Origin of the sequence: Paenarthrobacter sp. NPDC089675, assembly GCF_044749185.1 — a bacterium.
Classification (GTDB): domain Bacteria; phylum Actinomycetota; class Actinomycetes; order Actinomycetales; family Micrococcaceae; genus Arthrobacter.
The window spans coordinates 55798-167193 of sequence record NZ_JBIVHM010000009.1 but is presented as its reverse complement, the minus strand read 5'-3'; the positions used below and the strand labels follow the sequence as shown (position 1 = coordinate 167193).

107 protein-coding genes, 1 tRNA gene and 2 riboswitches (2 of these 110 cut by a window edge) are annotated in these 111396 nt (G+C 64.2%); of the genes, 53 read left to right on the top strand and 55 right to left on the bottom strand.

The features are described 5' to 3' along the window. The 5 genes in view from ACIPY2_RS18215 to ACIPY2_RS18195 are tightly spaced (at most 9 nt apart) and all read left to right on the top strand, a layout consistent with a single transcriptional unit that may run on beyond the window. Nucleotides 1–43: the final stretch of an ABC transporter substrate-binding protein gene (locus tag ACIPY2_RS18215; RefSeq protein WP_400267804.1), read on the top strand. It extends 968 nt beyond the left edge of the window; only the last 43 of its 1011 coding nucleotides appear in the window; its start codon lies off the left edge, out of view; its stop codon occupies nt 41–43. After that, the gene (locus ACIPY2_RS18210; protein ID WP_400267803.1) at nt 40–1206 is read left to right on the top strand and encodes an LLM class flavin-dependent oxidoreductase; all 1167 of its coding nucleotides are present in this window, start codon (nt 40–42) and stop codon (nt 1204–1206) included. The genes ACIPY2_RS18215 and ACIPY2_RS18210 overlap by 4 nt, the downstream gene beginning before the upstream one ends. After that, entirely contained in the window at nt 1190–2011 is an 822-nt protein-coding gene (locus tag ACIPY2_RS18205; RefSeq protein WP_400267802.1) for a DUF1684 domain-containing protein, read from the top strand. The genes ACIPY2_RS18210 and ACIPY2_RS18205 overlap by 17 nt, the downstream gene beginning before the upstream one ends. Next, nucleotides 2008–3057 carry an LLM class flavin-dependent oxidoreductase gene (locus ACIPY2_RS18200; RefSeq protein WP_400267801.1) on the top strand — a complete coding sequence of 350 codons (1050 nt, stop codon included), beginning with the start codon at nt 2008–2010 and terminating at the stop codon, nt 3055–3057. Before ACIPY2_RS18205 ends, ACIPY2_RS18200 begins: the two co-directional genes overlap by 4 nt. 9 nt (nt 3058–3066) lie before the next feature. Beyond that, complete coding sequence (locus ACIPY2_RS18195; RefSeq protein WP_400267800.1) at nt 3067–4410, top strand: NtaA/DmoA family FMN-dependent monooxygenase; 1344 nt, start codon at nt 3067–3069, stop codon at nt 4408–4410. Between the two features lie 92 nt (nt 4411–4502). Here the strand turns inward: ACIPY2_RS18195 and ACIPY2_RS18190 are convergent, their stop codons facing one another. Then, complete coding sequence (locus tag ACIPY2_RS18190; protein WP_400267799.1) at nt 4503–5699, bottom strand: FG-GAP repeat domain-containing protein; 1197 nt, start codon at nt 5697–5699, stop codon at nt 4503–4505. A gap of 53 nt (nt 5700–5752) precedes the next feature. Beyond that, nucleotides 5753–6640, bottom strand: a complete 888-nt coding sequence (locus ACIPY2_RS18185) for a helix-turn-helix transcriptional regulator (protein ID WP_400267798.1) — start codon at nt 6638–6640, stop codon at nt 5753–5755. 117 nt (nt 6641–6757) lie between these two features. On the opposite strand from ACIPY2_RS18185, the gene ACIPY2_RS18180 reads away from it, so the two are divergent. Together ACIPY2_RS18180 and ACIPY2_RS18175 are read left to right on the top strand one after the other, a co-directional pair. Next, nucleotides 6758–7645, top strand: a complete 888-nt coding sequence (locus ACIPY2_RS18180; protein WP_400267797.1) for an aldo/keto reductase — start codon at nt 6758–6760, stop codon at nt 7643–7645. Nucleotides 7646–7673: 28 nt separating this feature from the next. Then, nucleotides 7674–8693, top strand: coding sequence for an aldo/keto reductase (locus tag ACIPY2_RS18175; RefSeq protein ID WP_400267796.1), 1020 nt, complete (start codon nt 7674–7676; stop codon nt 8691–8693). Between the two features lie 10 nt (nt 8694–8703). On the opposite strand, the gene ACIPY2_RS18170 is transcribed toward ACIPY2_RS18175, so the two are convergent. Both ACIPY2_RS18170 and ACIPY2_RS18165 read right to left on the bottom strand, forming a co-directional pair. Then, a complete protein-coding gene (locus ACIPY2_RS18170) occupies nt 8704–9054 on the bottom strand; it encodes a hypothetical protein (protein WP_400267795.1) in 351 nt (116 codons plus the stop codon). Next, entirely contained in the window at nt 9051–9329 is a 279-nt protein-coding gene (locus ACIPY2_RS18165; RefSeq protein WP_400267794.1) for a hypothetical protein, read from the bottom strand. Before ACIPY2_RS18165 ends, ACIPY2_RS18170 begins: the two co-directional genes overlap by 4 nt. Nucleotides 9330–9435: 106 nt before the next feature. On the opposite strand from ACIPY2_RS18165, the gene ACIPY2_RS18160 reads away from it, so the two are divergent. Continuing rightward, entirely contained in the window at nt 9436–10365 is a 930-nt protein-coding gene (locus ACIPY2_RS18160) for a threonine/serine dehydratase (RefSeq protein WP_400267793.1), read from the top strand. Nucleotides 10366–10461: 96 nt separating this feature from the next. Here ACIPY2_RS18160 and ACIPY2_RS18155 read toward each other — a convergent pair whose 3' ends face one another. Further along, nucleotides 10462–11451 carry an ABC transporter substrate-binding protein gene (locus ACIPY2_RS18155; RefSeq protein WP_400267792.1) on the bottom strand — a complete coding sequence of 330 codons (990 nt, stop codon included), beginning with the start codon at nt 11449–11451 and terminating at the stop codon, nt 10462–10464. Between the two features lie 270 nt (nt 11452–11721). On the opposite strand from ACIPY2_RS18155, the gene ACIPY2_RS18150 reads away from it, so the two are divergent. Then, nucleotides 11722–12711, top strand: a complete 990-nt coding sequence (locus ACIPY2_RS18150) for an LLM class flavin-dependent oxidoreductase (RefSeq protein WP_400267791.1) — start codon at nt 11722–11724, stop codon at nt 12709–12711. Between the two features lie 116 nt (nt 12712–12827). Beyond that, a complete protein-coding gene (locus tag ACIPY2_RS18145; RefSeq protein ID WP_400267790.1) occupies nt 12828–15464 on the top strand; it encodes a trehalase-like domain-containing protein in 2637 nt (878 codons plus the stop codon). A 67-nt stretch (nt 15465–15531) separates the two neighbouring features. On the opposite strand, the gene ACIPY2_RS18140 is transcribed toward ACIPY2_RS18145, so the two are convergent. After that, nucleotides 15532–16458, bottom strand: coding sequence for an AEC family transporter (locus ACIPY2_RS18140; RefSeq protein WP_400267789.1), 927 nt, complete (start codon nt 16456–16458; stop codon nt 15532–15534). Between the two features lie 166 nt (nt 16459–16624). Further along, the gene (panD, locus tag ACIPY2_RS18135; RefSeq protein WP_400267788.1) at nt 16625–17056 is read right to left on the bottom strand and encodes an aspartate 1-decarboxylase; all 432 of its coding nucleotides are present in this window, start codon (nt 17054–17056) and stop codon (nt 16625–16627) included. Nucleotides 17057–17182: 126 nt separating this feature from the next. Here panD and ACIPY2_RS18130 point away from each other — a divergent pair, with 126 nt between their 5' ends. Continuing rightward, on the top strand, nt 17183–18106 hold the full coding sequence (locus ACIPY2_RS18130) for an AEC family transporter (RefSeq protein WP_400267787.1): 924 nt from the start codon (nt 17183–17185) through the stop codon (nt 18104–18106). 100 nt (nt 18107–18206) lie between these two features. Here ACIPY2_RS18130 and ACIPY2_RS18125 read toward each other — a convergent pair whose 3' ends face one another. The 4 genes from ACIPY2_RS18125 to ACIPY2_RS18110 are packed head-to-tail and all read right to left on the bottom strand — an operon-like array spanning nt 18207 to nt 23205. After that, nucleotides 18207–19646: a rhamnulokinase family protein gene (locus ACIPY2_RS18125; RefSeq protein ID WP_400267786.1), complete on the bottom strand. Its 1440-nt coding sequence runs from the start codon at nt 19644–19646 to the stop codon at nt 18207–18209. Continuing rightward, nucleotides 19643–21676, bottom strand: coding sequence for a bifunctional aldolase/short-chain dehydrogenase (locus tag ACIPY2_RS18120; RefSeq protein WP_400267785.1), 2034 nt, complete (start codon nt 21674–21676; stop codon nt 19643–19645). Before ACIPY2_RS18120 ends, ACIPY2_RS18125 begins: the two co-directional genes overlap by 4 nt. Before the next feature lie 6 nt (nt 21677–21682). Further along, nucleotides 21683–22849, bottom strand: a complete 1167-nt coding sequence (gene rhaI, locus ACIPY2_RS18115; RefSeq protein ID WP_400267784.1) for an L-rhamnose isomerase — start codon at nt 22847–22849, stop codon at nt 21683–21685. Next, nucleotides 22846–23205 (bottom strand): L-rhamnose mutarotase, encoded by a 360-nt coding sequence (locus tag ACIPY2_RS18110; RefSeq protein ID WP_400267783.1) that lies wholly within the window; start codon nt 23203–23205, stop codon nt 22846–22848. Before ACIPY2_RS18110 ends, rhaI begins: the two co-directional genes overlap by 4 nt. Before the next feature lie 126 nt (nt 23206–23331). Between ACIPY2_RS18110 and ACIPY2_RS18105 the strand changes: the two genes are divergently transcribed. Further along, nucleotides 23332–24348 carry a LacI family DNA-binding transcriptional regulator gene (locus ACIPY2_RS18105; protein WP_400267782.1) on the top strand — a complete coding sequence of 339 codons (1017 nt, stop codon included), beginning with the start codon at nt 23332–23334 and terminating at the stop codon, nt 24346–24348. Here ACIPY2_RS18105 and ACIPY2_RS18100 read toward each other — a convergent pair. Genes ACIPY2_RS18100 through ACIPY2_RS18090 form a run of 3 tightly spaced genes read right to left on the bottom strand, consistent with a single transcriptional unit; the run spans nt 24345 to nt 26622 of the window. Continuing rightward, a complete protein-coding gene (locus ACIPY2_RS18100; protein ID WP_400267781.1) occupies nt 24345–25343 on the bottom strand; it encodes a LysR family transcriptional regulator in 999 nt (332 codons plus the stop codon). The genes ACIPY2_RS18105 and ACIPY2_RS18100 overlap by 4 nt on opposite strands. 7 nt (nt 25344–25350) lie before the next feature. After that, on the bottom strand, nt 25351–26127 hold the full coding sequence (locus ACIPY2_RS18095; RefSeq protein WP_400267819.1) for a peptidase dimerization domain-containing protein: 777 nt from the start codon (nt 26125–26127) through the stop codon (nt 25351–25353). 27 nt (nt 26128–26154) lie between these two features. Next, nucleotides 26155–26622, bottom strand: coding sequence for a hypothetical protein (locus ACIPY2_RS18090; protein WP_400267780.1), 468 nt, complete (start codon nt 26620–26622; stop codon nt 26155–26157). Nucleotides 26623–26756: 134 nt separating this feature from the next. Here ACIPY2_RS18090 and ACIPY2_RS18085 point away from each other — a divergent pair, with 134 nt between their 5' ends. The 7 genes from ACIPY2_RS18085 to ACIPY2_RS18055 all read left to right on the top strand — a co-directional run bounded on the left by ACIPY2_RS18085 (nt 26757) and on the right by ACIPY2_RS18055 (nt 32058). Continuing rightward, the gene (locus tag ACIPY2_RS18085) at nt 26757–27674 is read left to right on the top strand and encodes a LysR family transcriptional regulator (protein WP_400267779.1); all 918 of its coding nucleotides are present in this window, start codon (nt 26757–26759) and stop codon (nt 27672–27674) included. 149 nt (nt 27675–27823) lie between these two features. Then, on the top strand, nt 27824–28324 hold the full coding sequence (locus ACIPY2_RS18080) for a RidA family protein (protein WP_400267778.1): 501 nt from the start codon (nt 27824–27826) through the stop codon (nt 28322–28324). Next, the gene (locus tag ACIPY2_RS18075; RefSeq protein ID WP_400267777.1) at nt 28317–29105 is read left to right on the top strand and encodes a hypothetical protein; all 789 of its coding nucleotides are present in this window, start codon (nt 28317–28319) and stop codon (nt 29103–29105) included. Before ACIPY2_RS18080 ends, ACIPY2_RS18075 begins: the two co-directional genes overlap by 8 nt. Further along, nucleotides 29102–29899 (top strand): amino acid ABC transporter ATP-binding protein, encoded by a 798-nt coding sequence (locus tag ACIPY2_RS18070; protein ID WP_400267776.1) that lies wholly within the window; start codon nt 29102–29104, stop codon nt 29897–29899. Before ACIPY2_RS18075 ends, ACIPY2_RS18070 begins: the two co-directional genes overlap by 4 nt. A 1-nt stretch (nt 29900) precedes the next feature. After that, nucleotides 29901–30539, top strand: coding sequence for an amino acid ABC transporter permease (locus tag ACIPY2_RS18065; protein ID WP_400267775.1), 639 nt, complete (start codon nt 29901–29903; stop codon nt 30537–30539). Continuing rightward, nucleotides 30536–31189, top strand: a complete 654-nt coding sequence (locus ACIPY2_RS18060) for an amino acid ABC transporter permease (protein ID WP_400267774.1) — start codon at nt 30536–30538, stop codon at nt 31187–31189. The genes ACIPY2_RS18065 and ACIPY2_RS18060 overlap by 4 nt, the downstream gene beginning before the upstream one ends. Nucleotides 31190–31215: 26 nt before the next feature. Next, nucleotides 31216–32058: a substrate-binding periplasmic protein gene (locus ACIPY2_RS18055; RefSeq protein ID WP_400267773.1), complete on the top strand. Its 843-nt coding sequence runs from the start codon at nt 31216–31218 to the stop codon at nt 32056–32058. A 72-nt stretch (nt 32059–32130) separates the two neighbouring features. Here the strand turns inward: ACIPY2_RS18055 and ACIPY2_RS18050 are convergent, their stop codons facing one another. Genes ACIPY2_RS18050 through araB form a run of 4 tightly spaced genes read right to left on the bottom strand, consistent with a single transcriptional unit; the run spans nt 32131 to nt 37019 of the window. Next, nucleotides 32131–33027 (bottom strand): aldose 1-epimerase family protein, encoded by an 897-nt coding sequence (locus ACIPY2_RS18050; RefSeq protein ID WP_400267772.1) that lies wholly within the window; start codon nt 33025–33027, stop codon nt 32131–32133. Further along, the gene (gene araA, locus ACIPY2_RS18045) at nt 33024–34538 is read right to left on the bottom strand and encodes an L-arabinose isomerase (RefSeq protein WP_400267771.1); all 1515 of its coding nucleotides are present in this window, start codon (nt 34536–34538) and stop codon (nt 33024–33026) included. The genes ACIPY2_RS18050 and araA overlap by 4 nt, the downstream gene beginning before the upstream one ends. A 49-nt stretch (nt 34539–34587) precedes the next feature. Then, complete coding sequence (locus ACIPY2_RS18040) at nt 34588–35295, bottom strand: L-ribulose-5-phosphate 4-epimerase (RefSeq protein ID WP_400267770.1); 708 nt, start codon at nt 35293–35295, stop codon at nt 34588–34590. Continuing rightward, nucleotides 35292–37019: a ribulokinase gene (gene araB, locus ACIPY2_RS18035; protein ID WP_400267769.1), complete on the bottom strand. Its 1728-nt coding sequence runs from the start codon at nt 37017–37019 to the stop codon at nt 35292–35294. Before araB ends, ACIPY2_RS18040 begins: the two co-directional genes overlap by 4 nt. Nucleotides 37020–37329: 310 nt before the next feature. Between araB and chvE the strand changes: the two genes are divergently transcribed. The 4 genes from chvE (at nt 37330) to ACIPY2_RS18015 (ending at nt 42493) form a co-directional block, all read left to right on the top strand. Further along, nucleotides 37330–38454 (top strand): multiple monosaccharide ABC transporter substrate-binding protein, encoded by a 1125-nt coding sequence (chvE, locus tag ACIPY2_RS18030; protein ID WP_400267768.1) that lies wholly within the window; start codon nt 37330–37332, stop codon nt 38452–38454. A 110-nt stretch (nt 38455–38564) separates the two neighbouring features. Then, a complete protein-coding gene (gene mmsA, locus ACIPY2_RS18025; RefSeq protein WP_400267767.1) occupies nt 38565–40094 on the top strand; it encodes a multiple monosaccharide ABC transporter ATP-binding protein in 1530 nt (509 codons plus the stop codon). A 5-nt stretch (nt 40095–40099) separates the two neighbouring features. Continuing rightward, complete coding sequence (mmsB, locus tag ACIPY2_RS18020; protein ID WP_400267766.1) at nt 40100–41383, top strand: multiple monosaccharide ABC transporter permease; 1284 nt, start codon at nt 40100–40102, stop codon at nt 41381–41383. A 117-nt stretch (nt 41384–41500) separates the two neighbouring features. Beyond that, on the top strand, nt 41501–42493 hold the full coding sequence (locus ACIPY2_RS18015; RefSeq protein ID WP_400267818.1) for a LacI family DNA-binding transcriptional regulator: 993 nt from the start codon (nt 41501–41503) through the stop codon (nt 42491–42493). Nucleotides 42494–42509: 16 nt separating this feature from the next. Here ACIPY2_RS18015 and ACIPY2_RS18010 read toward each other — a convergent pair whose 3' ends face one another. The 3 genes from ACIPY2_RS18010 to xylA form a co-directional block, all read right to left on the bottom strand. Continuing rightward, nucleotides 42510–43493: a LacI family DNA-binding transcriptional regulator gene (locus ACIPY2_RS18010; protein WP_400267817.1), complete on the bottom strand. Its 984-nt coding sequence runs from the start codon at nt 43491–43493 to the stop codon at nt 42510–42512. Nucleotides 43494–43562: 69 nt separating this feature from the next. Beyond that, nucleotides 43563–44993, bottom strand: a complete 1431-nt coding sequence (gene xylB / locus ACIPY2_RS18005) for a xylulokinase (RefSeq protein WP_400267765.1) — start codon at nt 44991–44993, stop codon at nt 43563–43565. 79 nt (nt 44994–45072) lie between these two features. Next, on the bottom strand, nt 45073–46260 hold the full coding sequence (gene xylA, locus ACIPY2_RS18000) for a xylose isomerase (protein WP_400267764.1): 1188 nt from the start codon (nt 46258–46260) through the stop codon (nt 45073–45075). Between the two features lie 132 nt (nt 46261–46392). Here xylA and ACIPY2_RS17995 point away from each other — a divergent pair, with 132 nt between their 5' ends. Together ACIPY2_RS17995 and ACIPY2_RS17990 are read left to right on the top strand one after the other, a co-directional pair. Continuing rightward, a complete protein-coding gene (locus ACIPY2_RS17995; protein ID WP_400267763.1) occupies nt 46393–47604 on the top strand; it encodes an ROK family protein in 1212 nt (403 codons plus the stop codon). A gap of 89 nt (nt 47605–47693) precedes the next feature. Beyond that, nucleotides 47694–48797 carry a YihY/virulence factor BrkB family protein gene (locus ACIPY2_RS17990; RefSeq protein ID WP_400267762.1) on the top strand — a complete coding sequence of 368 codons (1104 nt, stop codon included), beginning with the start codon at nt 47694–47696 and terminating at the stop codon, nt 48795–48797. A 133-nt stretch (nt 48798–48930) separates the two neighbouring features. Here the strand turns inward: ACIPY2_RS17990 and ACIPY2_RS17985 are convergent, their stop codons facing one another. From ACIPY2_RS17985 to ACIPY2_RS17975, 3 genes are read right to left on the bottom strand one after another with little or no spacing between them, the layout of a single operon-like run. Further along, nucleotides 48931–49770 carry a sugar phosphate isomerase/epimerase family protein gene (locus tag ACIPY2_RS17985; RefSeq protein WP_400267761.1) on the bottom strand — a complete coding sequence of 280 codons (840 nt, stop codon included), beginning with the start codon at nt 49768–49770 and terminating at the stop codon, nt 48931–48933. Further along, a complete protein-coding gene (locus ACIPY2_RS17980; protein ID WP_400267760.1) occupies nt 49767–50981 on the bottom strand; it encodes a dihydrodipicolinate synthase family protein in 1215 nt (404 codons plus the stop codon). The genes ACIPY2_RS17985 and ACIPY2_RS17980 overlap by 4 nt, the downstream gene beginning before the upstream one ends. Next, nucleotides 50981–52150, bottom strand: coding sequence for a Gfo/Idh/MocA family protein (locus tag ACIPY2_RS17975; protein WP_400267759.1), 1170 nt, complete (start codon nt 52148–52150; stop codon nt 50981–50983). Before ACIPY2_RS17975 ends, ACIPY2_RS17980 begins: the two co-directional genes overlap by 1 nt. A 196-nt stretch (nt 52151–52346) precedes the next feature. On the opposite strand from ACIPY2_RS17975, the gene ACIPY2_RS17970 reads away from it, so the two are divergent. Then, nucleotides 52347–53381, top strand: coding sequence for a LacI family DNA-binding transcriptional regulator (locus ACIPY2_RS17970; RefSeq protein ID WP_400267758.1), 1035 nt, complete (start codon nt 52347–52349; stop codon nt 53379–53381). Between the two features lies 1 nt (nt 53382). Here the strand turns inward: ACIPY2_RS17970 and ACIPY2_RS17965 are convergent, their stop codons facing one another. Both ACIPY2_RS17965 and ACIPY2_RS17960 read right to left on the bottom strand, forming a co-directional pair. Then, entirely contained in the window at nt 53383–54156 is a 774-nt protein-coding gene (locus ACIPY2_RS17965) for a sugar phosphate isomerase/epimerase family protein (protein WP_400267757.1), read from the bottom strand. A gap of 66 nt (nt 54157–54222) precedes the next feature. Then, nucleotides 54223–55077, bottom strand: coding sequence for a LysR substrate-binding domain-containing protein (locus ACIPY2_RS17960; protein WP_400267756.1), 855 nt, complete (start codon nt 55075–55077; stop codon nt 54223–54225). 167 nt (nt 55078–55244) lie between these two features. Here ACIPY2_RS17960 and ACIPY2_RS17955 point away from each other — a divergent pair, with 167 nt between their 5' ends. From ACIPY2_RS17955 to ACIPY2_RS17945, 3 genes are all read left to right on the top strand, one after another. After that, the gene (locus tag ACIPY2_RS17955) at nt 55245–56633 is read left to right on the top strand and encodes an MFS transporter (protein WP_400267755.1); all 1389 of its coding nucleotides are present in this window, start codon (nt 55245–55247) and stop codon (nt 56631–56633) included. Nucleotides 56634–56799: 166 nt separating this feature from the next. Further along, nucleotides 56800–57534 carry a hypothetical protein gene (locus ACIPY2_RS17950; RefSeq protein WP_400267754.1) on the top strand — a complete coding sequence of 245 codons (735 nt, stop codon included), beginning with the start codon at nt 56800–56802 and terminating at the stop codon, nt 57532–57534. Nucleotides 57535–57538: 4 nt separating this feature from the next. Next, nucleotides 57539–57727 carry a hypothetical protein gene (locus ACIPY2_RS17945; RefSeq protein ID WP_400267753.1) on the top strand — a complete coding sequence of 63 codons (189 nt, stop codon included), beginning with the start codon at nt 57539–57541 and terminating at the stop codon, nt 57725–57727. A 122-nt stretch (nt 57728–57849) separates the two neighbouring features. Here ACIPY2_RS17945 and ACIPY2_RS17940 read toward each other — a convergent pair. Continuing rightward, a tRNA-Gly gene (locus ACIPY2_RS17940) sits at nt 57850–57923 on the bottom strand. 70 nt (nt 57924–57993) lie between these two features. Then, nucleotides 57994–59532 carry a D-alanyl-D-alanine carboxypeptidase family protein gene (locus ACIPY2_RS17935; protein ID WP_400267752.1) on the bottom strand — a complete coding sequence of 513 codons (1539 nt, stop codon included), beginning with the start codon at nt 59530–59532 and terminating at the stop codon, nt 57994–57996. 193 nt (nt 59533–59725) lie between these two features. Here ACIPY2_RS17935 and ACIPY2_RS17930 point away from each other — a divergent pair, with 193 nt between their 5' ends. Beyond that, nucleotides 59726–60169 (top strand): SRPBCC family protein, encoded by a 444-nt coding sequence (locus ACIPY2_RS17930; protein WP_400267751.1) that lies wholly within the window; start codon nt 59726–59728, stop codon nt 60167–60169. A 15-nt stretch (nt 60170–60184) separates the two neighbouring features. Here ACIPY2_RS17930 and ACIPY2_RS17925 read toward each other — a convergent pair whose 3' ends face one another. Then, entirely contained in the window at nt 60185–62164 is a 1980-nt protein-coding gene (locus ACIPY2_RS17925) for a CAP domain-containing protein (protein ID WP_400267750.1), read from the bottom strand. A gap of 110 nt (nt 62165–62274) precedes the next feature. Between ACIPY2_RS17925 and dcd the strand changes: the two genes are divergently transcribed. Then, complete coding sequence (dcd, locus tag ACIPY2_RS17920) at nt 62275–62850, top strand: dCTP deaminase (RefSeq protein WP_400267749.1); 576 nt, start codon at nt 62275–62277, stop codon at nt 62848–62850. Between the two features lie 64 nt (nt 62851–62914). Here dcd and ACIPY2_RS17915 read toward each other — a convergent pair whose 3' ends face one another. The 3 genes from ACIPY2_RS17915 to ACIPY2_RS17905 all read right to left on the bottom strand — a co-directional run bounded on the left by ACIPY2_RS17915 (nt 62915) and on the right by ACIPY2_RS17905 (nt 66072). Further along, complete coding sequence (locus tag ACIPY2_RS17915; protein WP_400267748.1) at nt 62915–64114, bottom strand: cation:proton antiporter; 1200 nt, start codon at nt 64112–64114, stop codon at nt 62915–62917. Between the two features lie 5 nt (nt 64115–64119). After that, a complete protein-coding gene (locus ACIPY2_RS17910; RefSeq protein WP_400267747.1) occupies nt 64120–64602 on the bottom strand; it encodes a cation:proton antiporter regulatory subunit in 483 nt (160 codons plus the stop codon). 66 nt (nt 64603–64668) lie between these two features. After that, complete coding sequence (locus ACIPY2_RS17905; RefSeq protein WP_400267746.1) at nt 64669–66072, bottom strand: MFS transporter; 1404 nt, start codon at nt 66070–66072, stop codon at nt 64669–64671. 197 nt (nt 66073–66269) lie between these two features. Between ACIPY2_RS17905 and ACIPY2_RS17900 the strand changes: the two genes are divergently transcribed. The 6 genes from ACIPY2_RS17900 to mnhG are packed head-to-tail and all read left to right on the top strand — an operon-like array spanning nt 66270 to nt 72536. Further along, nucleotides 66270–69266 carry a Na+/H+ antiporter subunit A gene (locus ACIPY2_RS17900; protein ID WP_400267745.1) on the top strand — a complete coding sequence of 999 codons (2997 nt, stop codon included), beginning with the start codon at nt 66270–66272 and terminating at the stop codon, nt 69264–69266. Beyond that, the gene (locus ACIPY2_RS17895; RefSeq protein WP_400267744.1) at nt 69263–69763 is read left to right on the top strand and encodes a Na(+)/H(+) antiporter subunit C; all 501 of its coding nucleotides are present in this window, start codon (nt 69263–69265) and stop codon (nt 69761–69763) included. The genes ACIPY2_RS17900 and ACIPY2_RS17895 overlap by 4 nt, the downstream gene beginning before the upstream one ends. Then, nucleotides 69760–71328 carry a Na+/H+ antiporter subunit D gene (locus ACIPY2_RS17890; protein WP_400267743.1) on the top strand — a complete coding sequence of 523 codons (1569 nt, stop codon included), beginning with the start codon at nt 69760–69762 and terminating at the stop codon, nt 71326–71328. The genes ACIPY2_RS17895 and ACIPY2_RS17890 overlap by 4 nt, the downstream gene beginning before the upstream one ends. Then, on the top strand, nt 71325–71888 hold the full coding sequence (locus tag ACIPY2_RS17885) for a Na+/H+ antiporter subunit E (protein WP_400267742.1): 564 nt from the start codon (nt 71325–71327) through the stop codon (nt 71886–71888). The genes ACIPY2_RS17890 and ACIPY2_RS17885 overlap by 4 nt, the downstream gene beginning before the upstream one ends. Continuing rightward, nucleotides 71885–72163, top strand: a complete 279-nt coding sequence (locus ACIPY2_RS17880; RefSeq protein ID WP_400267741.1) for a monovalent cation/H+ antiporter complex subunit F — start codon at nt 71885–71887, stop codon at nt 72161–72163. Before ACIPY2_RS17885 ends, ACIPY2_RS17880 begins: the two co-directional genes overlap by 4 nt. After that, nucleotides 72153–72536, top strand: coding sequence for a monovalent cation/H(+) antiporter subunit G (gene mnhG, locus ACIPY2_RS17875; RefSeq protein WP_400267740.1), 384 nt, complete (start codon nt 72153–72155; stop codon nt 72534–72536). The genes ACIPY2_RS17880 and mnhG overlap by 11 nt, the downstream gene beginning before the upstream one ends. 10 nt (nt 72537–72546) lie before the next feature. On the opposite strand, the gene ACIPY2_RS17870 is transcribed toward mnhG, so the two are convergent. Both ACIPY2_RS17870 and ACIPY2_RS17865 read right to left on the bottom strand, forming a co-directional pair. After that, entirely contained in the window at nt 72547–72807 is a 261-nt protein-coding gene (locus tag ACIPY2_RS17870; RefSeq protein ID WP_400267739.1) for a DUF4235 domain-containing protein, read from the bottom strand. A 37-nt stretch (nt 72808–72844) separates the two neighbouring features. Next, nucleotides 72845–73525 (bottom strand): NUDIX hydrolase, encoded by a 681-nt coding sequence (locus ACIPY2_RS17865; RefSeq protein WP_400267738.1) that lies wholly within the window; start codon nt 73523–73525, stop codon nt 72845–72847. Nucleotides 73526–73679: 154 nt separating this feature from the next. Beyond that, nucleotides 73680–73814, top strand: a riboswitch (TPP riboswitch). 78 nt (nt 73815–73892) lie between these two features. Between ACIPY2_RS17865 and ACIPY2_RS17860 the strand changes: the two genes are divergently transcribed. The 4 genes from ACIPY2_RS17860 to ACIPY2_RS17845 all read left to right on the top strand — a co-directional run bounded on the left by ACIPY2_RS17860 (nt 73893) and on the right by ACIPY2_RS17845 (nt 78569). Beyond that, nucleotides 73893–74513, top strand: a complete 621-nt coding sequence (locus ACIPY2_RS17860; protein WP_400267737.1) for an ECF transporter S component — start codon at nt 73893–73895, stop codon at nt 74511–74513. Continuing rightward, on the top strand, nt 74513–76060 hold the full coding sequence (locus tag ACIPY2_RS17855) for an ABC transporter ATP-binding protein (protein WP_400267736.1): 1548 nt from the start codon (nt 74513–74515) through the stop codon (nt 76058–76060). Before ACIPY2_RS17860 ends, ACIPY2_RS17855 begins: the two co-directional genes overlap by 1 nt. After that, nucleotides 76057–76851, top strand: coding sequence for an energy-coupling factor transporter transmembrane component T family protein (locus ACIPY2_RS17850; RefSeq protein WP_400267735.1), 795 nt, complete (start codon nt 76057–76059; stop codon nt 76849–76851). Before ACIPY2_RS17855 ends, ACIPY2_RS17850 begins: the two co-directional genes overlap by 4 nt. 191 nt (nt 76852–77042) lie before the next feature. Continuing rightward, complete coding sequence (locus ACIPY2_RS17845; protein WP_400267734.1) at nt 77043–78569, top strand: UDP-N-acetylglucosamine 1-carboxyvinyltransferase; 1527 nt, start codon at nt 77043–77045, stop codon at nt 78567–78569. Between the two features lie 104 nt (nt 78570–78673). On the opposite strand, the gene ACIPY2_RS17840 is transcribed toward ACIPY2_RS17845, so the two are convergent. Next, the gene (locus ACIPY2_RS17840) at nt 78674–79504 is read right to left on the bottom strand and encodes an endonuclease domain-containing protein (protein ID WP_400267733.1); all 831 of its coding nucleotides are present in this window, start codon (nt 79502–79504) and stop codon (nt 78674–78676) included. Nucleotides 79505–79698: 194 nt separating this feature from the next. Between ACIPY2_RS17840 and ACIPY2_RS17835 the strand changes: the two genes are divergently transcribed. Further along, nucleotides 79699–80898, top strand: coding sequence for a glutamate--cysteine ligase (locus ACIPY2_RS17835; protein WP_400267732.1), 1200 nt, complete (start codon nt 79699–79701; stop codon nt 80896–80898). 11 nt (nt 80899–80909) lie between these two features. Here ACIPY2_RS17835 and ACIPY2_RS17830 read toward each other — a convergent pair whose 3' ends face one another. The 3 genes from ACIPY2_RS17830 to ACIPY2_RS17820 are packed head-to-tail and all read right to left on the bottom strand — an operon-like array spanning nt 80910 to nt 82794. Continuing rightward, on the bottom strand, nt 80910–82118 hold the full coding sequence (locus ACIPY2_RS17830) for an O-succinylhomoserine sulfhydrylase (protein ID WP_400267731.1): 1209 nt from the start codon (nt 82116–82118) through the stop codon (nt 80910–80912). Between the two features lie 2 nt (nt 82119–82120). Further along, nucleotides 82121–82531 (bottom strand): rhodanese-like domain-containing protein, encoded by a 411-nt coding sequence (locus ACIPY2_RS17825; RefSeq protein ID WP_400267730.1) that lies wholly within the window; start codon nt 82529–82531, stop codon nt 82121–82123. Continuing rightward, a complete protein-coding gene (locus ACIPY2_RS17820) occupies nt 82528–82794 on the bottom strand; it encodes a DUF1737 domain-containing protein (protein WP_400267729.1) in 267 nt (88 codons plus the stop codon). The genes ACIPY2_RS17825 and ACIPY2_RS17820 overlap by 4 nt, the downstream gene beginning before the upstream one ends. 13 nt (nt 82795–82807) lie before the next feature. Beyond that, nucleotides 82808–82921: riboswitch (SAM riboswitch) on the bottom strand. 175 nt (nt 82922–83096) lie between these two features. On the opposite strand from ACIPY2_RS17820, the gene ACIPY2_RS17815 reads away from it, so the two are divergent. The 4 genes from ACIPY2_RS17815 (at nt 83097) to ACIPY2_RS17800 (ending at nt 87631) form a co-directional block, all read left to right on the top strand. Then, on the top strand, nt 83097–84425 hold the full coding sequence (locus ACIPY2_RS17815) for an NtaA/DmoA family FMN-dependent monooxygenase (protein WP_400267728.1): 1329 nt from the start codon (nt 83097–83099) through the stop codon (nt 84423–84425). A 2-nt stretch (nt 84426–84427) separates the two neighbouring features. Further along, nucleotides 84428–85990, top strand: a complete 1563-nt coding sequence (locus tag ACIPY2_RS17810) for an aromatic amino acid ammonia-lyase (protein WP_400267727.1) — start codon at nt 84428–84430, stop codon at nt 85988–85990. Beyond that, nucleotides 85984–87048, top strand: a complete 1065-nt coding sequence (locus ACIPY2_RS17805; RefSeq protein WP_400267726.1) for a PLP-dependent cysteine synthase family protein — start codon at nt 85984–85986, stop codon at nt 87046–87048. Before ACIPY2_RS17810 ends, ACIPY2_RS17805 begins: the two co-directional genes overlap by 7 nt. Nucleotides 87049–87148: 100 nt before the next feature. After that, entirely contained in the window at nt 87149–87631 is a 483-nt protein-coding gene (locus tag ACIPY2_RS17800; RefSeq protein ID WP_400267725.1) for a carboxymuconolactone decarboxylase family protein, read from the top strand. A 90-nt stretch (nt 87632–87721) separates the two neighbouring features. Here ACIPY2_RS17800 and ACIPY2_RS17795 read toward each other — a convergent pair whose 3' ends face one another. Both ACIPY2_RS17795 and ACIPY2_RS17790 read right to left on the bottom strand, forming a co-directional pair. Next, nucleotides 87722–89191: an amino acid permease gene (locus tag ACIPY2_RS17795; protein ID WP_400267724.1), complete on the bottom strand. Its 1470-nt coding sequence runs from the start codon at nt 89189–89191 to the stop codon at nt 87722–87724. Nucleotides 89192–89417: 226 nt separating this feature from the next. Further along, nucleotides 89418–90359 carry an aminodeoxychorismate lyase gene (locus ACIPY2_RS17790; RefSeq protein ID WP_400267723.1) on the bottom strand — a complete coding sequence of 314 codons (942 nt, stop codon included), beginning with the start codon at nt 90357–90359 and terminating at the stop codon, nt 89418–89420. Nucleotides 90360–90443: 84 nt separating this feature from the next. Between ACIPY2_RS17790 and cls the strand changes: the two genes are divergently transcribed. Beyond that, nucleotides 90444–91916, top strand: a complete 1473-nt coding sequence (cls, locus tag ACIPY2_RS17785) for a cardiolipin synthase (protein WP_400267722.1) — start codon at nt 90444–90446, stop codon at nt 91914–91916. 3 nt (nt 91917–91919) lie between these two features. Here cls and ACIPY2_RS17780 read toward each other — a convergent pair whose 3' ends face one another. From ACIPY2_RS17780 to ACIPY2_RS17770, 3 genes are all read right to left on the bottom strand, one after another. Then, on the bottom strand, nt 91920–94025 hold the full coding sequence (locus ACIPY2_RS17780; RefSeq protein WP_400267721.1) for a chorismate-binding protein: 2106 nt from the start codon (nt 94023–94025) through the stop codon (nt 91920–91922). Then, complete coding sequence (locus ACIPY2_RS17775; protein WP_400267720.1) at nt 94022–94570, bottom strand: low molecular weight protein-tyrosine-phosphatase; 549 nt, start codon at nt 94568–94570, stop codon at nt 94022–94024. The genes ACIPY2_RS17780 and ACIPY2_RS17775 overlap by 4 nt, the downstream gene beginning before the upstream one ends. 110 nt (nt 94571–94680) lie before the next feature. Further along, nucleotides 94681–95289, bottom strand: a complete 609-nt coding sequence (locus tag ACIPY2_RS17770; protein WP_400267719.1) for a TetR/AcrR family transcriptional regulator — start codon at nt 95287–95289, stop codon at nt 94681–94683. A 99-nt stretch (nt 95290–95388) separates the two neighbouring features. Here ACIPY2_RS17770 and ACIPY2_RS17765 point away from each other — a divergent pair, with 99 nt between their 5' ends. Beyond that, nucleotides 95389–95712 carry a hypothetical protein gene (locus tag ACIPY2_RS17765; protein WP_400267718.1) on the top strand — a complete coding sequence of 108 codons (324 nt, stop codon included), beginning with the start codon at nt 95389–95391 and terminating at the stop codon, nt 95710–95712. Nucleotides 95713–95789: 77 nt separating this feature from the next. On the opposite strand, the gene ACIPY2_RS17760 is transcribed toward ACIPY2_RS17765, so the two are convergent. The 3 genes from ACIPY2_RS17760 to ACIPY2_RS17750 are packed head-to-tail and all read right to left on the bottom strand — an operon-like array spanning nt 95790 to nt 99210. Continuing rightward, entirely contained in the window at nt 95790–96731 is a 942-nt protein-coding gene (locus tag ACIPY2_RS17760; RefSeq protein ID WP_400267717.1) for a ribokinase, read from the bottom strand. Then, nucleotides 96728–98170: an MFS transporter gene (locus ACIPY2_RS17755; RefSeq protein WP_400267716.1), complete on the bottom strand. Its 1443-nt coding sequence runs from the start codon at nt 98168–98170 to the stop codon at nt 96728–96730. Before ACIPY2_RS17755 ends, ACIPY2_RS17760 begins: the two co-directional genes overlap by 4 nt. Beyond that, entirely contained in the window at nt 98170–99210 is a 1041-nt protein-coding gene (locus ACIPY2_RS17750; protein ID WP_400267715.1) for a nucleoside hydrolase, read from the bottom strand. Before ACIPY2_RS17750 ends, ACIPY2_RS17755 begins: the two co-directional genes overlap by 1 nt. A gap of 240 nt (nt 99211–99450) precedes the next feature. Here ACIPY2_RS17750 and ACIPY2_RS17745 point away from each other — a divergent pair, with 240 nt between their 5' ends. Next, the gene (locus ACIPY2_RS17745) at nt 99451–100434 is read left to right on the top strand and encodes a LacI family DNA-binding transcriptional regulator (protein ID WP_400267816.1); all 984 of its coding nucleotides are present in this window, start codon (nt 99451–99453) and stop codon (nt 100432–100434) included. 6 nt (nt 100435–100440) lie between these two features. On the opposite strand, the gene ACIPY2_RS17740 is transcribed toward ACIPY2_RS17745, so the two are convergent. Beyond that, a complete protein-coding gene (locus tag ACIPY2_RS17740; RefSeq protein ID WP_400267714.1) occupies nt 100441–101067 on the bottom strand; it encodes a LysE family transporter in 627 nt (208 codons plus the stop codon). Nucleotides 101068–101251: 184 nt separating this feature from the next. On the opposite strand from ACIPY2_RS17740, the gene ACIPY2_RS17735 reads away from it, so the two are divergent. Beyond that, the gene (locus tag ACIPY2_RS17735) at nt 101252–102343 is read left to right on the top strand and encodes a DNA polymerase IV (protein ID WP_400267713.1); all 1092 of its coding nucleotides are present in this window, start codon (nt 101252–101254) and stop codon (nt 102341–102343) included. Nucleotides 102344–102421: 78 nt separating this feature from the next. Beyond that, nucleotides 102422–102904: a hypothetical protein gene (locus tag ACIPY2_RS17730; protein WP_400267712.1), complete on the top strand. Its 483-nt coding sequence runs from the start codon at nt 102422–102424 to the stop codon at nt 102902–102904. Here ACIPY2_RS17730 and ACIPY2_RS17725 read toward each other — a convergent pair. The 5 genes from ACIPY2_RS17725 to ACIPY2_RS17705 form a co-directional block, all read right to left on the bottom strand. Beyond that, nucleotides 102862–103842, bottom strand: coding sequence for an aldo/keto reductase (locus ACIPY2_RS17725; RefSeq protein WP_400267711.1), 981 nt, complete (start codon nt 103840–103842; stop codon nt 102862–102864). The genes ACIPY2_RS17730 and ACIPY2_RS17725 overlap by 43 nt on opposite strands. Before the next feature lie 31 nt (nt 103843–103873). Next, entirely contained in the window at nt 103874–105109 is a 1236-nt protein-coding gene (locus ACIPY2_RS17720; RefSeq protein ID WP_400267710.1) for an RNA polymerase sigma factor, read from the bottom strand. A gap of 9 nt (nt 105110–105118) precedes the next feature. Next, nucleotides 105119–105478 (bottom strand): YciI family protein, encoded by a 360-nt coding sequence (locus tag ACIPY2_RS17715; RefSeq protein WP_400267709.1) that lies wholly within the window; start codon nt 105476–105478, stop codon nt 105119–105121. A gap of 92 nt (nt 105479–105570) precedes the next feature. Further along, nucleotides 105571–106386, bottom strand: a complete 816-nt coding sequence (locus ACIPY2_RS17710; RefSeq protein WP_400267708.1) for a class I SAM-dependent methyltransferase — start codon at nt 106384–106386, stop codon at nt 105571–105573. A gap of 103 nt (nt 106387–106489) precedes the next feature. Further along, complete coding sequence (locus tag ACIPY2_RS17705; protein ID WP_400267707.1) at nt 106490–107035, bottom strand: MarR family winged helix-turn-helix transcriptional regulator; 546 nt, start codon at nt 107033–107035, stop codon at nt 106490–106492. 151 nt (nt 107036–107186) lie between these two features. Between ACIPY2_RS17705 and ACIPY2_RS17700 the strand changes: the two genes are divergently transcribed. Further along, nucleotides 107187–109352, top strand: coding sequence for an MMPL family transporter (locus tag ACIPY2_RS17700; protein ID WP_400267706.1), 2166 nt, complete (start codon nt 107187–107189; stop codon nt 109350–109352). A 75-nt stretch (nt 109353–109427) separates the two neighbouring features. Further along, a complete protein-coding gene (gene trxB / locus ACIPY2_RS17695) occupies nt 109428–110405 on the top strand; it encodes a thioredoxin-disulfide reductase (RefSeq protein ID WP_400267705.1) in 978 nt (325 codons plus the stop codon). Between the two features lie 13 nt (nt 110406–110418). On the opposite strand, the gene ACIPY2_RS17690 is transcribed toward trxB, so the two are convergent. The 3 genes from ACIPY2_RS17690 to ACIPY2_RS17680 form a co-directional block, all read right to left on the bottom strand. Next, nucleotides 110419–110562 carry a hypothetical protein gene (locus ACIPY2_RS17690; RefSeq protein WP_400267704.1) on the bottom strand — a complete coding sequence of 48 codons (144 nt, stop codon included), beginning with the start codon at nt 110560–110562 and terminating at the stop codon, nt 110419–110421. A gap of 200 nt (nt 110563–110762) precedes the next feature. Continuing rightward, the gene (locus tag ACIPY2_RS17685; protein WP_400267703.1) at nt 110763–111218 is read right to left on the bottom strand and encodes a prevent-host-death protein; all 456 of its coding nucleotides are present in this window, start codon (nt 111216–111218) and stop codon (nt 110763–110765) included. A gap of 50 nt (nt 111219–111268) precedes the next feature. Beyond that, a protein-coding gene (locus tag ACIPY2_RS17680; RefSeq protein WP_400267702.1) for a prephenate dehydratase crosses the window boundary here: on the bottom strand, nt 111269–111396 show its 3' portion. 730 nt of this gene lie beyond the right edge of the window; only the last 128 of its 858 coding nucleotides appear in the window; the start codon falls outside the window, past its right edge; its stop codon occupies nt 111269–111271.

Here is a 111396-nt window from a genome sequence, read left to right as displayed (position 1 = left end):
GTCCAAGACCGTCACTGAAGCCACTTTTGGAACCGGCAAATGAAATTCCAGGTCCTGGACATCATTCCCCACCTGAAGAACCCGGTGACGGGGGAGATCGTCTCCACCGCTGACCGCCTCAACCAGGTGGTGGAAACCGCCCGCCGAGCGGAGGAACTGGGTTTCGACAGCTTCTCCGTAGGGGAGCGCCACGCCGGCGAGTTCGTGTCTTCCTCTCCGACCACCGTCCTCGCCGCCATCGCTGCCGTCACCAGCCGCATCCGCCTCCAGACCGGAGTCACCGTGCTCTCGGTGCTGGATCCGGTGCGGGTGGCCGAGGACTACGCCACGATCGACCAGCTCAGCCGTGGCCGACTGGAACTGGTGATCGGCAAGGGCAACGAGGTACTGCAGTACCCCCTCTTCGGCTTGTCACTGGATGACCAGTGGGACCTTCTGGCCGAGAAATACGCCCTGCTCCGGACGCTCTGGCGCAAGGAAAGCGTCACCTGGTCCGGCCGCTTCCGGCCCGCCCTCACCGAACCAACGACGACGGCGCCACGCCCCTTTGCTGGGTCGCCGCGGATTTGGCACGGCTCGGCTACAACACTGACGTCCGCTGCGCTCGCCGCAAAGTGGGGCGATCCGCTGTTCACGGCCAACGCGATCCAGCCCCGGGAAAACTACAAGGTTCTCATTGACCACTACCGCGAAGAGTACGAACGCCACGGCCACGATCCCCGGCACCAGTACCTCGGATCGGGCAGCGGGGCAGGCGGGGTCTTCATCGCGGACACCACGCAGGAAGCCATCCGCCAGTATGGTCCCGTCTATGAGGGCCTGACTGCCGGCCGCAACGTCCCCGGGAACAACTCGCCCTTCAGGGACATCGAGCACGCAGTCGCCGAGGGACCCGCCCTGGTGGGAAGCCCCGAGCAGGTCATCGACAAGATCCTGAGCTACCACTCGCTCTACGGACACGATCTCCAGTCGATCTCCCTGCCCACTACGTTGCCCTTCGAGAAGCAGCTGGAGATCCTGGAGCGCCTTGCATTGGAAGTCATCCCTGCCGTTCGTGCGGCCGCTCCCACCACGCTCTGGGAAGCCGGGGACCCGTTCGGTGGCCGTCCGGAGTTTGCCGGGGCCACCGAACCGGACGCAGCGGCCGCAGTCACCGCAGACCATGCCTTCAACAGGACGGATAACGCCAATGTCTACGCACACTGAAACCACGCTCGAAGCCTTTGACGCCGAGTGGCAGGAGTGGCACGCAGCCCACGAACGCCACCGCGCCCACCCGCACGGCTTCCTGGCCGTCACGCATCTCCACTGGCTCACCGCGGAGCCGACCCGGCTGGACGGTGCGCCGGGAACATGGAGCGCGGCAGACGACGTCGTCCGCGTTGTCCTGGAACCGGGCGAAAGCCTGCAGCAGGACGGCCGGGAACTGAGCGGGAGCATCCAGCTCGGACCGATCGCGGAACGCGGGGGCATCAACCTGGTCTCCGGAAACAGCGTGATCGAGGTGGCGAAGCGCGGGGGCGAGTACATCGTGCGGCCGCGCAACCCGGAAAACGCCTTGCTGCAGGAGTACCAGGGCACGCCCGCGTACACGCCAAACGCCGCGTTCGCCGTCCCCGGGACGTTCGTGCCGTTCGACGAGCCGCGCGAGACCACCGTGGGGGCCGCCGTCGAAGGTATCCAACACGTTTACGAAGCTCCGGGCGAGATCCGCTTCAAGCTCGCCGGGCAGGAGCTCGCGCTGACCGCATTCAACGGGTACGCCCCGGGATCCCTCTCGGTGCTGTTCACGGACCAGACCTCCGGCAAGACCACGTACGCGGCGAACCGTTCGCTGGCTGTGACGCCGGCAGCTGACGGCAGCGTGCATTTGGACTTCAACCGCGCGGTCAACCTGCCGTGCGCCTACACCGACCTCGCCACCTGCACGCTGCCTCCCGCCGAAAACCGTTTGCCTGTGGCCATCGAAGCAGGCGAAAAGACTCCCTACGAACGTCAGGACCAGAAGTGAGCTCCAACAACAACGCCGGATTCCTGGCGATCGAACTCGACGGTGCAGGTTGGGACGGCGGCGCATTCGGCAGCCTCGCCCAAGCAGTCTTGGCGGCCGAGTCTGCCGGATTCCATGTCGCAACCTTCAAGGACACCCCGGAGGCCGGACGAAGCAACGCCCTCCAGCGGGCTGCCTACGCCGGGCCTGTCACGCGGACCATCGCCGTGGTACCCGAAGTCGACACCGTCTACACCGAGCCTTTCCACATCTCCACCCAGCTTGCCAGCCTCGACTACGTCTCCGGCGGCCGTGCCGGGTGGATCGCCACCGCAGCCGAGTCGCCCGAGGCCGCTGCCGCCGTCGGACGTTCTTTTGTCAGCGGCGCGGCGCTCGGCCAGGAAGCCGCAGCCTCAATCGAGGTGGGCCGCCGCCTGTGGGACTCCTGGGAGGATGACGCCGTGATCCGGGACGTCGCCACCGGCCGCTACATCGACGTGGACAAACTGCACTACGTCGATTTTGAAACCCCTGCCGACTTCAGCGGTACGCCCTACTCCGTAAAGGGCCCGTCCATCATTCCACGGCCGCTGCAGGGACAGCTCCCCGTGTTGGTGTCCGCTGCCCTGGTAGGCGAGGGCGCCGTGCCCGCCGACTTGGTTGACGCAGTGCTCGTCAGTGCGCCCACCCCCGAACTGCTGGCCGCTGAAATCCTTGACGTTCGGGCCCGCCTGGGTGCCTCGATCGCGTTGGTTGCCGAGCTCGACGTCGTACTGGACTCCCGCGGCCAGGCCGCCGCCTTGCGTGGTGTTCCGGCCAGCGAACGCGCGCAGTTTGTTGGTTCTCCGGCTGACCTGACGGACTACCTGGAAGGGCTGCTGAGGGAGGCCGACGGCGTTCGGCTCCACCCGGGCGAGCTGGCGTTGGAACTCGATGAACTTTCCCGCCTGGTGCTGCCCGAACTGCGCCGTCGGGGGTTGCTCCGTGACCCCGTCCAAGACGGGACTTTCCGCGGCCTGCTCGGTCTGGAACGGGCCGAAAACCGCTACGCGACTGCTGAGAAGTAAGGAAACACCATGACACGAGATATCTTCCAGCCGAGCGGACAGATCCAGTTCGGAATCTTTTTCCAGGGCGTCAACTCCGGCACCATCTGGAAGGCCGCCGAGTCAGGCTCCCAGACCGACTTCGAGTCCTTCCGCCGCATCGTCCAGACGGCCGAGCGCGGCAAGTTCGCAGCGTTCTTCCTCGGCGAAGGGTTGCGACTCCGCGAGCATCTTGGCCGGCCCCATGCCCTTGATGTAGTGGGCCGCCCGGACGCGCAGACCATGCTGGCCGCCCTGGCCTCGATCACCACGAACATCGGCCTGGTGGCGACCCAGAACACCACCTACAACGATCCCGCCGACCTGGCACACCGATTGGCCTCACTGGACCTCATCTCCGGTGGCCGCGCCGCCTGGAACATCGTCACCACGGACAACGCCTGGACCGGGGCCAACTTCCGGCGCGGCGGATACCTCGACCACGCGGACCGTTACAAGCACGCCGAAGCTTTCGTGGAAACCGCCAAGCGCATCTGGGACTCCTGGGAAACCACCGACGGCCCTGCCCGCCGGGTACTTCACGAAGGCCAGCACTACACGGTGGACGTAACGCCCCGCCTCCCGCGCAGCGCACAGTACCGGCCGGTGCTCTTCCAGGCCGGTGACTCACCCGAAGGCCGCGATTTCGCAGCCCGCCAGGCAGACGTGATCTTCTCCGCACACCCCAAGTTCGACGACGCCGTGGAGTTCCGCCGCGACATCGTTGCCCGCTCGGTTGCAGTCGGACGGGGCGCCAACGCGGTGCAGATCATGCCGGCCAGCGAATTCATCCTGGCTGCCACGGACCAGGAAGCCCGGGAAAAGAAGGAGTGGGTCCGGAGTCTCCAGATCGGACCGCAGCAGGCCATCGCCTACCTGGAACAGTTCTGGGGCCGTGAGCTCTCGTCCTACGATCCCGATGGCCCCCTGCCGGAGATCGACCCCGTGGTCGAGGAGACTTCGGAAACGCGAGGCAGCGGATTCCACGGTGCCAAAGCACGCCAGCTGGCCGACCAATGGCGTGCTGAAGCCAAGGACAAGGGCCTCTCAATCCGCGAGTTCGTGACGTCCAAGACGGCCCGCATTGATGCAACCTTCACGGGTTCCTACAACGCCGTGGCAGACCACCTGGCTGAATACGCACGCGTTGGCGCCGTGGACGGTTTCAACATCTCGCCGTGGCTCATCCCCACGGGTCTGGACGACATCGTGAACCACCTGGTCCCCGAGCTGCAGGAACGCGGTGTCTACCCCACGGAATACCGCGGCAGTACCCTGCGTGAGAACCTCGGGTTGGCGACGCCCGTGCGTTCGAGCGAGGCCCTGATCGTCTGATGAGGAAGGACAATGACACCGAGACCGACGACGGGCGGGAAGCTGTCCGCCTTCAGCTCGTTGTCTGGGAGCAGCTGCTATAGCCCGTCTGCCTAGAGAAGTTCGCGGAACACGTTCCAGCCGGTTCCAACAGGGCCGTATGGTCCCCAGAGGACCCCTGTGGATGCGCCGGTTGAGTAGGTGACCAGGTCGCCGTTGCCGTTGACGGCGAACAGGTTGTTGTAGGGCTGATGGGCAAAACTGCCCAGGCCGGCGATGTCGGAGAAAGCACCCCAGCCGCCGCTGACCACCGCGGAGGATTCCCAGCCGCCCTCACCGTCGGCCCGGTAGATGGAGATGTACCCGTTGCGGTCCCGTGCGAAGACTTCCACGGGACCGTCGCCGTTCATGTCCCCGCCGGTGATGATCTTGTCCATGACCTGCCAGCCTTGGCCTACTTTGGTACGGGGGAGCCAGCCGCCCTCGCCGTCGCCCGGATAGAGATAGAGATCCCCGGCTGCATCGCGGGCCAGGACGTCGTTGTAGCCGTCTCCATCAAAGTCCCCCGGACCTACGATCGAGTCGAAGATGTTCCAGCCCTGGCCCACCTGGCGCCTGTCCTTCCAGCCGCCGTCTCCGTCGCCCGGATACAGGAAAAGCTTACCGGTGGCGTCCGTGGCCAGGAGGTCGTTGTAGCCATCGCCGTCGAAGTCGCCAGGCGAGAAGACGATGCCCATCGCATCCCAGCCTTGGCCCACTTGGACAGGTTCGTCCCATTCACCGAAGTACCTGGGGCACGCGCCCTCGCAGCTGCCCGGGATGTAGGTGTAGGTCCGTGGATAGAGGATGAGTTTGCCGTCGGTTGTCCGGCCCATGGGTTCGAAATTACCGCGGTTGGTCCAGCCCATGGCCCGTGACGATGCCTTGACCGGCGCCGTATCCGGGCTGACCCGGGTTTCGTCCGGGCAGTTCGGCTCGGCGGGTGTTGATGGATGGACCCTGAGGGACATCCTGTGGCCGAGGTCCGCGGGGACAAGCTTCAGAACCTCACCTTGGCGATCCGGCGGGAGGGCGACTCCATCGCGCAGCCATTCGGCGGTGTAACCGTTGGGTGTGGTGCCGTCGGGATTCTTGCAACCCGAGTAGTCGTAGTCGTACTGCTTGCGCAGCTCGGCGCCAACGTAAGGGACGCCGTCGATCACGGCTGTTGGACCAACAGCCGGAGCTGCCACGGCGGGCTGGCAGAACGCTGACCCCAGCATGACCGCCGCTGCCGCATAGATAACCTTGCGCGCTAGAAAATTCCCCATTGTTCCCCCCGGAAGCCAGCATCGATAGTGCGTGGGTCTTTGCTGAGCGTACCTCAGGGGCGGGGTATCTGGGCAGTGGCCCCCGCGGAGTCATCCTTCTGCGTTGCGACCCAGCTGGCCAGCACTTTCAGCGCGTCCTCGGACGGCGTTCCCGGATCCGCGGTGTACACGTTGATCCGCAGGCCAGGGTCCGCGGCCAACTCCAAGGCCTCGAAGCTCAGGTCGAGGTCCCCGACGATCGGGTGGTGCAGGCGCTTGCGTCCGGTGCGGTGGTACTTCACGTCATGCCGTGCCCAGCGGACCCGGAACTCTTCGCTTCGGGTCGAAAGCTCGCCGATCAGGTCCGTCAGGTCCTTGTCGTACGGGTTCTTTCCGGCCGTGGAGCGCAGCACGGCTACGATGTCGTCCGCGCTGCGTTCCCAGTCCGAAAAGAAGGTCCGCGCCTTCGGGTTCAGGAAGGTGAAACGTGCGCTGTTCGGTGGCTTCGTTTCTTCCGCCATCAGGTCCATGTACAGCGCTGCCCCGAGCTCATTGGAGGCCAGGACATCGCCGCGGTCGTTGCGGACCCAGGCGGGCGCCGTCGTAATCGCATCAACGACGCGCTGCACGCTGGGCCGGACCGTGCGTGGGCTGCGTTTGCGCCTGGCCCGCGGAGCGGCGCTCGCCGCCCGGGCCAGATCGAAAAGGTGGGCCGTCTCGGCGTCGTCAAGCTGCAGCGCGCGGGCGAGCGCCTCAAGGACGCTGTCCGAAGCGCCGGAAAGGTTGCCGCGCTCAAGCCGGATGTAGTAGTCGATGCTCATTCCGGCCAGCATCGCCACTTCCTCGCGCCGCAACCCCGCGACGCGACGATTGCCGCCGTACGCGGGGAGCCCCGCAGCTTCGGGCGTGATCCGGGCCCGCCGGGACGTCAGGAACTTCCGTACGTCGTCACTGTGAGTCATGACTGCAACGCTACGCTGCCGCGGTCACGCGGGGGAGGCACTGACGGTACTTGGGAAGGGCAAGGGGGTAATGGCGGGCACTCCCACGGGTGTGTTGGGGTGCCTAGCGTGGAGGGCATGACAATCGAACTGACTCTCAACAATGGCGTGACCATGCCCGCCCTGGGCCTCGGTGTCTTCCAAAGCGCGCCGGAAGAAACGACGGCGGCAGTCACCGCCGCTCTCGCGGCCGGCTACCGGCACATCGATACTGCGGCGGCCTACGGCAACGAGCGCGAGGTGGGCGAAGGTATCCAGGCTTCAGGCCTTGATCGCTCCGAGATCTTCATCGAGACCAAGGTCTGGGTAAGCGACTACGGCTACGACCAGGCCCTGCACGCCTGGGACAAGGCCGCCGGCAAGCTCGGAGTGGACTACCTGGACCTGTTCATCCTGCACCAACCTGCGACGGACCGCTTCGAGAAGACGATCGCCGCCTATAAGGCGTTGGAGAAACTGCTTTCCGAGGGCAAGGTCCGGGCGATCGGCGTCAGCAACTTCATGCCGCATCACTTGAAGGAACTGCTGGCTTCCACCGATGTGGTGCCCGCGATCAACCAGATCGAGCTGCACCCCTACTTCACCCAGGCGGACGTGCAGGCAGCGGACACGGAGAACGGAATCCTCACCCAGGCGTGGTCGCCCATCGGCGGGATCACCTTTTACCCGGGCTGGGGCGAGAAACGCAGGAATGTCATGGAAGATCCCTCGATCGCCGCGATTGCGCAGGCGCACGGGAAGACACCGGCACAGGTCATGATCCGCTGGCACCTGCAGCAGGGCCGCTCGGCCATTCCCAAGTCCACCAACCCGGCACGCATCGCACAGAACTTCGATGTGTTCGATTTTGAACTCAGCGGTCCTGAACTGCAGGCTATCGATGCGCTCGACCGCGGTGTGCGGAACGGCCCGGACCCTGATGTGCCCCGACCAGAACGTTTCGCGATGGTTATCCCGGAAGCCTGAGTCCCACTCACCACCCGAAAGGTTCTCCATGGAATACCGTCCCCTTGGCCGTACCGGCGTGCAGCTCAGCCCCCTGTGCCTCGGCGCGATGATGTTCGGGCCGTGGGGCAACAACGACGTCGCCGACTCCATCCGCATCATCCACCGCGCCCTGGACTCGGGCATCAACTTTGTCGACACCGCGGATGTCTACTCCGGCGGAGCCTCCGAGGAAATCGTGGGCAAGGCCTTGGAAGGACGCCGTGACGACGTCTTTCTGGCCACCAAGTTCTTCATGCCCATGAACGAGGACGATCAGAATCAGCGCGGCGGGTCCCGTCGCTGGATCATCCGCGAGGTGGAGAACTCTCTTCGCCGCCTCAACACCGACTACATCGATCTTTACCAGGTGCACCGGCCGAGCCCTGACACCGACGTGGAAGAAACCCTCGGCGCGCTCACGGATCTGGTCCGGCAGGGCAAGGTCAGGTATATCGGGTCGTCGTCGTACTCCGGCTCCCAGATCGTGGAAGCGCAGTGGGCATCCCGGGAACGCAACATGGAGCGCTTCGTCACTGAACAACCGCCCTATTCGATCCTCACGCGTGGCATCGAGGAAGACGTGCTCCCGACCGTGCAGCGCCACGGCATGGGTACCCTGACGTACAGCCCGCTCGCCGGAGGGTGGTTGTCCGGGCGTTGGCGGAAGGATTCAGCTTCGAGGCCGGCGTCCAGTTCCCGTCCCAGCGCCCGCTTCGATATGACAAGCCCGGCCAACCAAAGGAAGCTGGACGTCGTGGAAGAGCTGGCCCTGCTGGCAGAACAGTTCGGACTCACCCTGATCGAGTTGGCCATCGCATTTGTCATCAACCACCCGGGCGTCACCTCTGCGATTGTGGGACCTCGGACCATGGAGCAACTCGAGTCCTACCTGCCCGCCGCCCAAGTAGGGCTGTCCACAGAGGTGCTGGACCGGATCGACAAACTCGTCGCACCCGGCGTCACCATGAACCCCGATGACAACAGTTATGGCGCACACGAGCTCCAGCCTGGAGCGCGGCGGCGGTAGTCGGTTGCTGCTATGAGGCCTTGGCGAGGTACTGGGCAAGGGCATCCCGCATGATCGCAGAGGGCTTGCGGTGTTCCTCGGCCGCACGTGCCAGCAGTTGGGCATCCATCTCTGCTGAGAGACGGAGTGATCTTGAAGGCGAAGTGCCTTTAGAGCTCAGAGACGGTTTCCCGACGGCGCGCTTCACGGCCTCAGGGGAACCCAGAACAGCCTCGAGGATCGAGAGCCCGGCCTCCGGCCCCACGGCTTTGGTGATCCGTGCGTCCGGGCCAATGTCAGCAGTCTCCGCCCACTCGGCCAGTTCGGCGTAGTCAGGCTTTACCTCTGCGGGGGACTGGCCTTCGTTCTTGATTTCGCTCATTGGATTGTGCCCCTTTCAGCGATGTCCAATATTTTTCTTCGTGCCTCCATGACATGGAAGATCAAGATGCCGTCCGGCGGTGTTACGACAGCCATGACTTCCAAGATCATTTGGCGGTTCCGGCTCGGGCCGATGAACAGGTCAGGTCGCGCATTCGTATCAATACGGGGTTCATCGAAGTCTTCGATTCGGTAAATGTAGTTCAAGATCGCGTTGAGGGCGTCTTCGCGGTCTACACCATGTTTGTCGGCACTCTTTGCCCAGGCAATCCCCATAGGATATTGTAGCACAATATTTCGGCTTATTGCAAGACAATATCCGCCGGTACTCGACCTCTAAACGTACCCCGCACGTAGGATGAGACCGACGAAAGGGGCAGTCATGGTCACACGCGCAGAAGTGGATGCTGCATACGCCCGGACGAACGGCTGGGTCAGGCGCACCCCCATGGCCGAGAGCGGAAACGGCGAACCGTACAAGCTGTGGTTCAAGTGCGAATACATGCAACACACGGGCTCGTTCAAGGCCAGGGGCGCGTTCAACCGCCTGCTCACGGCGCGGGAGAACGGCGAACTCGACCCGGCAGTTGGCGTGGTGGTTGCCTCCGGTGGCAACGCGGGCCTGGCCAACGCCTACGCCGCAGCCAAGCTGGGTGTTCCCGCTACGGTGTTCGTCCCGGAATCCGCTCCGGCCAACAAGGTCCACAAGCTCTACGCCATTGGTGCCCACGTGGTCCAAGGCGGCGCCGAGTATGCCGAGGCCTACGCCGCCGCGGTCGCCTTCGCCGAGGACAAAGGCGCCGTCTATTGCCATGCCTACGACCAGCCCGAGATTGTTGCCGGAGCCGGCGGCGTCGGGCTGGAGCTGCTGGAGGAAATGCCCGACGTCGACACAATCCTCGTTGCTGTTGGCGGCGGCGGGCTGATGGGCGGCATCGCGGCGGCCGTTGAAGGGGAGGCCCGCGTGGTCGGCGTCGAACCGGAAACGGTTCCCACACTCCATACGGCACTCGCGCAGGGCGAACCGGTCGATGTTGCCGTCTCCGGGATTGCGGCAGATTCCCTTGGCGCCCGCCGGGTGGGGGAGATCGGCTTCGGAGTTGCCAAGCGTACGGGAGTCCAAAGCGTCCTCGTTAGCGATGAAGCCATCATTGATGCCCGTCGTACGCTCTGGAACAGCCACCGGATGCTGGTGGAACACGGTGCTGCAACCGCCTACGCCGCCCTGCTCACGGGCGCGTACACCCCGCGCGAAGGTGAGATTGTCGCCGTCGTGCTTTGCGGGGCGAATACGGACCCAGCACACCTCTGAGGCACCCAGTTGGGCGGGCCGGACGCGAAGAATCCCCGCCGGTTGGTGTCCGGCGGGGATTCGGCGTCGGCAGGTCTGCCCTGCCCTGGCGGGTTCCTACTTCTTGGGCAGGCCTGCCGGGTTCAGCTCCGAGGCAGGGATCGCCTCGGAGGAGAGGCCCCAACGGTCCAGGATCTTCCCGTAGTTGCCGTCCTTGATGAGCTTGTTCAGGGCGGTCTGAGCTGCGACGGCCAGGCCGTTGCCCTTCTTGGTGGTGAAGGCAATCTCCGCCTTCAACGGCCAGCCGCCTTCAACAGTCCCTACTTGCTTGGTCTTGCCGTCCTTCGCCGCCTTGTATGCGGCGGAAGCGTTCGGACCGAACGTGAGGTCGGCGCGGCCGGATTGAAGGGCCAGCTGCGAGGCGGAATCGTCGTCGTAGTACTGGAAGTCAACGGGCTTCAAGCCGTTCTTCTTGTTCTCTTCATCCCAGCGGACCAGGATTGCTTCCTGGTTGGTGCCGGAGCCCACGATGATGCGCTTGCCGGCAACATCCTTGGCTTCCTTGACTTCGCCGATGTTCGAATCGCTCTTGGCATAGAAGCCGAGGAGGTCGTTGCGGTAGGTCGCGAAGTCGAACTTTTCCTTGCGGGCCTCCGTCACCGTGACGTTGGAGAGGACGGCCTCGTACTTGGCGGATTCGATGCCCAGCGGCCAGTCAGCCCAGGCAACAGGCAATACTTCAACCTGAAGGCCGAGGGTCTCACCCACGGCGTAGGCAATGTCCACCTCGTTGCCGATCAAGGTTTTGTTATCCGTGGCGAAGAGGCTCAGCGGAGCAGCGCCGCCGGTGGTGACCACGGTGAGCTTGCCATCGGCCTTGATGGCGTCCGGAACCTGAGCGGCAGCAGTCGGGTCAACCTCAACCTTGATCCGGTTCTGTTCGGGACTGAGATTGAACTCCTTGGAGCTGGAACCCGCAGAAGCACTCGCCGAACCCTGGGAGCCGGTCGCCGCCGTCGCTCCCGGGTCCGAGCAGGCCGCCAGGCCCAACAGAGCAGTGGCGGCCAGCGCCGCGGTGACGCCGGTTTTGGCTGCGAAACGTGCCATGGATACCCCTAAAAAAGTCTGATGCGTACTTGTGGCTGCAACTATCCGGCAGGGCGCGGAGCAGGGTCAAAGCACTTTGAAACGCTGGGATACAGGGGTTCACAGCTGTTCATCGGGCGTAGGAAGAGGTCACAATTCCGTGGTTCCCAGGGCGATGCGGGAGGGCGCGACGCAACTCACAGAAATAAGCTGCGCTCCGCCGTCGTTGTCCATAGAGTGCGCCGCCCACCCAGCCGGCCGCAACCGCGAAACGTACCGAAAGGCATCCCCGTGACTGTTCCTCTTTCCATCCTCGACCTGGCAACCATCGGAAAGGGCCAGACGGTAGCGGAAAGCCTCGAGGGCAGCGTAGCCATGGCGCAGAAGGCGGAGGAGCTGGGCTACAGGCGGGTCTGGTACGCCGAGCACCACAACATGTCCGCTATTGCGTCCTCGGCCACGAGCGTGCTGATCGCCCACGTAGCCGCACACACCAACAGCATCCGCCTAGGCGCGGGCGGCATCATGCTTCCGAACCATTCGCCGCTGACCATCGCCGAGCAGTTCGGCACATTGGAAACCCTTCATCCGGGACGCATTGACCTGGGGCTTGGCCGGGCTCCGGGCAGCGACCAGAACACCATGCGGGCACTTCGCCGGGACCACACGTCCTCAGACACGTTCCCGCAGGATGTCCTCGAACTGCAGGGCTACCTCACCGGTCCCACGCGCATCCAGGGCGTGGAGGCGACGCCGGGCAAGGGCACCAACGTGCCGCTCTACATCCTTGGCTCGTCCCTTTTCGGTGCGCAGCTCGCCGCCCAGCTGGGACTGCCTTACGCTTTCGCTTCCCACTTTGCGCCCGCGGCCCTTCGCGATGCCGTGGCCATCTACCGCCGCGACTTCAAGCCGTCGGAACAGTTGTCCGAACCGCACGTCATCGCAGGGGTCAACGTCACGGCCGCAGACACGAACTCCGAGGCACAGGCGATCTTCCAAGCCGTTAAGCGTGCCCGCGTTTCCCTGTTCTTCGGCGGCGGTCGCGAGTTCACCGACGATGAAGCCGATATGATCCTTGACTCCCCGCAAGGCCAGCACATCGCCCAGATGGTCAAGTACTCCGCCGTGGGCACCCCGGATGTGGTCCGGGAATACCTTGCGGAATTCGCCAAGCATGCCGATGCGGATGAGCTCATCGTGGCGCACCAAAGCGTCGGAACCGAGGAACGGCTGCGTTCGGTGGAGCTGGTGGCCGAGGTTGCGGGACTCGTTCCGGCCTAAGCCTCGGCGGCGGCACGGCGGCGGCTCAGAAAAAATTAACGCAGCCGCAACTACGAGGTATACGAGGGAAACATTCCGGGCGGAAACTATACGTATCCGCTTCGGAAGGATCCGCCATGCCTACACCGTTGAACCAGTCTGTAGCCGATTCCGCGCTGCTGATGAATTCGCTGCCGCTGGGGTTGCTGCGCTCGTTCGTCAGACCCCATGAAGATCAGGGCATCACGGCCGAACTGATGGCGGATTTGAAGATCCTGTCCAGGGTTCCCGGCTTGCTGGTGGCCTGCAATTACGGCGGCACCTTGTGCGCTGCGGAAGGCGTATCCACGGAGACACTGCCGTTGGACAGCGCCGCCGTCGCGTTGCGGGCCCTCGCCGCATTGCCCAACACTCATGCCGCCATCATCTCGGGCAGGTCGCTCCGTGATCTTGCGGCCGTGTCCCGGCTTCCGGCCGAGGTCCACTTGGTGGGCTCCCACGGCGTCGAGTTCGACATGGGCTACGCCTACGACCTGTCCCTGGCCACCGAGACGCTCCTCCAGCACGTGGCCACTGCCCTCACGGAAGCGGTGGCTTACGAGAAGGGCGTCAGCATCGTGCGAAAGCCGGTGGGGGTTGCCGTCCACACCCGCCCCGCGACGGCTGAGGTGGTGGAGCGCGTCATCTTCAAGGCCCAGCAGATCGCGATCGAATACGGGCTCTACTTCATCATCGACGGCACTGTCCTGGACCTCACGGTCGAAGAGCCTGCCAAGGGCCACGCCCTGGAAACGCTGCGCCAACGGCTTGGGGTCAGCGCCGCACTTTACGCCGGAGACGCCGAGAGCGACGAGAAGGCGCTCGCCACCCTGCGCGGCCCGGACCTGGGCCTGCACGTAGGAGCGGGGGACACGACGGCGGGACACACCATCCCGGACCCGGAGGCCTTCGCGCGGGTGCTGGCTTTGTTGTTCGAACTGCGGCGGTCGTGGCTGTTCGGCGAGGACGCGGTGGGGCTCGAACGGCACTCCATGATCGGCAACGGTACCTCCACGGCACTGCTCACGCCCGATGCGAAGGTTTGCTGGATGAGCCATCCGTTGCCTGATTCGGGCTCGTTATTCGCCCACATCCTTGGCGGCGATCCGGCCGGACATTTCAGCATCGAACCCGTCAAGCCCTCTCCCGTCCTGGCCCAGCGCTACGTGGACAACACCATGATCGTGGAAACCCGTTGGGCGGACGTGACCGTGACCGATTACCTGGAGCCGGCACCGGAAGGCATCACCAGCCTGGTCCGTGTCCTCTCGGGAAGCGGTACGGCAAGGGTGACGTTCGCGCCGCGCCCCGACTACGCCAACGCACCGTTCAACATGGAGCTCCGCGGCGATGAAGTCCATGTTGTGGGTACCTCGGATCCCATCATCTTGTCTGCGCCCGGCGTGGCCTTCACCATCTCCAGCGATGGCCGACACGCCACCGCCACCGCGGAGGTCCCCCTCCACTTCGGTCCTGTGGTGCTTAACCTGCGATGCGGCGATACCGAGTCCCAGCCCGCGGACCCGGGCGGAGAACCGGAGCGGCGTGCCGCCGTCGGGCAGTACTCCCGGGAGTGGGTCAAGTCGCTGCGGCTGCCGTCAATCAAAACGTCCCTGGTGAGGCGCTCCGCGCTGGTGCTCAGGTCCTTGGTCCATGAACCCACCGGCGCCGTCCTCGCTGCGCCAACCACTTCGCTTCCCGAGGGCATCGGTGGGACCCGCAACTGGGATTACCGCTATTGCTGGCTGCGTGACGGGTCCATGACGGTGAACGCGCTGGTCTCCCTGGGTTCAACCGATGAGGCCGACGGATTCCTGCGGTGGCTCGGCCGGATCCTGGAGAATGCACCGGGGCCGGAATGGTTGCATCCGCTCTATTCAGTGACGGGAGCGCCCCTGTCCACCGAGGCCATTGTGGAGAGCCTCCCGGGTTACGCCGGATCCCGTCCGGTCCGTATAGGCAACGCCGCGGACCACCAGGTGCAGCTGGACGTGTTCGGCCCGATTGCTGAGCTGATCCACGACCTTGGCGAGCGGCGTGGCTTCCTGCCCGACGAGCATTGGTACCTCATGGAACAAATGGCCCACGCTGTGATCGCCCGCTGGCATGAACCGGACCACGGGATCTGGGAAGCGCGGCGGCCGCCCCGGCACCACGTATACAGCAAGGTGATGTGCTGGGTGACCCTGGACCGGGCGCTTCGTACAGCTGCTCTCCACGGTCGGGACGCGCATCCCGACTGGTCCTCCACAGCCGAAACCATCCGCGAGGAAGTCCTGCGCGAGGGCTGGGATTCGTCTGCTGCGTCCTACACGGTGGCTTACGACAGCCCCGACCTGGACGCCGCAGTGCTTCACATCGGGCTCTCCGGGCTGCTCGATGTGAAGGACCAGCGTTTCCTGGACACTGTGACTGCCGTGGAACGCGAGTTGCGGGTCGGGCCCACTGTGTTCCGTTACAGGTACGACGACGGGCTGCCGGGTCTGGAGGGTGGCTTCCACATCTGCACCACGTGGCTGATCGAGGCCTACCTGGCGGTGGGTCGCCTGGACGATGCCCTTGAGCTGTTCAACCAGTTGGTCGCCTTGTTCGGACCAACAGGTTTGCTGCCCGAGGAGTACGATCCCGGCACCGAGACCCATCTGGGCAACCATCCCCAGGCTTACTCGCATCTCGGCTTCATCCGCTGCGCCCAACTCCTGGACCACTATTTGGCGAGTGCCGACGTCGAGTGAACCCAAGTAGGGGACAGCAAATGCTCCACCCAAGCTTCAGTGGCGCGTTATCTGTCCCCTACTTGGGTTAGGTGAGCAGCAGTGCGACGGCGATCATCGCCGGGACGGCCACGATCGTGGTGATGAGCACGGTGTCCTTGGCCACGGTGACTCCGGCCTTGTAGCGGTTGGCCGCCACGAAAACGTTCTGGGCCGTGGGAAGCGCGGAGGTCACTACAACGGCGAACAACGCGTGCCCGTCCATGTTCAACGCGAAGCGCGCAAAAAGGTAGGCAATCAGGGGATGAACCAGGAGTTTGAAGCCGCTGGACAGGAGCGTGTCCAGCCGCCGGCCCGTGTCCTTCTGAAGAGGACGTGATCCGTTCAAGCTCATGCCGAACGCCATCAGCATGGCCGGAATCGCTGCCCCGCCAATGAGGTGGATCGGCTCGAGTATCAACGCCGGCACTTGGAACCCGGTGCCCGCAACCGCCAAGCCCAAAGCCGAGCCCACAATCATCGGGTTCCGGACAATCATGAGCACGAACCGCAGGGGAGTGGTCCTGTGCGTGCTGGTGCTGGCGTCCAAAGCCATGAGGTACATCGGGGTGAAGAACGCGAGCTGGAAAATCAGCAGCGGCGCCACGTAGCTTGCGTCCCCCAGGACGAAGACGGCAATCGGAATGCCGAGGTTGGCCGAGTTCGCAAGCGAGGAACTCATCGAAGACATCAACGCCTCAGGCATACCCCTCTTCAGCCAGAACTTGGCGATGAGGAAGAACAAAAGCCCGGTAATGATTGCTCCGACCGCCGTTACCAGCAGCGGGGCAGCGAAGACGTCGTGCAGCTTCGCCTTGCTCAGGGTTTCGAACAACAACGCCGGGCTGGCGACGAAGAACGTCAGCGAGCTGAGGACTGACCGGGCGTTCTCACCCAGGATATTCCGGCGGCCGACAAACATCCCCACCAGGATGATGGCCCACACCACGAAGAATCCGGACAGGACACCGATCATGACGGATTGTTGGCAGGAAAGTGGGTGGTCACGGTTCAAGCCTAATCAGATTTATTCGGCGAGTAAGCGTTTTCGGGCCTGCTGTCCGTCATCCGGACATGCCGGTTAAAGCCCGACGGCGGCACTCCGGGTGAGTGCCGCCGTCGTCGTGAAGCGTGTGGCTGGGTCAGCTGAGGTGCGCCGCGTTGCTCAATGCATGCGGGGGCCGCATCAAGCCCGGGGTGTGTGCCTCGGCGGGGTCGTTGCCGAGCTGGAGGATCTGGTTGTCCTTACCCACGTGGACCACCTTGGGCTCGTAGGCCTTGGCCTCTTCGGTGGTCATCTGGGCGTAGGTGATCAGGATGACCAGATCGCCAACATGGACCTGGTGCGCAGCGGCGCCGTTGATGCCGATCACGCCGGAACCCCGCTCGCCGGCGATCGTGTAGGTCTCCAAGCGGGCACCGTTGGTGATGTCCACAATGGAAACCAGTTCGCCGGGGAGAATGTCGGCAGCGTCCAGGAGGTCCAGATCAACAGTGACCGAACCGACGTAGTGGAGGTCGGCGTGAGTCACCGTGGCGCGGTGAATCTTGGACTTGAACATTGTGCGGATCATAATGCGATCAGTTTAGCGCGGGACCCCTGATGGGCGCTGTGACGTACCAGACGTTCCGGCCGCTTTGCCCGTGAAAGCGATTACCATCGCTGGGGGTTGCAACTGCTGAAGCGAAGGACAAGAAGCTTGGACGGTGTACTGAAGGGCTTCTTTGTGGTGGGCGTGGTCCTGCTGGTTGGCTACATCCTGGGGAAGACAAACGCCCTGGGCCCGCACGGCAGCAAAGTCCTTTCAACCCTGACGTTCACGGTGGGATTGCCGAGCCTCATGTTTTCGACCATCGCCTCCCGGCACATCAACGACATCCTCAGCCCGACTGGCCTGATCTCCGTGGTGACGGCCTTGGCGGTGATGCTGGCGTTTGCCCTGACAGGCGCAATCTTCCGCTGGGGAGTCCGTCGAACCACCATCGGCGCCCTGGCCACGGGCATCGTGAACTCCACCAACCTCGGCGTCCCACTGTCCCTCTACATTTTGGGCAGCACCACCTACGTGGTCCCCATCATGCTGTTCCAGTTGGCCCTGGTGACGCCCATTGCCCTGACGATCCTGGACCTTACCAACCCCGCGGCTACCAAGGTCTCCGTGTGGCGGATCCTGGCCACGCCTTTCCGGAACCCCGTGACAATGGCAGCGATCCTTGGGGTGATTGTCAGCGCCCTCGGCCTCGAATTGCCTTCATGGACGCTCGATCCCTTGAAGCTCGTAGCCCAGCTAGCCGTGCCACTCATGCTGATCATCTTCGGAATGTCCCTGCACGGGCTGTCCGCGGGGCAGGGAATTGGAGACCGGGCGCCCACCACGCTCGCTGTGGTGCTGAAGTCGGTGGTCCAGCCCGCCCTGGCCTGGGTGCTGGCAGTGTTCGTGTTCCGGCTCGACTCCTTCAGCACGTTTGTTGTCACGGCCTGTGCAATCCTCCCCACGGGCCAGAATGTGGTGCTCTACGCCATCCGGTACGGGGTGGGCCAGAAAATCGCCCAGTCAACCGCCGTGACCACGTCTGTCCTGGCGGTGCCGTTGCTGCTGGGTGCCGCGTGGGTGATGGGCTGAGCTCCCGGGCTGGCCACGGAAGCGCGAGGTCGCGGGAAGCATGCCAGGGCTCCCGGAAAGTTCCAGCGCCCTGGCATGTTTCCCGCGAATCCGCGAGTCGTCACTCGTAGCGACTCAGCTCAGTCCCTGCCGCTACAAGCGCCCGCAGCTCCGCCAGTCCACCCTGCACTACGCCCGCGGCGCGAGCCTGGACCAACACATTGCCCAGCGCAGTGGCTTCCACGGGACCCGCCACCACGGGTTTGCCTGTTGCGTCTGCGGTGAGTTGGCACAAGAGACGGTTCTGCGAGCCGCCACCCACAACATGCACCACGCTGGTGGTGCGGCCGGTGAGGCGTTCGGCCTCGGCCAGGGTGCGGGCGTAACCGGCGGCGAGGCTGTCCATGATGCAACGCACGACGGCGGCCGGACGGTCCGAGAGCACGTTACCGTTGTGCCGCACGGCTGCGCGGATGCGTTCGGGCATGTTGTCCGGGGCGGTGAAGACGGGGTCGTCGGCATTGATCTGCGGGCCACCGGCCGGGAGCGCCGCTGCGGCGTCGAGCAGCGAAGGCAGTGATTGATGGAAACCCTGGGTTGCCCAGGCACGTTGGCATTCGCTCAGGAGCCAGAGGCCCCCGACGTTTCGCAGGTAGCGGATGGTTCCATCCACTCCGCGTTCATTGGTGAAGTTCGCGGTTCGACTGGCCTCACTAAGCACGGGCTTATCCAGTTCCACGCCAACCAGGGACCACGTTCCCGAGGAGATGTAGGCAAAGTCCTCTGCGGACGCCGGAACTGCGGCGACGGCCGAGGCGGTGTCGTGCGAACCGACTGCCACTACCCGCGTATCAGCGGGCAGCCCGGTCCGCTCCACAATCGCAGGCAGCAATCTGCCCACAGTTTCCCCGGGCTGGATCAGGGGCGGGAACACACTCCTCGGCAGTCCCAGCGCGTCCAGGAATCCCGTTGCCCATTCGCCGGAAACAGCATCGAAGAGCCCCGTGGTGGAGGCGTTGGTTGCCTCGGTCCGGCGCTCGCCGGTGAGCAGGAAGGCGATCAAATCCGGAATGAGCAGTGCCTGCAGGCCTTCAAGGGAGGGTTCGGCAGCCAACTGGTAAATCGTGTTGAACTGCAGGAACTGCAATCCCGTGGTGGCGTAGAGCTTCCCCTGTGGGATCGCCGCGTGCACACGAGCAATGGTGGAACGGCTGCGCTCGTCCCGGTAGCTGTAGGGAACCGAGACGAGCTTGCCATGGGCATCAACCAAGCCATAGTCCACCGCCCATGTATCGATCCCGATGCTGGCAATCCGTTCCCCGTTCTGAGCTGCCACGGAACGGGCGACGGTCAGTCCCTCGAGTACCTCATTGAAGAGGGCGTCGAAGTCCCAGTGGAGTCCGCCGTCGAGCTCGATGACTCCGTTGGGAAAGCGGTGCACGGTTTCCAGTGACGCCCCTGTGGAGGGAGAGACACGGCCGAGCATGACCCGCCCGGAGGAGGCGCCGATGTCGACGGCGGCAAAGACGCTGCCGTCGACGTCACCCAAGACGGTACTCACCGCAGGAACGCTGCCGCCACGCCGGCGTCCACGGGGATGTGGAGGCCGGTGGTGTGGGAGAGTTCGTTGCTGGTGAGCACGGCGGCGGCGTTGGCTACGTGTTCGGGGAGGACTTCGCGCTTGAGGAGGGTGCGTTGGGCGTAGTACTTGCCCAGTTCCTGCTCGTCCACGCCGTAGACGGCCGCGCGCTTGGCTCCCCAGCCGCCGGCGAAGATGCCGGAGCCGCGGACCACGCCGTCGGGGTTGATGCCGTTGACGCGGATGCCGTGATCGCCCAGTTCCGCCGCAAGCAGTCGGACCTGGTGAGCTTGGTCGGCTTTGGTGGCGGAGTAGGCGATGTTGTTGGGGCCGGCGAACACGGAGTTCTTGGAGGAGATGTAGATGATGTCCCCGCCCAGGCCTTGGTCGATCATGACCTTCGCGGCGGCCTTGGACACCAGGAACGAGCCCTTGGCCATGACGTTGTGCTGCAGGTCCCAGTCCTTCTCGGTGGTTTCCAGCAGCGGCTTGGAGATGGAAAGGCCGGCGTTGTTGACCACCAGGTCCAGGCCACCGAAGGCGAGCACGGCCTCCTGGATGGCGGCGGCGATCTGGGCTTCGTCGGTCACGTCGGCCTGGACGCCGATGGCGACGTCGGGACCGCCCAGTTCCGCGGCGACGGCCTGGGCGTTCTCCAGGTTCAGGTCAGCAATGACGACGCATGCGCCGTCGGACGCCAAACGGGTGGCGATCGCCTTGCCGATGCCCGACGCCGCGCCGGTCACCAGCGCGATGCGGGTCGCGTGGGACTTGGGCTTGGGCATCCGGGCGAGCTTGGCTTCTTCCAACGCCCAGTATTCGATGCGGAACTTCTCGGATTCCTCGATCGGGGCGTAGCTGGAGATCGCCTCGGCGCCGCGCATGACGTTGATGGCGTTGATGTAGAACTCGCCGGCCACGCGGGCGGTCTGCTTGTCCTTGCCGTAGGAGAACATGCCCACCCCGGGAACCAGCACGATCGCCGGGTCCGCGCCACGGAGGGCGGGTGAATCGGCGTCCGCGTGGCGGTCGTAGTAGGCCTGGTAGTCCTGCCGGTATTCGGCGTGCAGCTCCTTGAGCCTGGTCACCGAGTCTTCGATGGACGCGTCCGCGGGCAGGTCCAGGACCAGGGGCTTGACCTTGGTGCGGAGGAAGTGGTCCGGGCAGGAGGTGCCCAGCGCGCCGAGGCGCGGGTGCTCGGTGGCGGCGAGGAATTCAAGCACGACGGCGTCATCGCTGAAGTGCCCCAGCTGCGGTTTGTCCGTGGAGGCCAGGCCGCGGATTACCGGGGCGAGGGCGGCTGCTTTCGCTTTCCTCTCCGCTTCGGGGAGCGCGCCGTAGCCCGGGAGGGCGGGTCCGAATGGCTCGGCTTTGCCGTTCTCGGCGATGTACTGCTCGGCAGCGTCGATGATCCAGAGGGAGTTCGCTTCGGCTTCTTCGCTCGTGGCGCCCCAGGCGGTGATGCCGTGCCCGCCCAGGATGGTGCCGATGGCCTGCGGGTTGGCGTCCTTGACCGCTGCGATGTCCAAACCGAGCTGGAACCCGGGGCGGCGCCAGGGAACCCACACCACCTTGTCACCAAAGATCTTGGAGGTCAGCGCTTCGCCGTCCACCGCCGTCGCAATCGCGATGCCCGAGTCCGGGTGCAGGTGGTCCACATGTGCGGCGTCCACGAGGCCGTGCATGGCGGTGTCGATCGAGGGAGCAGCGCCGCCCTTGCCGTGCAGGCAGTAATCGAACGCGGCCACCATTTCGTCTTCCCGCTGGACGCCGAGGTAAACGGACTTGAGGGCCTGGAGCCGGTCAAGCCGGAGTACTGCGAGGTTTTCGGCCTTCAGTGTGCCGAGGTCACCGCCGGAGCCCTTGACCCACAGCAGTTCGACGTCCTGGCCCGTGACCGGGTCCTTCTCGGTGCCCTTCGCGGAGGTGTTGCCGCCGGCGAAGTTGGTGTTCCGCTTGTCCGCGCCCAGGCGGTTGGAACGGGCGATCAGGTCTTCAACAGTCTTGTTCATAGCTACTTACGCGCCCCATCCGGCTTGCTGGCCGCCTGCGCGGTCCTCGTTGATCTTCTTCTGGTAGCCGCTGGCCTTGTAGGCAGCGATCGGGTCGGCGGGCAGGCCGCGGGATTCACGCCACTCGGCCAATACCGGCCGGACGTCCGTGTAGAAGGCATCGTTGAAGATGCCGTTGGCGGCCAGGACATCCCCTGCCCGCTGCGCTTCGTTCAACGCTGCGGTGTCCACAAGCAGCGCGCGGGCCGTCATTTCCTGGACATTGAGGACCGAGCGGATCTGGCCCGGGATCTTTTCTTCGAGGTTGTGGCACTGGTCCAGCATCAAAGCCACTCCGGAGTCTTTACCGAACCCGCCGCCGCGGATCACTTCGTGCATGATGCGGAACAGCTGGAACGGGTCTGCCGCGCCCACAATCAAGTCGTCATCGGCGTAGAAGCGGGAGTTGAAGTCGAAGGAGCCCAGCTTGCCCAGGCGCAGGAGCTGCATCACGATGAACTCGATGTTGGTGCCCGGGGGGTGGTGGCCGGTGTCCAGGCAGACAAACGCCTTCTCACCCAAGGCCAGGGTCTGCGCGTAGGAGGTACCCCAGTCCGGAACATCGGTGTGGTAGAAAGCCGGCTCGAAGAACTTGTACTCCAACACCAGGCGCTGCTCGTCGCCCAGGGCCGCGTAGATCTCCTGCAGGGACTCGGCCAAACGGTCCTGGCGGCCGCGCATATCGTCCTGGCCGGGGTAGTTCGTGCCGTCGGCCAGCCAGATCTTCAAATCCCGGGAGCCCGTGGCGTGCATGATCCCGATGCAGTCCAGGTGGTGCTCGATCGCCCGGCGGCGCACCGATTCGTTTGACGAGGTCAGGGAACCGAACTTGTACTCGTCATCCTGGAAAGTGTTCGAGTTGATGGTGCCCAGCCCAACGCCGAGCCCTTCTGCATACGAACGCAGGGCCGAGTAGTCCTCCACCTTGTCCCACGGGATGTGCAGTGCAACGGTGGGCGCCAGGCCCGTCAGCTCGTGCACCTTGGCGGCGTCGGCGATCTTTTCCTGCACCGTGCGCGGGGTACCTGGGGTGCCGAAGACCTTGAACCGGGTCCCTGAATTCCCGTAGGCCCAGGATGGCACTTCAATGGCCAACTCTCCCAAGCGGCCCAGGGCCGATTCCGTGGTGTTCATGCTTGTTCCTTCTGATGGGTGGTGCTGGCGGTGGCCAGTTGGTCTTCAAGGTTGAAAACTTCTTCGACGATTTCGAATCCCTCATCCGGAGGGACCTCGCTGTTGGCAAAGAGGGTGGCCATCTCGGCCTGCCAACGGGCGTTGACGTCCGTCAGGGCCATTCGGGCCTGCGCTGCCAGGTAGTCCTCGCACTCCAGATAGCCAATGAGCTGACCGTCCGGAGCGAGGAAAAGGGAGTAGTTGTTCCACCCCGCATCCTTGAGCGCACGGAGCATCTCGGGCCATACGGCGGCGTGGCGTCGCTTGTACTCGTCCATCAACTGCGGCTGGACGGAGGAGCGGAAACATACCCTCATCTGCGGTTCTCCGGGGTCACTCGTCTTTGAATCGTTTCATTTGTTACGATTCAAATTACCCTCGGAAGAAGGAGGGTGTCAAGGAGTTTCCTGAGACGGACCGGAACGCATCGGAGAGCGGAAAGCATGCCCCACACTGCCAGCATCAAAGACGTTGCAACGCATGCCAAGGTGGCCGTCGGAACTGTCTCCAATGTGTTGAACTACCCCGACCGTGTGTCCCAGCGGACCAAGGAGCGGGTGCTCAAATCCATTGCGGAACTTGGCTTTGTCCGCAATGACGCTGCCCGCCAACTCCGCGCCGGCCAGAGTCGAACCATCGGCCTGGTGGTTCTGGATGTGGGCAATCCCTTCTTTTCTTCCCTGGCCAGGGCTGCCGAAGACGCCGCCACGGCCCTGGGAAGCGTCGTGTTGGTCGGGGACAGCGGGCAGGACGCTTCGCGCGAAGCCCATTACATGGACCTCTTCCAGGAACAGCGCGTCCAAGGGCTCCTCCTTTCACCGGTGGGAGACGTGGCGGAGCGGATCGAGACCCTCCGTGAACGCGGCGTGCCCACCGTCCTGGTCGATCAACTGGCCGATGAAGATCACTGCAGCTCGGTCTCCGTGGATGACGAGGAGGGTGGCTATCTGGCCGCCAAGCACCTGCTGGACCTCGGCCGGCGTCGTTTGGCTTTTGTGGGGAGCCCCGCAATTCGCCAGGTAGCCCACCGACTCAAGGGCGCGCAGCGGGCTGTATCCGAGGTTGAGGGCGCTTCCATTGAGGTGCTCGACTCCGCCGGTCAAAGCGTTCTGGCCGGGCGGCAAGTGGGCAACGCCTTGGTGGAACGGTCCAAGGGCGAGCGCCCCGACGCGGTCTTCTGCTCAAACGACCTCCTGGCGCTCGGCGTCATGCAGTCCCTCACCATGTTGCGCACGGTCCGGATTCCGGAGGACGTGGCGCTGATTGGCTATGACGACATCGACTTCGCCATCTCCGCGGTCGTTCCGCTGTCCTCCATCCGCCAGCCCACCGAGGCGTTGGGGCGGACCGCCGTCGAGCTCCTTGCCGAAGAGCAGGAGAACGGCGGCACCAAGCACCGCGCCGTCGTCTTTACGCCGGAACTGGTGGTGCGCCAAAGCACCGCCGGTGCAACCAACTAGCCCAGTTGGGGATTCACGACGCGCGGAGCCCGGCGAGGTAACCGACCGGCGCCACCGCGTCGGGGAGCTTCGTCTGACGGGTGACGCGCGGGGTTGACGCTGCGAGCTTGTCGGCTGAGCGGCCGAGGCATTGCAGGAGGCTCGTGATCGACACGCCGGATTCGGACTTCTGGCGAAGGGCGGAAATGTGCCGCCGCGCCGTGCAACCCGAGATGCTCCTGGCCGCGATCCCGTCGGTGGCCACATTCCAGTGCCGGTATCAAAGCGATGCCCACACCAGAGCGGACCATGCCTCGGATCGCGTCGTAATTGTTGCTGCGAACAGTGATGCGCGGCTTGAAACCTTCGCTCGCGCACAGGTGCCGGAGGCAGGCGTCGCCGGAAGTGTCTTCCTTTCCGGAAACCCAATTCTCGTCCGCCAGGTCCTGGAGCGTGATGCTGTCGGCCCCCGCCAGCCGATGCGTTTCCGGCAGCAGCAGCGTCAGCTCCTCGGTGAGGAGGGGAGTGGCCAGCACGTTGCTCGGCCACTGCTGGGGCACGAGGTCGTAGTGGAAGACCACGGCCACATCCAGCGCCGATTCCTTGAGCAGTGCGGCCAGCTCGGAAGGGCTTCCCTCTTCGAGCTCCACGGTGGAGTTGGGGTGCCTGCGCAAGTATGACGCTAAACCTCCCGGGATGAGGCGCTGGCTCGCGGTACTGAAACTGCCGAGGCGCATGAGCCCGTAGTCGCCTTTGCTGAAGCCCTTCATGTCGTCTTCGAGCGTGCTGAGCGCGCTGATGATGTCGCGGGCGCGGGACGCCAGGAACTTGGCTGCTTCCGTGGGCCTGATGCTTTGGGCGTCCCGTTCCACGAGGGGCGCCTGTACCGCACGTTCCAGGGCGGCGACCTGCTGGGACACTGCCGAGCCGGTGTATCCGATTTCCCGTGCCGCATCTGCGAAAGATCCGGTACGGAGGACCACAGCCAGCGTGCGGAGATGGACTGGATTTAGCATGGCCCTGCTACTTCCCCGTGGGTGGGGTGAGCAATTGCTCGACGTCCACGGCACCGCCTGCCGCTTCGAAGTCCAGCCGCGTCTGTTCGCGGAGCCCGGCGTCGGCCAGGTAGTCGGCAATTGTCAAAGCCATGCCGATGGCACCGTCCACCACTGCGGCGTCACCGGCCGGGCCGATGGCGTGCTGCCCGAATTCGACGGTGTGCATCGGCGTCGAGTCGCGGGAGATGCTCACAGTGGGGTGGATGGACGGTATGCGCAGGCTGACATTCCCGAGATCGGTGGACCAGCCACCGCCGACCAGTTCCGTTTCCAGGGTGATGGCCCTGCCCCGCGCGGACATGTGACCGTGGTAGCGGGCCGCCAAGCCAGCGTTGCTGCGCACCGGCAGGTAAGCCGGGAACGGGTCCCAAGCGGCCTCAAGCCGCGTGCCCGTCATCAGCGCCGCACCTTCCAGGACGTGCTGCACCCGCCGGGACAGGTCCGCCAATCCTTCAGGGTCCAGCGAACGGACTTCGACGACGGCGCTCGCCAGGTGGGGTACGACGTTCACCGCCGATCCGCCCTCCGTGATGAGGCAGTGGAGGCGGTCCGTGGAGGGAATGTGTTGACGCAGTGCGGCAAGTCCTTGGTAGGCGGCCACAACGGCATCGAGGGCATTCCGCCCTTTCTCCGGCGCTGAGGAGGCATGCGAGGCGACCCCGTGGAAGGTGACTTCGACGTCGCGAACGGCCAGTGAGGCGAACGAAGCTACCTCGTAGTCACCTGTGAAGGGGTGCAGCATCACGGCGGCGTCGATGTCCTCGAAGGCTCAGGCCCGGGCCAGGAGTTCCTTGCCGTTGCCGTTTTCTTCCGCGGGCGTGCCCATGAGGACAACGGAGCCGCCCAGCCTTTCGATCTGCGACGCAACCCCGAGGAACGCCCCAACAGCGGCGGCACAGATCACGTTGTGTCCGCAGCCGTGGCCAACCCCGGGAAGGGCATCGTATTCGGCGAGGACTGCGACTTTGGGGGATCCCGACCCGGCCTCGGCCCGAAGCGAGGTGCGCAGGCCGTAACGGCCCACCTGGACTTTGAAGCCCCGGTAGCGGAGGAATTCGGCAACGAATGCCACGGAAAGGCGCTCCTCGAAGCCGACCTCCGCGATCCCGTGGATGCCGTGGCTGAGTTCACGGAGATCGGGTGCGAGCTCTTCGATGGTGCTGGTGATGGGGCGGGCTACTGATTCGGGGGCTCCGGCAAACGCCAGGGCGGACGGGGGATTCTCCACGATGTTCACGTGGCGTCCTTTCGGGGAAGGGGAGGTGAGGCGGAGCCGCCGAAGGGACTTCTTCGTCACGCTGGCGGCTCGTTGTTTAACTTAAGATACATCCGCTTGTTCCTTAAGAACAGCTAATCATGCAAGATTGTTTCATGAGCGAAAAACCCCTGCCGGATGTCGCCCGGCTGCGCCTGCTCAACGAAGTGGCGCAGCAAGGATCCCTGGCCGGCGCTGCCCGGGTCCTCGGGATCACCTCGTCAGCCGTGTCCCAGCAGATCAGTATCCTGGAGAGGGAAACGGGAGTGCAGTTGCTGGACCGTTCATCGCGCGGTGTGGGCCTTACAGGGGCGGGCGAGATCCTGGTGGAACACGCCCGCGCAGTGGTCCGCCTTCTCGAGGAGACCCGCGCGGAAATGGACCAGCTCAGCGGTGAGCTGGCCGGGCGGGTGCGGATCGGTTCCATCCCCTCCCTCGCCCGGAATGTCTTGTTGCCGGTGGCCGACAAGCTGGAGGCGAGCCTTCCCGACGTCGAACTGACCGTCAACGTCGTTGAGCCAGTGGACAGCATCGAGCAATTGCTCAACGGCGCCCTGGATATCGCCATAGTGGACCTCTATGACAATGTGCCGGTGGCTTTCCCGGATTACCTCGTAACGCAGGAATTGATGAACGAGCCGCTGGTCCTGGTAACGCCTCCGGATTACGTCGTGCCGCCGCGACTCAAGCTGACCGACCTGAAAAACGCCGATTGGGTACTGACTCCGGAAGCCGGGGCATGCGGCCAGGCCGTGCGTTTCGCGTGCCGGTCCGAGGGCTTCGAACCGAACTCGCGCTGGGTCGTTGATGATCTTCTGCTCCTCGTCGAAGCAATTTCACGAGGGCGGGGCATCTCCCTGCTGCCTCCCTTGTCGGTGGATGACTCGGTGGCGCCAGTTGGAATCCATGCATTCGAAAAACCCAGGATCCAGCGCCGCGTCCTCACCGTGACCCGCAGCAGCGATGCCAAGCGGCCGATCGTCAAAGCCGTGCTGGACGAGATCCACAGCCGGGTTGGCGCCGCAGCCGCCTGACCCGCCGACCGCCGTCGTCCTCTTCGGCCGCAGCCCAAGAAAGTCTTGCGGCAGCCCCAGCAAACCTCGTTCTCTTGCCCGGTTGAAGGCCTGTTTTTCGCTCCATGCTTGAAGTGATCAGTGACGATCACCACAAAGGAGAACGAAAAATGACCACCCTCGAACGACGTTTCGCAGAGCTTCCCGGCCACTGGCAGGTGCCGGGCCACTTCAAGATCAACCACAGCCACGGCATCCGCGTGGGGGACATGATCTACGTTGGTGGCCAGGAAGACCTCGACGAGCAGGGCAATGTCCGCAACCCCGGCGACATCGTGGCACAGTGCAAGTCCGTCATGGAGTCCCTCAAGCGGGTCATCGAAGAACTCGGCGGGACCATGGGCGACGTCGTGCAGTTCAACACCTTCTATGCCGGCGAACTCAGCTACGAAGAATGGCAGCGCACGTACGACATCCGCTTCAGCTACTTCCCGGCGCCCGGCCCCACCGCCACCGGCATCCTGATTGGCGAGGAGTTGAACCTCCCCGGCATCCGGGTGGAGGTCAACGCCGTCGCGATCGTCGGGAGCGCAGCCACCCGCGTTGAAGCGTTCGACGGCGGCCGCCAGGCAACGCTCGACGTTCCTGTTGAGGTGGCCGGCAATGAGTGAGGTCAAGCCGCAGCTTGGCGTGATTCTATGCGACCTTGATTCCTATCCCGTGGACTACATCGAATGCCTCACGCCCGATGCTCCAGGGATCAGCGGCAACCCGGTGGGGTTCTTCGAGAATCCGGCGAGCTGGCAGGGTCTTCCCGTTGCCTACGCCGTGGCCCGGGGCGCGCGCGTGGAGCCCTTGGTCAACGGTGAACCGGAAGCGGTGGAAGCTTTCTGGGCGGCGAGCGAAAAGCTGGCCCACTGCCCGCTGGTGATCACCGACTGCGGCTTCTTCTTCTACGCCCGCAAGGACATGCGCCAGACGGCGAACGTCATCACCAGCGGCCTTGACCTCCTGCCTGTCGCGTCGATCCTGACCAGCAAGGACATCGGAATCCTCACCGTTTCGGAGCCGCTGGCCGCCAAGCTCCTCTGCGATCATGTGCTTTCCTCGCGCATCGTCATCGCCGGAATGGAGAGCGAACCGGGCTGGGCCACCATGCTCACCAACGATCACGCACTGGGCAACGGCTGGGACCAAGCACTGCTTAAAGAAGGCGTGGCTGCAGTGATGAAGCGGGAGTTCGGACCGGGCGGACGCCTGGAGAACATCGGAGTCCTGGTGCTCGAATGCACCCTGCTGCCCGAGTTCCGCCAGGAAATCCGCAAATACACCAGCGTGCCGATCCTCGACGTCGCCTCCTTTGCGCTGAACGCGCTGGGTAAGGGGTTCGACGCCGGAGCTTCCGTTGATGCGGTCGGCTCGCCGTCCGCAGGGGACGCGTCAGTCCAATGACCCAAGTCAGGAACGAGTCAGTCATGCAGCAAGCTGCCGAACACCGCCCGACCGCGATCTCCCTCGAATCGGTGGTGAAGCGCTTCGGGGAGCACACCGTCATCGACGACGTCTCACTCTCCGTCCGGGAGGGTGAAGTCATCGCGATCATCGGCCCTAGCGGTGCCGGCAAAAGCACCCTTCTCCGGTGCATCAACCTGCTGGAAGTCCCGGACAGCGGACGGATCACGGTTGAAGGAAACCAAGTGGACGCGGGCACGGAGATCAACCAAAAGGACCTGGTCCGGTTGCGGCGCAACGTTGGCATGGTGTTCCAGTCCTTCAACCTTTTCCCGCACATGAGCGTCCTGCGGAACATCTCGCTCCCGCAGGAACGGGTGCTTGGCCGGACCCGGGCCGAAGCTGACGCGCGCTCAATGCAACTCCTGGAGCGCGTGGGCCTCGCGGACAAGGCCGGCCAGTACCCCAGCCGGTGCTCTGGCGGCCAACAGCAGCGCATCGCGATTGCCCGGGCCCTGGCTTTGGACCCCCAGGTCATGCTGTTCGACGAGCCGACATCGGCCCTTGATCCCGAGGTGGGACTGGAAGTTCTGGCCGTCATGCGGGAACTGGCCGCAGATGGCATGACCATGGTGGTGGTCACCCACGAGATGCAGTTTGCCCGCGACGTTTCAGACCGGGTAGTAGTCATGGCCGAGGGTGCCATCCTCGAAGAGGGCGACCCCGCCGAGGTCTTTACTGCGCCCGCGAAGGACCGGACCCGCCGGTTCCTCCGCGCTGTATTGGAGCGCTGACATGGACCACCTCAGCGTAGTGGCGCAGGGCGTCTCCATGACGTTGGCATTGACGCTTTCCTCACTCGTGGCCGGGGCGATCGGTGGCATCCCGCTTGTCCTGGCGAGGCGTTCGCGGTTCGTGGCAGTGCGTTTCCTGGCTCGAAGCCTGATCGAGTTGCTCCGGGGGATCCCGCCGCTGGCTTGGCTATTCATCATCTACTTCGGTATCGGCAGCGGGGCCTTCGAGCTCAGTTCCTTCGCCGCTGGGGTGATCGGCTTCGGCTTGGTGTCCTCGGCATACATGGCCGAAATCTACCGTGGGGGACTGACCGCCATCCATGACGGCCAATGGGAAGCAAGCGATGCCCTGGGCCTCTCACGATTTTCGACGTTGGCGGCCATCATTGGGCCCCAGGTCCTTCGTGTCTCGATTCCGGCAGCGGCCACGTTCGCCATCGGCCTGTTGAAGGACTCATCCGTGGCTTCCGTGATCGGGGTGCAGGACACGATCTACTGGGCCGGCCACGAATCCACGGTGACCGGTGACGCGATCGTTCCCTTCCTGTGGGCCGCGGGACTGTATGTGGCCATGACCATTCCCTGTGCCTGGGCGACCCGGCTGCTGGATGCCAAACTCCGAAAGAGGGTTGCGCGATGACGTTCTTCAACGACTGGGTGGACTACTTCCCGGACCTGTTGGGCGGGCTCGGAGTGAGCTTGCAGTTGACCCTCGTGACGCTCCTGATCGGCTTGCCCGCCGGCTTGATACTGGCCCTCGGCGCCGGTTCGCAAAACCGTGCCTTGAGGGTTGTCTCCATCGGCGTGATCGAGGTTGGCCGCGGAACCCCGGCCCTCGTTGTCTTGCAGCTTTTCTACTTCGGCCTTCCCAGCGCAGGCATGACCCTGACCTCCTTCGTGGCCGCCTCCCTGGCGCTCGCCTTCACCACTGCCGCCTACACCAGCGAGATCATCCGTGGTGGCTTGCAGGCGGTACCCGGCGGTGAGGTGGAAGCGGGACATGCCCTGGGTATGGGCCGCGGAGACATCCTCCGATTTGTGGTGATTCCGCAAGGGATCAGAATCGCCATCCCGCCACTCATGGGATTCGCGATCATGGTGTTCCAAGCGACCTCCCTGGCCTACACCATCGCCATGCCGGAACTGATGAGCCAGGCCTACTCCATCGGCTCCATCACCTTCCGCTACTTGAGCATCCTTACCCTCGCGGGCTTGATGTACGCACTGATCACCATTCCCGCGAGTTCCCTGAGCAACTTCGTTGAGCATCGTTTGGCGCGTCACCGTTGACACGCCATTTAGGCAAAGGAAACAGCATGAAATTACGAATGATCGCGTCGGCAATGGCTGCTTTGACGCTGGCTGCAACCCTCAGCGGCTGCGGCGGCAGTACCGAAGCTTCTGGACCCAAAGTCTCGGCAGACTGTAAACCGGCATCGGATTTCGGGACCATCAAGAAGGGCAACCTGACTGTTGCTGTCTACGAGGCACCTCCCTACGTCACGTTCAAGGGCAACGAGCTAGGGGGAGTCGACGGTGACATCCTCATGGGCTTCGCGCAGAAGCAATGCCTGAGCATCACCGCGGTTTCCGCTGCTGCCGCGGCCGTCATCCCTACGGTCCAGGGTGGTCGCGCCGACGTTGCGACGGGCGGCTGGTGGCGTTCGAAGGCCAGGGCCGACATCCTGGACCTGACCGACCCCATCTACACGGACCAAATGGTGCTGATTTCCAAGGACGGACTCAACAAGGTTACGGATCTCAAGGGCAAGAAGGTCGGAACGGTCAACGGAAACGTTTGGGTGGACGACGCCAAGAACTATCTTGGCGGGGACCTGCAGCTCTACAAGGCACCCGTGGATCTTTTCCAGGACCTGAAATCCGGAAGGCTCGACGTCGGCATCGACGGTTTCGGTGAGGCCCACAACAACAGCAACGGGCTCAAGGTAGAGGTTCTCGAACCGGACAACGCCATCAAGGCCTCCCTCGAACCGCCGCAGACCTGCCTGCCTGTGACCAAGGGAAACACCGCTTTGGTCAAGGCCTTGAACGACTATGTGGACGGCCTCCGCGAGGACGGCAGCCTGGAGAAGATCGTGGTGAAGAACGGCTTCCCGGCGTCGTCGATCAACACCGGTGATGCCCGCCTGATCGGCTGAGCGCACCCAAGTAAGTAGCAGATCAGGCCGTTCCCGGCGCTAGGAACGGCCTGATCTGCGACCCGGTTGGGTTTACAGCGCGTAGACGGACCAAGACGCCGTGTGGGCCTCGCCCGGTTCCAGCCGGATTAGGTCCGTGCCGCTGTTGAAGGCATCCGGGGGACACGTCATCGGTTCCACGGCCAGGCCGATCCGGCTGGGGATGGGTGCCGGCTTGTCAGCCGTATGGATCTGCAGCCACGGGCAGCTTTCGTCCCACGACATCCCGACGCCGGTGCCCGCCGGGTCGCGCAACGACAGCCGCGCCAGCCCGCCGTCGAACGTGATGTCCGTGAAGGCATGGTCGATTTCGGTGGTGCCAATCGGACGGGCCGAGCGGAAGTCGAACTCATGGCCTTGAACAGGCGCCAACCGAACGGGAAGAAGCCGGTCCGGTGTGACCTCCAGGAACGTCGCGACGGGAGCTTCAAGGATCCATTCATCCAAAGGCGAAGAACCAGCCACCAAGTAGGGGTGCGGGCACACGCCATAGGGTGCGGCAACGTCTGCGGCGTTGTGGGCGGTCACGGAGGTGTGCAGCCCGGCGTCGTCCAGTGCATACCGCGTCGAGAGCTCCACCACGAAGGGATAGCCCGTCGTCGGCCCCACCGTGCACGTCAAGGTGACCGAACCGGCGTCGTGCTCTTTCACGGTCCAGTCCAATGGATAAGCGAGCCCGTGCAGTGCTGTGCCGCGCTCCGGCTCGGTCAGCGGAAGTTGGTGGGTGACGCCGTCGAAGGTGTACCTGCCATCAGCGATCCTGTTCGGCCAGGGCGCGGCGATGATGCCGCGGTAGTCCGGGATCGGGCCGCCTTCCGGGGACGGGACCACAAGGTCCCGTCCCTCGAACTGCAGGACGCGGAGCGCAGCTGCGCGGGCGGTGACAACAGCCGTGTAGCCGCCCGCGCTCAGCGTGAATTCAGCGCTCACAGTCCGCCGGCCAGCTTGTAGTAGGCCGCGTTCCAAGCGAGTTCCTTCTTGAACTGTTTAATGGTGGTGCCTTCGTCGATGGTGAGCAGTTCCGTGCGGGCGATCTCGGCGAAGTCCTCGAACACCTCGAGGCCCACCTGCGTGGACAGTACCGTGTGGTGCGCCGCGCCGGCAGTGAGCCACGCGGCAGCCGAGGTGGCGAAATCCGGCTTCGGTTCCCAGAGCGCACGGGCAACCGGCAGGTTGGGCAGCGGCTGGTCGAGGTCGACGACGTCCACGGCGTTGGCGACCAAACGGAACCGGTCGCGCATATCGGACAGCGCGACGACGACGCCGGGGCCCGCGTCGGTGTCGAACACCATGCGGACGGGATCTTCCTTGCCGCCGATGCCCAGCGGGTGGATCTCGACGCGCGGCTTCTTCGCGGTCAGCGACGGGCAAACTTCGAGCATGTGCGCGCCGAGGATCTTCTCCGAGCCGGGTTCCAGGTGGTAGGTGTAGTCCTCCATGAGCGAGGCGCCGCCGGGAAGCCCGGATCCCATGACTTTGGCCGCGCGAACCAGGATGGCGGTCTTCCAGTCGCCCTCTGCGCCGAAGCCGTAGCCGTCGGCCATGAGCCGCTGGACGGCCATGCCGGGGAGTTGGCGGAGTTCGCCGAGGTCCTCGAAGGACGTGGTGAAGGCAGCCGAGCCGTTGGCTTCCAGGAAGCTCCGCAGCCCAAGCTCGATCCGTGCACTGTAGCGGAGCGACTCGTGCCGGTCGCCGCCGGTCTTCAGTTCGTCAGCCACGTCGTAGAGGCGCTCGTACTCGGCAACCAGGCCGTCGACGTCGGACTCTGCGGCGCCGTGAACAGCATCGGCGAGTTCGTTGACGGACCAGGTGTTGACGGAGACGCCGAAGCGCAGTTCGGCTTCGGTCTTGTCGCCCTCGGTGACAGCGACGTTGCGCATGTTGTCACCGAATCGGGTCAGCTTCAGGTTGCGGACCGCTGCCCAGCCGGCGGAGGCGCGCTGCCACGCGCCTACCTGACGGGCCACCTCGGGGTTGGAAACATGCCCGACGACGGTCTTCCGCGGCACCCCGAGACGGGACTGGATGTACCCGAATTCGCGGTCGCCGTGGGCTGCCTGGTTGAGGTTCATGAAGTCGAAGTCAATGTCCGCCCAGGGAAGGTCCCGGTTGGCCTGGGTGTGCAGGTGCAGCAGCGGCTTGCGTAGGGCGTCGAGGCCTTGGATCCACATCTTGGCCGGGCTGAACGTGTGCATCCACGCGGTCACGCCGATCACGGAATCATCAGAGTTGGCTTCAAGCGCGGTGCGGCGGATGGCGTCGGAATCGGTGAGGACAGGCTTCCAGACAAGCTTCACCGGCACCGTGGCGTTGAGGGTTTCGGCGATTTCCTGGGACTGGGCCGCGACCTGCTTGAGGACATCCTCGCCGTAGAGGTGCTGGCTACCGGTAAGGAACCAGACCTCGTAGTGGTCAAGCGATGTGTTGTTGGCGTTGGGCATTGGAATCTCCTGAAGTTCGGGTTGGCGGGTTGCGTCAATGCGGCCCGCGTCAGCGTCCGTAAACGTTTTGGTAGCGGTCGTAAAGGCTTTCGATCTTGGCCGGGTCGATGGGCAGCGGTTCGCCGAGCTGGCGGGAAACGTGGACTGTCCTGGCGACTTCCTCGCACATCACGGCGGCTTTGACCGCCGCGCGGGCGTCCTTGCCGATGGTGAAGGGGCCATGGTTCTGCATGAGTACGGCCGGCGAGTTCGAGTTCCTGAGTGTCTCCACGATGCCCTGGCCGATCGAGTCGTCACCGATGAGTGCGAACGGTCCCACCGGAATCGGTCCGCCGAATTCGTCGCCCATCATGGTCAGCACGCATGGGATCTCCTCGCCGCGGGCCGCCCATGCCGTGGCGTACGTGGAGTGGGTGTGCACCACTCCGCCGACCTCTGGCATGTGCCGGTAGACGTAGGCGTGCGCGGCGGTGTCCGAGGACGGGGAGAGATTGGGGTTGCCCCAGTCGACGGTTCCGCCGCTGCCCGTGTTGATGCCCCGGACGGGTACGCCGTGAAGGTCGGTGACCACCATCAGCTCCGGGGTGAGGTCGTCATAAGAGACACCGGACGGTTTGATCACCATCAAGTCGTGACCGGGGATCCGCCCCGAGACGTTGCCGGCTGTCCACACCACCAGTTCGTAGCGGGTCAGCTCAGCGTGGAGTTCGCAGACTTCCTTGCGGACCTTCGCGATTGCTTCCAGCAGGGTGCTCATGCGGACACCCGCTCCGCTTCGTCGGTGGAGGAGCCCGACGCCGGTTCGGCCGCCCCGCCGCTGCCCTGCGCCTGGCGCTGGATGGCCTTCAGCCGGTGCATCACGTTGTTGGTTCCACGTCCGAAGTAGTCGTGGAGGGTGCGGTATTCCTGGAACAGTTCCTCGTACGCGGCCACGTTTTCCGGGATGGGAGTGTAGACAGCGCCCGGTTCTGCGGCCATCGCCGCAGCTGCTTCGCGGATGTCCTTATACAAGCCCGCGGCAACTGCGGCGTGGATGGCGGAGCCGAGGGCAGGCCCTTGTTCGGATCCAATCGTGGAAAGCTGCAGGCCGGTGATGTCTGCGTAGACCTGCATCAGGAACTTGTTTTTCAGCAAGCCGCCCGCAACGATGAACTCCTTCACCGGAACACCGGAATCGCGGAACGCCTCCACGATTGTCCGGGTGCCAAAGGCAGTGGCCTCAAGCAGTGCACGGTAGATGTCCTCCGGCTTGGTGGCCAAGGTCTGGCCCACAACAACGCCCGACAATTCGTGGTCCACCAGCACGGAACGGTTGCCCGAATGCCAATCGAGTGCAATCAGGCCGTGCTCGCCGATTTCCTGCTTTTCTGCGAGTTCCGTGAGGTACTCGTGGATGCTTTGGTCCTGGGCTGCGGCGGCTTGGTGGTATTCGGGAGGAACACCGTTCTTGGTGAACCAGCCAAAGATGTCGCCCACCCCGGACTGGCCTGCTTCGTAGCCCCACAAACCGTCCACGATGCCGCCGTCGACCACGCCGCACATGCCGGGGACTTCGCGCAGGACATCCCCGTTCATGACGTGGCACGTGGAAGTGCCCATAATCGCCACAAGCTGCCCCGGTTCCACGGCGTTTGCCGCAGGTGCGCTGACGTGGGCGTCCACGTTGCCAACTGCCACGGCGATGCCGGCAGGCAGCCCGGTCCAGGCTGCGGCTTCTTCGGTAAGGTAGCCGGCGGCGTCGCCCAACCGGCCGATGGTGTGCTCCAGCTTTTCGGAGACGAAGTCCTTGAAACCTGGATTAAGCGCTGCAAGGAAATCCTCGGCGGGGTACTTGCCGTCCTGGTAGATCCCCTTGTAACCGGCGGTGCAGGCATTCCGAACGTACTTACCGCAGAGCTGCCAGACGATCCAGTCGGCCGCTTCCACCCAGTGGTCCATCGCGGCGTAGACCTCGGGGTCTTCCTCAAGCAGCTGAAGGCCCTTGGCGAATTCCCATTCGGAGGAGATCAGGCCGCCGTAGCGGGGGAGCCAGGACTCGCCACGCTCTTCTGCCAGCTGGTTGATGCGGTCGGCCTGCGGCTGCGCGGCATGGTGCCGCCACAGCTTCACGAAAGCGTGGGGCCGGTCCGCGAAGCGTTCGAGCTCGTTCAGGGGCGTGCCGTCCGCCGTCGTCGGGACCATGGTGCAGGCCGTGAAGTCGGTTGCGATGCCCACCACGTTCTGCGGGTCGATACCGGCATCGGCGACGGCGGCCGGTACGGCATTGCGCAGGACGTCGCGGTAATCGTTGGGGACTTGCAGGGCCCAATCGGCGGGAAGCCGCTGCCCGCTGCCGGGAAGGCTGTCCGAGACAACTGCGTGCGGGTACTCGAATACACCGCTGCCAAGTTCCTTGCCGTCCGAAACGCGCACCACGACGGCGCGGCCGGACAGAGTGCCGTAGTCGACGCCGACCACATAGCTGTTTGAAATATCGCCCATCAAGCTTCCTTCGCTCATTACCGCAGCATCGCGGTCCGCACTTATTGTGAACGCTAACAATTCTGACTGTCAACCCTCTCCCGGGCGGGGAAGCGTTGACTCCGCCCCGTTGCACGGCTCAAAAAATGATGTGGCGCGGGCCACTTGACGCGCAGTAATGTTAGCGTTCACAATGACATTCGCACCACCAACCAGTGGTCAGTGAGGCCCCAAGAGCCCACAGGCCAGCAAAGCGTTACCCCGCCGGACGCGCAGATGCTCCGGCCCTGCATCAGAGTTCGCGGCAATGCTGCCGCGGAAGGAGAGCAACGTGAGATTGAAGAAACTCCTGGGCACCGTAGCGGTTGTCCTCACCCTGGCCGTCGGCGCCACGGGCTGCGGCAGCCGCGGAGGCTCTGCCGAATCAAGCAGCACCGCCAACCCAAGCGACTCGCTGGTGGGCATCTCGATGCCGACGCAGACTTCCGAACGCTGGATCGCCGACGGCGCCAACGTTGAGAAGTCCCTGAAGGACCTCGGCTACAAGACTGACCTGCAGTTCGCCAACGATGACATCCCCACGCAGGTTTCCCAGATCGAGAACATGCTGACCAAGGGTGCCAAGGCACTCATCATCGCCGCCATCGATGGCACCACGCTGACAGACGTCCTGGCCAAGGCCAAGGAACAGAACGTCAAGGTCATTGCCTACGACCGCCTCATCAACGGCACCCCCAACGTGGACTACTACACTACGTTCGACAACTACACCGTCGGTGTCCAGCAGGCTACGTCCCTGCTGACCGGCCTCGGCCTGGTGGACGCCAGCGGCAAGAAGGTGGACGGCAAGGGCCCCTTCAACGTTGAACTGTTCGCGGGCAGCCCGGACGACAACAACGCCAACTTCTTCTGGACCGGCGCCATGGACACCCTCAAGCCGTACATGGATGCGGGCACCCTGAAGGTCCCCAGCGGCCAGACCAAGTTCGAGCAGGCAGCCATCCTCCGCTGGCAGGCACCCGTGGCCCAGAAGCGCATGGAAGACATCCTCACCTCCGCCTACAGCTCCGGCACCAAGCTCGACGGCGTGCTGTCCCCGTATGACGGCCTGTCCATCGGCATCATTTCCGCACTGACCAGCACCGGCGGCTACTCCACCGGCAAGCTCCCGGTTGTCACCGGCCAGGATGCGGAGAAGGGCTCGGTAAAGTCCATCATTGCCGGCGAACAGTACTCCACGATCTTCAAGGACACCCGCCAGCTGGGCGCCCAGGCAGTCAAGATGGTTGACGCCGTCCTTAAGGGCAAGGAGCCCGAGACCAACGACACCAAGACCTACAACAACAAGGTCAAGGTTGTTCCTGCCTACCTCCTGAAGTCGGTCATCATCACCAAGGACAACTACAAGAAGGAACTCATCGACTCCGGCTACTACAAGGACTCGGACGTCAAGTAGCGGCACCGTTCCTTTGCTGTGGCTCCGCCGCATAGCGGTGGAGCCACAGCCTCCCAGGGCCGGCTGAATCATCGGCCGGCCACGTTTCAAACAGTCAGTGGGAATTGACGATGAATGTACCCATTCTCCAAATGCGGGGAATCACCAAGACCTTCCCCGGCGTAAAGGCCCTCCAGGACGTCACGCTCGATGTCAACCGGGGCGAAGTCCACGCCATCTGCGGCGAAAACGGTGCCGGAAAATCCACCCTCATGAAGGTGCTGTCCGGTGTCTACGCGCATAACACCTTCGACGGCGAGATCCTGTTCGAAAACGAGCCCTGCGAGTTCTCCAGCATCACGGACAGCGAGAAGCGCGGCATCGTGATCATCCACCAGGAACTTGCCCTTAGTCCCTACCTCTCCATCGCCGAGAACATCTACCTCGGCAACGAGCTTGCCAACAACGGGTGGGTGGACTGGCGTAAGACCAACCTGGAAGCTGCCAAGTTGCTTGCGCGGGTGGGACTCAGCGAAAACCCCGTCACGCCGATCCAGCACATCAGCGTAGGCAAGCAGCAACTCGTGGAGATCGCCAAGGCGCTCTCCAAGGAAGTGAAGCTGCTGATCCTGGATGAGCCCACCGCTGCCTTGAATGACGAGGACTCCGACCATTTGCTGGATCTCATCCTGCACCTCAAGGGCCAAGGCGTCACCAGCATCATCATCAGCCATAAGCTCAATGAGATCCGCAAGGTGGCCGACGCCGTCACCATCATTCGTGATGGCAAATCCATTGAGACCCTGCGGCTCGACGAAGGCCAGATTACCCAGGAACGCATCATCCGCGGCATGGTGGGCCGCGACCTCGAAAGCCTTTATCCGGACCGGGAACCGAAGATCGGCGAGGAAGTTCTCCGCATCGAGGACTGGACGGTCCAACATCCCCAGGACCACTCACGGACGGTAGTGAACAACGCCAGCCTCAACGTGCGCAAGGGCGAAGTTGTTGGCCTGGCAGGCCTCATGGGAGCCGGCCGCACCGAACTGGCCATGAGCGTCTTCGGCAGGACCTACGGCCGTGCAGTGTCCGGCAGGGTCTATAAACACGGGCAGGAGATCAATACGTCCACGGTCTCCGACGCGATCGACAACGGCATCGCCTATGCCACTGAGGACCGGAAGCATTACGGCTTGAACCTCATCGAGGACATCAAGCGGAACATCTCCATGGCAGCCTTGAACAAGCTGGCCAAGCGGGGCTGGGTGGACGGCAACCAGGAAACCACGGTTGCCAACCAGTACCGGAAGAGCATGAACATCAAAGCCCCCTCCGTGGCCGCCATCACGGGCAAGCTCTCCGGCGGCAACCAGCAAAAGGTAGTGCTGAGCAAGTGGATGTTCTCTGATCCGGATGTCCTGATCCTTGACGAACCGACCCGCGGGATCGACGTGGGTGCGAAGTACGAGATCTACACGATCATTGCCGAGCTCGCAGCGGCAGGAAAAGCCGTGATCGTCATCTCCTCTGAACTTCCGGAACTCCTGGGCATTTGCGACAGGATCTACACCCTGTCCGCTGGCCACATCACCGGCGAAGTCCCCATTGCCGAGGCCACGCAGGAAACGCTCATGCACCTCATGACCAAAGAGAAGGAATAACGAACATGTCCGCCCTACGAGAATCCCTTGGCTTCCTCACAAGCCGCCTCCGCCAGGTTGGCATCTTCGTCGCCCTGATCCTGATCGTCATCCTTTTCCAGATACTGACCGACGGCATCCTGCTTGAGCCGCAGAACGTCACCAACCTGGTGGTTCAGAACAGTTACATCCTCATCCTCGCCATCGGCATGGTGATGGTCATCATTGCCGGACACATCGACCTCTCGGTCGGTTCCATCGCCGGCTTCATCGGCGCAGTGGCCGGTGTGATGATCGTGCACTGGGGATGGGCCTGGTGGGTTGCGATTCCCGCCTGCCTCCTTGTCGGTGCCCTGGTTGGTGCCTGGCAGGGCTACTGGATTGCCTATGTGGGCATCCCGGCCTTCATCGTCACCTTGGCAGGCATGCTGATCTTCCGCGGCTTGACGCTCATCACGCTGAAGAACCAGCAGATCACCCCTTTCCCGAACGAGCTCCGGGCACTGGGTGGCGGCTTCCTGCCGGACATCTCGGGCGGCAACTCCGTCCTGGAATGGCTGACCGTCATCCTTGGCGTCGGTGGTACCGCGGCCATTCTCTTCCAGGCCATCAAGGAACGCCGTGTCCGCCGCAGGTTCAACCTGGAAAATGAGCCGATGGCGTGGTTCGCCGTCAAGAACGGCTTCATCGCAGTGCTGATGCTCATCATCACGTTCCTCCTGGCCAGCTACCGCGGAACGCCGATCGTCCTGATCGTGCTCGCCGCCTTGGTGATCGTCTACTCGGCCCTGATGAACAACAGCATCTTTGGCCGCCACACATACGCGATCGGTGGAAACCTCCACGCCGCCGAGCTTTCCGGAATCAAGACCAAGAAGGTCACCTTCCGGTTGTTCGTCAACATGGGCGTCCTGGCCGCACTCGCCGGACTGGTCTTCACCGCCCGCCTGAACTCGGCGCAGCCGGCAGGTGGTACCGGATTCGAACTGGACTCCATCGCCGCCGCATTCATTGGCGGCGCGGCCGTCCAGGGCGGCATCGGTACGGTGGCCGGAGCGATGATCGGTGGCCTCATCATGGGCGTCCTCAACAACGGCATGTCCATCCTTGGCCTGGGAACCGACTACCAGCAACTCATCAAGGGCTTGGTGCTTCTGCTGGCCGTCGGCTTTGACATCTTCAACAAGAACCGGACCGGGGCAGGCGGCGGTTCCGCCATCGGCCGCCGGTTCAAGTGGAAGACCACCCCGCCGGCAACCGAAGCGGCTCAGCCTGCCAAGACCGAGCCCGTGGGTGCGGACGCCAAATAGCCGACGGCCCGGCCTGCATCCAGTCCACGACCGGATGCAGGCCGGGTTGCCTGGCACCAACAACTAAAAGGAGTGACTCGGATGCCGCTGGGCGTACCATCGTCGCGGCCGCCGGTCATGGGGGACGTTGCCAAAGTTGCCGGAGTTTCGCACCAAACGGTGTCGCGCGTCCTCAACAACCACCCGAATGTCAGCGATGCCACCAAAGCCCGTGTGGAAGAAGCCATAGCCCTCCTCGGTTACCGCCGAAATACGGCAGCCCGCAGCCTTGTGACCCGCCGCTCCCGAACCATCGGGGTACTGGCTTGCGAGACCGCCCAGTATGGACCGGCAAATGTCCTGCTGGGAGTGGAACAGGCGGCGCGGGAGGCCGGCTACTTCGTCAGCATCGCCAACCTTCGCGAAGTCACCCGCGGAAGCATCAACGATGCCATTGCGCATTTCCGGAACCAATCAGTGGACGGGATCGTCATACTGGTGCCCCATCCCCATATCCTGGCGGTCCTGGAGAATGTCAGCGTGCCCATGCCGATGGTGGCCGTGGGGTCCGGTGCCGGCAGCCACTTGACGGGTGCCTCGTTGAACCAGCGGCTTGGGGCGCGCCTGGCCGTGGAACACCTGGTGGAACTGGGGCACCGCCACATCGCACATGTGTCCGGACCGCCGCACTGGATCGACGCCGCGGAACGCATCAAGGGTTGGCAGGACGCGCTGGCCGGAGCAGGGTTGAAGGCGGACGTCCTGCTCGCCGGCGACTGGGGGGCCGCATCGGGTTACCAGGCCGGACTCGCCCTCGTTGAGCAGCGACACGTCACTGCCGCCTTCGTGGCGAACGACCAGATGGCCATGGGTGTCCTCAGGGCCCTGCATGAGGCGGGGCTCAACGTGCCGGCCGATATCAGCATCGTGGGTCATGACGACCAACCCGAATCAGGTTTTGTCCTCCCGCCCCTGACCACCATCAAGCAGGACTTCGAGGAACTTGGACGGCACGGCATGTCCGCCATCCTGGGGTTGCTCGAGGGCAAGGACCGGGCCGGGGAAGACATTGCAGGCCCGCGTCTCGTGATCCGTTCCACCACGAGTCGGCCCGGCGGCGCCCGGCGATGATTCCCGGCCGGCCGGCTCAGCCGCGGACGGCCGCCGTCGTGGACCTGACCACCAGCCGCGGTGCCACAGTGCCGGCAGGGCCGCCTGCTCCGTTCTCCATCAGGCGGAGCATGAGGTCGATGCAGCGTCGGCCGAGCTCCTCGAAATTCTGGGCGACGGTTGTCAGCGGCGGGATGAAGAAGGCGGACTCGGGCTGGTCATCGAATCCCACCACGCTGATGTCTTCCGGAACGCGTGTTCCCGATTCGTGGAAGGCGCGCAGGACGCCCAGGGCCATCTGGTCATTGGCCACGAACAGCGCCGTGACGGAGCGCGCTGCGGCGATGCGGAGGCCTTCGCGATAACCGCATTCGGCGCTCCAATCGCCTTCGATCAACTCCAGCGGCTCAAGCCCGGCGCCGGCCAGGGCATCCTGCCACCCTTCGATGCGGGCAGCGGCGTCAATCCAGTCGGTGGGGCCTGACAGATGCCCGATCCGGCGGTGTCCGAGTTCAATGAGGTGCTCGACGGCGAGCCGCGCCCCCTCCCGCTGATCGACGGCAGCGCCGTTCAACTCTTCGTCTCCCACCGCGCCCACGGCAACCAGCGGGACCTGGCTGGTGATCTGGTGCAACACCTCGAACGTCCCGGGGTGGGGGACGATCACTACTATGCCGTCCACGCCCTGGTCCATGAAGTGCGCCACTGCGTCCTTGATGGTCTCCGGTGTGACGTCCCGCAGTCCGGCGACGCTGACGAAGTACCCGGCGTCCCGAGCAGCCTGCTGCACGCCAAGGAGGGTACGTGACGGGCCATACTCGGCCATCTCGCTCCCCAGTACGCCGATGGTCTGGGACCTGCGAGTCACCAGGCTGCGGGCCGCGGTATTGCGACGGTAACCGAGCTCGGTGATTGCCTGCTCCACGCGCTCGCGGGTCTTCGCGCTGACGTTGGGATGGTTGTTCAGCACGCGTGAAACGGTCTGGTGGGACACGCCTGCCACGCGGGCAACGTCTTCCATCACCGGGGGCCGGCTGGGGGCGGAATGTTCGGGGCTCACCCTGTCACGATAGAGCACCCGCGCCGGAGATCAATCGATGGCTGCCTTCGCGGCGAAGAGTCGGTATCGCGCAAGGAAGTCCGGGGAGCAGTTGTTGATCGGGGCGGAAACTTCCAAGCCTTGCAACGGCCATTCGGGGAATGAACCCGTCAGCACGCCCGCGGCTTGCCGTGCGGCGCCGTCGGCCACATACTCGCCCGGCTCAGGAACGAACACGGGGACTCCGAAGACCGTGGCGGCCACTGCCTGCACGGCTTTCGACTGCGCGCCGCCGCCCACCAGGATGACCCGGCTGGCCTCGACGCCTTGTGCCTGAAGGGCAGCGAGGCCGTCGGCCAGCGAACACAGGACACCCTCGACGGCGGCCCGGGCCAGGTTTGCGGGGGTGTAGTTGGAAACCGTGAGCCCGTGCAGGGATCCTGTCGCGTCAGGCAGGTTGGGCGTCCGTTCACCTTCGAAGTAGGGAACCAGCGTAAGGCCTTCGGCGCCTTCGGGGGCGGTCAGGGCGAGCTCTCCCAGTTCCTTCAGGGTTACGCCCAGGAGGGAAGCCGTGGCATCGAAGATCCGGGTGGCATTGAGGGTACAGGCAAGGGGCAGGAAGTGTCCCGTAGCGTCTGCGAAACCTGCCACGAGTCCGCTGGCGTCCTTGGCGGGAAGGTCGGAGACGGCGAAGACGGTACCCGAGGTGCCGATGGACACAACAACGTCCCCGACGGCGGCGTTGACACCGAGTCCTGCTGCGGCGTTGTCGCCCGCACCGGGACCGATGAGTGCCCCGGAAGGGGTCTTGCCGGCTGCCTCGAGCGGCCCGACCACCCCAGGCAGAGCGGGCACATGCCCCAGCGTGGCTTCCAGTACCTCCGGCAGGTATTCACCGCGTTCGCTGGAGTAGTAGCCCGTTCCGGAGGCGTCGGACCGATCGGTGCGGAGGAGTTCCAAGGAAGCCGGGCCCGATCCCGGGCCGTGGCCGGCCAGGCGCCAGGACAACCAGTCGTGCGGCAGGCACACGGCTGCGGTGCGGCCGGCGTGTTCGGGCTCGTTCCGGGCAAGCCACGCGAGCTTGGTGGCGGTCAGGGATGCCACGGGGACGGTGCCGGTCAGGGACGCCCAGTATGCCGCGCCCGCGGCAGGGTTCCCTGCACCGGCGTCGGCGATCAGCCGCTCCGCGTCGGGAGCCGAGCGCGTGTCATTCCAGAGCAGCGCGGGGCGCACGACGTTCCCTGTCTCATCCAGGCACACCATTCCGTGCTGCTGTCCGCCGATGGAAACGGCATCGACGTCGTCCAGGCCTCCGGCCTGGGCGATGGCTTCCTGCAGCGCTGTCCACCAGTGGTCCGGGTGCACCTCGGTGCCTTCCGGGTGGGAAGCGCGGCCTTGGCGGACCAGGACTCCGGTGGCTGAATCGCGAATGACGACCTTGCAGGACTGGGTGGAGCTGTCGATCCCGGCGACGAGCGGCATGGGTTTTCCTTTGTGGAGCAGTCGCCGGGTCCGGCGGATGAACTCCGGACCCGGCGAAGGATTACTGTGCGGGTTGGCTTTAGCGGGCGCCGAGGAGGTGCTCGATGGCCAGCTGGTTCAGTCGGACGAAAGCAAAGGAACGCTCCGCGGACTTGTCGGCGTCGAACGACTCGAAGGCCGTGGCGTCGGCGAGCAGGTCCGCCGTGGTTTCGCCAGCCGAGAGGGTCGTCTCGCCGAGCTCGAACACGCCCGAGGTTGCGAGGGCTTCCTGGACTTCGGGATCAGCGCGGAAGGCCAGGGCACGTTCCTTGAGCAGCAGGTACATGGCCATGTTGGACTTGGCCGACTCCCAGACGCCGTCGTAACCGTCGGTGCGGGAAGGCTTGAAGTCGAAGTGGCGCGGGCCGTCGTACTTGGGCCCGCCGTTGGGGAAGCCGTTCTCGAGCAGGTCCACCGTGAAGAAGGCGCTGGTCAGGTCGCCGTGGCCGAAGACCAGGTCTTGGTCGTACTTGATGCCACGCTGTCCGTTGAGGTCGATGTGGAAAAGCTTGCCGGCCCACAGTGCCTGGGCGATGCCGTGGGTGAAGTTCAGCCCCGCCATTTGCTCGTGGCCGGTCTCGGGGTTGAGGCCAACGATGTCGCCGTGCTCGAGCTGCGCGATGAAGGCCAGGCCGTGCCCGACCGTCGGAAGGAAGATGTCTCCGCGGGGTTCGTTCGGCTTGGGCTCCAAGGCAATGCGAAGGCCGTAGCCCTTTTCCTTGATGTAGCCGGCGGCGGTGTCGACGCCTTCCTTCATGCGGTCCAGTGCGGCGGAGAGGTCCTTGGAGCCGTCGTACTCGCTGCCTTCGCGGCCGCCCCACATGACGAACGTTTCCGCGCCAAGCTCCGCTGCGAGGTCGATGTTGCGCAGGACCTTGCTGAGCGCGAAGCGGCGGATCGAACGATCGTTGGAGGTGAAGCCGCCGTCCTTGAAGACCGGGTGGCTGAAGAGGTTGGTGGTGACCATGGGGACCTTGAGGCCAGTCTCGGCAAGCGCTGCCTTGAAGTTCTTCAGTATCAAGTCGCGCTCGGATGCGGAGGCATCGAAGGGAATCAGGTCATTGTCGTGGAAAGTGATGCCGTAGGCGCCGAGTTCGCTCAGCTTATGAACGGCTTCGATGGGGTCCAGTGCCGCGCGGGTGGCAACGCCAAACGGGTCGGCGCCGGTCCAGCCGACCGTCCAGAGGCCGAACGTGAAGCGGTCCTGCGGGGTTGGTTGCGGGGTCATTCTTGCTCCTTTGCAATGCGCGGGTGGAGGCGTGGCTGAAAAGCGCTCCAATTAGTTTTCAATCTGAACTATATGGGCGATGATGGATCATGGTCAATGGAAACCGGCAACAAACTTTTGTGAGGAGTGCCCGTGCCAGTGAATGAGCAAGCCGCGCCCGGCCGGGTGGGCGATGTCCGCCGTCGTAATCTTTCGCTGGTCCTCGACTCCATCGCGCGGACGGGAGACGCAAAGCCCAGCCGGGCGCAGTTGGCTGCCGGAACCGGGCTGACCAAAGCCGCCGTATCGAGCCTTGTGGCCGAGTTGGTGGAGTCAGGGTTGGTCTCTGAGGTGGGTCTATATCGCGACGGAGAGCGCGGACGCCCGGGCCAAGGCCTGGAACTCAGCACCCGCCGCGGGGTTGTGGGCATGGAAATCAACGTGGACTACCTCGCCGTGGGGCTGGTTGACCTGGGCGGAAACCTCCGCTTCAGTTCCACTGTCGAGTCGCGTAACCGCGGGTTGAAGCCGGGCGATGTCATGACTCGCCTTGCAGGCCTCGCTGCCGAAGCGCAGGCTGTTGCGGCGGGGGAGGGAATCGCCATCCTGGGCGGAGGGCTCGCAGTCCCGGGCCTGGTGGATGAACGCCGGGGGATTGTTTTGTCCGCCCCTAACCTCCACTGGGCAAACGAAAAGCTTGAGGCGAACGCGCTGCTCGGCGAAGTTCCGCTTGGTGTCAGGTTGTCCAACGAGGCCAACAGCGCCGCACTGGGGGAACTTTGGTACGGCGGCGGCCCGGCCGACTTCCTCTACGTTTCCGGTGAAGTTGGCGTGGGTGGCGGCGTCATCATCGGATCCGAGCTGTATCTGGGTCCCGGGGGTTCGGCCGGGGAGCTCGGCCACATTGTGGTGCATCCGGAAGGGCCTGCTTGCTCCTGCGGCGGTGCGGGCTGCTTGGAAACTTTCGCGGGCCAGGAAGCCATCTTCGAGTCTGCCGGGATCACTGCCGGTTCCCTCTCCGGGCGTACTGACTCGCTGCATTCCGCCTTGGCCGCCAACCAGCCGCGGGCGGCCGCGGCAGTCCACGACGCCGGCACGTACCTGGGTGTGGCGCTCGCCTCCGCTGCCAGGCTCATGGATATTGAAGCCGTGGTGTTGGGCGGACACTTCGCCGAACTGGGCGAATGGCTGCTCCCGGCGCTTTTGGAGAGCATGGAACGCCACGCGCCCGGCCTTCTCGATCCGGCCAACGTCACCGTTTCCGGGCTCAAGCATTCGGGCACCTTGCTGGGCGCAGCGGGCCAGGTGATCAGGTCCGTGATCGAGTCGCCGTTCGATTTGGTGCTCGCTGCAAAGCCTGCCTGACAATCCGGGACTTCCCATGTAATCATCAGCATGCTTAGTATTGATGGGTCAGTTGTTCGCGTTATCTACCACCCACGAACAGGTGCCTCATGACTACAAACAAAGAATCACAGACCAGCACCGCCAAGGCAGCCACCGCGCCGTCGCCGGACGATTCCCGCAAGCCGGACAGTCCCAACGACCTGGTCAAGCCCACGTGGAAGTACATCCTCAAGCGAACGCTGCGTGAGTTCAACAAGGACCAGTGTCCCGATGCCGCGGCCGGCCTTACTTATTACGCGGTGCTCTCGCTTTTTCCGGCGCTGTTGGCACTCGTATCCCTCCTGGGCATCTTTGGCGATGCAGGAAAGTCCACTTCCGCGCTTCTGGACATCGTCCAGAAGTTTGCTCCCGGTCCCGGCGTGGAAGCCATGCGGCAACCCATTGAGGACCTGACCAAGTCGAACGCTGCGGGCTTCGTCCTGATCTTCGGCATCGTGGTGGGCTTGTGGTCCGCGTCGGGTTACACCACAGCCTTTGGCCGCGCTATGAACAGAGTCTACGAAGTGGATGAGGGGCGCGGCTTCATCAAGCTGCGCGGAACCATGCTCGCCGTCACGGTGGTGGCGGTGCTCGGCGCAGGCCTGGCCGCTGCCATGCTGGTGCTGAGCGGCCCCGTTGCCGAAGCGGTCGGCGGCGCCATCGGCATGTCCGGCACCTTCCTGGCCGTGTGGAACATCGCAAAATGGCCGGTGCTGATCGCGCTCATTGTGGTCATCATTGCCGTCCTCTACTACTTCACGCCCAACGTGAAGCAGCCCAAATTCCGCTGGATGAGCATGGGCTCGTTCATCGCCCTGGTGATCTTTGCGCTCGCCTCGCTGGCTTTCGGCTTTTACGTAGCCAACTTCGGTAACTACAACAAGACGTACGGTGCGCTGGCGGGCGTGATCATCATGCTGCTGTGGCTCTGGATCCTCAACATGTCCCTGCTTTTCGGTGCAGAGTTCGACGCCGAGATGGAACGCGGGCGGGAACTGCAGGCCGGCATTGCGGCCGAAAAGAGCCTCCAACTTCCGCCCCGCGACACGAAGCGCAGCGATAAGGCGCAGAAGCAGGAGGAAGAAGATATCCGGCGCGGCGAGGAACTCCGCGAGAACCACGCTGGTGAAGAGAATGAACCGAAGAAAGACCGGGAAGCTCACGGCCGCTAAAAGTGAGCACGTGGTTGGCTTTGAAGCCGGACGCTGAAACAAGAGCGGATCCCTGCCGTGACCTTGGCAGGGACCCGCTGGCTTGGGGTGGTCCTCCCGCGGAGCTTAGGGCATCCGCGGGAGGACCACGCTGTTACGCGCAAGGAAGGACAAGTTCCGCGTAGCGTTGCTTCATGGTCTCCAGGACTGTGTCCCCGTCCGCATCCCAGATCTCCTGGTTGAAGATTTCCACCTCGATGTCACCCGTGTATCCGGCATCCCTGACCCAGGTGCCGATGGTCGCGAAGTCGATGACGCCGTCGCCCATCATGCCGCGTGAGAGCAGCGCGTCGGCGGCGATCGGCAGGTTGAAATCGCACACCTGGTAGGAAGCAATGCGGTTTTCGCGACCCGCGCGTTCGATCTGCGCCTTCAGTTCCGGGTCCCACCAGACGTGGAAAGTGTCGACGGCGACGCCCACTGCCTTCGCGTCGTACGGCGCGGCGAGATCCAACGCCTGGCCCAATGTGGAAATGAGTGCACGGTCAGCGGCGTACATCGGATGCAGGGGTTCCAACACCAGGCGGACGCCGTTCTCCGAGGCAAACGGAACCAGTTCTTCCAGCCGGTCCGCCACCCGCTGGCGGGCAGCGACGACATCCTTCTCGCCGGGTGCCAGTCCACCGACCACCAGGAACAGCTCCTGGGTATCAAGTGCCACGGCTTCGCGCACAGCCTCGAAGTTGTCCGCAAGTGCAGCTGCCTGGCCCTCAGGATCGGCTGCTGTCAGGAACCCGCCACGGCACAAGGAAGAGACGCGCAGTCCGGCGTCCTTGATGAGCTTTGCAGCCTTGTCCAAGCCTGCTTCGGCCACGCGGTCGCGCCATGGTCCGATGGCCGGGATGCCTGCGCGTGCGCAACCGTCCACGGCCTCGGCAAGGGTCCACTTCTTAGTGGTTGCGCTGTTGAGGGAAAGTCGCGAGAAGTCGCTCATGCCGCCACCCCGTTGATCCGCAGGTAGTCCGACATCCGGAACGCAGCCAGGGAGGGATCCTTCAGCAGGCCGGCCTTGTCTGCCAGTTCGAAGGTCTTCGCCAAGTGCAGCACTGAACGGCCCGAGTGCAGGCCGCCAACCATCTGGAAGCCGGGCTGCTTGCCGTTGAGCCAGGACATGAAGGCGATCCCGGTCTTGTAGTAGAACGTTGGGGCGCTGAAGATGTGCTTTCCCAACTCACGGGTGGAGTCCAGGATGGCGCGCGCCTCGGCACCGTTGCCGGCGTCGTACTTCTGCAGGGCGACCGAAGCGGCAGGGTAGATGGCCGCGAAGATGCCCAGCAACGCGTCCGAGTGGTGGGTGGCGTCGCCGTCGATCAGTTCCGGGTAGTTGAAATCATCGCCGGTGTAGAGGCGGACGCCCTCCGGGAGGTTCGCGCGGAGGGCGACCTCGTGCGAGGCGTCCAGCAGCGAAACCTTGACGCCGTCCACCTTGTCCGCGTGTTCGCGGATCAGGCTCAGGAACGTTTCGGTGGCGACGGAAACGTCGTCCGAGCCCCAGTAGCCGGCCAGTGCGGGATCGAACATGGTACCCAGCCAGTGCAGGATGACCGGCTGGTCCACTTCCTGCAGGAGCGTGGAGTAGACGTGCAGGTAATCGTCCGCGCTGGTGGCCACTTTGGCAAGGGCCCTCGATGCCATCAGGATCACCTTGGGACCGGCTTCGCTGACGACGGCGATCTGCTCCCGGTAGGCCTCGATCACGGCGTTGATGCCGGCTGCGCCGTCCGGAAGAGTGGCGATGTCCAGCTGATCGGTACCCGCGCCGCAGGAAACGAGGTCACGCACGGACTTACCGGCGATGGCGGCGTTGTTCCCGCCAACCACCGAGGCAGCCTCGGCGCCCGTGCGCTTGATGAGTTGCTGGGTTGCGGCCCAGTCCAGGCCCATGCCGCGCTGAGCGGTATCCATGGCGTCGGCAACGCCCAAGCCATAGGACCAGAGTTCATGCCGGTAGGCGAGCGTGGCTTCCCAGTCGAGCTGCGCCGGGGCGCCGGGCGTGTTGTCCGCGGCGACCTCGGGGATCACGTGGGCTGCGGCATAGGCGCGGCGGGCGGTCAGTGGAGCGGTTGGCTTGGCCCACGTGGTGGCGGCCCGGAGGCGGTACTCGCGCGTGCCGCCGTCGTCGGTGGGGAGGATAAGAGACGTCATTAGATGCTGATCTCCGGGATGTCGATGGTGCGGCGCTCGGCCGAGGACTGCAGGCCAAGCTCGGCCAGCTGCACGCCGCGGGCCGCGGAAAGCAGGCCGAAGCGGTGCTCGCGGCCGGCCACCACGTCGCGAAGGAACTCTTCCCACTGCAGCTTGAAACCGTTGTCCAGCTCGGCGTTGGCGGGAACTTCCTGCCACTGGCTGCGGAAGGATTCGGTAACGGGCAGGTCCGGGTTCCAGACCGGCTTGGGGGTGTGGGCGCGCTGCTGCGCAACGCACTTGTTCAAACCCGCGACGGCGGAACCGTGCGTACCGTCAATCTGGAACTCCACCAGTTCGTCGCGGTAGACGCGGACGGCCCAGGAGGAGTTGATTTGGCCGATGACCTCGTCGCCGCCCGGGGTTTCGAGTTCGAAGATGCCGTAGGAAGCGTCGTCGGCAGTTGCCTTGTATTCCTTGCCGGACTCGTCCCAGCGGGCGGGGATGTGCGTGGCGGTCTTGGCGTTGACGCTCTTGACCTTGCCGATGATGCCCTCCAGGACGTAGTTCCAGTGGCAGAACATGTCCGTGGTCATTCCACCGCCGTCTTCCTTGCGGTAGTTCCACGACGGGCGCTGTGCTGCCTGAACGTCCCCTTCGAAGACCCAGTAGCCGAATTCGCCGCGGATGGAGAGGATGCGGCCGAAGAATCCTTCGTCCACCAGGCGGCGGAGCTTGACCAGTCCGGGCAGGTACAGCTTGTCGTGCACTACGCCTGCGGTGATGCCTGCTTCCTTGCCGATCCTGGCCAGCTCGATGGCTTCCTCGAGGGTCTCGGCCGTGGGCTTCTCGGTGAAGATGTGCTTGCCGGCGCGCATGGCTTTCTTCAAGGTGGCCGCACGGAGGCTTGTCATCGAGGCGTCGAAGACAATGTCCACGGTAGGGTCGTTGATCACGGCATCGAGGTCGGTGGTCCACTCGGAGACCTTGTGAAGCTCGGCGAGTTCGCGGATCTTGGCTTCGTTGCGGCCAACCAGGATCGGTTCCACTTGGACCTTGGTGCCGTCTTCGAGTGTGAACCCGCCGGCGTCGCGGATGGGGAGGATGGAGCGCAGCAGGTGCTGGCGGTAGCCCATCCGGCCGGTGATGCCATTCATGGCGATGCGGATCGTCTTTGTTTCGAAGCCCATGTTTTCTCCAAGTGCCGTAAATTGCCTGCCGCGGCGGTGCGGACAGTGGATATCAATTCTTTGGGAAAGCGCATTCCCAGTGCTTTGATCATGCAACACATCCCGGCGCGTTGGCAAGCGCTTTCCCAAAATCTCCTCGGAACTGCCATAATTTCCTTAGCGCCAGTCCGGGCGCTTGAAGAAGAGGAGTCTCTCCGTGGCCGCCAGCACCCTGAGTGAAGTTGCCCGCCTGGCCGGAGTCTCCCTGGCCACGGCCTCCCGGGTCCTGAACGGCTCATCCCGGAAGCCCGCCGAGGACATTGCGGAGCGGGTCCGGGAGGCCGCCGACAAGCTCGGCTACGTTCCCAACGCGCAAGCGCAGGCGCTTGCGAAGTCCAGCTCCGGACTGATCGGACTGATCGTCCACGACATCGCCGACCCCTACTTTTCAGCCATCGCGCGCGGGGTCCAGGAAGCAGCCCGTGAACAACGCCGCATGGTCCTGCTGGCAAGCACGTCAGGATCGCCCGCCGACGAGAGGGAAGCTGTTGCGGCGTTCGCGGCACGCCGCGCCGATGCGATCGTCATTGCCGGTTCGCGATCGAACCGCCCGGAAGATCAGCAGGGCAACGCCGACTTGGCTGCGGAACTGGACCGTTACTGCCGCAACGGCGGTCACGTCGGGGTGGTGGGCCATGAGATCGTCGGTGCTGCCGGCACTGAGGGATACCACGTGGTGGAAATCCCGAACGAGGAGCTCGCAGCCGCCCTTGCCCATGAACTGGCGGCTTCCCATGAAGGCGAGTTCCTGGTTGTGGCGGGCCCCGAGGGACTCTTTACCTCGGACGACCGCGTCCGGGGCTTCCAGCGCGGCTTGGCGGACTCCGGCCGCCCTCCGGCCGAGGTTGTCCGCAGCGGCTTCAACCGCTCCGGCGGATACGACGCCGGCCTGGCGCTGGCCCGACGAATCAAGGCATCCGGGGAGCGCCTCTGCATTTTCGCCGTCAACGATGTCATGGCCATCGGGGTCACGGCTGCGCTCCGCTCAGAAGGTGTGTGGATTCCTCGCGATGCCGCCATCGCCGGCTTCGACGATATCGAAACCCTGCGCGACTTCCGTCCGGCTCTCTCCACGGTTTACCTCCCTCTTGAGGACATCGGCCGGCTGGCTGCCGGAGGGGCCGAGGAAGGCGTGGTGGCCGGGTCGGTCAAGCTCCGACGGAGCACCGAGGTTTCGGCCGACCCCGCCTGACTTAGTCCTCGCCGAGGGTGATGCTGTGCAAGAACGCGGCGTCGTTGAGCACATTCTCGGGAAGGTCGTCCGCCACGAACTCCATCATGATGTCCAGGTCCCTGCCGTTGCCGCGGAGTGCGTCGGAAACGGCCTGCCACAGCAGTTTCCTTGATCTCAGGGGGTGGCGTTCTGCTTCCGGTCCCCACGAGAAACAATGCACGCCCACCACGTGCGGCAGGACCTGGTGCAGGGAGTCCAAGGCCTGCTGGTCGGAAAGCCCGACGGCGGGCTGCCAGTAGGTGCCCACGATGCCGTGGTCTACACGTTCCAGGAGCTGAAGTGTGGTGGCGGGGGAGTCCGTGAGGGTATTCCCGTGGTACTCGAAGGCGATGGTTATTCCCCGATCCGCTGCGAGATCCGCGACGCGCCGGGTGTCCGCGACGACGGCGTCCCAGTGATCCTCGTTGGCGGCTGCAGAACCAAGTTCCCCGGCCCAGATCCGGATGCGCGGGGCACCGAGGGCCTCGGCAAGGTCAAGGTCGCGGCCGAAATCGCCGAAGCATCCCGCCCGGTAATACGATCCCAACGAGAAAACCGCGAGGCCGGCATCCTCGCACGCTTCTCTTGCGTGCCAGGCTGAAGCGGCGTCGCTGACGTGAACATCGGTGCCCCACTCGATGCCGGCCAGTCCGGCCGCAGAGGCTATCTGGACAACATCGTCGATGCCTTTGCTCCGAAGAGTTACGGAGCAGATGCCGGGCTTGAGGTCAGCCAAGGTGGTGAGGTCGATCATCGAATCAGGATACTCGGAATGCGCTTACCCAAACAGTAGCAGGGCCTCTTTGAACAGATTCGAACACTAGGTGGACTTGTTCAGCGTCCTGCCCATGATTGCCTGGGTCAAGGCATCAATGACTTCGGCGTTGGCCAGCGGATTCCTGATCAGCGTGAAATCCACGTCTCCCACTGCGGGCAGATCGAACCGTTGCGTGATGACCTTGAGATCCTCCGGCACCAACGACGCAGGCATAACGGCCACGCCAATGCCTGCCCTGACTGCTGCCAGGACGCCGCTGATCTGCTTGGTGCTGCAAGTGATTCGCCAGGTCCGGCCTGCTGCTTCCAAGGCATCGATGGCGAGCTTCCGGCTGAGGCTGGGCGCAGGGTAGGCGATGAGCGGCACGGGGGCACCGGGCTCGAGCACGGTTTGCTCCAGGCCCACCCACGCGAAGTTGTCGTGACGGACCACAGTGCCATCCTTGGCCCCGGCCACCCACTTCACGAACACGAGGTCCAGCTGGCCTGCATTGAGCTTTTTATACAACTGGTCACTCTGGCTGACGGTGAGCTCGAGGTTGATCTGCGGGTAGAGCTGCCGGAACTCCCGCAGGATCCTGGGCAAGCCCGTGATAGCGAGGTCGTCGGCCGTGCCAAAGCGGAGGCGCCCCCGCATGGCAGAGCCGGAGAAATAGCGTGACGCCGAGTCATGCGCTGCCAGGATGCTGCGGGCAAAGCCGGCCATGGCGTCGCCGTTGTCCGTCAGCCGCACCTCGCGGGTGTCCCGTGCCACGAGGATTCGCTTGGCAGTTGTTTCAAGCTTGCGGACGTGCTGGCTGACCGTTGGTTGGGCCAGGCCCAAACGCTCGGCGGCTTTGGTGAAACTCAGCGTTTCCGCCACGGCCAGGAAGGAGCGGAGTTGGACAGGTTCGAACATGGAACTCCTCAGGTCCGTACGGAAGGTCCGGGCGGAAAGCGGCAAGGCGGTGCGGGCATCATTGCGTTCCGCAATCCTAGTTATAACCCCATTACGCTTCCACAATCGCTGCAGGCAACCATAGCGTTAATGGCATTCCACCGAAACTCTCGATCCGAGGACTCCCTTTGGCACCCCCACCGCCTTCAGCGGCAAATGTCAGCCAGCCCGTCATCGATTCACTGTCCGCCTGTCCGCAGCCGGACACCGTCACCCAGCCACTCGCCGTCGTGAGCGAGAAACTGCCCTGGCGGCACACGTTTATTTCCCTCAAGGTCCCGAACTTCAGGATCTTTGCGATCGGCCACTTCATAGCGGTCATCGCCATTTGGATGCAGCGCATCGCCCAGGATTGGATGGTGCTCCAACTGTCCGGTTCGGTAACCGCCGTCGGGATCACCGTGGCGCTCCAGTTCATGCCTTCGCTCTTCCTTGGCCCCTGGGGCGGCATGGTTGCCGACCGATTCGCCAAGCGGAAGATCCTCATGATCTGCCAGTCCGCCGCGGCGATCCTTGCCGGCGCGTTGGCCGTGCTGTCGCTGATGCACGTTGTCCAGGTATGGCACGTGTACGTGATAGCGCTTGTTCTGGGCTTCGTCACGGTTCTCGACCAGCCTGCGCGCCAGGTGTTCGTCAATGAACTGGTGGGGCCGAAGTATCTGCGCAACGCCATCAGCGTCAACTCCACCACCTTCCAGTTGGGCGGCCTGATTGGACCGGCCCTGGCCGGTTGGCTGCTGACAGCCGTGGGCGCGGGCTGGGCCTTTGCCGCAAATGCGGTGGCGTGCTGCTCTACGGTGACCATGCTCATGATCCTCCGCAAGGACCAACTCCACCTCAGCCAACCAACGCCCCGCAAGAAGGGCATGCTCCGCGAAGGCCTCCGCTACGCACTCAGCAAGCCCACCATCTACTGGCCGTGGCTTATGGCAGGCTTCGTGGCCGTCTTCGCCATGAGCCTCCCCGTGCTTCTGGCCGCCTTCGCCGATCACGTGTACGACGCCGGTGCCGGAGGCTACGGCCTGCTCAACGCCATGGTTGCGCTCGGCGCACTCACTGGCGCGGTTGCGTCTACCCGACGTCGGGAGCTGCGGCTGCGCTCGGTGGTCACGTCCGCCGGCCTGTACGGTGTGATGCTGGTGCTGTCCGGTGCCATGCCGTCAATGGTGTGGTTTTGCGTGGCCATGGTCCTGGCTGGATTCTGGTGCCTGATGTTCCTCACTGCGGCCAACCAGATGGTGCAGACGAGCTCGAACATGAGCATCCGTGGCCGAGTCATGAGCCTGTACCTGGTGGTGCTCATTGGTGGACAGGCAATCGGTGGTCCCGTGATGGGCTGGCTCGCCGAACACCTCGGACCCCAGCTGGGCATCCTCATCGCCGGAGGCGTCCCGGCCGCGGCCGCTGCGGCAGTCGCCGTCGTACTTGCCCGAAAGTCCTCCCTGCAACTCAAAGTGGACCTGCGCGACCGGCGACGGGTGCTCCGGATTGTCGAACGGACACGGGCGGCGGCGTGAGCCTGTGCGTGCCGCTGCGCCGAAACGGGGGTTCCCTGTGGAGAAGGCCGGAGGCGTGGCCTTGTCCGCAGCGGACCCCCGCTCGGTGATTTCCGGCCACGGGTAGCTTTCCACATAGGACCTGCCAATGGTGGTTCGCCTGTTCATGGCATGGAAGGTTCGTCCCATGGACGGAAACAAAGCCCCGCTGCTCCCGGGCCAAGACCTCTGGCGGACCGATGAACTGCACCAGGCCGGCTACAACGATCGCAGGATTGCTGGGCTCGTCCGGCAAGGCAACCTCGTTCGGCTTCGGCGCGGCTGCTACATCCGCGCCACCGCATGGCAGACGCAGAAAACGGGAGTACGTTCCCGGCAACTGATTGCCGCACATGCCCACGGTACCTTGACCACGTCCAGCGGCGGGTTGGTCTACAGCCATGCCTCCGCCGCACGTCTCCACGGATTGTTTGTCTGGGTCGAGGACCACAGGGTGCACCTGACGCAGGGCACGCCCGTATCCGCCGGGTCACACGGCCGCGACGTGGTTGCCCATGCGGCAAACCTCCGGCCCGCAGACATCGTGTTCATTGACGGGATGCCTTGCACCTCGCTGCTGCGTACTGTGGTGGATTGCTGCCTCACCATGGGCTTTCGCCAGTCCCTGATACTGGTGGACCATGCCCTGCGGAAGGGCTTGGATGCGGGGAGGCTGGGGCAGGTTTGCGCATCCATGGCCGGCAGAAACGGCGTCCGTACACTGCGGAAGGCATTGGAATGCGCTGATGCGAGGTCGGAATCGCCGGGCGAGACGCTCTCGCGGGAACTCCTTCAGCGACTGTGCCTGGAGATGCCTGAGCTGCAGGTGGAAGTGGACTCGCCGGAAGGCAGGCACCGCCTCGACTTTGCCTGGGCGGGCTAAGAAAGTGGCACTGGAGTTCGACGGAAAGATCAAGTACTTCGACTACGCACCGACGGACGAGGTCATCTACCGGGAAAGGCAGCGGGAGAAAGCACTCATGGAGCTCGGCTGGAAGTTCATCTGGGTGCAGTGGCGGGACCTGTTCCAGGAGCAGCAGTTCAAGATGCGGGTTCTCCGTGCACTCCGGGAGTAACCCGCCGGAACGGGGGAGCAGCGCCCCGAAGCGGGGGTTCCCGGCGTAGAAGGCCGTTAGCACGGCCTTGTGGGCAGCCAATCCCCTTAACGGCGGTGCGTGGAGCGGGGTCTGAAGATGAGTGGAGCGGGCGACGGGAATCGAACCCGCGTATCGAGCTTGGGAAGCTAGCGCTCTACCATTGAGCTACGCCCGCATCGCCCCGGCCAAGCCGAAGCGAATCCCAGCTTAGCGCAGTTCAAAGCCACTTCCGGACAGGCACGCTGCTACTTGAAGATCTTCAAGCTGTTCCAGCCCGAGCCGACTTGCGAGTACGTAGTCCACTGACTGCGTCCAAGGCCGTAGTTGTAGAGGTTGCCCTCCACGGTTTGCGCGGTGATTCCCCGTGTTCCGGCGCCGGTCAGACCGAAGCTGGGGAGCAGTGTGCGCATGTACTGCCAACCGGTTCCTACGGTTGTCGCGGGTCCGAAGAAACCCGCCCAGCCGTCGCCGCGATAGTTGATCAGCGAGCCGGAGGGTGACTTGGCCAGAATGTCGTTGGCGCCATCGCCCTCCCAGTCCGCCATGGTCAACTCCATGCCGTTCCAGCCCTTGCCGATGATTTGCGGGCCGCTGAGGGCGCCGCCGAAGGTATTGGGGTAGTAGCGCAGCACGCCGTCCGGGAAGTAGCCCACCACGCTTGGGCGCGGATGCGCGTGCGACCATTTGCCCACCGTGATGGTCATCTGGTCCCAGCCGCCGTTGCCCACCACAACCTGCCCGGCGAACCCGCCTCCGGGGAGCCCCCGATAGACGCCCAGGACGCCGTTGTTCCACTGGGCCAGGATGTCGTAGACGCCATCGATGTCCCAGTCCACCACGAAGCCCTGCTTTAGCCCGGTCCACCCGGAACCGATCTGCACGGGCGCTGCGTAGTTGCCCACGGTCGTCGCCGGGTAACGCAGCAGGCGCCCCGAGGAGTCGGCGGCAACAAGGTCCGCGCCGGACTTGATGCTCGCACCGGCGGCCGGATTTCCGGCGAAGTACTGCTCAAGGGTCGGGTAGCCCAAACGGTTCATCTCGGTGGCGAGGGCAACTCCGACGTAACGCAGGTGCCACGGCTCATAGCTGTACCCCGTGATTCCGGTGTAGCCGTTGGGGTAGCGGACAATGAAGCCGTACTTGTAGGCGTTGGCGGCAACCCACTTGCCTGCGGCGGTATCCCCAAAGCACGTATCGAGGCCGCAGGAACCAGCCTGGTTGCCCACATCCACGGCGAGCCCCGTCTGATGCTCGCTGTAGCCGGGACGTGCCGAGATGGTGTCCGCGTAAGCCTGGCCGTAGATGCTGACGTAGTACGAGTACACCTGCTGCTGTTGGGCATAGGACCGGTACCCGCTCACGATCGAGAGGCCCCCGGTGCCCGCATCCGCTGCCCCCTGGAACAGGCCGTTGAGCCAGGCGGCCGCCTCGCTCCTCAAGTACTGTCCCGATCCACGGGCGTTGATGAGGTCGTTCGGAGCGTAACTCGCAGGATTGAGCGGCCGGGACTTGTTGACCAGCACCGAGAAGCTCGCCGGGTCACCGACCGGATCCACGCTGGGGAGCGGGTTCACGGTGGTGGGAACCGCGGTTTGGGAAACGAACGACGGCGGCAGCAGACCCGCCGGGGCCGCGCTCACCGGCGTCGGGCCTGCCGGTGCTTTTGCTTCTGCCGGTGTGGCGACGCCCGCACCGGCGGCCACGGCCATGGCGAGGAAGACAGCGCCGGCGGCCAGCCGTCGTCGTACTTTTCCTGCTGAAAGTTGATGGTTCCGTGCCCGCATGAATCCCCCACATCGGTATTTACCAGCCGCAGGAAGCCTACCGGTCCCGGGCCGGCATGTCAGGTAACCATTCGGTCAAGGCTCGGTGGCTCGTGTGTTGTTGGGGGACGGGGCTGACTATTCTGAAGGTGTTAGCTGCAGTGTATGGGGAACCGGGCTACGACCATTCGACCTTACGCCGAAAGAGGTTTCCATGGCATTTGCAGCCCATGAAGTGGTGATCAACAGGGATGCCATGACCGTGTACTCATTCCTCATGGATGGCCTCAACAACTCCCTCTGGCGGTCGGGTGTTCGCAGCATGGCCCTTCGTTCCGGCGTGCGTGGCGAGAAGGGCGCGGTCTACCAGCAGACGCTGACGGGACCCGGCGGCAGGCCCATCGCGGCAGATTTCGAGATCACGGAGGCCCGTCCGGGCGCGGAAGTCCGATTCGACGTCGTAGCCGGCCCGGCCCGGCCCAGCGGTGGGTATTACCTCAGCACCGAGGGCAAGACCACGCGTTTGAGGTTTGCCCTGGAATACCACCCCAAGGGTCTCCAGAAGCTGATGAACAGCGTGATCCAGAAGACCATGGAAGCCGAGGTTGCCCAGTTGGAGCAACTGAAGGCCGTGATCGAATCACGTTCCACCGCCTGACGCGAGTCCTTGCAGCTACTGTGCCAGCTTAAAGCCGCTCCAACCGCCGCCGACAGTGATCGGCGTCGTGAGCCTGCCAGAGGTGAGGTCCCAGTACTCCAGGATGCCGTTGGTACCAAGGCCGGCCACGCCGGTGGTGCCCGGACCCCCCACGCCCTTCAGCGTGCGGAGGGCGTTGTAGTCGGTCCATCCCGCGCCCACCACAGGACGCGCTTCCTGCTTGGGAGTGGCGAGTCCGCTGCCGCGGTAGAGGCGCAGGTTGCCGTTCGCCTCGACCGTCAACAGGTCCTGGAACCCGTCCGCGTTGTAATCCACCATGTTCAACCGCACGGCCGGGTTGCCTGTGCCGATGGCTGCCTGGCTGCGAATGTAGGACAGGCCGGAATTCTTGTAGAGCCAGAGCCCACCCGAGCCGTCCATGGCCACGATCTGCGGAAGCCGGTTGTTGGCGCACCATTCACCCACGGCGATATTCAGTGACTGCCAGCCCTGGCCCAGGACACCAGGGGACCCGAAGCCGCCCGACGCCTTTCCCGGATAAACCAACAGTTGCCCGTCCGTCCTTTGGGCAATCAGGTCGAACACTCCGTCGCGGTCCCAGTCAGAGACGAAGAGTTCCTTCAAACCCGTGAAACCCGCGGCGATCTTGCGCGCAGGGGAGTATTTTGCATTGCCCACTGACGGGTACGAGTACACCGAGCCGTCCGATCCAACGGACACGAGGTCTGCGGCACTCCGGATGGCGGCGGCCTTGAGGTCCACTGTTGGGGGCTGGTACTTGGCGCCGGGCTCGCAGGCTCCCACCGGATCGGTCGGCGGTGTGACAGTGCCTCCCGGGCGGGTGGTGGTGCCTGCCGGAAGGGTGGTGTAGCCGAAGAAGTTGACGACTCCCCACAAGGTATAGCGGTTGGGTGTGGTCTGCCAGTTGCCGTCGGTGTAGGTGATACCGATGCCAATGACGTTGAACCGGGGGTCCCTCAGGACGGCGTCGTGCCCGGGAGAGCCCTTCCACCACTCCACGAGCTGGGCGGCGTCGCGGTCCCATCGGACAGCGATCACCTCACCGGCACCGTTGTTCGGGTTCATGGCCCGTGGATCGGTCCAGAAGTTGGCGCGGTGCTGGATGACTTCCCGGCTGGCAATGTAGTTGGACCACTCCTGGGCCAGGTTGGCTACCGTGGCGTGGTACTTCACGGGGGCCAGGCCCAAGGATGCCCGGTAGCTGTTGATCGCGTTGAAGACCGTGAGGATGGCGGCGGAGTTGTCATCCGGAAGGAGTGCCAGCGCACCGTTGTCAGGGGAAGTGGTTGCGCTGGGGGCCTTGCCGGGGAAGGGCGTTTGGCTTTGGCTCGGTGTGGTTGCTGCCGTGGGCGTTTGGCTGGCAGTGGGGACCGGGCTTGGCGTGGGGGTGGCACTTGCTGTCGGTGCCGCGGTGGTCGAAGGAGCCCCTGAGGCCGTGGGCGCGGGTTTGGGAGCTGCCGTGCCGCTTGGGACCGACGCACTGGTTTCCGAGGCCGACGGCGTCACGTCCGGAAGCGGTCCGGCGGCCGGCGCCGACGGGTTCGGCTCAGCTGGAGGTTCGGGAGCGTTCGGGGAAGGCACCACATCCTCCGTCCCGGGAACCACCGGGGTCTGTGCGCCTGGCGCTTCCGGGCCCCAGGACGGGCCAATGTTCGGAACGGCCGGGGGAGTCTCAATGGTGGGCTCGACGGCGACCGGCCTGTTGGGTGCCGGGGGTTCGTTTGCCGGTGGCAAACCCGGTCCGGTGCCGGGGGTACCGGCTGGCTCATCGGCGCCTGTGGGCGCTTCCGCGGAAGGCGCCGGGTCCGCCGTCGTACTTGGTTCCGGAGCTTTCAGTCCTGAAGGTGCAGCGCTGGACGGGCTGTTGCCGCCCGGTACGGCTTCTGTTGCCGGCAGGAGCTGGCTTGATCCGGCGATACCCAGTGCCAGTGCTCCGGCCACGACGATTGCCGCAGGCGCTGCCCATTTCCCCACAATTACCCCGCGAATGCTCGATGCCCCCAAAGTCCGGGCGCGGCTTAACCTGTCCGGGAACTATAGTCGCACGCGACGGCCCGAACAATGCATGCGGTATTTTTGATGCTGTGCTGATCTCTGACCGCGATATTCGTGCCGAAATAGATTCCCAACGGATTGTCCTTGAACCGTACGATCCCGCGATGGTTCAGCCGTCCTCGGTGGATGTACGGATTGACCGGTTTTTCCGTCTGTTCGACAACCACAAATACGCCCACATCGACCCCTCCGAGGAACAGCCCGAGCTGACCCGCCTGGTGGAGGTCGAGGGCGACGAGCCGTTCATCCTGCATCCGGGAGAGTTCGTGCTCGGCTCCACGTACGAGACCGTGAGCCTGCCCGACGACATCGCCGCGCGGCTGGAAGGCAAGTCGTCCCTGGGCCGGCTCGGCCTGCTGACACACTCCACTGCCGGGTTCATTGATCCGGGCTTCTCCGGGCACGTGACCCTGGAGCTTTCCAACGTTGCCACGCTGCCGATCAAGTTGTGGCCCGGCATGAAGATCGGCCAGCTGTGTTTCTTCCGCCTGACCTCGGCGGCGGAACACCCCTATGGTTCCGGCGACTACGGCAACCGTTACCAAGGCCAGCGCGGACCGACCGCGAGCCGCAGCCACCTGAACTTCCACAAGACATCCATCTAGGTCTTTGCGGTGCCGAGGGGTTGGCCTCCCGGCACTTGGCGGCGCCCCAAGCGCCGGGATTGCCCTAAGCGGCGGTGCGTTCAGAGGTCCTTGGCGGGGCCTTGGGTGACCTGCGGAGTGCTTTGACCACGGGTTCCACAAACCGGGCCGCCAAGGGTCCCATGATTGCCATGATGAGGACGTACGCCGTAGCGAGGGCCGCGAGTTCGTGGGGCACTACGCCCGAAGCAACTGCCAGGCCGGCGATGACTATGGAGAATTCCCCGCGCGCGATCAAGGCCGCCCCTGCGCGGAACCGGCCGGGAACAGCGATGCCTGCCCGCTTGGCAGCCCAGTACCCGGTGAGGATCTTGGTGATGGCAGTAAGGATCGCAAGGACCAGCGCCCAGCCGATGACGGGCGGGATGGACCGGGGATCCGTATTGAGCCCGAACGCGACGAAAAAAATCGCTGCAAACAGGTCGCGCAGCGGTTCAAGGATTCGCGTGGCGTTGTGAGCCGTGGCGCCGGAGATGGCGATGCCCAACATGAAGGCCCCCACGGCCGCAGAGACCTGGAGTGCTGAAGCGATGCCCGCCACCAGCAGGGCAAGGCCCAGCACATTGAGGAGAAACACTTCGGAGTTCTCGCTGTGGATCGCCTTCGAAACCCGGTGCCCGTGCTTGAGCGCAATGACCAGGACGACCGTCACCACGGCCAAGGCGATGCCGACTGTTTGCAACCCGCCCAGGAAGCCAACACCGGCAAGGATCGCGGTGAGGATCGGAAGGTAGATGGCCATCGCCAGGTCCTCGAAGACCAGGATGGAGAGCACAACCGGGGTTTCGCGGTTACCGATGCGGCCTAGATCCGTGATGACTTTCGCCGCGATTCCGGACGAGGAAATATACGTGACGCCACCCATGACGATTGCGCCCACGAGTCCCCAGCCCAGGATCACGGCCAAGCCGGCGCCGGGAAGGAAGTTCAGGACGAAGTCCAGCACACCGGCCTGCCAGGATCGCCGGAGTCCGGTAACCAGTTCAGAGGCCGTATATTCCAGCCCGAGCATCAACAGCAGCAGGATCACGCCGATCTCGCCGGATAAATGCGCGAACTCGTGCATGCCGTCCAGCTTCACCAGGCCACCTGCGCCGAAGGCGAGCCCACCCACCAGGTACAGAGGGATCGGGGACATGCCGATCCGGCCCGCAAGCCGGGCCAGGAGGCCGAGGCAGAAGACTACGGCCCCCAGTTCGACGAGGGCAAGGGCGAGCGGATCCATACGGTTCAGCCGTTGCGGAGGATGCCGGCAGCCGAGTCGAGGCCTTCCTGGGTGCCCACCGCAACGAGCAGATCGCCAGTGTGAAGTACGACGTCGGGTGCAGGCGAAGGAACAACCTCGCCTTCGCGCATGATCGCCACGATGGAAACGCCGCTGCGGGTGCGGATCTGGGCCTTGCCCATGGGCTGGTTGACGAAGGGGCAATCGGCCGTGATGGAAAATTGCCGCGTCACGATGCCCGGAACCTCGCGGTGCGCTTCCGTCAGTCGCATGGCGATGTGTTGGCCGCCCAGGAGGTTTCCCAGGAGCGCGGCCTCATCGGCCGTCAAGGGAATGGAAGCCTGGCAGGTGTCGGGGTCGTCCCATGTCGAAACGAACAGCTGCGTCTCGCCTTCGCGAAGCTCAACCACGCCGATGCGACGGCCCGAGGCCGTGACGAAATCCTTGCGGACGCCAAGGCCCGGGAGTTCAGTCTCTTCCACGTTCATAACTCAACCCTAACTCTGTTGAAACCGCAGTGAAGCGGCGTTCGCGCTCAGCTGTCGCTGGGCTTTTCAGTTGTCCGGTACCACGGCGATTTTGGTCCTGGCCGGAGGCTTCACTGGAAGGATTACCAGCAGGCCGGCCAGGAGGACCACCATGATTCCGAGGATGCCCCATCGTTGGGCTCCACCTTCTTCAACAATCGGAGAGGCAATTGTGATGCACAGGGTGAAAAGTGTTGGAGCAAGGAAGCTGACGGCCCGGCCCGTGGTGGCGTAGAGGCCGAAAAGTTCCCCGGATTCACCTGCTGGCGCCAGCCTGGCAAGGTAGGCCCGTGACGAGGACTGGGCCGGCCCCACGAACAAGCAGAGCAGCAAGCCGAAGACCCAGAAAGTGTTGGAGCCGGGCCAGTCGACGCCGAAGAAGACGTAGTGCCCGTTGCCCAGGATCAGGATGACCGTTCCCGCGACAAGCAGGCCGGCCAACGAGAGGACGATGACAGCTTTTGGGCCGATCCGGTCGTCCAGGAAGCCACCAATGATGGCCCCCACGGCGGCCACAACGTTGCCGAAGATAGCGAAGAAGATGACGTCCTTGAGTTCGAAGCCGAACGTGCCGGCGGCAATAACGCCGCCGAAGGTGAAGACGGCGGCCAGCCCGTCCCTGAAGATGGCGCTGGAGAGCAGGAAATAGATGGTGTGGGGGCTGGTGCGGTAGATGGCGGCGATGCGCTTGAAGAGCAGGCGGTAGGAAGCAAAGAACCCGAGCGATGCCGTGTCCTTCCTCGCCGCAACCTCGGGAACTGCGAACAGCACGGGCAGCGCGAAGATAAAGAACCACAACGCGGAGAAGATGGCCACCAGGCGGATGTTCAACGAATCCTCGGTGGACGAACCGAACCATTGGAACGATGGCTGGACGAAGAGCTGAAGCACCAGCAGCAGCGCGACGATCCCCCCGAGGTAGCCCATGCCCCAGCCGAAACCGCTGACCTTTCCGATGTTCTTCGGAGTCGAGATCTGGGCCAGCATGGCGTTGTAATTCACCCCGGCAAACTCGAAGAAGACATTCGCCAGCGCGATGAGGCATACGCCCAGGAGAAGGAAACCCGGCTGGGGGAACACAAAGAAGCACAAGGCGGTGAGCACCGCCGTCGCCGCGGTATTGACTCCCAACCACAGTTTGCGGCGTCCGCCGGCGTCCGAACGCTGTCCGGTCACGGGAGCAAGCAGCGCGATGGCAAGGCCCGCCACGGCAAGCGCGGCACCCAGTGCCGCCGACGCGGTGTCCTCGCCTCCGAACGCCTTGGAGGTGAGGTAGACGGTGAAGACGAACGTGGTCATGACGGCGTTGAAGGCTGCCGATCCCCAGTCCCAGGCAGCCCAGGCGAGGATCTGGCCCTTCCTTGAGGCAGCCGGACCGGAGGCGAGCTCGGAGGTGGGACGGGAAGCTTCGGGAACTGCGGCCGCGTTCATAGCCAGAATGCTATCCGGCCTCGACCGGCAGCCCTCACAAGACAGTCCGGTATGTGGAGAAAGGGGGCAAGATACTCCTCAAATGCCGTTCCGGCAAAAAACCGGCTCATCGTCTTGATAAACTGGATCTTCCGAACCCAACGTATGACCGCCTGCTCCAACTTTGACATTTCGTTCCTGACTTTGCGGAGAAAACAGTGATCACAGTTCTCGCCATCACCTTTGCAGCGGCAACTGTGGCGCCCTTGTTCTTCAGGAAGCTCCGCCGGAATGCCTTCTATCTCCTGGCGGCGGTTCCCGCCGGCGCATTCGTTTGGCTGGTCATGCAGTACGGGGCGATCTACCCTTCAGGCGAAGCCACGGGCGGAAGCCTGCTCGAAGTCCTGCCCTGGATTCCCGACCTCAAGCTCGAATTCGCCTTCAGGATGGACGCGCTGGCGTGGGTGATGTCCCTGTTGATTCTTGGCGTCGGCACGCTCGTGTTGGTCTACTGCGCCCGGTATTTCAAGGACAAGGACCCCGGGCTGGGCGGTTTCGGTGCGCAGCTGCTGGCCTTCGCCGGAGCGATGTTCGGCTTGGTGACTTCCGATGACCTCATCATGTTGTTCATTTTCTGGGAACTCACCACCATCCTGTCCTACCTCCTGATCGGCTACGCCCGCACGCGGCTCGCGGCCCGGCGCTCGGCTCTTCAGGCACTGATGGTCACCACAGCCGGCGGCCTGGCGATGCTGGTGGGTTTGATCATCCTTGGCCAAGCCGCAGGAACGTACCGCATATCCGCAATCCTGGACCAAGCCGGGACGCTCATGAGCGGACCGATGCAAGGAGCGGTGACTGCCGCCGTCGTACTTGTCCTGGTAGGCGCCATCACCAAATCCGCGCTGGTTCCTTTCCACTTCTGGCTACCGGGGGCCATGGCGGCCCCCACGCCGGTCAGCGCTTATCTGCACGCGGCAGCGATGGTGAAGGCAGGCATCTACATCGTGGCCCGCCTGGCGCCGGGCTTTGCGGCGTCGGAGTTCTGGTTGCCGCTGGTCATGGGCCTTGGGCTGGCCACCATGATCATCGGTGGCTACCGCGCCCTCCGGCAAACGGACATCAAGCTCATCCTTGCGTACGGCACCGTCAGCCAGCTCGGCTTCCTCACCATGGTGGTGGGCCTCGGGCAGCCCGACGCCGCTTTGGCCGGCCTTGCGCTGCTGCTGGCGCACGGCCTCTTCAAAGCCACGTTGTTCCTGGTGGTGGGCATCATCGACCACCAGTCCGGCACGCGCGATATCCGCAAGCTTTCCGGCGTCTTCCGCTCCTCGCGTGCCCTTGGCGTGGTGGCCGCGATCGCTGCCGCGTCAATGGCTGGCGTACCGCCCTTGGCGGGATTCGTGGCCAAAGAGTCGGTGTTCGAGACGTTCGTTCATTACGCCACCGCGCATAAAGCTCCCGCTTGGGCAGCCTGGATCGTAGTTGGCCTGGTGGTGGGATCCATCCTCACTTTCGCATACAGTGCGCGCTTCATGTGGGGAGCGTTCGCCACCAAACCGGGCGTGGAGCCCACCCCCTTCAAGGCCATCAAACCGGCATTCCTCGCGGCGCCGGCCGTCCTGAGCTTCCTGACGATCGCCTACGGTCTCTGGCCGCTGCCGGTGGACGCGTGGATCCAGCCTTACGCTGCGCTATTCGCTGGCAGGGAAGGAGCTCCCGACGCCGGACACTTGGCTTTGTGGCACGGCTTCACGCCCGCTTTGGGACTGACAGCGATCACTTTCGGGGTTGGCGCGGCCATGTTCTACGGACGCAACGTCGTGTCCCGGGTGCAGGGCCTGGTACCCGACTGGATCGATGGCGACCGTGCGTACCAGCACACCATCGGAGCACTCGATGACATTGCCGTCTGGGTCACCGGCCGCACCCAGCGCGGTTCCCTTTACTTCTACCTGACGGTAATCCTGACCGTCGCTTTCGCAGTTCCGCTCGCGGCCATGTTGTCTGCGAACAAGCCCCTGCCTGACGGCATATACCTCCTTGACCCGAACTCCCCCCTTCAGATCATCGTGGGAGTGGGAATCGTGGTGGGAGCCCTTGCCGCGGTCCGGGCCAACAAACGCTTCCTTGCCGTACTCATGGTTTCAGTGACCGGCTACGGCATCGCATTGATCTTCGCGCTCCAGGGCGCCCCGGACCTTGCCCTGACCCAGATGCTCGTGGAAACGATCGTCTTGGTGGCGTTCGTGCTGGCCATGCGCAGCCTTCCGGCCGAGCTCCGTGACAGGACCGGCGGCCGGCTGCGGGTAATCCGCGTGATCGTCGGAGCGGCTTTCGGCATCACCATGATCTTCGTGGCCATTCATGCCATGGGCGCCCGCGTGGCAACGCCGATCTCCCTGGACTTCCCAAGGCTGGCCTACGAGGGCGGCGGCGGCCTGAACGTGGTCAACGTGACCCTGGTGGACATCCGTGCATGGGATACATTCGGTGAGATCTCGGTCCTCGCGGTGGCTGCCACCGGCGTCGCGAGCCTCATCTTCGTCAGGAGCCGCGGCGACCGCATCAGGACCGCGGCGGAAGTACCGGAAGGCAGCGTCGGGCGGCGCCCTGACACAGGCCACGATTCCCGCGACGGCGCGTCCCTGGCCGTGGCCAGGAAGTTCAGCGACGTGGCACGCGACGCCTGGCTTGTGGCCGGCCGCACTCTTGCCCCCGAACGCCGTTCGATCATCTTCGAGGTGGTCACCAGGCTGATCTTCCACTCGATGATCGTTTTCTCCCTCTACCTCCTCCTGGCCGGCCACAACCTGCCCGGCGGCGGCTTCGCAGGCGGCCTGACGGCTGGATTGGCGCTGACCATCCGGTACCTCGCCGGGGGCCGGTTCGAGTTGAGCGAGGCCGCGACAGTGAGCGCAGGAACCCTTTTGGGGACGGGGCTTGCGACGGCGGCAGCGTCCGGCTTCGTGCCGCTCTTCCTTGGCGGACAAGTGTTCCAGAGCGCAATCATCGAGTTCTGGCTTCCCGTGTTCGGCGACATCAAATTCGTCACGTCCACAATCTTCGATATCGGCGTGTACATCGTGGTGGTGGGCCTGGCTTTGGACGTGCTCCGCAGCCTCGGCGCCGAAATCGACGAGCACTTCGAAGGAAAGGGAGCGCACATCTCCGAGGACAGCGAGACAGTAACCGCGGGGAAGGATAACGCATGAGCATCAACCTCACCCTTCTGATCGTCATGGGCATTCTGTATGCCTGCGGGATCTACCTCATCCTGGAACGCAGCCTCACGCGCGTCCTGCTTGGCTTGATGCTGCTGGCCAATGCCACCAACATCCTCATCCTGAGCACCGGCGGGTACGCGGGACTGGCACCGCTGTTCAGCAAGGAAACCAGCCCGGGTGCGTACAACGATCCTCTGCCACAGGCCCTGATCCTGACCTCCATCGTCATCTCCTTTGCCGTCACGGCATTCATGCTTGGCATCATCTACCGGACCTGGGCACTGGCACGCCAGGATGAAATCCAGGACGACCTCGAAGACCGCCGCGTGGCCAAGACTCCGAGTTTCGACGCCGAGGATGACGCCATCGTTCCGCTGGAAACCTCCGAGTTCGCCATCACCCCGTCCACTCCGGAAGAACGCCTGCATCCAGAGGCCACGGAAACCCCCAAAACGGCATCAAGCCGGGAAGGAGGCAGCGCGTGAATCTCGCCAACCTGTCGCCGCTCGCTGTCCTTCTCCCGATCTTTGGGGCCGCGCTGGCTTTCGTGCTCATTCGCCACACAGCTGTGCAGCGCACGGTGAGCATCGGCATCCTGAGCCTGACGCTGCTGCTGGAATGCTTCCTCCTGTTCTCGGTGTGGGACGGTGGTACCACGTCCGTGACGCTCGGAGGCTGGCTGCCGCCTTGGGGCGTAGTGCTGGTGGTGGACCAGTTCTCCTCCCTGATGCTGGTGGTTTCCACCGTGGTGAGCCTCGCGGTCCTGATCTACGCCACTGGCCAAGGCATGGCCGATGGCGACCAGGAAGCGCCGGTCTCGATCTTCCACCCCACATACCTGATCCTTGTGGCCGGCGTGTCCAACGCGTTCCTGACGGGCGACCTGTTCAACCTGTACGTCGGCTTTGAAATCCTCCTGACCGCCAGTTATGTCCTCATGACCCTGGGTGGTACCGGTCCCCGCATCCGCGCAGGCGTGACCTACGTGGTGGTGTCGGTGGTCTCTTCAGTACTGTTCCTGATCGCGATCGCCATGATCTACGGAGCCACGGGGACGATCACCATGGCGGACCTGGCCATCAAACTGGCCGAGCTGGACCAAGGGACGCAGAACCTCCTGCATGTGATGTTGCTGGTGGCGTTCGGCATCAAGGCGGCTGTTTTCCCGCTGTCCTTCTGGTTGCCTGACTCCTACCCGACCGCTCCTGCCCCCGTAACGGCAGTGTTCGCTGGCCTGCTGACCAAGGTGGGCGTGTACGCCATGGTCCGCACGGAGACGCTGCTGTTCCCCGGAGACACCCTCAATACGCCCTTGATGATTGTGGCGTTGCTGACCATGGTGGTGGGCATACTTGGTGCGTTGGCCCAGAGCGACATCAAGCGTTTGCTGTCGTTCACCCTGGTCAGCCACATCGGCTACATGGTCTTCGGGCTGGCCATGTCCTCCGTCACCGGCCTGGGCGCGGCGGTCTTCTACGTGGCGCACCACATCACGGTCCAGACCAGCTTGTTCCTGGTCACCGGCCTGATTGAACGTCGCGGTGGATCCTCGTCCATTGACCGGCTTGGTGGACTGGCCAAGCTTTCGCCCTTGCTGGCCCTGCTGTTCTTCGTCCCGGCCATGAACCTCGCGGGTATTCCGCCGTTCTCCGGATTCCTTGGGAAACTCGGACTTCTTCAGGCGGGCGTCGAGCTGGGAACCCCGCTGGCGATCATCCTGGTGGTGGGCGGCGTGGTCACCAGCCTCCTGACCCTGCTGGCCATCGCCCGGGTGTGGAACAGGGCTTTCTGGCGCAAGCCCGAGGACGCGGAGTTCCCCGACCCCGTCCTGAAGACGCCCGGCAACGTCGGCGTCCTTCCGCGGACCATGGTTGGTTCGACGGCGGCGCTGGTGGTTTTCGGCGTGGCCCTCACCGTCTTTGCCGGACCACTGTTCAAGCTGGCCGGCGGGTCTGCGGAGATCATGCTTGACCGTTCGGCCTATATCCACTCGGTCTTGGGAGACTCGGCGCAGGTTCCGGCTGCGGCCCAGCCAGGGGGTGCCAAATGAGCCGTAAGCCCATCTCGTTCCGCACTGAACTCCCGCTGCTGATCTGGCTGGTGATCGTATGGGGCGCGCTGTGGCGTGACTTCAGCCCCGGCAACCTTCTTTTTGGCGCCTTGATCGCTATCTTCGTGGCCAAGCTGTTCTACTTGCCTCCGGTGGAACTCAGCGGACGGTTCAATGTGTTCAGGGCTGTTCAGTTCGCCTTCGTTTTCCTGGGCAAGGTGGCCGCAGCGAGCTTCCATGTCCTCTACTTGGCCGTCGTGAAGGGGCCAAGGATGCGCAGCGCGATCGTCGCTGTTCCTTTGCGGAGCCACTCCGACCTGATGGTGACGGCGACAGGTCACGTCATCTCGCTCATTCCCGGCTCGCTGGTGGTGGAAGTGGACCGCTCAACCTCCACGCTCTACTTGCACGCGCTCAACATTTACGGGGAAGAGGACGTGCGGAAGATCCGCCAGGAGGTACAGAACATAGAGGCAGGCCTGATCCGGATCATGGGAACGCGGGTCGAAGTCGAAGCGCTCCGGGCCGAACCGGCACGAGTGGAAGGTGCAGCACTGTGAAAGAGCTTGTCCTGGTCATCACCGCTGTGGTGCTGAGCCTCGCGGCCGCCGGAGCAATCATCCGGATCGCCATCGGTCCGTCTCTGTTGGACCGCGTGCTGGCCTCCGACGTCCTGCTGGCAATCCTGGGAGCTGCCCTGGCAGTGGACATGGCCGTGAACCGGCATTTGAACAACCTGATGCTCTTGGTGGCACTGGCGGTCATTGGCTTCATCGGCTCGGTGACTGTTGCCCGCTTCGTGGCGGAGAGGAGGGCGAGGAGCAATGACTCCTGACGCGACCGGCGTTGATGCCGTCATAGATGCTGTAACTGCAGTGTTCCTGGTGGTCGGAGCCCTCATGTCCCTTGGAGCGGCAATCGGCTTGTTGCGGTTTCCCGACCTCATGAGCCGTATGCACGCAGCCACCAAGCCGCAGGTACTTGGCCTCTTCCTCATGCTTGCCGCCATCGGCCTTCAAATGCGCACGTGGTGGGTGTGGCCGGTGCTCCTGGTGGCCTGGATATTCCAGCTCCTTACGGCTCCAGTGGCTGCCCACATGGTTGGCCGCTCCGCCTACCGGACCAAGCACGGGCACCGTGAGTTGCTGACCACGGACGAGTTGGAAGCTGTTGTCCAGCGGGCAGCCGAGGAACACTCCGACCGGTAAGGGTTCCCCGCTAGACGATGTCCTGGGACTTGGCGAAACGGGCGATCGCGCGCTGCGTGCCACGGCTGGCCAGCACCTGGATGAGCGTGCTCACAAAGGCGGAGATCAAAGCGAAAGTCAGCGCCGAGCGCAGGCTCGTTTCCATGTCGTCGTTGCCCTTGGGCGGCTTGTTGCCCGTGGCTTTTTCCCAGCCCGCGTTGACCAGCTTGGTGCCGACGAAACCCGCGCCGAGGCTCACGCCCGCGCCCAGAAGCTTGAAGAAGAAGTTCATGCCCTCAGCCTAACCTCACGCGGCTGCCGGTTCCTGCCTAGCGGCGGGTTTCGCGCTCCTTCAGGAAAGCAGTAAGGGAACCCGGGGGAGCCAGTACGGGAACAACCTCATGGTCCGCGTGCCAGAGTGCCTCCACGGACTCAAATCCGGAGACCTCCTTGAGCAGGTAATACGTGGGTGGCATGAGCTTTAACCGGCCCTCGGCTTCCGCCGCGAGGATCCCGTCCACGGGCATCCAAAGGGACTGCCAGGCCTCCGTTGTCTGGTGCCGGGGTTGGGCGTCCGGAGCGGGCTTGGCGATATAGAAGAACGTATCGAAGCGCTTGGGCATGTCCACGGGAGTGATCCAGTTGGCCCAGGGCCTGAGTTCCGAGGCTTGGAGATCAAGCCCGGCTTCCTCCCGGACCTCCCGGATGGCTGCGGCGAGGACAGTCCCGGCACGGCTCTGCGGGGTTCCGGGATCGCCGTTCGCAAGGGAACTCAGCCGCCAATGCACTGCGTGACTGTCCAAAAGCCCGGCGGGGTAGTCCCACCCGTCTGCGTCCGCAGGATCCACCCGGCCGCCCGGGAAGACCACCATGCCGGCCGCGAAGTCCATGGTGGATACGCGGTGCTGGACGAACGCTTCGAGCCCGTCGGATGCATTCCGGAGCAGGATGACGCTTGCCGCCAGGCGGGGTTGTGCCACTGGGGTTTCTGAACCTGGAAGATCCGTCATGCTCCCATTCTCGCAGGCGGGCGTTGCGGGGCCCGGTTTGCGCCCTATGGTCGGGGGATAGCGCGTAGGGCGGGCCTCGCAACGGGTTTGTGACCAAGCACCTGCCCCGCAATCGACGGCAGGTGTAAACTGAACCACGCCCATAAGGGCGGATTGATAACGACAGGGGAGCGCCGCCGTCGAACCTGCAGGGATGCAGAGACGCGAGGGCGCTGAGAGTGCGGACAGCCGCAGACCCTCGAACCTGATCCGGTTAGTACCGGCGCAAGGGAGTCGAGCTTCTCAGAGTGTCCGGGACCGGACGGCGCAGGCCGGCCGGGGAATCCGGGGAGCACTTTCCCCTCCTGTAACCTCAGGAGGCAAAGAAATGACCACGGCAAGCGTGAAGAAGACCAGTTACAACTGGCGTGTTGTAGACATCGTGGTGGCAGCTTTGATCGCCATCGCCGGCGGCGTGATCTTCTGGGCCTGGTCCCAGGGCGCCGCAATCGTATCCATCCCGATGAACGCGGCCTACCCGCCCCTGACCGGCCTCATCGCCGGCGGCTGGATGATCCCCGCGGTCCTTGGCATGCTCATCATCCGCAAGCCCGGTGCCGCACTTTTCTGCGAGGCAGTGGCTGCGACGGGCGAGCTCATCATGGGCTCCCAGTACGGCACCACGGTGCTCATCTCCGGCATCCTGCAGGGCCTCGGAGCGGAACTGGTCTTCGCGGCGTTCCGTTACAAGAAGTTCAACCTTCCCACCTCGCTCCTGGCAGGTGCCGGTGCCGGCCTCTTCTGCGGCCTCAACGACTCGTTCCTCCCCTGGGGCTGGAACATCGCTTACGAAGCCGTCGACAAGCTGGCCTATATCGCGTTCTGCACGATTTCCGGTGCAATCATTGCTGGTGCCCTGTCCTGGGTGGCAACCCGCGGCCTGGCCACCACCGGCGTGCTGGGTTCGTTCGCCTCGCGGAAGGCCGCGTCGGAGCCCGTCTTCAACTGATGGCGGGGTCCACTGGGGTCCGGCCGGCTGCCATCTCCGCGGAAGGCTGGGGATGGCGGCATGCCGGCCGGTCCACGCCCGCCATCCAGGACCTTGACCTGCGCATCGAGCCGGGTGAACGGGTCCTGCTGCTGGGACCGTCGGGGGCGGGCAAGTCGACGCTCCTCCACGCCCTCGCGGGCGTCCTCGGGGACGAGGAAGACGATTCGGATGAGACGGGCTCGCTCCTGATTGACGGCGCGGCACCCCGCGAACAGCGCGGCCGTGCCGGTTTGATGCAGCAGGATCCTGAAACTCAGGTGGTTCTGTCCCGCGTTGGCGACGACGTCGCGTTCGGTGCCGAGAACCTCGCCGTCCCGCGGGAGGTGATTTGGGAGCGCGTGCATGAAGCGCTCGACGACGTCGGGTTACGCACCGCTGCCGGTGACGGCCTGGCGTTGGACCACCCGACGGCGGCACTCTCCGGCGGGCAAAAGCAGCGCCTCGCCCTCGCTGGGATCCTGGCGATGCGTCCCGGGCTCATCCTCCTGGACGAGCCGACGGCCAACCTGGACCCGGCAGGCGTCCTGGAAGTCCGGGATGCCGTAGGCCGCTGCCTGGACAAGACCGGCGCAACGTTGGTTGTGGTGGAGCACCGGGTGTCTGTGTGGCAGGACCTGGTGGACAGGATCGTGGTCCTGCAGCCCGGACATTCCCGCGGCGGTGTGCTGCTGGACGGGGCTCCGGACCAGGTCTTGGCCGAGGCCAGTACGATGCTCATCGAGGCCGGGGTGTGGGTGCCAGGATACGTTCCCCGGACACGCGCCAGGACAACTGCCCCCGAAGGGCCGGCGCAGCTCCTTCTTGCGGCCCAGGACCTTGCGGTCTCCCGCGAGAAGCCCCGGAAGAAGGGCTTCAAAACCATCCCGCCGATTCCTGTGCAAGCCGGAGTGAGTGCCCAGGTCCGGGCGGGTCGGGCATTGACCATTACCGGGCCCAACGGCGCCGGGAAGTCCACGTTCGCACTGACGATGGCCGGACTTCTGGCGCCGGTGGCAGGCCAGGTTTCTGCCGCCGTCGAACTTTCGGAAGGCGCCGGAATCGATCCCTTCAAGTGGAAAGCGGACCAACTGATCTCCCGCATCGGCACGGTGTTCCAGGAGCCAGAGCACCAGTTCGTCACCGGCAAGGTCCTGGATGAGCTCATGTTTGGTCCCAGGCACTTGGGCCATGGCGAAGAGCGCGTGGATGAGTTACTTGAGCGGCTGCGCCTGACCCATTTGGTGGATGCAAACCCGTACACACTGTCCGGCGGCGAGAAACGAAGGTTGTCCGTTGCCACCGTCCTTGCTGCGCACCCCAAGGTGCTGATCCTGGACGAGCCGACGTTCGGGCAGGATGCCAACACCTGGGCGGAACTGGCGTCGTTCCTTTCCGAGTTGCTCGACCAGGGAACAGCCGTGGTCTCGGTGACCCATGACCAGGAATTCAGTGCAGTCCTTGGTGGTACGGAATTGCGGCTTGCCCCGGTGAACACGGCTGAAAAGCAGGAAGCCGGTGCGGCATGAGGGACACTTTGGGCCTGAACGGCAACCACGCCCTGTTGACCCGGGCCAACCCCTTGGCGAAGTTCGTGGCTGTTTTCCTGATTTCGATGGTGCTGGCCCTCTCCATTGACTGGGTCTCGGCGTCGATCGCCCTCGTGGCCGAACTTGCCTTGTTTCCGCTCGCCGGATTGACGATCCGGCTCCTGTGGGTCCGCGCATGGCCACTCATCGTCGCGGCAGCGATCGGCGGCTGGAGTACAGCGATCGTCGCACCGGACAGCGGCGCTGTACTGCTCGACGTCGGACTCTGGTCTATCAGCGACGGTTCCCTCCAGCTGGGGCTCGGTTTCATGCTGCGCGGTTTGGCGATCGCCTTGCCGGCAATCCTGCTGATGACGTGCACCGACCCTACGGACTTGGCCGACGCGCTGGCGCAGAAGGCCAGGCTGCCGCACCGCTTTGTGCTGGGTTCCCTGGCTGCCATGCGACTGGTGGGCTTGATGGCGGAGGAATGGCAGACCATCGGCATGGCCCGCCGGGCCCGGGGCGTGGGTTCCCAGGGCAGCCCGTGGCAGCGTGCGAAGGCCACGCTCGGACAGAGTTTTGGGCTCCTTGTCCAAGCCGTCCGCAGGGCTTCCCGGCTGGCCGTAACCATGGAAGCCCGCGGCTTCGGCGGCGGCAAACGTACTTGGGCACGCGAATCCACGTACTCCCTGCTGGACGTGTGGGTCCTGCTGGGAGGTGTGCTGATTGCAGCCGCTGCAGTACTGACGGCCGTGGGCGCCGGGACGTGGACTTTTGTCTGGCGCTAGTGCCGTTGGGTGACCGTTGGCACTGGTCCGGCCGGCGGTGCGTGCGGGCACCCCGGCGGCGAGTGCGGGCGCCCCGCCGGTGAGTGCCGGCGTCGAAACTCCATATCGCACGGATCGGGTATGGTGTGACCTTTACCGCTGAAACGGCGATATGTGCGTCACTTCTAGCTCATTTGTGATATTTCTTGGGTATGACGCAGCAACCCACCGCCGAACACGTAGGCCTCCTGCTCCGCAACGCCCGCAACGAAAAGGGCTGGACGCAGGGTCAGCTGGCGTCTGAGCTGGGAACCAGCCAGAGCGCCGTCGCACGCATGGAACAGGGAAAGCAAAACCTGAGCCTCCGCATGATCGAACGGCTGGAGGCGATCTTTGGGCGATCAATCGTCAAAGTCGGCCGGCCCCAAATGACCCACCTCCGCGTAGAGGGCGGCCGTACCCTCTCCGGTGAAGTCGATGTCAACAGCAGCAAGAACGCCGGAGTCGCGCTTCTCTGTGCCAGCTTGATCAACCGCGGCACCACCACCCTCCGTCGGCTGGCGCGGATCGAGGAAGTCAACCGGATCGTGGAGGTACTGACCTCCATTGGCGTGGAATGCACTTGGCTCAACGGCAACGATCTCCGTATCCGCCGTCCGCAGGAGCTGGACCTGGGCACCATGGACGTGGACGCTGCACGCCGCACCCGCAGCGTCATCATGCTCCTTGGCCCCCTCCTGGACGAGACCAGCGAATACCAACTGCCCTACGCCGGCGGGTGCGATCTCGGAACCCGCACCGTGGAACCGCACATGCAGGCGCTGCGCGAGTTCGGCTTGACCGTTGAAGCGAAGTCCGGTTTCTATTCCGTGGCTGCTCCGCCGGCCGACGGACACGACCGTTCTTTCGTCCTCACCGAGCGCGGCGATACCGTCACGGAAAACGCCATCATGGCCGCTGCCCACCGTGAGGGCACCACGGTGATCCGCAACGCCAGCCCCAATTACATGGTCCAGGACCTCTGCTTCTACCTGCAGGGCCTCGGCGTGGGAATCGAAGGCGTGGGTACCACTACGCTGAGGATTACGGGGCGATCCAGCATCGACGTGGACATCGAGTACTTCCCGTCCGAGGACCCCATCGAGGCCATGTCCCTCATCACGGCAGGCATCGTGACGAACTCCGAGGTCACCATCCGGCGGGTACCCATCGAGTTCATGGAGATCGAGCTCGCGACCCTCCAGCAGATGGGCCAGAAGCTTGAGATTTCAGGCGAATACATGGCACGCAACGGCCGGACCCGCTTGGTGGACGTGACCACCAAGCCCTCGGAGCTCAAGGCGCCCCAGGACAAGATCCACCCCATGCCGTTCCCGGGCCTGAACATCGACAACCTGCCGTTCTTCGCCGTGATCGCCGCCAACGCCGAGGGCCAGACCATGATCCACGACTGGGTCTACGAGAACAGGGCAATCTACTTGACGGAGCTCAACAAGCTCGGTGCCCAAGTGCAGCTCCTTGACCCGCACCGCATCTATGTCAACGGACCCACCAAGTGGCGCGCCGCTGAGATCGGCTGCCCACCGGCGCTTCGTCCTGCGGCCTGCCTGCTCCTGGCGATGCTCGCGGCCCGGGGGACGTCCGAGCTCCGCAACATTTACGTGATTGAGCGCGGCTATGAGGATCTGGCCGAGCGGCTCAACACCATCGGCGCGAAGGTTGAGTACTTCCAGGACTGAGCACTGGGAGATTTTGTCGGATCATTCTGCGCTGGCCCCTTGCTTGGCCCGCCAGTCGTGGGTTCGCCGGGGCCTCCGGCCGAATGATCCGGCAAAATTTCTGCCTAGCACCGTCTGGCGCTCCTGATCCGAGCCAGCATTCCCCGGATTTCCGCCACCACATGGTCAGGCGTGTTCCAGATCTGCTCCGGGGCGTAGCTCAGGACGTGGTAGCCAAGCGCTTGGGCAGCGTTGAGCCGGGCCATGTCCTTCCGCCAGGCTTGCCGGGAACTGTGGAACTGGTAGCCATTCACTTCCACAATCAGGCGTTCGTCGATCAGGACATCGACGCGGCCTACGCCTTCTATGCGGACTTGGCGCCTGAAGGTCAGACCCTCGGATTCGAAAAGGAGCCGTGCACTGATCTCCGGAAGTGATTCGGAGAGCCCGTCCGCCATGTCCAATAGTTTCCGCGCAGTGCCGAAGTATTTGGCCCCCAGTTCGCTGCGCAACGCTTCCCGCGGCACACCGAACATTGACATCGCTGACTGGGCAACGGCGATGGCGTCCTCCGTGGAGAGGCAGGTCAGAGCGTGCAGGACCGTGTCTTCCACCGAAGCCAAAGGCACTTGGGACTCGGTGCCGAACCGCAACCCGCTGTGCCGTACGAATCCACGGCCCCTGCTGTGCTTGGTCGCCAAGTGAAGTTTGGTCGGTTTGTTCCTCAGCCATAGCCCGTAGCGGGTTGCTGCGCTTGCGCACGTGAGGTGGCTGTTGTTGCAAAGTGCTGCCAGGAAGTCGGGGTCCGCGGCGGGGATGGCCCAAAGACCGTGCTTCGGTTGATAGGCGCCGGCGTCAGCGAGTTTGCGAAGGTCGTTTGGGCGGAAACCACGAGCGCGGAGCAGCCCCACCTTGGCCACCCCGCCCACCGACGTGAGGAACTCCAGCGCATCCATGCCTACAGTCAGCCCGATTCCTTGGCAACCCGGGCCCTGCAGGGAACCGTATGTGTATAACGGGTCTGAATCTTGCCGGATCATTCTGCGTTGGCCTCTTGCTGGGCCCGCCAATCGTGGGTTCGTCTGGGCTCGGGTCCGAATGATCCGGCAAATTTCCGCCGCGGCCAGGACTGAGCGGGGCAGAATGGAGCATGCGCACATTTGGGGTAGAGGAAGAGCTGCTCATCGTCGATCCTGTGACGGGCCAGCCCCTGGCCCTCGCGGATGCGTTGCTCAACGGTTCTGATCGCGGGACGGGTGCGGCCGGCAACACCGGCTTGAGCCACGAACTCAAACTCGAGCAGATCGAAACCCAGACGCGACCCTCCCACGGTTACGCCGAGCTGCTTCACCAGATCCGGCGGGGCCGCGCAATGGCCGACGACGCCGCCCGCAAACACGGCGCCCGGATTGCCGCGCTGGCGACGTCGCCCTTGGCTTCTCCCACACACACCACCCCGGATCCGCGCTACGCCGAGATGCTGGAGCGCTTCGGGCTCACCGCCCACGAGCAGCTGACCTGCGGCTTCCACGTGCACACTTCGGTGGAATCGCCGGAGGAGGGCGTGGTGGTGCTGGACCACATCCGGGACAAGCTCGCAGTCCTGACTGCCATCAGCGCCAACTCCCCTTACTGGCGCGGGCAGCCCACAGGATTCGACAGCTACCGCACCCAGGCCTGGAACCGTTGGCCCACGTCCGGCCCGTCTGCGGTGTTCGGTTCGCTGACGTCCTATCGGCGCATGGTGAGCCGGCTCCTGGACACAGGGGTGCTCCTGGATGAGGGCATGATCTATTTCGATGCCCGGATTTCCCGCGCGCACCCCACGGTGGAAGTGCGCGTTGCCGATGTTTGCCTGCGCTCTGAGGACGCCGCATTGATTGCGGTTTTGGTTCGGGCGTTGGTGGAAACGGCCACGCGGGAAATGTTCGACGGCGTGGAACCCTCCTCAGTGCCCACGGCGCTGCTTCGCATGGCGAGTTTCCAGGCCAGCAACATGGGCCTGCGGGGGGATCTCCTGGACTTCGGCGACTTCCGTCCGCAGCCTGCCGCCACCGTGGTGTGGGCGCTGGTGGATTACCTGAGCCCGGTATTGGACGAGCAGGATGAGCTTGGACTCGTCAAGACCGGCGTCGCGGACATCCTTGAGCGGGGCAACGGGGCATCCGAGCAACGCGAGGCGGCCAGTCGCTTCAACGTCACCACCGGGGGTGCTGAAGGAAGCCCGCCCGCGCCTGAGGCGTTGGCGGCCGTGGTGGGACATGCCGTGCAGGTGACCACACGGGGAGCCTCAAACGACGCTGTGAAGGACCCCGACCCGGTACTGTCCAGGGTCCGGCGCGGCGCCTGAGGCTGCCGGGATCAAACCTGCTTGAGGGCCTTTTCCAGGTCCAGGATGAGGTCGTCCACGTCCTCCAGGCCCACGGACAAGCGGACAACGCCATCCGAGAGCCCGATCGCCGCACGTCCCTCCGGGCCCATGGCCCTGTGGGTGGTGGTGGCCGGGTGGGTGATGAGGGACTTTGAGTCGCCCAGGTTGTTGGAGATGTCGATGACCCTCAGGCCGTCGAGCAGTGCGAACGCTGCTTCCTTGGCGCTGCGGCCGCCGGAGGGAGAGAGCTCGAACGTCAACACGGTGCCGCCGGCCTTCATTTGCTTGGTGGCCAGCTCGTACTGCGGGTGCGATTTCAACAAGGGGTACTTGACCCAGCTGATGGCGGGCTGCTGCTCGAGCCATTCGGCGATCTTCAGCGCCGACGCCGAGCTGTGGTTCACGCGCAGCCCGATGGTCTCCAGGCCCTTGGTGAGGACCCAGGCGTTGAAGGATGAGAGCGAAGGGCCGGTGTGCCGCATGAGCTGCTTGACCGGGCCGTCGATGTATTCCTTGGTGCCCAGGATCGCCCCGCCCATGACGCGTCCCTGGCCGTCAATGTGCTTGGTACCTGAATAGACAATGACGTCGGCGCCGAGGTCGCCGCAGCGCTGAAGCAGCGGGGTGGCGAAGACATTGTCGACGACGACGGTCGCCCCGGCGGCGTGCGCGAGTTCGCTGACGGCCGCGATGTCCACGATTTCCTGCATCGGGTTGGACGGCGACTCAAAGAACACTGCAGTGGTCGGTTGGGAGAGCGCCTCGCGCCACTGATCAAGGTCCGGCCCGTCCACGAAGACGGTCTCCACGCCCCAGCGCGGCAGGATCTCGTTGAGGATCACAAAGCAGGAGCCGAACAGGGAACGCGCCGCAACCACGCGGTCGCCGGCAGCCAGCAGGGCACCCAAGGCGGTGAAGACCGCAGACATGCCCGACGCCGTCGCAAAGCATGCCTCGGTTCCTTCGAGCAGGCGGAGCCGCTCCTGGAAGGTGGCGACGGACGGGTTGCCGTAGCGGGAGTAGACGAAGCGCTCGTCTTCGCCGGTAAACGCACGCTCTGCTGCTGCGGCGGATTCGTAGACGAAGCCGGAGTTCAGGAACACAGGCTCGGCTGTTTCCTGGAAGTTGGTACGGTCAAGGCCACCGCGAACGGCCTGGGTATCAGGGCTCCAGCCGGCGGCGTCAGGATTGAAAGTCACTTTTAGTCGTTCCCCAAGTTGGTAGGCAGGCCGCGGTTCTTCCATCCGTTGACGGTTCGTTCGCCGTAACGGTCGGGTTCACCCTCGAAGCCTTCAAGTACGTTGTAGGCCGTGAAGCCGGCCTGGGTTGCGGCCGTGGCGGCGGCAACGGAGCGCTGGCCGGAGCGGCAGATGAACACAAGCTCTACGCCGTCACCTTCGGGAGCCTGCTGCTGGAGGTCTTCGATGAACCGGGAGTTCGGGATGCCGCCTGCGAGGTTCCACTGGATAAACAGGGGATCGTTCTCGGTGGCTTTGGTGTCCGGGATTCCGATGTGGGCCCATTCGCCCTCGGTCCGGACGTCCACCAGGATGGCGCCTTGTTCAAGTTTGGCCCACGCGTCCTGCGGGGTCAGGTCACCGGCGTAGCTCATGCGTGCCCCTCGAATGCTTCCTCGTCCTCGTAGTTCTCGAGCTTGTCAACGGCGCTCGCCACGGCGGCATCCGCATCGGCAACAGCGGCCGGCAGGATGACGGCCTGGGCAACGATGACGGTGGTGCCATTGAAGGTGGCGGCCGGGCTGCCGTGGAGGACGTACCCCTCGGCCAGGGCGTTGCTGATTCGTTCGCAGAATTCGCGGGTGTCCGGGCCTGTGATCAGGCGGTAGGACAGCTTTTCTTCAGTGGGTTCAGGCATTCGTGGTGCTCCTCAGTCACGCTTGCAGTTCGATGTGTCGAATACGCCGAGTAGTCACCTGAGGCACCCCGCCGCGGGAGAGGGTTGCCGACCAGCAAGTCAGGGCTTAACGCTGGTGCTCATTACTCAAGAAAAAAGTAACATCCACAGCCGTGGCGCCGCATTTGGTGACATTGCCGCCGTCGTCATGTTGCGTAACCGGTGCCTCCGGGAACCCCTTGGAACGGGGCCCAAATGTGACGCCGCGGGAGCATAATTGACGCAGTACGACCCCCTGTAACTTCGCATGAAATCAGGTCGCGGTGAACGGACAAGGCAGTTCTACACTCAAGCCCATGCTTCATTTTGGTTGGTTCGTGGGCCACGGATTCGGTGTCCAGGGCTGGGGAACTCCCGGATACGGACTCGGCTACGACTGGAAGAAACCCGCGCTGTACCAGGAGGCTGTCAGGGCATTCGAGCGATCCGGGCTGGACCTGTTCATCATCGAGGATTCCCTGACCGTCCCCGATACCTACGGTGGTACGGCCGAGGTTTCCCTGGCCCATGCCTCCTTTGCGCCCAAGCACGATCCCCTCGCGTTGGTCCCGTACCTGCTTTCTGCCACGGAACACCTGGGCATCGTCCCGACCGTCAGCGCCTCTTTCTACCCGCCCTTCACGGCGGCCCGCCTCCTTGCTACGCTGCAGCACTTCTCCGAGGGGCAGCTCGGCTGGAACGTCGTCACCTCGGGCAGCGACCTCGCCGCGCAGAACTACGGGCTGGACCAGCAGATCGAGCACGACCTCCGGTATGAGAAAGCGGAGGAGTTCGTCGACGTCGTCAGGCGCCTTTGGCGGAGCTGGGAACCCGGCGCTGTTCTTGAGGATGTGGAGGGCGGCAGGTTTGCCGACCACACCAAGGTTCATCCCATCAACCATGAGGGCGATTTCTTCAAGGTCCGCGGGCCTCTGAACACGGCTCCCTTGCCCGAGGAGCCGGTCCTGGTGCAGGCAGGTGCCTCGCCCAGGGGGAAGGCGTTTGCGGGTGGGCATGCCGACGTCGCGATTGCCCTGGCCCGCGGTGCGGACGGGATGAAGGCGTACCGCGATTCCATCCGCGCCGAGGCAGCGAAAGCCGGCAGGAACCCCGACGACGTCAAGGTGCTTTTCGTTCTCAAGCCCACCGTTGTGGGCTCTCCGACGGAAGCGGAGGAACTGCGCGCCCAGCGCCGTGAGCTCACCCAGCGCGACATCGACAGCCAGCTCAACTCGATCTCATACCTGTCCGTGATCGACTTCAAGCAATTCGACCTGGACGCCCCGCTCCCGGAACTGAGCACCAACAGCAACCAGGGCACTTTGGAGCACTTCGCCAAGGCAGCCCCTCCTGGTTCCACGCTGCGGCAGATCCTGCAGGCCCGCAGCGGCGGAGCCGGGGACTCGATCATCGGCACGGCAGGCGAAATCGCGGATTACCTCGAAGAGACCGGAGCGGCTGTGGGCGGGGACGGCTTCCTCTTCTCCGGCTTCGTGGACCCCGTCACCGTGCACGGCGTGCTGGACAAACTCACTCCCGAACTGCGCCGCCGCGGCCTGTTGAGGAAGAGTTACGGCAACGGGGGCTTCCGGCAGAACCTCCTGGACTTCTGACCATGGCGTCCGACCCCAAGGAACTGGTGATCGGGACGGCGCCGGTGGCGGTGAGCCGGCTCGCCGCTGCCGCCCTGGACGAGTCGTTTCACGTGAAACTCAACCATGATGCGTTGACTTTGATCGAGCGGTCCCGGGAAGTGGTGGAGCGCACTGCGGCTTCAGGAGAGCGGGTGTACGGCCTCAATACGCTCCTTGGCTCGGGCCGGGACACCTTCGTGGAAGACAAATCGATCCTGGACTACCAAGTGCAGGTGGTTCGGTACCACAACAGCGGCGTGGGCGACTATCTGGATCCAGCCACCGTACGGGCAATAATCCTTGCGCGACTGGTGGGTTTCAGCCGAGGCGGCTCCGGCGTACGTCCGGAAACCGCGCGCTGCTACGCCGAACTCGTGAACCGCGGCGTCCGCCCTGCCATTCCGGCCGAAGGCTCGGTGGGTTCCTCCGACCTCACCCAGCTTGCCGCCGTCGCAGCCGTTGCCATCGGGGAGGGAGAAGCCTTCGACGCGGAAGGCGCGCTGGTTCCCGGAGCCAAGGCGCTCGCCGACGCCGGCCTGCAACCGCTGACCCTCGCCGCCGGAGAAGCGCTCGCCCTCGTCAGCGCGAACGCGTACTCAGTTGGAGCCGGAGCGCTCACCTTCGTGCGCCTGCGGCACTTGGCCAGGCTTGCCGACGTCGCGCTCGCTTTGTCGTTGGAGACCATCGCAAGGTACGACGACGGCGGAAACCTCAGTCCCTTTTCGGCCGCCATCCAGGCGGCCAAGGCAGTGGACGGGCAGCGGGAGTCCGCCGACGCTGTCAGGCGGCTGTTGAGTGGCGGGTGGTTGGAGGACGTTCGCCCCGAAGTGTCGGTGCAGGATTCTTTGTCCTTCCGGGCAGCGCCGCAGGCACACGGGGCTTTCCGGTACCTGGTATCGCAACTGGGAGCTGCGCTCGAGGTGGAACTGAACGGACGGGGCGACAACCCGCTGGTGGACTTGGACTCCGGACAAATGGTGTCGGGCGGGAACTTCCAAGCGATGCAGGTGGCCCTCTCCTTTGAAAGCCTGCGATTGGCCCTGGCACACGTGGGGATCTCCAGCGAACGCCGCATCGCCAAGCTTTATCCGCCGCAGAGGTCCATCCGGGCGAAACACCTTGCGGCGGCGGCCGCAGGCTCAGGCCTGGCACAGGAGGAACTGCCCGGCCTGCTCTGGTACTCGGCCGCCGGCTTGCTGGCCGAACTGAAATTCCTGGCCGCCCCCGCGACGCTGGGCGCGCCCACCCTGTCAGCCGATGTGGAGGACCACTCCACGCTGGCGCCGCTGGCGCTGCAACAGCTTGAAAAGTCCTTGGACGCTGCGGAAAAGCTGCTGACCATCGAGGCGTTGACGGCTTCCTTCCTGCTGCTGGAAGCGGGAGCTGCGCAGCCGCTGGGAAGGGGGACCGGCGTCGTTGTCGGGAGGCTCGCCGACCTGCTGGCGGACCGGCCGCCGGCTCCCCAACTGGTGGAACGCGCGAGGTTTGCGCTGCGGGACGTCGTTGAAGCGGCCGGGCTTGGGGAAGGTGGGAGCGAATGGTGAGCGCAGCAGCGCGCAGGCACGGAATGCATGCCGCAGCGGAGGTTCCGGACGGGCTGGATGTCTCGGTGTTGGACAAGGTTGGAAACACGCCCCTGGTGAAGTTGGAGCATCTTGGGCGTGGCCTGGGCAGCAGCATCCACATCAAGCTCGAATCCGAGAATCCAGGCGGCTCCATCAAGGACCGGACAGCGCTGAGCATGGTCCGGGCCGCGGAGCGTTCGGGAGAGCTGCAACCCGGAGCCACCATTGTGGAGAGCACGTCCGGCAATACGGGAATCGGCTTGGCGCTGATCGGCCGACTCACCGGGCACCCTGTGGTTGTTGTAACCGGGGATACGATCTCCCAGGAAAAGCTCGCAGCACTGCACAGCTATGGGGCGCGGGTGATCCTGACCGACTGGAACGCGCCATCGGAGTCGCCCGAGAATGCACGTGCCGTTGCTGCCCGCATCACTGCCGAAACCCCTGGCGCCTGGCGTCCAATGCAGTTCGACAACCCGGCGAACCCCCTTGCGCATTACCAGGCAACCGGCCCGGAAATCTGGGAGCAGACCGGCGGGCTGGTAACCCACTTCGTGGCGGGTGTCGGCACCGGCGGAACCATCAGCGGGAACGGCCGGTACCTGAAGGAGCGGGTGGCGGAGGAACGCCCCGGTGGCCATCTTGAAGTGGTGGGCGCCGACCCGTACGGCTCCGCCTACAGCGGGGGCCACCCCGGCGAGATTCTGGTGGACGGTGTGGGCAACTCGTGGCCGCAGGCGGAATGGCCCAAGATCTTCGACCGCTCCATCGTGGACCGCTTCCTCCGCATCCCCAACGACGAGGTCTACACCGTGGTCCATCGGCTGCTTGACGAGGAAGGCCTCTCTTTGGGACCTTCCTCCGGGCTGACGGTCGCAGCGGCCTTGCGCGTAGCCCGGGCGGCGCCGCACGGTTCGGTGGTGGTGGCCATTGCCCCCGACGCCGGCACCAACTACCTGAGCAAAGCCTTCAACCCGAAGTGGCTGGCCGAGAACCACATCCGCCTCGCCGCCGACGTCCCGGCCTCCCGCGAGTGATCCTCTCTCACGTCCCGCGTGGTTTGGGGTGATCTTCTCTCACGTCCCGCAGGGATTGGGGTGATCCTCTCTCACGTCCCGCGTGCATTAGGCTCCAAATATGCCCCAACAGGAAACAACGCCCCGCCTCGCCGGCTATCTGGACAAGCAGCAGCCCGATCTTTACGCAACGCTGACCCACTACTCCCAGCAGTTGGTGGATGAAGCGGACCGCCTCGGCATTCCGCGCAGGACCTTGGAACTCATCAACTACCTGTGCTCTCAGATCAATGGCTGCGCGTTCTGCCTGGACCTCCACCATCGCCGAGCCTTGAAGTACGGCGAGACCGAACAACGATTGTCCCTGGTGGCTGTGTACAGGGAAGTGCGGTTGTTCGAGGCGCCGGAAGTTGTGGCAATGAAGATCGCCGAGCAGATCACCCGCATGAGCAACTCCAGGCCCAGCGCGGAACTCTTCGCCGAAGCCCGGCAGCACTACTCGGACGAACAGATCAGCGTGATCTGCATGGCGGCAATCGGGATCAATGCCTTCAATCGCCTGTCCATCCTGAGCGAGCACCCGGTGAGGCAGGCCAAGCAGTAGCTGACGCACTCGCGTGCCGGCCGGAACACCAAATCAGCCCCTGGGTAACCAACAAGGTTGCCCAGGGGGCTGATTGACAGCGGGAACAGGTCAGGAGCTTACGGAGGCCTCATCCGTAACCACCGGAGCGAGCTTCCGCCGTCTTCCGTATTTGAAGTAGAAGAAGCCGTAGCAGGCTCCGACGAAGGGAACGCCGAACAGTAGCGCCGCTACCTGGTTGGGGTCGAACGCGATGCCCACGAGCGAGACCACGCACAGGGCAAACGCCAGGATCGGCACCAGCGGGAACAACGGTGCGCGGTAGGGGAGCGACGAGAGGTCCCCGCCGTTGCGCACGAACGTCCGCCGGTACACATAGTGCGAGGCCACAATGGACATCCACACACCTACGGTGGCAAAACCGGCGATGGATACCAGCACCAGGTAGACCGTCGCCGGCGCCACGATGCTGCTGATCAGCGACGCGAGGCCACCAAGCATGCTTACGCAGAGCGCCACGAGGGGGATGCCCCGCTTGGTGAGCTTGCGGAAAGCCTTGGGCGCGTGTCCCTCGTCCGCGAGGGAGAAAAGCATGCGCGCGCAGGAAAACAGGCCACAGTTTCCGGCCGAAAGCAGGGCGGTGATGATCACGAAGTTCATGATGTCCGCAGCAAACGGGATGCCAAGCATGGAGAAGACCGTGACGAACGGGCTTTCATCCACGCTGACTTTCTCGTACGGGATGGTGGCGGCGATGACGATGATTGCTCCGACGAAGAAGATCATCAGCCGGATCACCGTGGTGCGCATGGCTTTGGGGATGTTCTTGCCGGGATCGGCTGTTTCGCCCGCGGCAACGCCGATCAGCTCCGAGCCGGAGAACGCGTAGAACACGGCGAGGCAGGTCACGAAGACGCCTGTGAAACCGTTGGGGAACAGGCCCTGCGGGGTGGAAAAATTCTCGGTCAGCGAGGGGTAGCTCCCCGCCGCGAGCGGGTGGAAGCCCAGCAGGGCGGCGCCGCCCAGGATGATCAGGACGACGACGGCGGCGACCTTGACCAGCGCGAACCAGAACTCCGATTCACCAAAGACGCGCGATGAAATGGCATTCAGCGTGAACAGCACGGTGGCGAAGACGAAGCACCAGATCCAGACATCGACGCCCGGGAACCAGCGTTGCATGAGCAGTCCGGCCGCTGTGAATTCCGAACCCAAAGCCACGGCCCAGCAGAGCCAGTAGAGCCAGGCCGTGGCGAAGCCGGTAGCCGGTCCGATGGTCCTGGCGGCGTAGATGTGGAAAGCGCCGGACACGGGAAACGCAACGGCGAGTTCCCCGAGGCAGGCCATGACCAGGTAGACCACGACGGCGCCGATGAGGAACGCGATGACCGCGCCCAAGGGCCCCGCTGTGGCGATGGTGTATCCCGAGCTGACGAAGAGGCCTGAGCCGATGACGCCGCCCATGGCAATCATCACCAGGTGCCGGGCCCCCATGGACCGGCGGAGTCCTGCGCTCGAGGCTGCGTCTGCCGACACCTCGGTTGCCGATGCTTCGGCATGTGTGGGGGAGCTGAGTCCCATATTCCCTCCGGGAAAGTTAGCCAGCAAAAGTCAAAAGGGTTGTGCCCGCTGGAGTGATCCAACTAACACGAGAACAAGGTTCACCACACGGAGGGGAACCATTTCAAGGAGGATAAGGAACCCATGCCGACGCACAGCAAAGCTGAGCCTGAGGCTAAGAGTTCCTTATCAAAGCGTCATGCCAGCAATTACTTTGCTTGCTGCCTGCTAAGTTCCTTGCGGGGAGCTACTCGATTCCCGCGAACAGTTCGTTCAACTCGGCCGTCAACTGCTTTCGCACATCCGGCGAGCCGATCTCCTTGCCATTGATGTGGTTTACGGGTGCGATCAACCGAATGCTCGAAATCAGCCACACGGCATCGGCATCGAAGAGATCCTGGGGTTCCAGCGGTCCGTAGCCCAGCTCCCACCCGGCCGCCTTCGCCGCAGCGAAAAGCGCGCCCTGCGAAGTACCGGGGAGGATGCCGCTGTCCAGTTGGGGAGTGATCAGGCGACGCACCGTACGGACGGAACCCTCGCCGTCGTCGATGGTTTCCAAGTGGGCCAGCAGCACAGTGGACGTGGGCCCCTCAAGGACGCGGCCGTCCGTGGACGTGAAGATGGCGTCGTCGGCGCCTTGCTTGTGCGCGTAGCGCAGCGCCGCCATGTTCACGGCGTAGGAAAGCGTTTTGGCGCCAAGCAACAGCCACGGCGCGCGCTCGCCGGCTTCGGTGTCGAAGCCGCGGTCAAGAAGCACGACGTCGATACCCGTCTCCCGCTGCCGGCGGCTGCCCGCCGGTGAGGGCGAAGCCTGGACCCAGCACGTGGGGCTGGAAGCGCCCTCCACACCACGGGTGACGAGGAGCTTGACCACTACCTCGTCTTCCTCCGGCGTCGGTGCGGGATGGGTTGAACGGAATTCGCTGATCGCGGTGTCGATGGCCCTGCGCCAGGCGTCCTGCTCCGGAACCACGAGGTCCAGTGCCGCGGCCGAGGTGCCCAAACGGTTCAAGTGGGCCTGCACTTTGCGCGGGCGTCCCTGGACCGCGAGCAGTGACTCGAAGACCCCGTCGCCGCGCGTTGCCCCCAGGTCAGTCGCCATGAGCTGGGGCTGGCTGGAATCGGCGATCCGGCCGTTTTCGAAGGCCGGGTCAAGGAAAACGAGCACTGTCGGGGCAGGAGAAGTCATGGTCCAAGCTTAGTGGCGCCATCCTGCCCGGGCGGGCGGATAGGCTGTGGTCACCGATAGTTCCGGACCGTGGGGGTTTGTCGAGTGCTTTTTCCGTTTCCGCTTGGACCAGAGTGGACGTGGCTCCTGGGTGCCTGGGTAGTCGCAGAAATCATCATGCGCATCGTGCTGCTGGGCATCATTCCCGGTAATCGGCGCCCTACCACCGCCATGGCCTGGCTCTTGGCGGTCTTCCTGGTCCCTTCGGTGGGTTTTGTCCTGTTCCTGCTTTTCGGCAACTTCAGGTTGTCCAAGCGCCGCAGGCAGCAGCAGGAGGCAGTGAACCGGCGGGTTCGTTCCGTCACATCCGAGCTTGCCGACCCGGCCAGCCAGTACGCGGGTCCGGAATGGGTGAGTTCTGCCGCGGAGCTCAACCACAGGCTCGGCTCGCTGCCAATGGTCGATGGCAACAAGGTGGAGTTGATTCCCGGCTACGAAGAGTCCATCAAGGCCATGGCCGAAGCGATCAGGGGCGCGCGCCGGTACGTCAATGCAGAGTTCTACATCATGAGCAGCGACTTCATGACGGACGAACTGCTGACTGAGCTTGAGAAGGCCACAGAGCGTGGTGTTACCGTGCGGCTGCTGTTCGACCACATCGGAACGCTCCGCATCAAGGGCTACCGCCGGCTGGTACGCAGGCTCAAGGCAAGCAAAATCCAGTGGAAGCCCATGCTGCCGTTGCTGCCCATCCATGGACAGTGGCGTAGGCCGGACCTGCGGAACCACCGCAAGATCCTTGTCATCGACGGCGTCCTTGCCTTCACTGGTTCCCAGAACCTGATCGAGCCTTCCTACAACAACCCCAAGCATCGCAAGGTAGGCCGCAAGTGGGTGGAGCTCATGGCCCGGCTTGAAGGGCCGATCGTGCCCACGCTGAATGTGGTGTTTGCCACGGACTGGCTGAGCGAGACCGACGAATCCCTCGAAGACCAGCTACGGCTGCCGACGGAGCCGAACCCCGGGCACGTCACGGCACAGGTGGTCCCGAGCGGTCCAGGGTTCTCCACGGAAAACAACCTTCGCCTGTTCAACACGCTGATCTACTCGGCACAGCACAGGATCTCCATCTGCAGCCCCTACTTCGTGCCCGACGACTCGCTGCTTTACGCCATCACCACTGCCGCGCAGCGCGGGGTTGATGTTGAGCTCTTCGTCTCCGAGAAGGGCGATCAGTTCCTGGTCCACCACGCCCAGCGTTCCTACTACGAGGCCCTCTTGGAAGCGGGCGTCCGGATCTACTTGTACCGGGCGCCATACGTCCTCCATGCCAAGCACTTCACGATCGACGATGAAGTTGCAGTGCTTGGTTCCAGCAACATGGACATGCGCTCCTTCTCCTTGAACATGGAGGTTTCGGTGATGCTGCTTGGTGCCGAAACCGTGAACCTCATGCGGGCCGTGGAGGCCACGTACCGGGAGGTGTCCCGTGAGCTTACGCTCGAGGATTGGGTGCAGAGGCCCCCGCTGGCCAAGTATGTGGATAACGTGGCCCGGCTGACGGCGACGCTCCAGTAGGTCCTAGGAAGGGAATTCGGCGCCCAGCGTTGAGAGCACGCCGTAGGCTTTGGTCCTGATCTCCTCGTACTCGTCGTCCGGCGTCGAATCCGCGGTGATGGCCCCGCCAACTCCCAGGCTCAGCGTTCGGCCGCCACCGCCGTCGGGATTCACCACCAAAGTCCGGATCACGACCGCGAGGTCCGTGGCGGCGTTCATCGAGAAGTAGCCCACGGCGCCTGAGTAGATTCCCCGCGGCCCCGATTCCAGGCGGTCGAGGATCTCCATGGTGCTGATTTTCGGGGCGCCGGTCATGGACCCGGCAGGAAACGCGGCGGCTACGGCTTCCGCCCGCGGAGCGCCCGGACGCAGTTGGGCGTCGATGGTACTGACCATCTGATGGACCGTGGCATAGCTCTCGATCGCACATAGCCGGCTGACCGTTACAGAGCCCGGAACAGCGAAGTGGCTGAGGTCATTGCGGAGCAGGTCCACGATCATGATGTTCTCGGCCCGGTCCTTGCGGGAGGACTCAAGGTCATGCCGCAGGCGGATGTCCTCGGCATCATCGGCGGACCGGCGGCGGGTGCCCTTGATCGGCTCGGCCCGCATGCCGCCATCGGAGAGGATCCGCAGGAAGCGCTCCGGCGAGGTGCTCGCAACGGCCAGGTCGCCGAACTTCAGGTAGCTGGCAAACGGGGCCGGGTTCCGGCGGCGCAAAGCGAGATAGGCCGGCCAGGCATCGAGGTCCCCAGCGGGCGCTTCCAAGGTGGTGGTGAGGCAGATTTCGTACGAATTGCCCTCGCCGATCTGGTGTTGCGCTTCGGCGATCTTGCGTTTGTAGTCGGTGGCGGAGTCCCGGCAGGTGAAGTCAGGCCCGGAACCCACGACGGCGGCCGGGCCGCCCGGCGTTGTGGGAACGCCGACTGCGCGTCGACCGCGGCCCGGGTGGACCGTGGCCGGGTGGACCCCTCCGCCGTGACCTGCCGAGGCAGTCTCGACAGCTGAGCGGGCCTCACTGAACCATTCGTCGGCGTCGGGCGCGTCCAAGGTGAGCAGCCATACCGAGTGTTCATGGTGGTCAAGCACCACAGCCCGCCCGGCGAAAAGGAGGGCGGCGTCGGGGGTGTCCGAATGGACGTCGTTGCCACCGGATTCACGCTTCAGCTCATAGCCCAGGTATCCCAGCCAGCCAAGGGTGAATTGGCCGTCGTAGCCTTCGGGAGCGCGGACCGCCCGGCGGCCCCACACGGTATCGAGCCAGCGGAAGAACGGCCCGGACGTCCGCACGGTCGCGGAGCCGGCTGTGACCAAAGTAGACCCGGACTGGTGCTGTACCGACTGGCCGAAGGTTCCGCCGTCGTCGGCCATGATGCTGAACCGGCTGCGTGCAGCAGCCTGGCTGCCCCCGGTGACGGCCGTGGCGGCGTTTGAGGAGTCCAGCCACACGGCGTTGCGCGAGGATCCGTAGAGTCCGTGGAAGAGGGCCTCGGCATCGGGCACTGCCTCGAGCTTTTCGGAGCGGAGCTGCAGCCCGCGCCGGGCGCTCAACTCGGGGGAAAGCACAGCGGAAAGGGGAGCCAGGTACGTCATGGCCTGCAGGACGTCTCCGGGCGCGCTGCCGTTGGCCGGGTTCAGGACATGGATGTCCGCCGCATCGGCCACGTTGTCCGCGGCAAGCCACGCGTCTTCCTGTTCCGCCCAGGTGTCCCAGTAGGGCTCGTAGGTGCTTCCGTCGCGGTCCAAAGCCCGGCGTCGACGGTCCTCGCCGGACGCTTCAACCCAGACGACGGCGTCCACCATGGGTCGGGCGGCCTCGGCGGCTGCACCCACGCCTTCTAGAATGACAATCTCCGCGGGAAGTGTGACCTTGGTGCTTCCGTCGTAGTGGTTTTCCCAGTCCCAGCTGATCCATTCGGCGGCTTTGCCACTGCTCAGCGGGGTCAGGACCGTATCCACATAGCGCTCGATGCCGGTTGCCAGGCCATTCCAGCCCGGGTAGATGTCCTCGAGGTGGAAGAGCGAGACTTTGTGGTGTTCCCGCAGCCGAGCGGCCAATTCGACGGCGAGCGTTGTCTTGCCTGCGCCGGACCGCCCGTCGACAGCAATGATCACGGGTGCAGGGGTCATGACATAGAGGTTACCTGCTGGGGCTCGCTTCCTTGGTTGGCCAGTGCTTCCTTGACATGGCGGACGATTCCCGGGATGGCGCCCTTGATGAGGTTCCAGGTGTTGTCAAAATCGGTGTGGCCGCCGTACCACGGATCCTCTATACCCAGATCGAGGGAACTGCGTCCGGCCATGAGGGGGTCGAAGCTGCGGAGCATCCGGACCTTCGCCAGCGATTCCTGGTCCGGGGCGCCCTCCTGGAGCCAGCCGAAGTGGTCGACGTCGAGCGCCAGGATCAGCTCGCGCTCGTTGAACCATTCACGGCGCCACTCACGGGCAACGTGGTTCTCGGAAGCGATGTGCTGTGCCGTCAAAATCCGCGCGGCACGGGGGTCTATCGGGTGCCCCAGCTCGTACCCCGTGGTTCCAGCGGAGTCCACCTGAACCAGGTCGCCGAGCCCCTCCGCCTCGAAGGCTTCGGTCAGCATGAGCGCCGCCATGGGGGAGCGGCAGATGTTTCCTGTGCAGACCGTAATGATGCGGTATGGGCTCGTCTTTGAGTACATGGTGCAAGCATGATTCATCGCACCCCCGCTTGGCTAGGGGGTTAGTCCACACGGCAGTCATTTTCGCTGTCGAATCTGTCACATGGGGTGACAAACCAAGGCTTTTGGGTTTAGGAAACGGGTGCGTGGTCCGCTGCTTCGGTGGCCAGCGCTGCCGCAGCCAAGTAGACGGTTCGTACGACGGCGGCGCGTCGCCTCTCTGCACGGCCGGGGTCATCGCCGGCCATGAGTCCATCCAGTGCGGGGAGGACAGGAGCTGAATCGCAGAGGCTCACGATGGTGATGAGGAGATCTCCGGCATCCTCCCGGGAGACGCCGGGAAGCGCGGCGATGGTGCTGTTGACCTTGGAAGCGCAGTTGGCCATGCGTTTGGGGAGCCCCACCACTTCCGTGCCGCGCTCCAGGCCTTCCCAGAAGAGAAGGCGTGGAGCGGTGGCGTCCTTCCGGTGGTGGTCGAACAGCCTGCCCGCGTAGTCGGCCATGGCTTCGGGACCTGTACCTTCGATGGGTACCTCGTCCATGAGGGTGCTCAGTGCGGCCACGATGACGGCGTCGAACAGGGCGTTCTTGTTGCCGAAGTACTGGTAGATCCGTTCCTTGTTGACGCCGGCTTCCGAGGCGATCCGATCGATACGCGCTCCGGCCAAGCCGCGGGCGCAGAACTCCGATGTTGCTGCCTCGAGCAGCAGCGCTTTGGTCCGTTCCGTGTCCCATGCCATAGGGTCACATTACCAGTTTCCAACTAAGTAGTTGTAATTGCTCCAGTGGGCGGTTATGGTGATTCCAAGCCAATTGCAACTATCTGGTTGGAGAATCTGATGACAGTCCCTGCCGCTACCCCCCAAACCGACGCCGTCGCGCCCGACGCAACGGCCGCCGTCGTTCGTCCCCAGGGGCCGTCCTTGCACATGCGGGCACTTATCACGTGGATCGCCATCTTCCCGTTGGTTTCCGTCGGCATGCTGTTGCTCGGCCCGATCATGGAACCCTGGCACCCCGTTCTGCGCGCCCTGGTGTTGACCGCGTTCGTGGTGCCCACCGCTGTGTACTTGGTGGTGCCCCGCCTCATGGCCGGACATGGCGCCCTGAGCCGCAGGGCGATCGAGCGCTCAGCCCAACGCGCCGCCCGCAAGTCCGCTTAACCCAAGCAGGTCGCAGATCAGGCTGTTCTGAGAGCTCAGGAAGGCCTGATCTGCGACCCGGTTGGGTACGGGAGGGGTCAGGAGGCCCGGGCGGCTTCCACTTCGCCGAGGGTTGCGTAGGCGGCCTGAGTGCCCTTCTTTGTGGCGGCCAACGCTGCGGCCACTGAAGCGAACGAAGCAGCTTCAACAAGCGAATCACCCGCAGCCAGGCGCGCTGCCACGGCGCCGGTGAATGCATCGCCGGCGCCCGTGGTGTCGACGGCGGACACCCGCGTTGGAGCGATCCGTGCCAGCTGCCCGCCGTCAGCCAAGGAATCCAGCACCACGGACCCCTGCGAACCGAGCGTCACGAGCACCCGCGGCAAACCACGGTCGGCGAATTGGCGGCGCACCGGCTCCCAAGCCTCCGCTTCGGCGTCTGCGTCGGGGATGGAAGCCTCCGAGCCAAGGAAAAGGGCGGCCTCGTGCGCGTTGACCAGCAACACGTCGCTCAAGCCTGCCAACAACTCGGGAACCTCCGCGTACGGCGAGAGGTTCAGCAGGACTGTTGCCCCGGCGTCGTGCCCTGCCTGTGCGGCGGCCACCACGGTATCGATACCCACCTCCAAGCAGAGGCAGACGACGGCGGCATCACGGAAGGCGGCGAAGTCGACGTCGGCAGGGGCCAGTGTGCCGTTGGCGCCTGCGGAGATGATGATGCTGTTCTCTCCGTTGGCATCTACGGAAATGACAGCTACTCCGGTTGCAACGTCTGAGCGTCGCACGCGGGAAACATCAACGCCGGCATTGGCAGTGGACTCGAGGAGCATGGTCCCGTTGGGGTCATCGCCCACTGCGCCGATCAGGGTCACGTTGCCGCCAAGCTTGCTGGCCGCAACGGCCTGGTTGGCGCTCTTGCCACCCGGGTTCACGGCGAAGCCATTGCCATGCACGGTCTCGCCGGGCTGGGGAAGCCGCTCGGTGTAGATGGTCAGGTCGGCGTTCAGCGAGCCAACGACGACGATTCCGGATTTCCTCACGCAGCCACCTCTTGGTCTTCGTGTACCTCGGCGTCAACCGGCTTGGGGATCAGCAGCGAGGCCGCGAACGCAGCAAACGTAATGGCAAAACCAACGACGACGACGGTCAGGTAGGAGGCCTTCGCGTCACCGAGCGCCGAGGTAGCCACCAGGACGGCGGGAAGCACGAGGAAGCTCAGGCCCGCACCCAGGTTGAAGGCGCCGGCGTTCATGCCGGGGAGGAAGCCGGGGTTGCCCTTGGGGGAGAGCACCACACCGAGTCCGTTCAGCATGATGTTGACGGTACCGGCGTACATGATGCCCAGCAAGGCAGTCCCAACGATCATCATGGGAAGGCTGTTGAGGCCGAAGAGGGCAATGATCGCCAGGGCCACCAGGCTTCCGATGAGGCCGATGCGGAGCACCTTGGTGTAGCCCAAGACTGGAGCGAGCCGGCCGCTGATCGGTCCGAAGACCCAGCCAAGGAGCGCGTACGGGGTCAGGATCATGAGCGACATTTCCGTGGGCCCAACGCCAAAACCGGGATCGGCGGCCTGGACGAATGCCGGGACAATGCCGTTGATTACCGCGAAGATGCCTGTCATGGTCAGGGTTGTGGTCAGCAGGGGAGCCCACGTTGAGCGCTGGCGCAGGTGGACGGTTTCCACCATCGGCTGCTTGGCGCGTTTCTCGACGGTCCAGAAGGCGGCGAACGCCACCACGGCAACTACGGTGAGGCCGACGGCGAGGGCCAGCGTGCCGCCGTCGAATGCCGACGCGAGCTTGGAGCCTTCGTTCAATGCGGTGAGCAGCGCGCCGACGGCGATGACGATGAAGAATACGCCCAACCAGTCCATGGTGGTGCCTGCGGCCGGCTTGCTTTCGCTGGCCAGGAAGGCGATCAACGCGGTGGCAACGACGGCCAGGGCCACCATCAGCCAGAAGATGCTGCGGAAGCCGAAGTTCTCTGCGAAGTAGCCGCCCACGAAGGAGTCGACGCCGGCCACGCCACCATTGACGGCGGTGATGAGGCCCATGAGCGCGCCGTACTTGCGCGGGTTGCTCACGGCAGAGCGGAGCATGATGAGGCAGAGGGGAACGGTAGGACCGCTGACGCCCTGGATGATGCGGCCCACGAACAGCCAAGTGACGTCCGGCGCCAAAGCGGCGATGACCGAACCGACCGCCATGAGGACCATCATGCCGAGGAGGATCTTCTTGCGGCCTGCGATGTCGCTGAGGCGGGGAAGGAACAGGGAGAACAGCGCTGCGGCGGTGAAGAACCAGGTCTGCGAGAGGCCGATGGTGGCCTGGTCTGTCTGGAGCTCGTTGCCCATGGTCACCAGGGCCGGGCTGAGCATGGAGGCGTTGAGCTGGAACGCCACGCAGGCTGCCAGCAGGGCGACCATGAGGGCTGTGACGTTGCTGCGGGTGGACTTGCTTTCAGCGAGGGTGGACATTACTTCGCCTCTCCTGCTGCGACGGCCACGACTGCCTCGGTCGCAGCTTCGGCGACCTGCGCGCTCGAGGGAGTGCCGGCGTCGTGCGTTGGCTCGCCGATTCGCTCGATCGCATCGGTGACCAGATCCCAGAACTTCTTGTGGTCCAGGTCAACGGCAACCGAGGTGTGGCAGTCCTCCGGGGCCGGTGCCCGGAAGTCCGCCACCGTCATGCCGAGCGTGAGCTTGCCCTGAAGCTCAATGTCCACGGGAACCTTGCGGGTGGTCATGACCGTGGGGTCGATGACATAGGCAACGGCGCAGGGGTCGTGCACCGGCGGGAAGTCGAAACCCTGAGCATCCTTGTAGGTCTTCTTGAAGAACTCCATGAGCTCCAGGACGAACTTGGCCGGCTTGGTACCAATGGCCGCGATGCGCTCCACAACCTCGTCCGTGGCCAGCGCCTGGTGCGTCAGATCGAGGCCCACCATGACAACCGGCCACTTCTCGTTGAACACGATGTGCGCGGCCTCGGGGTCGATGATGATGTTGAACTCAGCCACCGCACTCCAGTTGCCCACGTGGTAGCCGCCGCCCATGAGGACGACTTCCTTCACACGCTCCACGATGCGCGGCTCCTTGCGGGCGGCCATGGCGATGTTGGTCAGGCCAGCGGTGGGAACCAGGGTGACCGTGCCCGGCTCATGCGCCATGACGGTTTCGATGATGAGATCGACGGCGTGGCGCGGGTCCAGCTCGATGGCGGACTCGGGCTGCTCCGGGCCGTCCATGCCGCTGTCACCGTGGATGCTGGGGGCGGTTTCGATGGTCCGGACCAGGGGGCGATCGCAACCGGCAGCGAACGGAACGCCCGTGATGCCCGCGATCGTGGCGACGGAGAGGGCGTTGCGGGTGACCTTCTCGAGGGTCTGGTTGCCCACTACGGTGGTCACGGCCAGCAGCTCGATGTCCGGGTTGCCGTGAGCCAGCAGCAATGCCACTGCGTCGTCATGGCCGGGGTCGCAATCAAGAATGATCTTTTTGCGGGTGTTCGTTTCCACATTCTCTCCACGTCATTGGGGCCTGTCCGGTTTGGGCTTGTGCGGGCTCCGGCGCCGGACAGGGCGCTAAGCATTCAGGGGAATCATGGCACTCGTTACGGACCTACGTCAAACGCTTAACGTGAAGAGCGTCAAGCGCTTGATGCCATGGGCTGCGTGAGACGGGTGCAACAACGTTAAGATCGATGCATGGATACCCCGGATCACCTCGGCAAACGCGCGCCACGAGTCACGGCGGCCATGGTTGCCGCCCGGGCAGGGGTCTCGACGGCGACTGTCTCCCTGGTTGCGAACGGGAAAACCCAGGGCCGGGTGTCCGAGGACAACATCTCAAGGGTTCGGACCGCCATCGCCGAGCTGGGCTACGTGGTGGACAGCATCGGCAGTTCCTTGGCCCGCGGCGTCAGCTCGATTGTCATTTTGGTGACGCCGGACGTGTCCAACCCCTTCTTTGCCAACGTGATCGCAGGTGTGCGGGAATCCCTGGGCGCGGAGTACCAACTGCTGCTCTCCGTCACGGATGCCGGGGAGTCGCCACAGGCCTCCGACGTGCGCAAACTGCTGGCCCTCCGGCCGGCCGGGCTTCTTGTCGGTGCCCCCAGCGCGGAGTTCCTCCAGGACCTGTCTGCGGCGGGACCGTTGGTCCTGCTCGATGCGCCGGGCCTGGAATCATACGCGCCCTCGGTCAACCTCGACGTCGCCCAAGGAGCCCGGGAGCTTGCCCGGCACCTGGCTTTGGCGGGGCATACCCGGGCCGCCTACGTGGACGGCATCACGGGAACGGCCACGTTCCAACTTCGGCGCGAGGCGTTCCTTGACGAAGCATTTGCCTGCGGGCTTGCTGTTTCTGAGGAGCACATTGTCAGCACATCGATCGACGTCGGTGCTGCCGCGGCTGCCTTTGCCGAAGCGTGGCCTTCGTGGAAAGCGGCAGGCGTGACCGCCGTCGTATGTGGCACGGACACGCACGCTTATGGCGTGCTGCAGGAAGCACGGGTGGAGGGTGTGCGCATCCCTGGTGAGCTGGCGGTGGCCGGGTTCGACGACCTGCCCTACTCCGCAACCAGCAACCCCAGCCTTACCAGTGTTCACCTGCCTGCGACGCCGTTGGGCCGCAAGGCGGGGGAGCAGCTGCGGGGGCTCATGGAAGGCCTGCCGTTGGCCGAACCTCATGTGACGCTGGAGAGTTCGCTCGTTGTACGTGGGTCGACGGTTGCGGGCTGACTGTCCTTAGTGGATGACCGCCAGCAGGACGCCCACCAGCACGAAGAGGCAGCCAAAAATACGATTAAGTATGGTTTGGCCGCGCTGATCATGGGTGAACCGTTGGAAGGAACGGGCTGCCATGGCGAAGAAGAACCACATGACCATGATGTCGATGGCCAGGACCGTTGCCGTCAGCACCACGTATTGCTGGAGCAGGGGCTCGTTCGGTCGGATGAACTGGGGCATGAACGCCAGGAAGAAGACGATCGCCTTGGGGTTCAGCAGGTTGACCCAAATGCCCCGCTGGAACATGGACAGTGCGGGCTCGTTCTTCTTGTCCTCCACCTGTTCTCTGTCCAGGTCAGGCTTGTGCAGGAACTGCCGGATGCCCAAGTACACGAGGTAGGCGGCACCGGCGTAGCGGATGATGTTGAAGATCAGCGGTGAGTTGGACACCAGGACGCCCACGCCCAAGGCGACGATCAGGATGTGAATGATCAAGGCCACCTGTTGGCCGAGGATGCCCCAGATGGAGCGTCGGAACCCCGAGTTGAGCGAGTTGCTCATGGTGAAGATGGCCCCGGCGCCGGGAGTGAAACTGATCAGGGTGCCGGCACCAACCAAGGCCAGCCAGAGGGAAAATTGCACCATCTCAGCTTATGCGGGTGAGGTGGGTGGTCGGGACGCACGCCTTCGTGGCTGTGGTCGCTTTGGGTGCCCGTACCGTCACGACCCACTTTCAGGCCAGTGGCGGCAGAAAGCACCCTGAACGGGTTGATTTCCGACGCCGGAGGGCTGAAAGAAGGTCAGGACGCTACAGCCAAGGCCTCACAGGATGGGGCAGACTGGTCCCGTGAGCGGAATCCCGTGGGTCCTGCACGTCGATCTCGACCAGTTCATCGCTGCGGTCGAGATCCTGCGGCGTCCTGACCTCGCCGGAAAACCCCTCATCGTGGGCGGCCGAGGGGACCCGACGGAACGGGCTGTTGTTTCCACGGCGTCCTACGAGGCCAGGGCTTTCGGCGTTGGCTCGGGGATGCCGTTGCGCATCGCCGCCCGCAAAGTGCCCGAAGCCATCATCCTGCCCGTGGACCAGGAGGCCTATCTCGCGGCGTCGGAAGTCGTGATGCAAACCCTCCGCGAGCAACCCGGCGCCACAGTCCAAGTCCTGGGCTGGGACGAAGCCTTCGTCGGGGTGACGACGGAGGATCCGGAAGCGTACGCAAAGCAGATCCAGCGGGCAGTCCTTGAGAACACCCAACTGCACTGCAGCATCGGGGTCGGTGACAACCTGGTCCGGGCCAAGAATGCGACCGATTTCGGCAAGCCCAAAGGCATCTTCCGCCTGACGGCAGAGAACTGGCTCGAAGTCATGGGTGCTCGGCCCACGAGGGACCTCTGGGGAGTGGGGCCAAAGATCTCCAAGCGGCTCGCGGCCAACGGCATCAACACCGTGGGAGAACTGGCCGCTGTGAACCCGGACGATTTGGTCAGCGAGTTCGGGCCGAAAATGGGTCCTTGGTACGCCCAGCTCGGTCGTGGCGACGGGGCCGCGGAGGTGGACGATACCCCTTGGGTTGCGCGCGCACACGGCCGCGAGACAACGTTCCAGCAGGACCTCACAGAGCCGGGGCAAATACAAGATGCCATCAAGGAACTCGCGGCTCGGGTCCTCGAGGATGTTGCTGCCGAGGGCCGTCCCGTAGTCGGTCTGACTCTCAAGGTCCGCTACAAACCGTTCTTCACCAAGACCTACGCCAGGAAGATCCCGGAGACCTTCGACCGCGACGAAGTCCTCGCCCAGGCCTTGGACCTCACCTCGAAAATGGAGCCCGACCGCCCCATCCGTCTGTTGGGACTCCGCGCCGAAATGGCCATGCCCGACGACGCCCGCAAGGGCCACACGCCCACGCGCAGTGGCTGGTAACGGCGCCGGAAACCTTGAACGCTGAGCCCAGCGGCACTATTCTCGGCATGGGGTTCCCGCCATGTTAATGGAGGGGAAATGCAGAAAACCAGAATGTTCGCGCCGATTCCGGCGTTGGTTGTGGTGCTCTTGGAGGGCTATCTGACCCTGCAATCAGAGGGGATTTCAAAAGGGTTCTTGTTCGACTTCGCCGGCGTCCCGTCCATCCTTGTCCCCCAGCGGTATCCGTGGGAAATTCAGCTGGCCGCTTTGCTGCTTGGATTTGTGGCCGTGGTTGCCTACCGCAAAGTCGCGATTGATGAACGGACAAAGATCGTGGTGTTGGGGACCCTCGTAGCCGCGGCAATTCTGTCCATGCTGTTCTACGGCACTGTCCACAGCACAAGGACCAACCTGTTCGCCATGACATTGATCAACGGCGGCACTTCACCCATGACCCTCGGGTTCATTGCTGCCGTTTCGGCTGACGCGATGCGGGGTAAGGCCGGCGCCGCAAACGTACGACGCCGGCCTGCCGCCTACCAGCGCGGGTGGATCGCTTCGCGGAAGTACCGGTCGTAGATGTCCTTGACCCCGGCTGACACCTCATCCCCGAGGACAACCGACCCCGCTTCGGCGTTCGCCCGTGCCTGCGAAGCCGAACGAGCACCCGGAATGACGGACGTGACGCCGTCCTGTGCGATGACCCAGGCGAGAGCCGCCTGGGAGGTGGTGACGCCGTCGGGAACCAGTTTGCTGAACTCCTGGGCGGCCTTGACGCCGGTGGCGAAGTCCACGCCCGAGAAGGTCTCCCCGACGTCGAATGCTGCGCCGGTCCGGTTGTAGTTCCGGTGGTCGTTCTCAGCAAACGTTGTCTCGGTGGTGTATTTGCCGGACAACAATCCGGAGGCCAGAGGGACCCGGGCGATGATGCCTACGCCGGCTTCCTTCGCGGCAGGCAGGACCTCGTCGAGCGGCTTCAGGCGGAAGGCGTTGAGGATGATCTGCACGGTTGCGGTGTTGCCCCGCTTGATGGCTTCGAGGGCCTCGTCGGTGCGTTCGACGCTGACGCCGTAGTTGCGGATGGCCCCTTCGCTGACCAGGGTGTCCAAAGCGTCGTAGACCTCGGAGTTGCCGTAAACGACAGTGGGCGGGCAGTGCAACTGGACCAGGTCCAAAGTGTCCTGCTGCAGGTTCTGCCTCGAGCGGTCGGTCCAGGCGCGGAAGTTGGCCAGGGTGTAGTTTTCGGGAACCTGGTCCACGCGGCGGCCCATCTTGGTGGCCACGGTGATGTCCAGGTCCGGGTTGTCCTGCAGGAAGCGTCCAATGATCTGTTCGCTGCGGCCATCACCGTAAACATCGGCGGTGTCGAAGAAGTTGACGCCTGCCTCCACGGAAGCTTCGAGGACCGCCAAGGCGTCTTCTTCGCTCACCGCGCCCCAGTCCGCTCCAAGTTGCCACGTGCCCAGGCCGACGGTGGAGACTGAGCGGCCGGTTTTGCCAAGTATGCGCTGTTCCATGGTCTCGACTATAGGTTGTTTGTGAGCGCTATCACCAAGTCTCCGCGGAATCCAGCGCGGCTACCTTTCCCATCAAGTAGCGCCGCTCCTGGAGGCTTCCGGTCTTCTTCGCGGCGGCCAGGTAGGCTGCCCTGGCCTCGCGCGGAGAACCACTGAGTTCCAGCAGATGCCCCCTTACGGCGTCGAGCCGGTGCGCGCGACCCAGCGCCGTATCCAGCCCCTCCAACAAAGCCAGCCCCGAGTCCGGACCCTCAACCCGCGCAAGAGCCACAGCCCGGTTCAGCGTCACCACCGGGCTCGGCGCCACAGCCTCGAGGACCGTGTACAGGGCAAGGATCTGTGGCCAGTCCGTTTCCGCGTCCGAAGGCGCCTCGGCATGAACGGCAGCGATTGCAGCCTGAAGCTGATAGGCACCCGGACGTCCGCGGCCAAGAACCGAAGTCAGCAGCGCGATGCCCTCGCGCATCTGGTCCTTGCTCCACAGGCTTCGATCCTGCTCGGCCAATGGAACCGGTGTCCCGTCGGCCAGGGACCGCGACCTGCGTCGGGAGTCTGTCAGCAGCATCAGCGCCAGCAGCCCGGTGGCTTCCAGCTCGCCGGGGGCGGCGGCCACGAGCAGGCGGGCCAACCGGATCGCTTCCGTCGTAAGGTCTTCGCGCTGGAGGGACGCACCGGAGCTCGCCGTGTAGCCCTCGTTGAAGATCAGGTAAAGGACGTGAAGCACGACGCCGAGCCGGGCCTTTCGCTCGTCCCTCGCCGGTTGTTCGAAGCGGCCGCCGGCCTTCTGGATCGCTTGTTTCGCACGGCTGATGCGCTGGCCCACTGTGGCTTCGGGGACCATGAAGGCTGAGGCGATTTCCGCCGTCGTGAGCCCTCCAACGGCCCGAAGCGTCAAGGCGAGTTGCGACGGTGCGGAGAGCGCCGGATGGCAGCAGAGGAACATGAGGGTGAGGGTGTCGTCTGTTTCAGAAACGGAGTCCGGGATTTCGGTGAAGGCAGGCTCCATCGCTGCTGCCCGGTCTTCGCGCGTCCGCCGGGCGATATCGCTCCGCCACGCATCAATCAGCCGCCGGGAGGCGACGGAAAGCAGCCAGCTCCGGGGATTGTCCGGCACCCCGGACGGCCACTGCAAGGCGGCCTCAAGGAGGGCTTCCTGGACGGCGTCCTCGCAGGCATCAAACTGGCCGTAGCGGCGGACCAGCACGCCGAGGACCTGCGGCGCGAGCGTGCGCAGCAGGTCCTCGATGCGTGTATCCCGCGGGGCCAAGACCAAAGGCTAAACCTCCGGTGGGCCATCCGGGATGGCGCGTAGCTCCACCACTTGCGAGTACTTCACGATGCTGGAACAGATCTCCACTGCGCGCTCCTCGCTGGCGACATCCACTACCCAGTAACCGATCAGTGACTCCTTGGATTCGGCGTAGGGGCCGTCCGTGGTGATGACTCCATCCGGGGTCTGCTTGACGAGCTTCGCGGTACTTCCGTCTGCGAGCCCCGCGTTGAAGACCAGCTCGCCGGACTCCGTGAGGTCCTTGTCGATCTGGATCATGAAACCGATCATTTCCTTGACCCATTCAGGGTCGGCGGTCTCCATCATGCCCTCGGCGGAACCGAACATCATGATCATGTATTTCATCTCGAACTCCTTGTTGGCGGGCTCCCTGCTTGGGTGCCTTCACTCATAAGTCGGAACCAGGTTGGGGATTTCTACATGGTCCGGGAAAGTTTTTATGCTCGAGCGATGACTTCCCCGTTCGGGATGAGGAAGTAGCCGTCCTCCGTGGCTCCCCAGCGGTGCCAACCGGCGGCAATCCGGGCAAGGTCGGCCTCGTTCGCGAACCCGTATTCCAGTGCTTGCTCGGCGAAAGCGGAGTGCAGGACCCGCTCGCTCCAGACCCGGGACTGCCAGGCTCGCTGTTGGGCCGTGGCGTAGAGCCAGTTGCTGCTGCTCGGGGACACCTGGGCGAACCCGGCGTGCTGTGCCCACGAAACCAACCGGCGACCGGCGTCGGGCTCTGCGCCGTTACGGCGGGCGATCTTCTGGTAGAGCTCCATCCAGTCGTCGAGTTCCGGGACTTCCGGGTACCAGCTCATGCCGTGGAAGTCCGCGTCCCGCACGGCAACAATGGCTCCGGGCTTGGCGACCCGTCGCATTTCGCGCAGTGCCGCAACCGGATCGGTGAGGTGCTGCAGGACCTGGTGGGCGTGGACCAGATCGAAGGTTTCGTCCTCAAAGTCGAGGTCGTAGATGTTCCCCGTGCGGAATTCCACATTCTCCACACCGCGGTCCTTTGCGAGTTCGGCTGCCTGCGCAATGACATCCGGCGAACGGTCCAGGCCGATCACTTGTCCGGGCGAGACCATCCGCGCGAAATCGCAGGTGATGCTGCCAGGTCCGCATCCGACGTCGAGCACTGACGTTCCGGGAGTGAGATGCGGTATGACAAACGCGGCCGAATTCTCGGCGGTCCGTGAGGCGTGGGCCCGGACAACCGACTCGTGGTGCCCGTGGGTGTAGACATCTTCAGGCTGCTGCGCGTTCATAGGGAAACGCTACAGCTTGGCCTGTGGGTTTGGGTGGAACACGGCGCCCAACTGGGGGACAGCACATGTTCCACTGAGTGCTCATTGGGCCGTTTGGTGTCCCCTAGTTGGGTTCCGCCGCCGTGGCTTGCCGCCGGGCTTCGATGGTGGCTTCCACCATGTCCGTCATGAAACGGCGCACCAGGTCCAGTTCCGCCTCGCTGTACGCGCCCATGGCCTTTCCCATGCGCATGGCCAGTGGAAGAAACATGGCGCTGCCGTCACGGTAGGCCTTGGGGGTCATGCGCAACTGGACTTGCCGACGGTCGGTGCCCAAGCGTTCCCGGGTCAGGTGCCCCGAGGCGTGCAGGCGGTCCACCAGGGCGGTAGTTGCCGGGGAACTCAGGCGCAGCTCAGTGCGGAGTACGCCGGGTGTCACCACGCGGCCCGCTGCTGAATGCCGCATGACCACTGCCAACGCATTGAGGTCGGTCCTGTGCATGTCATTGCGGCCGCCCGCAGCGTCCACATAGTGGTTGGCTTCGAGGGTGAAGTCCTGCAGGAGCCGGACAAGGTCCTGCGGAAGGCCCGACGGCGGCATTGCACCTTTTGCTGCGGCGCTCGCTTCCGCGGCGGGATCTCCGGGGCGCTCGTCCCACGTATCCGACATCAGCGCCTCCTTACGTCTTTGCTGCCTTCCGGATATTACTCCCCGTCTCCGCTCCTGAAGGCATCAGGGGTGAAGTCCGCTTGATTAGTTCCATGATAGAGATACTCTATAGTCTAATAAATACCGCTCGTGCCTCGGAAAGTAAGGACTCATGAAGACGCAGAAAGTGCCGTTCTGGTTGCGGTGGCTGATCCCGGTGGTGCTGGTCATCACCTGGTTGGGAATAGCAGGGGTCGGCGGCCCCACGTTCGGTCGGTTGGACGAAGTGTCCTCCAATGACCAGGCCTCGTTCCTGCCAGCCGGGGCGGAAGCCACCGAAGCCGGTGACTGGCAGGCCAAGTTCCGCGACTCGGACGAGATTCCGGCTGTCGTGGTTGTCGAGGGCGACTCGGCCTTCACCCCGGCCCAACTAGGCGAAGCAGCCCAGCTGAAAGCCGACATTGAGGCACTCAAGCTGGGGAGCGCCGTCGTCGGTCCCATCCCTTCCGAAGACAGCAAAGCTGTGCAGTACATCGTGCCCATCGCTGAGTCCGACGAGATCCGGGATGTCGTGAAGGAACTGCGCGACGTGGTCCAGCCCGGGGCTCCCGACGGCATGCGGGCCTACGTCACGGGTCCTGCCGGACTGACCGCGGACCTGGTCAACGCCTTCGGCGGCATCGATGGAATCCTGCTGTTGGTGGCCCTCGGAGCCGTGTTCGTGATCCTCCTGCTGGTGTACCGCTCTCTCGTGCTGCCGATCGCGGTGCTCCTGACCTCGGTGTTCGCCCTGTGCGCGGCCATCTTGCTGGTGTTTGGCATGGCCAAGATGGGCTGGATCCAGCTGAACGGGCAAAGCCAAGGCATTCTATCCATCCTGGTGATCGGTGCCGCCACGGACTACGCCCTGCTGTTCGTCGCCCGGTTCCGTGAGGCCCTCACCCACACCACCAACAGGACCCAGGCGGTGCTGACGGCGTGGAAGGCATCCTTTGAGCCGATTCTTGCTTCAGGTGCCACGGTGATCATCGCGCTGCTGTGCTTGCTCTTCTCCGACCTGAACTCCAACAAGGCCCTCGGTCCCGTAGCTGCGGCGGGCATCGTCTGTTCGTTGTTCGCAGCCCTCACCCTCCTGCCGGCGTTCATGGCATTGTTGGGCCGCGCCGCCTTCTGGCCCTTCCGCCCTAAGCTCCTGCCCGACGACGAACGCGAACCCGAGCTGGTCACCGGCCTTGAGGGGCAAAAGGGTCTGTGGCGTGGGGTGGGCTCGCTTGTTTCCCGGAGGCCTCGAGTTGTGTGGATTGCCTCGGTGCTGCTGCTGGTGGTTGCGTCCGCCGGTGTTCTCCAGTTGAAGGCCAACGGTGTGCCCCAGACCGACGTCATCCTGGCCAAGTCCGACGCCGTCGAGGGCCAGGACGCCCTGGCGCGGCACTTCGACGCCGGCAGCGGCAGCCCCGCCGTCGTGGTTGCCTCCCAAGGCACCGCGCAGCAGGTGCTGGACAGGGTCAAAGCCGCCGACGGCGTAGGCGACGCCTACCTGCTCGCGGAAGGAAGCGTGCCGATCACCGGTGCGCCGGGGGCTCCCGCCGATCCTGCGGTCCGCGACGGCAAGGTGCTCATCAACGCGACGCTCAACAGCGCAGCCGACTCGATCGAGGCTGAAAACACCGTGAAAGCCCTGCGTTCGGCGGTGCGCGAGGTGGACCCTGCGGCCCTGGTGGGCGGGGTAACCGCGACGGCCCTGGACACCAACACCACGGCCCAGCGCGACCTCACGGTGATCATCCCGGTCGTGTTGGTGGTCATCCTCTTCATCCTGATGCTCCTGCTCCGCTCGGTGGTGGCGCCGGTGCTGCTGGTGCTCTCGGTGGTGCTGTCCTACGGCGCGGCGATGGGGGTCTCGGCCTGGGTGTTCAACGGGATCTTCCAGTTCTCCGGTGCCGATGCCACGGTTCCGCTGTTCGGCTTCGTGTTCCTGGTGGCCCTGGGCGTGGATTACAACATCTTCCTGATGAGCCGCGTACGCGAGGAATCGCTCAAGCATGGAACGCGGCCGGGAATCCTCCGAGGCCTGGGCGTGACGGGCGGCGTGATCACCTCGGCCGGTGTGGTCCTGGCGGCTACCTTCGCCGCCCTCGGGGTCATTCCCATCATGTTCCTGGTGCAACTGGCGTTCATCGTGGCCTTCGGTGTCCTGCTGGATACGGTCCTGGTGCGCTCGCTCCTGGTTCCCGCACTGGCCTACGACATCGGGGACAAGATCTGGTGGCCCAGTAAGCTCGGGCGCGGTGCCTCGGCCCGTCCGGAGCGTGAGCGCGAGGCGTCTGCGGTCCGGTAGCCCTTGATTGCCGGGCGGGTACTTGTTGCACTTGAACAAGCACCCGCCTGGTAGTCGCCGAGCAAGGAGATTTTCATGAGCAAGGAACAGCTGATCATCATTGGATCCGGTCCTGCCGGTTACACCGCGGCGATCTACGCCGCGCGGGCCGGGCTTGAACCGTTGGTCCTGGCTGGGTCCGTGACTGCGGGCGGGGCGCTCATGAACACCACGGAGGTGGAGAACTTCCCGGGCTTCCCCGAAGGGATCCAAGGTCCCGAACTCATGGACGGGTTCCAGCAGCAGGCGGAAAAGTTCGGCGCCAAGATAGTGTTCGACGACGTCACTTCCGTTTCGCTGCGTGGTCACCTCAAGTCCGTGGTCACCGGCGCGGGGGAGACCCATGAAGCTCCGGCTGTCATCCTGGCCACAGGTTCGGCCTATAAGGAACTCGGTTTGCCGGAGGAAAAGAAACTCAGCGGACACGGAGTTTCCTGGTGTGCCACGTGCGATGGTTTCTTCTTCCGGGAGCAGGACATCATCGTGGTTGGGGGTGGTGATTCCGCCATGGAGGAAGCGACATTCCTGACGCGCTTCGGAAAGTCGGTGACCGTCGTCGTCCGCAAGGGCGAGCTGCGCGCCTCCCGGATCATGGCGCAGCGGGCCAAGGACAACCCGAAGATCAGTTTCGCGTGGAACTCTGCGGTCACTGCCATCCATGGGGACGCAAAGGTTACGGGCGTGACGCTGACGGACACCCGTACCGGGGAAACCCGGGAACAGTCGGCGACGGGCATTTTTGTGGCAATTGGTCACCTGCCGCGGACGGAACTCGTAGCCGGCCAAGTCGACCTGGATGCCGAGGGCTACATCAAGGTGGATTCCCCGACCACATGCACCAACCTGTCCGGCGTTTTCGCGTGTGGCGACGCCGTTGACCACAGGTACCGCCAGGCGATCACGGCCGCGGGTACGGGGTGTTCAGCTGCCTTGGACGCCGAGCGCTACCTCGCGGCGTTGGAGGATGCGGACAGCATCGCGACGGCGCTGGTTGAGGAACCTACGCATTTCTAGCATTCGGCAGCGGCTACTTGGTCTCGTTGGGGTGGTGCGTATGCACTTGCTCCAGATAGACAACGTGCTCGACGACGAAGAACCAAATTCGGGCATCACCCTTGAGCGTTGGCTTGTGCTGCCAGTGCTCGTGCGTTGAACCCTGATGAGAGACCAAACCTAATTCGCCACGCAACGGGTAGTTGGCGGGCGTCATGACTTGGGGCGTCGGGTAAGGAAGTCCCAGGAGTCCGTGAACGCATTGCGGATGGTTGCGCGCAGATCAATGCACCCGCGCTTTGCCTGAACAGATGCGAAGCGAAGATCGTACTCGCTCTTCTTGGTAGGGCGCTCAACCTTGGAGTCCTTCGCCATGCCTTAGGGACGCTCTACGGGTTCAGATTCTTCAAGCCATTCAATGGGCTCGTTGCCCAGGCCAGCTGCTAGTGCCGTTGCCGATTCACGCCAAGCGGTTAGCTCGGCAATCGCCAAGTGAGGCTGATTTGTTGCGAAGGAGGCTCGGGCAGCGGCCAAGACCTCGCTCGCGCAAGTTTCCTGGTCGGCCTTGCTCAGCGCCAGCATCCATGGGAAGCGGTCGCTCATGCGGCACGCCAAGGTCCCCTCGGTGCTCGTGGAGACCGCTACGAGTTGTGCGGCTAATTCCAGCAGGGAAGCCCGCGCGCGATCTGCGCTCTCGGACATCAGCACAAGCGCTTCACCGTCACGACGGGTGACCCGGACCGGATGGTCAGCTGCGGCCGCGAAGACCTCAGCGGAAGACCTGCTGAGCTCAGACGATTGGAACGTAGTCCTTGACGTGGTGGTAGTGCTCATACCTACAGTGTATTCAGAACATGTTCTGAATGAAAGGCGGTCTGAGTCGCTCAGGCGCTGACCGTGTTCCGCTCGCGGTAGCCGTCCGCGGCATAGACGCCCAGGACGCGGACCTCGGTGGTGAAGAACTCCAGCTCCTCCAAAGCACGGCGAAGCCGGGGATCCTCCGGGTGGCCTT

What these genes read in the sequence shown, in the direction of transcription:
- ACIPY2_RS18210 (WP_400267803.1), top strand. Translation starts at nt 40, where the DNA reads ATGAAATTCCAGGTCCTGGACATCATTCCCCACCTGAAGAACCCGGTG.
- ACIPY2_RS18205 (WP_400267802.1), top strand. Translation starts at nt 1,190, where the DNA reads ATGTCTACGCACACTGAAACCACGCTCGAAGCCTTTGACGCCGAGTGG.
- ACIPY2_RS18195 (WP_400267800.1), top strand. Translation starts at nt 3,067, where the DNA reads ATGACACGAGATATCTTCCAGCCGAGCGGACAGATCCAGTTCGGAATC.
- ACIPY2_RS18190 (WP_400267799.1), bottom strand. Translation starts at nt 5,699, where the DNA reads ATGGGGAATTTTCTAGCGCGCAAGGTTATCTATGCGGCAGCGGCGGTC.
- ACIPY2_RS18185 (WP_400267798.1), bottom strand. Translation starts at nt 6,640, where the DNA reads ATGACTCACAGTGACGACGTACGGAAGTTCCTGACGTCCCGGCGGGCC.
- ACIPY2_RS18180 (WP_400267797.1), top strand. Translation starts at nt 6,758, where the DNA reads ATGACAATCGAACTGACTCTCAACAATGGCGTGACCATGCCCGCCCTG.
- ACIPY2_RS18175 (WP_400267796.1), top strand. Translation starts at nt 7,674, where the DNA reads ATGGAATACCGTCCCCTTGGCCGTACCGGCGTGCAGCTCAGCCCCCTG.
- ACIPY2_RS18170 (WP_400267795.1), bottom strand. Translation starts at nt 9,054, where the DNA reads ATGAGCGAAATCAAGAACGAAGGCCAGTCCCCCGCAGAGGTAAAGCCT.
- ACIPY2_RS18165 (WP_400267794.1), bottom strand. Translation starts at nt 9,329, where the DNA reads ATGGGGATTGCCTGGGCAAAGAGTGCCGACAAACATGGTGTAGACCGC.
- ACIPY2_RS18160 (WP_400267793.1), top strand. Translation starts at nt 9,436, where the DNA reads ATGGTCACACGCGCAGAAGTGGATGCTGCATACGCCCGGACGAACGGC.
- ACIPY2_RS18155 (WP_400267792.1), bottom strand. Translation starts at nt 11,451, where the DNA reads ATGGCACGTTTCGCAGCCAAAACCGGCGTCACCGCGGCGCTGGCCGCC.
- ACIPY2_RS18145 (WP_400267790.1), top strand. Translation starts at nt 12,828, where the DNA reads ATGCCTACACCGTTGAACCAGTCTGTAGCCGATTCCGCGCTGCTGATG.
- ACIPY2_RS18140 (WP_400267789.1), bottom strand. Translation starts at nt 16,458, where the DNA reads ATGATCGGTGTCCTGTCCGGATTCTTCGTGGTGTGGGCCATCATCCTG.
- panD (WP_400267788.1), bottom strand. Translation starts at nt 17,056, where the DNA reads ATGATCCGCACAATGTTCAAGTCCAAGATTCACCGCGCCACGGTGACT.
- ACIPY2_RS18120 (WP_400267785.1), bottom strand. Translation starts at nt 21,676, where the DNA reads ATGAACAAGACTGTTGAAGACCTGATCGCCCGTTCCAACCGCCTGGGC.
- rhaI (WP_400267784.1), bottom strand. Translation starts at nt 22,849, where the DNA reads ATGAACACCACGGAATCGGCCCTGGGCCGCTTGGGAGAGTTGGCCATT.
- ACIPY2_RS18110 (WP_400267783.1), bottom strand. Translation starts at nt 23,205, where the DNA reads ATGAGGGTATGTTTCCGCTCCTCCGTCCAGCCGCAGTTGATGGACGAG.
- ACIPY2_RS18105 (WP_400267782.1), top strand. Translation starts at nt 23,332, where the DNA reads ATGCCCCACACTGCCAGCATCAAAGACGTTGCAACGCATGCCAAGGTG.
- ACIPY2_RS18100 (WP_400267781.1), bottom strand. Translation starts at nt 25,343, where the DNA reads ATGCTAAATCCAGTCCATCTCCGCACGCTGGCTGTGGTCCTCCGTACC.
- ACIPY2_RS18095 (WP_400267819.1), bottom strand. Translation starts at nt 26,127, where the DNA reads ATGCTGCACCCCTTCACAGGTGACTACGAGGTAGCTTCGTTCGCCTCA.
- ACIPY2_RS18085 (WP_400267779.1), top strand. Translation starts at nt 26,757, where the DNA reads ATGAGCGAAAAACCCCTGCCGGATGTCGCCCGGCTGCGCCTGCTCAAC.
- ACIPY2_RS18080 (WP_400267778.1), top strand. Translation starts at nt 27,824, where the DNA reads ATGACCACCCTCGAACGACGTTTCGCAGAGCTTCCCGGCCACTGGCAG.
- ACIPY2_RS18075 (WP_400267777.1), top strand. Translation starts at nt 28,317, where the DNA reads ATGAGTGAGGTCAAGCCGCAGCTTGGCGTGATTCTATGCGACCTTGAT.
- ACIPY2_RS18070 (WP_400267776.1), top strand. Translation starts at nt 29,102, where the DNA reads ATGACCCAAGTCAGGAACGAGTCAGTCATGCAGCAAGCTGCCGAACAC.
- ACIPY2_RS18065 (WP_400267775.1), top strand. Translation starts at nt 29,901, where the DNA reads ATGGACCACCTCAGCGTAGTGGCGCAGGGCGTCTCCATGACGTTGGCA.
- ACIPY2_RS18060 (WP_400267774.1), top strand. Translation starts at nt 30,536, where the DNA reads ATGACGTTCTTCAACGACTGGGTGGACTACTTCCCGGACCTGTTGGGC.
- ACIPY2_RS18055 (WP_400267773.1), top strand. Translation starts at nt 31,216, where the DNA reads ATGAAATTACGAATGATCGCGTCGGCAATGGCTGCTTTGACGCTGGCT.
- araA (WP_400267771.1), bottom strand. Translation starts at nt 34,538, where the DNA reads ATGCCCAACGCCAACAACACATCGCTTGACCACTACGAGGTCTGGTTC.
- ACIPY2_RS18040 (WP_400267770.1), bottom strand. Translation starts at nt 35,295, where the DNA reads ATGAGCACCCTGCTGGAAGCAATCGCGAAGGTCCGCAAGGAAGTCTGC.
- araB (WP_400267769.1), bottom strand. Translation starts at nt 37,019, where the DNA reads ATGGGCGATATTTCAAACAGCTATGTGGTCGGCGTCGACTACGGCACT.
- mmsA (WP_400267767.1), top strand. Translation starts at nt 38,565, where the DNA reads ATGAATGTACCCATTCTCCAAATGCGGGGAATCACCAAGACCTTCCCC.
- mmsB (WP_400267766.1), top strand. Translation starts at nt 40,100, where the DNA reads ATGTCCGCCCTACGAGAATCCCTTGGCTTCCTCACAAGCCGCCTCCGC.
- ACIPY2_RS18015 (WP_400267818.1), top strand. Translation starts at nt 41,501, where the DNA reads ATGGGGGACGTTGCCAAAGTTGCCGGAGTTTCGCACCAAACGGTGTCG.
- ACIPY2_RS18010 (WP_400267817.1), bottom strand. Translation starts at nt 43,493, where the DNA reads ATGGAAGACGTTGCCCGCGTGGCAGGCGTGTCCCACCAGACCGTTTCA.
- xylB (WP_400267765.1), bottom strand. Translation starts at nt 44,993, where the DNA reads ATGCCGCTCGTCGCCGGGATCGACAGCTCCACCCAGTCCTGCAAGGTC.
- xylA (WP_400267764.1), bottom strand. Translation starts at nt 46,260, where the DNA reads ATGACCCCGCAACCAACCCCGCAGGACCGCTTCACGTTCGGCCTCTGG.
- ACIPY2_RS17990 (WP_400267762.1), top strand. Translation starts at nt 47,694, where the DNA reads ATGACTACAAACAAAGAATCACAGACCAGCACCGCCAAGGCAGCCACC.
- ACIPY2_RS17985 (WP_400267761.1), bottom strand. Translation starts at nt 49,770, where the DNA reads ATGAGCGACTTCTCGCGACTTTCCCTCAACAGCGCAACCACTAAGAAG.
- ACIPY2_RS17980 (WP_400267760.1), bottom strand. Translation starts at nt 50,981, where the DNA reads ATGACGTCTCTTATCCTCCCCACCGACGACGGCGGCACGCGCGAGTAC.
- ACIPY2_RS17975 (WP_400267759.1), bottom strand. Translation starts at nt 52,150, where the DNA reads ATGGGCTTCGAAACAAAGACGATCCGCATCGCCATGAATGGCATCACC.
- ACIPY2_RS17965 (WP_400267757.1), bottom strand. Translation starts at nt 54,156, where the DNA reads ATGATCGACCTCACCACCTTGGCTGACCTCAAGCCCGGCATCTGCTCC.
- ACIPY2_RS17960 (WP_400267756.1), bottom strand. Translation starts at nt 55,077, where the DNA reads ATGTTCGAACCTGTCCAACTCCGCTCCTTCCTGGCCGTGGCGGAAACG.
- ACIPY2_RS17950 (WP_400267754.1), top strand. Translation starts at nt 56,800, where the DNA reads ATGGACGGAAACAAAGCCCCGCTGCTCCCGGGCCAAGACCTCTGGCGG.
- ACIPY2_RS17935 (WP_400267752.1), bottom strand. Translation starts at nt 59,532, where the DNA reads ATGCGGGCACGGAACCATCAACTTTCAGCAGGAAAAGTACGACGACGG.
- ACIPY2_RS17930 (WP_400267751.1), top strand. Translation starts at nt 59,726, where the DNA reads ATGGCATTTGCAGCCCATGAAGTGGTGATCAACAGGGATGCCATGACC.
- ACIPY2_RS17915 (WP_400267748.1), bottom strand. Translation starts at nt 64,114, where the DNA reads ATGGATCCGCTCGCCCTTGCCCTCGTCGAACTGGGGGCCGTAGTCTTC.
- ACIPY2_RS17910 (WP_400267747.1), bottom strand. Translation starts at nt 64,602, where the DNA reads ATGAACGTGGAAGAGACTGAACTCCCGGGCCTTGGCGTCCGCAAGGAT.
- ACIPY2_RS17905 (WP_400267746.1), bottom strand. Translation starts at nt 66,072, where the DNA reads ATGAACGCGGCCGCAGTTCCCGAAGCTTCCCGTCCCACCTCCGAGCTC.
- ACIPY2_RS17895 (WP_400267744.1), top strand. Translation starts at nt 69,263, where the DNA reads ATGAGCATCAACCTCACCCTTCTGATCGTCATGGGCATTCTGTATGCC.
- ACIPY2_RS17885 (WP_400267742.1), top strand. Translation starts at nt 71,325, where the DNA reads ATGAGCCGTAAGCCCATCTCGTTCCGCACTGAACTCCCGCTGCTGATC.
- mnhG (WP_400267740.1), top strand. Translation starts at nt 72,153, where the DNA reads ATGACTCCTGACGCGACCGGCGTTGATGCCGTCATAGATGCTGTAACT.
- ACIPY2_RS17870 (WP_400267739.1), bottom strand. Translation starts at nt 72,807, where the DNA reads ATGAACTTCTTCTTCAAGCTTCTGGGCGCGGGCGTGAGCCTCGGCGCG.
- ACIPY2_RS17865 (WP_400267738.1), bottom strand. Translation starts at nt 73,525, where the DNA reads ATGACGGATCTTCCAGGTTCAGAAACCCCAGTGGCACAACCCCGCCTG.
- ACIPY2_RS17860 (WP_400267737.1), top strand. Translation starts at nt 73,893, where the DNA reads ATGACCACGGCAAGCGTGAAGAAGACCAGTTACAACTGGCGTGTTGTA.
- ACIPY2_RS17855 (WP_400267736.1), top strand. Translation starts at nt 74,513, where the DNA reads ATGGCGGGGTCCACTGGGGTCCGGCCGGCTGCCATCTCCGCGGAAGGC.
- ACIPY2_RS17850 (WP_400267735.1), top strand. Translation starts at nt 76,057, where the DNA reads ATGAGGGACACTTTGGGCCTGAACGGCAACCACGCCCTGTTGACCCGG.
- ACIPY2_RS17845 (WP_400267734.1), top strand. Translation starts at nt 77,043, where the DNA reads ATGACGCAGCAACCCACCGCCGAACACGTAGGCCTCCTGCTCCGCAAC.
- ACIPY2_RS17840 (WP_400267733.1), bottom strand. Translation starts at nt 79,504, where the DNA reads ATGGATGCGCTGGAGTTCCTCACGTCGGTGGGCGGGGTGGCCAAGGTG.
- ACIPY2_RS17835 (WP_400267732.1), top strand. Translation starts at nt 79,699, where the DNA reads ATGCGCACATTTGGGGTAGAGGAAGAGCTGCTCATCGTCGATCCTGTG.
- ACIPY2_RS17825 (WP_400267730.1), bottom strand. Translation starts at nt 82,531, where the DNA reads ATGAGCTACGCCGGTGACCTGACCCCGCAGGACGCGTGGGCCAAACTT.
- ACIPY2_RS17820 (WP_400267729.1), bottom strand. Translation starts at nt 82,794, where the DNA reads ATGCCTGAACCCACTGAAGAAAAGCTGTCCTACCGCCTGATCACAGGC.
- ACIPY2_RS17810 (WP_400267727.1), top strand. Translation starts at nt 84,428, where the DNA reads ATGGCGTCCGACCCCAAGGAACTGGTGATCGGGACGGCGCCGGTGGCG.
- ACIPY2_RS17805 (WP_400267726.1), top strand. Translation starts at nt 85,984, where the DNA reads ATGGTGAGCGCAGCAGCGCGCAGGCACGGAATGCATGCCGCAGCGGAG.
- ACIPY2_RS17800 (WP_400267725.1), top strand. Translation starts at nt 87,149, where the DNA reads ATGCCCCAACAGGAAACAACGCCCCGCCTCGCCGGCTATCTGGACAAG.
- ACIPY2_RS17795 (WP_400267724.1), bottom strand. Translation starts at nt 89,191, where the DNA reads ATGGGACTCAGCTCCCCCACACATGCCGAAGCATCGGCAACCGAGGTG.
- ACIPY2_RS17790 (WP_400267723.1), bottom strand. Translation starts at nt 90,359, where the DNA reads ATGACTTCTCCTGCCCCGACAGTGCTCGTTTTCCTTGACCCGGCCTTC.
- ACIPY2_RS17780 (WP_400267721.1), bottom strand. Translation starts at nt 94,025, where the DNA reads ATGACCCCTGCACCCGTGATCATTGCTGTCGACGGGCGGTCCGGCGCA.
- ACIPY2_RS17775 (WP_400267720.1), bottom strand. Translation starts at nt 94,570, where the DNA reads ATGTACTCAAAGACGAGCCCATACCGCATCATTACGGTCTGCACAGGA.
- ACIPY2_RS17770 (WP_400267719.1), bottom strand. Translation starts at nt 95,289, where the DNA reads ATGGCATGGGACACGGAACGGACCAAAGCGCTGCTGCTCGAGGCAGCA.
- ACIPY2_RS17765 (WP_400267718.1), top strand. Translation starts at nt 95,389, where the DNA reads ATGACAGTCCCTGCCGCTACCCCCCAAACCGACGCCGTCGCGCCCGAC.
- ACIPY2_RS17755 (WP_400267716.1), bottom strand. Translation starts at nt 98,170, where the DNA reads ATGTCCACCCTCGCTGAAAGCAAGTCCACCCGCAGCAACGTCACAGCC.
- ACIPY2_RS17745 (WP_400267816.1), top strand. Translation starts at nt 99,451, where the DNA reads ATGGTTGCCGCCCGGGCAGGGGTCTCGACGGCGACTGTCTCCCTGGTT.
- ACIPY2_RS17740 (WP_400267714.1), bottom strand. Translation starts at nt 101,067, where the DNA reads ATGGTGCAATTTTCCCTCTGGCTGGCCTTGGTTGGTGCCGGCACCCTG.
- ACIPY2_RS17735 (WP_400267713.1), top strand. Translation starts at nt 101,252, where the DNA reads ATGGGGCAGACTGGTCCCGTGAGCGGAATCCCGTGGGTCCTGCACGTC.
- ACIPY2_RS17730 (WP_400267712.1), top strand. Translation starts at nt 102,422, where the DNA reads ATGCAGAAAACCAGAATGTTCGCGCCGATTCCGGCGTTGGTTGTGGTG.
- ACIPY2_RS17725 (WP_400267711.1), bottom strand. Translation starts at nt 103,842, where the DNA reads ATGGAACAGCGCATACTTGGCAAAACCGGCCGCTCAGTCTCCACCGTC.
- ACIPY2_RS17715 (WP_400267709.1), bottom strand. Translation starts at nt 105,478, where the DNA reads ATGAAATACATGATCATGATGTTCGGTTCCGCCGAGGGCATGATGGAG.
- ACIPY2_RS17710 (WP_400267708.1), bottom strand. Translation starts at nt 106,386, where the DNA reads ATGAACGCGCAGCAGCCTGAAGATGTCTACACCCACGGGCACCACGAG.
- ACIPY2_RS17705 (WP_400267707.1), bottom strand. Translation starts at nt 107,035, where the DNA reads ATGTCGGATACGTGGGACGAGCGCCCCGGAGATCCCGCCGCGGAAGCG.
- ACIPY2_RS17700 (WP_400267706.1), top strand. Translation starts at nt 107,187, where the DNA reads ATGAAGACGCAGAAAGTGCCGTTCTGGTTGCGGTGGCTGATCCCGGTG.
- trxB (WP_400267705.1), top strand. Translation starts at nt 109,428, where the DNA reads ATGAGCAAGGAACAGCTGATCATCATTGGATCCGGTCCTGCCGGTTAC.
- ACIPY2_RS17685 (WP_400267703.1), bottom strand. Translation starts at nt 111,218, where the DNA reads ATGAGCACTACCACCACGTCAAGGACTACGTTCCAATCGTCTGAGCTC.